This is a genomic window from Aequorivita sp. IT1282 (genome assembly GCF_058068205.1).
This window is the reverse complement of sequence record NZ_JBYRHR010000002.1, coordinates 230,686-346,028: the sequence shown is the minus strand read 5'-3', so window position 1 is coordinate 346,028 and position 115,343 is coordinate 230,686. Positions and strand designations below refer to the sequence as shown.

99 protein-coding genes and 1 tRNA gene (1 of these 100 running past the window's edge) are annotated in these 115,343 nt (G+C 37.2%); 38 read left to right on the top strand and 62 right to left on the bottom strand.

Features of this window, described 5'->3' with window-relative positions:
- From AC3RVG_RS05425 to cysM, 3 genes are all read left to right on the top strand, one after another.
- Positions 1-334, top strand: partial view of a YraN family protein gene (locus tag AC3RVG_RS05425; RefSeq protein ID WP_489690425.1) — the 3' portion only. Its footprint begins 29 nt before the window's first position; the window shows 334 of its 363 coding nt (coding positions 30-363); its start codon lies beyond the left edge, outside the window; it ends in the stop codon at positions 332-334.
- A gap of 79 nt (positions 335-413) precedes the next feature.
- On the top strand, positions 414-1,202 hold the full coding sequence (gene epsC / locus AC3RVG_RS05420; protein ID WP_489690424.1) for a serine O-acetyltransferase EpsC: 789 nt from the start codon (positions 414-416) through the stop codon (positions 1,200-1,202).
- The gene (gene cysM / locus AC3RVG_RS05415) at positions 1,195-2,079 is read left to right on the top strand and encodes a cysteine synthase CysM (protein WP_489690423.1); all 885 of its coding nucleotides are present in this window, start codon (positions 1,195-1,197) and stop codon (positions 2,077-2,079) included. Before epsC ends, cysM begins: the two co-directional genes overlap by 8 nt.
- Positions 2,080-2,121: 42 nt before the next feature.
- On the opposite strand, the gene AC3RVG_RS05410 is transcribed toward cysM, so the two are convergent.
- On the bottom strand, positions 2,122-2,925 hold the full coding sequence (locus tag AC3RVG_RS05410) for a helix-turn-helix domain-containing protein (RefSeq protein ID WP_489690422.1): 804 nt from the start codon (positions 2,923-2,925) through the stop codon (positions 2,122-2,124).
- Between the two features lie 279 nt (positions 2,926-3,204).
- The gene (mfd, locus tag AC3RVG_RS05405) at positions 3,205-6,546 is read right to left on the bottom strand and encodes a transcription-repair coupling factor (protein WP_489690421.1); all 3,342 of its coding nucleotides are present in this window, start codon (positions 6,544-6,546) and stop codon (positions 3,205-3,207) included.
- 142 nt (positions 6,547-6,688) lie between these two features.
- Here mfd and AC3RVG_RS05400 point away from each other — a divergent pair, with 142 nt between their 5' ends.
- On the top strand, positions 6,689-8,041 hold the full coding sequence (locus AC3RVG_RS05400; RefSeq protein WP_489690420.1) for a dihydrolipoyl dehydrogenase family protein: 1,353 nt from the start codon (positions 6,689-6,691) through the stop codon (positions 8,039-8,041).
- A 32-nt stretch (positions 8,042-8,073) separates the two neighbouring features.
- Here the strand turns inward: AC3RVG_RS05400 and AC3RVG_RS05395 are convergent, their stop codons facing one another.
- The 6 genes from AC3RVG_RS05395 to AC3RVG_RS05370 form a co-directional block, all read right to left on the bottom strand.
- The gene (locus AC3RVG_RS05395) at positions 8,074-8,871 is read right to left on the bottom strand and encodes a tryptophan-rich sensory protein (protein WP_489690419.1); all 798 of its coding nucleotides are present in this window, start codon (positions 8,869-8,871) and stop codon (positions 8,074-8,076) included.
- A 94-nt stretch (positions 8,872-8,965) separates the two neighbouring features.
- On the bottom strand, positions 8,966-9,604 hold the full coding sequence (gene pdeM, locus AC3RVG_RS05390) for a ligase-associated DNA damage response endonuclease PdeM (RefSeq protein WP_489690418.1): 639 nt from the start codon (positions 9,602-9,604) through the stop codon (positions 8,966-8,968).
- A complete protein-coding gene (locus AC3RVG_RS05385; protein ID WP_489690417.1) occupies positions 9,601-12,060 on the bottom strand; it encodes a ligase-associated DNA damage response DEXH box helicase in 2,460 nt (819 codons plus the stop codon). Before AC3RVG_RS05385 ends, pdeM begins: the two co-directional genes overlap by 4 nt.
- A 76-nt stretch (positions 12,061-12,136) precedes the next feature.
- Positions 12,137-12,499 (bottom strand): endonuclease domain-containing protein, encoded by a 363-nt coding sequence (locus AC3RVG_RS05380; RefSeq protein ID WP_489690416.1) that lies wholly within the window; start codon positions 12,497-12,499, stop codon positions 12,137-12,139.
- Between the two features lie 88 nt (positions 12,500-12,587).
- On the bottom strand, positions 12,588-14,180 hold the full coding sequence (locus AC3RVG_RS05375; protein ID WP_489690415.1) for an ATP-dependent DNA ligase: 1,593 nt from the start codon (positions 14,178-14,180) through the stop codon (positions 12,588-12,590).
- Between the two features lie 3 nt (positions 14,181-14,183).
- The gene (locus AC3RVG_RS05370; protein WP_489690414.1) at positions 14,184-15,227 is read right to left on the bottom strand and encodes a ligase-associated DNA damage response exonuclease; all 1,044 of its coding nucleotides are present in this window, start codon (positions 15,225-15,227) and stop codon (positions 14,184-14,186) included.
- A 170-nt stretch (positions 15,228-15,397) separates the two neighbouring features.
- Between AC3RVG_RS05370 and AC3RVG_RS05365 the strand changes: the two genes are divergently transcribed.
- A complete protein-coding gene (locus AC3RVG_RS05365; protein ID WP_489690708.1) occupies positions 15,398-15,823 on the top strand; it encodes a TerB family tellurite resistance protein in 426 nt (141 codons plus the stop codon).
- 117 nt (positions 15,824-15,940) lie between these two features.
- Here the strand turns inward: AC3RVG_RS05365 and fbp are convergent, their stop codons facing one another.
- Positions 15,941-16,948, bottom strand: coding sequence for a class 1 fructose-bisphosphatase (fbp, locus tag AC3RVG_RS05360; protein WP_489690413.1), 1,008 nt, complete (start codon positions 16,946-16,948; stop codon positions 15,941-15,943).
- A 123-nt stretch (positions 16,949-17,071) separates the two neighbouring features.
- Between fbp and AC3RVG_RS05355 the strand changes: the two genes are divergently transcribed.
- The 4 genes from AC3RVG_RS05355 to AC3RVG_RS05340 all read left to right on the top strand — a co-directional run bounded on the left by AC3RVG_RS05355 (position 17,072) and on the right by AC3RVG_RS05340 (position 21,578).
- The gene (locus AC3RVG_RS05355) at positions 17,072-17,578 is read left to right on the top strand and encodes a GNAT family N-acetyltransferase (RefSeq protein ID WP_489690412.1); all 507 of its coding nucleotides are present in this window, start codon (positions 17,072-17,074) and stop codon (positions 17,576-17,578) included.
- A gap of 67 nt (positions 17,579-17,645) precedes the next feature.
- On the top strand, positions 17,646-18,902 hold the full coding sequence (locus AC3RVG_RS05350) for an aspartate kinase (RefSeq protein ID WP_489690411.1): 1,257 nt from the start codon (positions 17,646-17,648) through the stop codon (positions 18,900-18,902).
- Between the two features lie 50 nt (positions 18,903-18,952).
- Positions 18,953-20,803 carry a GNAT family N-acyltransferase gene (locus AC3RVG_RS05345; protein WP_489690410.1) on the top strand — a complete coding sequence of 617 codons (1,851 nt, stop codon included), beginning with the start codon at positions 18,953-18,955 and terminating at the stop codon, positions 20,801-20,803.
- A gap of 22 nt (positions 20,804-20,825) precedes the next feature.
- Positions 20,826-21,578, top strand: a complete 753-nt coding sequence (locus AC3RVG_RS05340) for a DUF5995 family protein (protein ID WP_489690409.1) — start codon at positions 20,826-20,828, stop codon at positions 21,576-21,578.
- Positions 21,579-21,716: 138 nt separating this feature from the next.
- On the opposite strand, the gene AC3RVG_RS05335 is transcribed toward AC3RVG_RS05340, so the two are convergent.
- The 16 genes from AC3RVG_RS05335 to porW all read right to left on the bottom strand — a co-directional run bounded on the left by AC3RVG_RS05335 (position 21,717) and on the right by porW (position 33,916).
- The gene (locus AC3RVG_RS05335; RefSeq protein WP_489690408.1) at positions 21,717-22,067 is read right to left on the bottom strand and encodes a TM2 domain-containing protein; all 351 of its coding nucleotides are present in this window, start codon (positions 22,065-22,067) and stop codon (positions 21,717-21,719) included.
- 44 nt (positions 22,068-22,111) lie between these two features.
- Positions 22,112-22,498, bottom strand: coding sequence for a VOC family protein (locus AC3RVG_RS05330; RefSeq protein WP_489690407.1), 387 nt, complete (start codon positions 22,496-22,498; stop codon positions 22,112-22,114).
- A gap of 1 nt (position 22,499) precedes the next feature.
- A complete protein-coding gene (locus tag AC3RVG_RS05325; protein WP_489690406.1) occupies positions 22,500-23,444 on the bottom strand; it encodes a 2-hydroxyacid dehydrogenase in 945 nt (314 codons plus the stop codon).
- 3 nt (positions 23,445-23,447) lie between these two features.
- On the bottom strand, positions 23,448-23,813 hold the full coding sequence (locus AC3RVG_RS05320) for a cupin domain-containing protein (RefSeq protein WP_489690405.1): 366 nt from the start codon (positions 23,811-23,813) through the stop codon (positions 23,448-23,450).
- 2 nt (positions 23,814-23,815) lie between these two features.
- Positions 23,816-24,322, bottom strand: coding sequence for a hypothetical protein (locus tag AC3RVG_RS05315; protein ID WP_489690404.1), 507 nt, complete (start codon positions 24,320-24,322; stop codon positions 23,816-23,818).
- Positions 24,323-24,427: 105 nt separating this feature from the next.
- Positions 24,428-24,961: a hypothetical protein gene (locus tag AC3RVG_RS05310; protein ID WP_489690403.1), complete on the bottom strand. Its 534-nt coding sequence runs from the start codon at positions 24,959-24,961 to the stop codon at positions 24,428-24,430.
- A gap of 94 nt (positions 24,962-25,055) precedes the next feature.
- Positions 25,056-25,931, bottom strand: coding sequence for an ATP synthase F1 subunit gamma (atpG, locus tag AC3RVG_RS05305; RefSeq protein WP_489690402.1), 876 nt, complete (start codon positions 25,929-25,931; stop codon positions 25,056-25,058).
- 83 nt (positions 25,932-26,014) lie between these two features.
- Positions 26,015-27,595, bottom strand: coding sequence for a F0F1 ATP synthase subunit alpha (gene atpA, locus AC3RVG_RS05300; protein ID WP_489690401.1), 1,581 nt, complete (start codon positions 27,593-27,595; stop codon positions 26,015-26,017).
- A gap of 57 nt (positions 27,596-27,652) precedes the next feature.
- Positions 27,653-28,189 (bottom strand): ATP synthase F1 subunit delta, encoded by a 537-nt coding sequence (gene atpH / locus AC3RVG_RS05295; protein ID WP_489690400.1) that lies wholly within the window; start codon positions 28,187-28,189, stop codon positions 27,653-27,655.
- A gap of 6 nt (positions 28,190-28,195) precedes the next feature.
- Positions 28,196-28,687 carry a F0F1 ATP synthase subunit B gene (locus AC3RVG_RS05290; RefSeq protein ID WP_489690399.1) on the bottom strand — a complete coding sequence of 164 codons (492 nt, stop codon included), beginning with the start codon at positions 28,685-28,687 and terminating at the stop codon, positions 28,196-28,198.
- A gap of 80 nt (positions 28,688-28,767) precedes the next feature.
- On the bottom strand, positions 28,768-28,971 hold the full coding sequence (gene atpE / locus AC3RVG_RS05285; RefSeq protein ID WP_237601234.1) for an ATP synthase F0 subunit C: 204 nt from the start codon (positions 28,969-28,971) through the stop codon (positions 28,768-28,770).
- Between the two features lie 32 nt (positions 28,972-29,003).
- Complete coding sequence (gene atpB, locus AC3RVG_RS05280; RefSeq protein ID WP_489690398.1) at positions 29,004-30,092, bottom strand: F0F1 ATP synthase subunit A; 1,089 nt, start codon at positions 30,090-30,092, stop codon at positions 29,004-29,006.
- A gap of 118 nt (positions 30,093-30,210) precedes the next feature.
- Entirely contained in the window at positions 30,211-30,615 is a 405-nt protein-coding gene (locus AC3RVG_RS05275; RefSeq protein ID WP_489690397.1) for a DUF6168 family protein, read from the bottom strand.
- Complete coding sequence (locus tag AC3RVG_RS05270) at positions 30,612-30,830, bottom strand: AtpZ/AtpI family protein (RefSeq protein ID WP_489690396.1); 219 nt, start codon at positions 30,828-30,830, stop codon at positions 30,612-30,614. Before AC3RVG_RS05270 ends, AC3RVG_RS05275 begins: the two co-directional genes overlap by 4 nt.
- 22 nt (positions 30,831-30,852) lie before the next feature.
- Positions 30,853-31,314 (bottom strand): bactofilin family protein, encoded by a 462-nt coding sequence (locus AC3RVG_RS05265; RefSeq protein ID WP_489690395.1) that lies wholly within the window; start codon positions 31,312-31,314, stop codon positions 30,853-30,855.
- A gap of 55 nt (positions 31,315-31,369) precedes the next feature.
- Positions 31,370-33,916 (bottom strand): type IX secretion system periplasmic lipoprotein PorW/SprE, encoded by a 2,547-nt coding sequence (gene porW, locus AC3RVG_RS05260; protein WP_489690394.1) that lies wholly within the window; start codon positions 33,914-33,916, stop codon positions 31,370-31,372.
- Positions 33,917-34,195: 279 nt separating this feature from the next.
- On the opposite strand from porW, the gene AC3RVG_RS05255 reads away from it, so the two are divergent.
- Positions 34,196-35,236, top strand: coding sequence for a 2Fe-2S iron-sulfur cluster-binding protein (locus AC3RVG_RS05255; RefSeq protein WP_489690393.1), 1,041 nt, complete (start codon positions 34,196-34,198; stop codon positions 35,234-35,236).
- A gap of 99 nt (positions 35,237-35,335) precedes the next feature.
- On the opposite strand, the gene AC3RVG_RS05250 is transcribed toward AC3RVG_RS05255, so the two are convergent.
- The 5 genes from AC3RVG_RS05250 to AC3RVG_RS05230 are packed head-to-tail and all read right to left on the bottom strand — an operon-like array spanning position 35,336 to position 39,671.
- Positions 35,336-36,367: a glycosyltransferase family 9 protein gene (locus AC3RVG_RS05250; RefSeq protein ID WP_489690392.1), complete on the bottom strand. Its 1,032-nt coding sequence runs from the start codon at positions 36,365-36,367 to the stop codon at positions 35,336-35,338.
- Between the two features lie 54 nt (positions 36,368-36,421).
- The gene (locus AC3RVG_RS05245) at positions 36,422-37,030 is read right to left on the bottom strand and encodes a DUF4254 domain-containing protein (protein WP_489690391.1); all 609 of its coding nucleotides are present in this window, start codon (positions 37,028-37,030) and stop codon (positions 36,422-36,424) included.
- 54 nt (positions 37,031-37,084) lie between these two features.
- Entirely contained in the window at positions 37,085-38,083 is a 999-nt protein-coding gene (locus AC3RVG_RS05240; RefSeq protein ID WP_489690390.1) for a DNA adenine methylase, read from the bottom strand.
- Positions 38,080-38,721, bottom strand: a complete 642-nt coding sequence (locus AC3RVG_RS05235; protein ID WP_489690389.1) for a hypothetical protein — start codon at positions 38,719-38,721, stop codon at positions 38,080-38,082. Before AC3RVG_RS05235 ends, AC3RVG_RS05240 begins: the two co-directional genes overlap by 4 nt.
- Positions 38,718-39,671, bottom strand: a complete 954-nt coding sequence (locus AC3RVG_RS05230) for a DUF6427 family protein (protein WP_489690388.1) — start codon at positions 39,669-39,671, stop codon at positions 38,718-38,720. Before AC3RVG_RS05230 ends, AC3RVG_RS05235 begins: the two co-directional genes overlap by 4 nt.
- Positions 39,672-39,712: 41 nt before the next feature.
- Here AC3RVG_RS05230 and AC3RVG_RS05225 point away from each other — a divergent pair, with 41 nt between their 5' ends.
- Positions 39,713-39,940 carry a DUF6341 family protein gene (locus AC3RVG_RS05225; RefSeq protein ID WP_489690387.1) on the top strand — a complete coding sequence of 76 codons (228 nt, stop codon included), beginning with the start codon at positions 39,713-39,715 and terminating at the stop codon, positions 39,938-39,940.
- Positions 39,941-39,944: 4 nt separating this feature from the next.
- Here the strand turns inward: AC3RVG_RS05225 and purD are convergent, their stop codons facing one another.
- Positions 39,945-41,216 carry a phosphoribosylamine--glycine ligase gene (gene purD / locus AC3RVG_RS05220; RefSeq protein WP_489690386.1) on the bottom strand — a complete coding sequence of 424 codons (1,272 nt, stop codon included), beginning with the start codon at positions 41,214-41,216 and terminating at the stop codon, positions 39,945-39,947.
- 67 nt (positions 41,217-41,283) lie between these two features.
- Here purD and AC3RVG_RS05215 point away from each other — a divergent pair, with 67 nt between their 5' ends.
- On the top strand, positions 41,284-42,600 hold the full coding sequence (locus AC3RVG_RS05215) for a phenylacetate--CoA ligase family protein (RefSeq protein ID WP_489690385.1): 1,317 nt from the start codon (positions 41,284-41,286) through the stop codon (positions 42,598-42,600).
- Between the two features lie 35 nt (positions 42,601-42,635).
- Here the strand turns inward: AC3RVG_RS05215 and AC3RVG_RS05210 are convergent, their stop codons facing one another.
- Entirely contained in the window at positions 42,636-43,970 is a 1,335-nt protein-coding gene (locus tag AC3RVG_RS05210; RefSeq protein ID WP_489690384.1) for an MATE family efflux transporter, read from the bottom strand.
- A gap of 148 nt (positions 43,971-44,118) precedes the next feature.
- On the opposite strand from AC3RVG_RS05210, the gene AC3RVG_RS05205 reads away from it, so the two are divergent.
- Entirely contained in the window at positions 44,119-44,913 is a 795-nt protein-coding gene (locus AC3RVG_RS05205; RefSeq protein ID WP_489690383.1) for a universal stress protein, read from the top strand.
- Positions 44,914-45,026: 113 nt separating this feature from the next.
- Here the strand turns inward: AC3RVG_RS05205 and AC3RVG_RS05200 are convergent.
- From AC3RVG_RS05200 to AC3RVG_RS05175, 6 genes are all read right to left on the bottom strand, one after another.
- Positions 45,027-45,100, bottom strand: a tRNA-Ala gene (locus tag AC3RVG_RS05200).
- 67 nt (positions 45,101-45,167) lie between these two features.
- Complete coding sequence (locus AC3RVG_RS05195) at positions 45,168-46,019, bottom strand: alpha/beta hydrolase family protein (protein WP_489690382.1); 852 nt, start codon at positions 46,017-46,019, stop codon at positions 45,168-45,170.
- Positions 46,019-48,745, bottom strand: a complete 2,727-nt coding sequence (locus AC3RVG_RS05190) for a PD-(D/E)XK nuclease family protein (protein ID WP_489690381.1) — start codon at positions 48,743-48,745, stop codon at positions 46,019-46,021. Before AC3RVG_RS05190 ends, AC3RVG_RS05195 begins: the two co-directional genes overlap by 1 nt.
- Before the next feature lie 73 nt (positions 48,746-48,818).
- Positions 48,819-50,204: an OmpA family protein gene (locus AC3RVG_RS05185; protein ID WP_489690380.1), complete on the bottom strand. Its 1,386-nt coding sequence runs from the start codon at positions 50,202-50,204 to the stop codon at positions 48,819-48,821.
- Between the two features lie 122 nt (positions 50,205-50,326).
- Positions 50,327-51,526: a glycine C-acetyltransferase gene (gene kbl, locus AC3RVG_RS05180; RefSeq protein ID WP_489690379.1), complete on the bottom strand. Its 1,200-nt coding sequence runs from the start codon at positions 51,524-51,526 to the stop codon at positions 50,327-50,329.
- A gap of 25 nt (positions 51,527-51,551) precedes the next feature.
- Complete coding sequence (locus AC3RVG_RS05175; RefSeq protein ID WP_489690378.1) at positions 51,552-54,692, bottom strand: UvrD-helicase domain-containing protein; 3,141 nt, start codon at positions 54,690-54,692, stop codon at positions 51,552-51,554.
- Positions 54,693-54,850: 158 nt separating this feature from the next.
- Between AC3RVG_RS05175 and AC3RVG_RS05170 the strand changes: the two genes are divergently transcribed.
- Positions 54,851-55,459: a superoxide dismutase gene (locus AC3RVG_RS05170; protein WP_489690377.1), complete on the top strand. Its 609-nt coding sequence runs from the start codon at positions 54,851-54,853 to the stop codon at positions 55,457-55,459.
- A 1,241-nt stretch (positions 55,460-56,700) separates the two neighbouring features.
- Here AC3RVG_RS05170 and AC3RVG_RS05165 read toward each other — a convergent pair.
- From AC3RVG_RS05165 to purN, 4 genes are all read right to left on the bottom strand, one after another.
- Positions 56,701-58,599, bottom strand: coding sequence for an amidophosphoribosyltransferase (locus tag AC3RVG_RS05165; protein WP_489690376.1), 1,899 nt, complete (start codon positions 58,597-58,599; stop codon positions 56,701-56,703).
- Positions 58,600-58,706: 107 nt separating this feature from the next.
- Positions 58,707-59,630, bottom strand: coding sequence for a PfkB family carbohydrate kinase (locus AC3RVG_RS05160; RefSeq protein ID WP_489690375.1), 924 nt, complete (start codon positions 59,628-59,630; stop codon positions 58,707-58,709).
- Between the two features lie 90 nt (positions 59,631-59,720).
- Positions 59,721-60,353 carry a ribonuclease H1 domain-containing protein gene (locus AC3RVG_RS05155; protein WP_489690707.1) on the bottom strand — a complete coding sequence of 211 codons (633 nt, stop codon included), beginning with the start codon at positions 60,351-60,353 and terminating at the stop codon, positions 59,721-59,723.
- Positions 60,346-60,918 carry a phosphoribosylglycinamide formyltransferase gene (purN, locus tag AC3RVG_RS05150; RefSeq protein WP_489690374.1) on the bottom strand — a complete coding sequence of 191 codons (573 nt, stop codon included), beginning with the start codon at positions 60,916-60,918 and terminating at the stop codon, positions 60,346-60,348. Before purN ends, AC3RVG_RS05155 begins: the two co-directional genes overlap by 8 nt.
- Before the next feature lie 226 nt (positions 60,919-61,144).
- Here purN and AC3RVG_RS05145 point away from each other — a divergent pair, with 226 nt between their 5' ends.
- From AC3RVG_RS05145 to pyk, 5 genes are all read left to right on the top strand, one after another.
- Positions 61,145-61,378, top strand: coding sequence for an acyl carrier protein (locus AC3RVG_RS05145; protein ID WP_014781833.1), 234 nt, complete (start codon positions 61,145-61,147; stop codon positions 61,376-61,378).
- 10 nt (positions 61,379-61,388) lie between these two features.
- Positions 61,389-62,642 (top strand): beta-ketoacyl-ACP synthase II, encoded by a 1,254-nt coding sequence (gene fabF, locus AC3RVG_RS05140; RefSeq protein WP_489690373.1) that lies wholly within the window; start codon positions 61,389-61,391, stop codon positions 62,640-62,642.
- 8 nt (positions 62,643-62,650) lie between these two features.
- Positions 62,651-63,394 carry a ribonuclease III gene (gene rnc, locus AC3RVG_RS05135; protein ID WP_489690372.1) on the top strand — a complete coding sequence of 248 codons (744 nt, stop codon included), beginning with the start codon at positions 62,651-62,653 and terminating at the stop codon, positions 63,392-63,394.
- Between the two features lie 131 nt (positions 63,395-63,525).
- The gene (locus tag AC3RVG_RS05130) at positions 63,526-64,017 is read left to right on the top strand and encodes an IPExxxVDY family protein (protein ID WP_489690371.1); all 492 of its coding nucleotides are present in this window, start codon (positions 63,526-63,528) and stop codon (positions 64,015-64,017) included.
- Positions 64,018-65,448: a pyruvate kinase gene (pyk, locus tag AC3RVG_RS05125; protein WP_489690370.1), complete on the top strand. Its 1,431-nt coding sequence runs from the start codon at positions 64,018-64,020 to the stop codon at positions 65,446-65,448.
- Here pyk and AC3RVG_RS05120 read toward each other — a convergent pair whose 3' ends face one another.
- Complete coding sequence (locus AC3RVG_RS05120) at positions 65,449-66,210, bottom strand: SH3 domain-containing protein (protein WP_489690369.1); 762 nt, start codon at positions 66,208-66,210, stop codon at positions 65,449-65,451.
- A gap of 122 nt (positions 66,211-66,332) precedes the next feature.
- The gene (gene dinB, locus AC3RVG_RS05115) at positions 66,333-67,436 is read right to left on the bottom strand and encodes a DNA polymerase IV (RefSeq protein ID WP_489690368.1); all 1,104 of its coding nucleotides are present in this window, start codon (positions 67,434-67,436) and stop codon (positions 66,333-66,335) included.
- Positions 67,437-67,505: 69 nt separating this feature from the next.
- Between dinB and AC3RVG_RS05110 the strand changes: the two genes are divergently transcribed.
- Both AC3RVG_RS05110 and AC3RVG_RS05105 read left to right on the top strand, forming a co-directional pair.
- A complete protein-coding gene (locus AC3RVG_RS05110) occupies positions 67,506-68,153 on the top strand; it encodes an NAD(P)H-binding protein (protein WP_489690706.1) in 648 nt (215 codons plus the stop codon).
- A 78-nt stretch (positions 68,154-68,231) separates the two neighbouring features.
- Positions 68,232-68,702: a CYTH domain-containing protein gene (locus tag AC3RVG_RS05105; protein ID WP_489690367.1), complete on the top strand. Its 471-nt coding sequence runs from the start codon at positions 68,232-68,234 to the stop codon at positions 68,700-68,702.
- Between the two features lie 36 nt (positions 68,703-68,738).
- Here AC3RVG_RS05105 and AC3RVG_RS05100 read toward each other — a convergent pair whose 3' ends face one another.
- The 13 genes from AC3RVG_RS05100 to AC3RVG_RS05040 all read right to left on the bottom strand — a co-directional run bounded on the left by AC3RVG_RS05100 (position 68,739) and on the right by AC3RVG_RS05040 (position 93,039).
- Complete coding sequence (locus AC3RVG_RS05100) at positions 68,739-69,464, bottom strand: copper homeostasis protein CutC (protein WP_489690366.1); 726 nt, start codon at positions 69,462-69,464, stop codon at positions 68,739-68,741.
- 43 nt (positions 69,465-69,507) lie between these two features.
- The gene (locus tag AC3RVG_RS05095; RefSeq protein WP_489690365.1) at positions 69,508-71,799 is read right to left on the bottom strand and encodes a beta-N-acetylhexosaminidase; all 2,292 of its coding nucleotides are present in this window, start codon (positions 71,797-71,799) and stop codon (positions 69,508-69,510) included.
- Positions 71,800-71,801: 2 nt separating this feature from the next.
- Positions 71,802-74,285 carry a beta-mannosidase gene (locus AC3RVG_RS05090; RefSeq protein ID WP_489690364.1) on the bottom strand — a complete coding sequence of 828 codons (2,484 nt, stop codon included), beginning with the start codon at positions 74,283-74,285 and terminating at the stop codon, positions 71,802-71,804.
- Between the two features lie 100 nt (positions 74,286-74,385).
- Positions 74,386-75,783, bottom strand: a complete 1,398-nt coding sequence (locus AC3RVG_RS05085; protein ID WP_489690363.1) for an efflux transporter outer membrane subunit — start codon at positions 75,781-75,783, stop codon at positions 74,386-74,388.
- A 40-nt stretch (positions 75,784-75,823) separates the two neighbouring features.
- A complete protein-coding gene (locus tag AC3RVG_RS05080) occupies positions 75,824-79,009 on the bottom strand; it encodes an efflux RND transporter permease subunit (RefSeq protein WP_489690362.1) in 3,186 nt (1,061 codons plus the stop codon).
- Positions 79,010-79,030: 21 nt separating this feature from the next.
- Positions 79,031-80,167, bottom strand: coding sequence for an efflux RND transporter periplasmic adaptor subunit (locus tag AC3RVG_RS05075; protein WP_489690361.1), 1,137 nt, complete (start codon positions 80,165-80,167; stop codon positions 79,031-79,033).
- 20 nt (positions 80,168-80,187) lie between these two features.
- Positions 80,188-80,667, bottom strand: coding sequence for a GbsR/MarR family transcriptional regulator (locus AC3RVG_RS05070; protein WP_489690360.1), 480 nt, complete (start codon positions 80,665-80,667; stop codon positions 80,188-80,190).
- Between the two features lie 92 nt (positions 80,668-80,759).
- Positions 80,760-83,138, bottom strand: coding sequence for a penicillin-binding protein 1C (pbpC, locus tag AC3RVG_RS05065; RefSeq protein WP_489690359.1), 2,379 nt, complete (start codon positions 83,136-83,138; stop codon positions 80,760-80,762).
- A gap of 24 nt (positions 83,139-83,162) precedes the next feature.
- The gene (locus AC3RVG_RS05060; protein WP_489690358.1) at positions 83,163-84,059 is read right to left on the bottom strand and encodes a hypothetical protein; all 897 of its coding nucleotides are present in this window, start codon (positions 84,057-84,059) and stop codon (positions 83,163-83,165) included.
- 191 nt (positions 84,060-84,250) lie between these two features.
- Positions 84,251-89,896: an alpha-2-macroglobulin family protein gene (locus AC3RVG_RS05055; RefSeq protein WP_489690357.1), complete on the bottom strand. Its 5,646-nt coding sequence runs from the start codon at positions 89,894-89,896 to the stop codon at positions 84,251-84,253.
- A 133-nt stretch (positions 89,897-90,029) separates the two neighbouring features.
- On the bottom strand, positions 90,030-91,538 hold the full coding sequence (locus AC3RVG_RS05050; protein ID WP_489690356.1) for a DUF4153 domain-containing protein: 1,509 nt from the start codon (positions 91,536-91,538) through the stop codon (positions 90,030-90,032).
- A gap of 118 nt (positions 91,539-91,656) precedes the next feature.
- Complete coding sequence (locus AC3RVG_RS05045) at positions 91,657-91,974, bottom strand: antibiotic biosynthesis monooxygenase family protein (RefSeq protein WP_489690355.1); 318 nt, start codon at positions 91,972-91,974, stop codon at positions 91,657-91,659.
- Entirely contained in the window at positions 91,975-93,039 is a 1,065-nt protein-coding gene (locus AC3RVG_RS05040; RefSeq protein ID WP_489690354.1) for an isoaspartyl peptidase/L-asparaginase family protein, read from the bottom strand. It abuts the gene before it with no gap.
- 205 nt (positions 93,040-93,244) lie between these two features.
- Here AC3RVG_RS05040 and AC3RVG_RS05035 point away from each other — a divergent pair, with 205 nt between their 5' ends.
- The 4 genes from AC3RVG_RS05035 (at position 93,245) to amaB (ending at position 97,188) form a co-directional block, all read left to right on the top strand.
- Positions 93,245-93,754 carry a CAP domain-containing protein gene (locus AC3RVG_RS05035; RefSeq protein ID WP_489690353.1) on the top strand — a complete coding sequence of 170 codons (510 nt, stop codon included), beginning with the start codon at positions 93,245-93,247 and terminating at the stop codon, positions 93,752-93,754.
- Between the two features lie 698 nt (positions 93,755-94,452).
- Positions 94,453-94,962, top strand: coding sequence for a CAP domain-containing protein (locus tag AC3RVG_RS05030; protein ID WP_489690352.1), 510 nt, complete (start codon positions 94,453-94,455; stop codon positions 94,960-94,962).
- A 69-nt stretch (positions 94,963-95,031) separates the two neighbouring features.
- Positions 95,032-95,571 (top strand): 3-hydroxyanthranilate 3,4-dioxygenase, encoded by a 540-nt coding sequence (locus AC3RVG_RS05025; protein WP_489690351.1) that lies wholly within the window; start codon positions 95,032-95,034, stop codon positions 95,569-95,571.
- Between the two features lie 60 nt (positions 95,572-95,631).
- Positions 95,632-97,188: an L-piperidine-6-carboxylate dehydrogenase gene (gene amaB / locus AC3RVG_RS05020; RefSeq protein WP_489690350.1), complete on the top strand. Its 1,557-nt coding sequence runs from the start codon at positions 95,632-95,634 to the stop codon at positions 97,186-97,188.
- A gap of 102 nt (positions 97,189-97,290) precedes the next feature.
- On the opposite strand, the gene AC3RVG_RS05015 is transcribed toward amaB, so the two are convergent.
- The 4 genes from AC3RVG_RS05015 to AC3RVG_RS05000 form a co-directional block, all read right to left on the bottom strand.
- Entirely contained in the window at positions 97,291-98,280 is a 990-nt protein-coding gene (locus AC3RVG_RS05015; protein ID WP_489690349.1) for an acyl-ACP desaturase, read from the bottom strand.
- A gap of 64 nt (positions 98,281-98,344) precedes the next feature.
- Positions 98,345-99,070 (bottom strand): metallophosphoesterase family protein, encoded by a 726-nt coding sequence (locus tag AC3RVG_RS05010; protein ID WP_489690348.1) that lies wholly within the window; start codon positions 99,068-99,070, stop codon positions 98,345-98,347.
- A gap of 3 nt (positions 99,071-99,073) precedes the next feature.
- Positions 99,074-100,210 (bottom strand): ATP-binding protein, encoded by a 1,137-nt coding sequence (locus tag AC3RVG_RS05005; RefSeq protein ID WP_489690347.1) that lies wholly within the window; start codon positions 100,208-100,210, stop codon positions 99,074-99,076.
- Positions 100,211-100,296: 86 nt separating this feature from the next.
- Positions 100,297-101,052, bottom strand: a complete 756-nt coding sequence (locus tag AC3RVG_RS05000) for an SDR family NAD(P)-dependent oxidoreductase (RefSeq protein WP_489690346.1) — start codon at positions 101,050-101,052, stop codon at positions 100,297-100,299.
- 140 nt (positions 101,053-101,192) lie between these two features.
- Here AC3RVG_RS05000 and AC3RVG_RS04995 point away from each other — a divergent pair, with 140 nt between their 5' ends.
- From AC3RVG_RS04995 to AC3RVG_RS04940, 12 genes are all read left to right on the top strand, one after another.
- Entirely contained in the window at positions 101,193-101,972 is a 780-nt protein-coding gene (locus AC3RVG_RS04995) for a DUF4382 domain-containing protein (RefSeq protein WP_489690345.1), read from the top strand.
- 154 nt (positions 101,973-102,126) lie between these two features.
- Positions 102,127-103,131: an AAA family ATPase gene (locus tag AC3RVG_RS04990; RefSeq protein WP_489690344.1), complete on the top strand. Its 1,005-nt coding sequence runs from the start codon at positions 102,127-102,129 to the stop codon at positions 103,129-103,131.
- A gap of 94 nt (positions 103,132-103,225) precedes the next feature.
- A complete protein-coding gene (locus AC3RVG_RS04985) occupies positions 103,226-104,089 on the top strand; it encodes a DUF58 domain-containing protein (RefSeq protein WP_489690343.1) in 864 nt (287 codons plus the stop codon).
- 7 nt (positions 104,090-104,096) lie between these two features.
- Positions 104,097-105,767, top strand: coding sequence for a DUF4381 domain-containing protein (locus AC3RVG_RS04980; RefSeq protein ID WP_489690342.1), 1,671 nt, complete (start codon positions 104,097-104,099; stop codon positions 105,765-105,767).
- Positions 105,757-106,761 carry a vWA domain-containing protein gene (locus AC3RVG_RS04975; protein ID WP_489690341.1) on the top strand — a complete coding sequence of 335 codons (1,005 nt, stop codon included), beginning with the start codon at positions 105,757-105,759 and terminating at the stop codon, positions 106,759-106,761. The genes AC3RVG_RS04980 and AC3RVG_RS04975 overlap by 11 nt, the downstream gene beginning before the upstream one ends.
- Positions 106,762-106,763: 2 nt before the next feature.
- On the top strand, positions 106,764-107,804 hold the full coding sequence (locus AC3RVG_RS04970; protein WP_489690340.1) for a vWA domain-containing protein: 1,041 nt from the start codon (positions 106,764-106,766) through the stop codon (positions 107,802-107,804).
- Between the two features lie 44 nt (positions 107,805-107,848).
- Entirely contained in the window at positions 107,849-108,715 is an 867-nt protein-coding gene (locus AC3RVG_RS04965) for a tetratricopeptide repeat protein (RefSeq protein ID WP_489690339.1), read from the top strand.
- Between the two features lie 3 nt (positions 108,716-108,718).
- A complete protein-coding gene (locus AC3RVG_RS04960) occupies positions 108,719-110,488 on the top strand; it encodes a BatD family protein (protein ID WP_489690338.1) in 1,770 nt (589 codons plus the stop codon).
- Positions 110,489-110,499: 11 nt separating this feature from the next.
- Positions 110,500-111,249: a tetratricopeptide repeat protein gene (locus AC3RVG_RS04955; protein WP_489690337.1), complete on the top strand. Its 750-nt coding sequence runs from the start codon at positions 110,500-110,502 to the stop codon at positions 111,247-111,249.
- Positions 111,250-111,316: 67 nt separating this feature from the next.
- Positions 111,317-111,610 carry a hypothetical protein gene (locus AC3RVG_RS04950; protein WP_489690336.1) on the top strand — a complete coding sequence of 98 codons (294 nt, stop codon included), beginning with the start codon at positions 111,317-111,319 and terminating at the stop codon, positions 111,608-111,610.
- A gap of 123 nt (positions 111,611-111,733) precedes the next feature.
- Positions 111,734-112,366, top strand: coding sequence for a carbonate dehydratase (gene can, locus AC3RVG_RS04945; protein WP_489690335.1), 633 nt, complete (start codon positions 111,734-111,736; stop codon positions 112,364-112,366).
- A 55-nt stretch (positions 112,367-112,421) separates the two neighbouring features.
- Positions 112,422-114,272 (top strand): SulP family inorganic anion transporter, encoded by a 1,851-nt coding sequence (locus AC3RVG_RS04940; RefSeq protein ID WP_489690334.1) that lies wholly within the window; start codon positions 112,422-112,424, stop codon positions 114,270-114,272.
- Between the two features lie 7 nt (positions 114,273-114,279).
- Here the strand turns inward: AC3RVG_RS04940 and AC3RVG_RS04935 are convergent, their stop codons facing one another.
- Positions 114,280-114,834, bottom strand: coding sequence for a CvpA family protein (locus tag AC3RVG_RS04935; RefSeq protein WP_489690333.1), 555 nt, complete (start codon positions 114,832-114,834; stop codon positions 114,280-114,282).
- 103 nt (positions 114,835-114,937) lie between these two features.
- Here AC3RVG_RS04935 and AC3RVG_RS04930 point away from each other — a divergent pair, with 103 nt between their 5' ends.
- Positions 114,938-115,294, top strand: a complete 357-nt coding sequence (locus tag AC3RVG_RS04930) for a hypothetical protein (RefSeq protein WP_489690332.1) — start codon at positions 114,938-114,940, stop codon at positions 115,292-115,294.
- Positions 115,295-115,343: the final 49 nt, after the last annotated feature.

Genomic DNA, 115,343 nt, shown 5'->3' with positions numbered 1-115,343 from the left:
AGGAGAAGAATTAGCCGCTCAATATTTATTGAAAAACGGTTATAATATCTTACACCGTAATTTTTATTTTGATAAAGCAGAGATTGATATCATTGCCCAAAAAGAAGAAAACACCGTCGTGATTGTAGAGGTGAAAACTCGCAACAGCGACTTTTTTGGAGACCCGCAAAGTTTTGTAACTCCCGGTAAAATTAAAAATTTGGTGAAAGCGGCTAACGAATATGTTATTTCGAATGAGCTAAATGTGGAAGTGCGCTTCGATATTATTGCAATTCTGAAAAACCAAAAAATAGAGAAATTAGAGCATTTTGAAAATGCATTTTATCATTTCTGAAAGAGATTCTTCTTTATCATTTCTGTAATTTTAGAAAGGAAAAATCGACCTCCCTAACTTCAGTGAAAATGTTATCATTATGAAAGTAGAAATTATTGAAGCCATTCAAAAGCAGAAAGAAAATCCTAATTTAAAATACCGTTTAAAGGAACGCACAGAAGAGTTTACTAATCTTTTATTTTATACGCTGTTTGATTCGGAAACTTCCGTTTCAGACAATTTAGAAATTTTAGAATCACTTTTTGAAGAACTGGCAGATATTGCGTGCTGGCTCCCAGAAAAACCGTGCAAAAAGTTATGGAAATCATATCTTGAAAGACTACCTGAAATTTTAGAAAAATTGAATAAAGACGCAAAGGCATTTGTAGATAATGATCCCGCCGCAAATTCAATCGAGGAAATATACTTATCGTATCCCGGATTTTACGCAATTGTAATTTATAGATTAAGCCACGAACTGTACAAAGTAAGAATGCCTTTAGTGCCAAGGCTTATGAGCGAATATGCTCACCATATTACCGGAGCCGATATAAATCCAGGGGCGCAAATAGGCGAATCATTTTTTCTGGATCACGCTACGGGCACTGTAATTGGAGAAACAACTATCATTAAAAATAATGTGAAAATTTATCAAGGTGTAACATTGGGAGCACTTTCTGTAGCTAGAAATTTACGCAATACAAAACGCCATCCCACGGTTGAAGACAATGTTGTTATTTATGCAAATGCAACAATTTTGGGTGGAGAAACTACAATTGGTGCAAACAGTATTATTGGAGGAAATGCGTGGATAACCAGCTCTATTTTACCTAATTCATTAGTGACAAATACCAATCAAGTAAAAATTAAAACCCTAGATAATGTATAAAACCATCGTAGAAACTATTGGTAATACCCCTTTAATAGAAGCTAAAAGTTTAGTGAAAAACCCAAATATAACTTTGCTTTTAAAGATGGAAGGTCATAATCCGGGCGGGAGTGTAAAAGATCGGGCTGCATATAATATGATTGTTTCTGCTTTAGAGAGAGGTGAAATCGATAAAAACTCTAAACTTATAGAGGCTACAAGTGGTAATACGGGTATTGCCCTGGCAATGATAGCTGGAATTTTCAGTCTAAATATAGAACTAGTTATGCCCGAAAATTCTACTAAAGAACGGGTTCAAACTATGCGAGCGTATGGTGCCAAGGTAACTTTAACCTCAGCAGATATAGGCATTGAAGGTGCGCGAGACTATGCAGAGCAAAAGGTTGCGGAAGAAGGTTATTACTCTTTTAATCAATTTGCAAATGATGATAACTGGAAAGCACATTACAAAACCACAGGACCTGAAATTTGGAATGACACCAATGGAAAAATAACCCATTTTGTTTCAGCAATGGGAACAACCGGAACGATTATGGGAACATCTACTTTTCTAAAAGAAAAGAATAAAAACATTCAGATTGTGGGCGCACAACCAAAAGACGGCGCTAAAATACCAGGAATTAGAAAGTGGCCAGTAGCATATTTACCTAAAATATTTAATCCTAAAAAAGTAGATCAAGTAATAGAAGTAAGTGAAGAAGAGGCTACCGCAATGACGAAACGTTTAGCAGAAGAAGAAGGTGTTTTTGCTGGAATGAGCAGTGGTGGAAGTGTTGCTGCAGCTTTAAAACTAGCTGAAACTTTAGAGAGCGGAGTAATTGTAGCGATAATTTGCGATCGAGGCGACCGTTATCTTTCATCTCCTTTATTCGATTAGTATTTTTGATTAAAGAGAATTAAAATTGTTTTAAATAGTAACCTATTCCTCCGATTCCGTTTTCACTAATTCTCCAATTTTATAGAGTAAAATAATTTGTAGAAGCACGGAAGGAATTAAGAATATGAGACCCAACCACGCCATAAAAACCAAGATAAAAAGGACGCCGCTCGCTATTTCAAATCCGCCAGCAATTTGAGAAATATTGCCCATTGGTTTTACCAATCGCAATAGCGCAAAACCAAAAATAAAGCTTCCTATTCCGCAGAAAATAGATTGAGTTACCAGAACATATTCTAGGTAAAATGGTTCAAAGTATAGCGAAACCATATCATAGCCATAAAACAAAACGGTAGTACCTATTAAAATAAAAGCACCGATTTTCAACAAATAATTACTAAAAATTTTACCACTCAGAACAAAGCCCCACATAAAATAAATGTAAGCGATGAGCACTATAAATTTCATGCTGATGTAAGCACCTTTTGAAATTATAAGCTCGTTTTCATAAAACCGGGCATAGTCCACAGCAAATTCAACAAAGCCAGAAAGGAAATAAATAATTCCACAAATCCAAGCTAGTTTTATGTACCAAATAGAGAATCCAATATTTTTTAACGCAAAACTATCGGTAACTGATGACTCGGGATTTTTCAAATTTTCTAAGTCTTCACCCAAGGCATTTAAGATCGTTTTGAGTGTAAAACTTCGTGGGGTAACTTCCCCGGCTTCAATGCGCTGAATGGTTCGCACATTTATATTGCATTGTTCCACAAGTTCTTCCTGCGTAAAGCCTTTTTGCTTTCGTAGTTCTACGATTTTGCGACCGAGTTCGGGCTGTTTCATGATTTAGAATTTTATGAAGCAATAGTACGATGGCAATAAAGATAGTGCAATCTTTTCAAGTGAATTTTGCCCGACATTTACCCGACATTCGCATTTCGATAAGTAATTCACCAAGAGTGGAGGAATATTTCTGAAATCGCAAAATTTTCCCATCCTGCAAGGTTTTCAAAACCTTGTAGGTTTAAACACCCCCAACAGGAATGAATACCAACAAGGTAGGCTTCGACAATACCTTGTAGCAAAATGAAAACGGAAAATGACAATAAATGAAATGCTTCTTTATTCCGAAAATGGTTCTAAAGCCCGAAGCGCTTTATCTGCGGTAGAAATTCCTTCAAAAGTAAGTAACAATCGCAGGCCGTTGCGAGTTTGTTTCTCCTTCATGGATACTTGTTGTGGGTGGCTTTGCACATAATGTAGCACTTTAGTGAAAGATGAACTTTGATAAAAAGAACTGTCCTGGTCTGCCACAAAATAGCCGACTAGTTTTTTCTGTTTCATAATAATTCGCTCTAAGCCCATGGAAATGGCAATCCATTTTATGCGAACGCTATTCAGCAAATCTGCTGCCTGTTTAGGCAATTCTCCAAAACGATCCAGCAGTTCTTTTTCAAATTTCTGTAGTTCCGTTTCGGTTTTAAGCTGGTTTAGTTTTGTGTAAAGATTGAGTCTTTCAGTAATATTATTCACATAATCATCCGGGAACAGCAATTCGAAATCTGTATCGATAGTCATTTCTTTTACGAAACTTTTCTTCGGCCCTTCGGTTTCTTCATAAAGATTTTTAAACTCTTTATCTTTTAATTCATCAATCGCTTCAGAAAGAATTTTCTGATAAGTTTCAAAACCAATTTCGTTTATAAAACCACTCTGCTCGCCACCAAGTAAATCGCCAGCACCACGGATTTCCAAATCTTTCATCGCGATGTTGATACCGCTTCCTAATTCAGAAAATTGTTCTAAAGCTGTAATTCGTTTTCGTGCTTCATCTGTCATTGCAGAATATTCTGGGGTGATGAAATAACAGAACGCTTTTTTATTACTTCTACCCACACGACCACGCATTTGGTGCAAATCTGAAAGTCCAAAATTATTAGCGCTGTTAATGAAAATAGTATTCGCATTCGGCACGTCCAAACCGCTTTCAATAATAGTTGTTGAAACCAAAACATCAAACTCATTATTCATAAACCGAAGCATTAAATCTTCCAGTTTTTTGCCCTCCATTTGCCCGTGACCGATACCTATTTTGGCATCTGGCACCAATCGCTGAATTAATCCTGCGACCTCTTTAATATTTTCAATTCTATTGTGAACAAAGAAAACCTGCCCGCCTCGAGATATTTCATAACGAACGGCATCGCGGATGGTCTCTTCTCCAAAACGAACAACATGCGTTTCCACAGGATAACGGTTTGGCGGTGGCGTAGTTATAACCGAAAGATCGCGTGCAGCCATTAAACTAAATTGCAACGTACGCGGAATTGGTGTCGCCGTTAACGTAAGCGTATCCACGTTTTCTTTAATTGTTTTCAGTTTGTCTTTTACAGCAACGCCAAACTTTTGTTCTTCGTCAATAATTAAAAGACCCAAATCCTTAAATACTACAGCTTTGTTTACTAGTTGGTGCGTACCGATTACAATATCGAGACGACCATCTTTTAAGCCTTCCAAAACAACTTTCCTTTCTTTCGTAGTTCTAAAACGATTTAAATAATCCACTTTCACGGGCATTTCTGAAAGGCGTTCCGTAAAAGTTTTAAAATGTTGAAATGCTAAAATAGTTGTAGGCACTAAAACGGCAACTTGTTTGCCACTATCTACAGCTTTAAAAGCTGCGCGAATGGCGACTTCTGTCTTTCCGAAACCTACGTCGCCACAAACCAGTCGGTCCATTGGGCGCTCGTTTTCCATGTCCCTTTTTACGTCTTCGGTGGCGGAGCTTTGGTCTGGCGTATCTTCGTAAATAAAAGACGATTCTAATTCAGCCTGCAAATAACTGTCCGGATCGAAAGCGAAACCTTTTAACGTGCGACGTTTTGCGTATAATTCAATTAAATTGAAAGCAATTTCTTTAACCCGCGTTTTAGTTTTTTGCTTCAGCTTTTTCCACGCGTCGCTCCCCAATTTATAAATTTTGGGCTCTCTCCCGTCTTTACCGTTGTATTTTGAAATCTTGTGAAGACTATGAATGCTGAGATACAAAATATCGCGTTCGCCATAAAAAAGCTTGATAGCTTCCTGCATTTTTCCTTCAACATCAATCTTTTGCAAACCGCCAAATTTCCCAATTCCGTGGTCAATGTGCGTAATATAATCGCCCACTTCCAGATTGGTAATTTCCTTTAAAGTAATTGCCTGTTTTTTAGCGTATCCGTTTTTAAGTTGAAATTTATGGTAGCGCTCAAAAATTTGGTGATCTGTATAACAAACAAGTTTTAAATCGTCGTCGATAAAACCTTGAAACAGCGGAAACACAATGGTTTCAAACTGTTCCACATTTTGTTTCGCATCTTCAAAAATGTCGTGAAAACGTTTTGCTTGTTGTTCGCTACTACAAAAAATATAATTTTTATAACCTTCCGCTGTGTTCTCATTCAAATTGTCAATCAGTAAATTGAACTGCTTATTGAACGACGGTTGTGGTTTGGTTGAAAACGAAATAGAATCTGAAACAGCTATTGAAGTATTTATTAATTGAACTTTTGTAAAATCGTGAAGTTGCAGATTTAATAATTCTGAAGTACAGAACAATTCTGAAGGTTTTGCACGTTTTATTTCTGAATCGATTGCACTAAAAGCTTCGGTTGCCTTTTTGAAAAGCGAATCGAGAGCACTGCTAAAAAGTTCTTCATTTTTCAGAAAAACTACCGTTTTGGACGCTATGTATTTCAGAAAACTTTCTCGACTTTCATCTATCATTTTGTTTTCCACATTCGGAATGATAGCCACTTTTTTAACCTGCTCTAATGAAAGTTGTGTTTCCACATCAAAAGTTCGGATACTATCAACATCATCGCCAAAAAATTCAATTCGATACGGTTCATCATTACTGAAACTGAATACATCCAAAATTCCTCCGCGAACAGAAAATTCGCCTGGTTCAGTAACAAAATCAGTGCGTTTAAAACGGTATTCAAACAAAACTTCGTTTACAAAATCTATTGAAAGTTGATCGTTTACCGCAATTTTCAGCGTATTACGCTCCAATTCTTTTCGGGTAACCACTTTTTCAAAAAGTGCTTCGGGATAGGTTACAATAAATGCCGGTTTTTTACGAGAATTTATTCGGTTTAAAACTTCGCTTCGCAGCAAAACATTAGCGTTATCCGTTTCTTCAATTTGATACGGACGGCGGTAACTTCCCGGATAAAAAAGCACATTTTTATCTCCCAAAAGATTTTCCAAATCGTTTAAATGGTAGGCCGCTTCTTCTTTATCATTTAAAATTAGAAGAAAGGGCAATTCAGTATTTCGAAAAGTTTGGGCCAAAACTAATGAGAGCGAAGAACCCACAAGACCCGAAACCGATATGTTTTTTTGAGATTGGGCAATAGTTTCCTCCAGTTTTCGGGTTTGCGAAGACTTTGAATAAAGTGAAGTAACGAGGGTTTTGCTCATTGAGCGGCAAATATAGCACGACGTTTTATTTTTCAAACCGCAAAATGGAACTTTATCATTTTGATAACACAAATAGCATATCGCATTACCTATTTTTAAAAGATAGATTTAATTAAAATTACCCGCCTTCGCGGGCATTATTATGTCAATAAGAGAATACGATGTTTTTGTAATAGGAACCGGAACCGCCGGGAAAAGTGTAGCATATGAATGTGCTGCCGAAGGTCTGAAAGTAGCTATAGCCGATAATCGGGAGTATGGCGGCACCTGCGCCAATCGAGGCTGTGACCCTAAAAAGGTTTTGGTTGGAATTACTGAAGCCATACATCTATCGGAAAATTTAAAAGGAAAGGGAATTGTTTCCGTTCCAAAAATTGATTGGCAGGCGCTCCAAAAATTTAAAGCAACTTTTACAAGTGCTATTCCTGCAGCAACTGAAAGAGATTTGAAAGAAGCTGGAATTGAAATGTACCACCAATCGCCTAAATTTATTGATGAAAACACGCTTTCAGTAGAGGGAAAAACAGTGAAAGCGAAGAAAATCGTTATCGCTACAGGACAGAAACCGATGGAGTTAAAAATTCCTGGCAGAGATTATTTAAAAGTGAGCGACGATTTTTTGGAATTGGAACAACTGCCCGAAAGTATTGTATTTGTTGGCGCGGGTTACATCGGGATGGAGTTCGCGCATATTGCAGCTCGTTGTGGCGCAAAGGTTACTGTTATTGAATTTGAAGACAGACCATTGGGGCCATTTGAAGCCGATATAGTTTCGCACCTCACAAAAGCTTCGGAAAAGCTTGGGATAGAATTTATATTTAATGCGAGGGTTTCCGAAATTGAAAAGCTTCAGAAAAATTACCGCGTTTCATTTCAGAAGAACGGGAAAACAGAAACTGTTGATACCCGAATGGTTTTCAATACTGCCGGCCGCGTGCCATCAATTGACGATTTAGATTTGAAAAAAGGAAATGTCGCTTTCGAAAAAGGCGGAATTTCTGTTAATGAATTTCTTCAGAATACTACGAATAAAAGTGTGTATGCCTGCGGCGACGTTTCGGCTAGCGGGTCACTTCCACTTACACCAACTTCTTCGCAGGAAGCGCGAATTGTTTCATTGAATATTCGCAAAGGAAATCATACAAAAATGGATTTCCCGCCAGTGCCTTCAGTGGTTTTCACAATTCCTCAGATTGCTTCCATCGGGTTGACGGAAGAGCAAGCAAAGGAAAAAGGTTACGACTTTGTAGTGGAGTACAAAAGCGTACCAAAATGGTTTAATGCAAAGCGGATTAACGAAGAGGTTTACGCCTATAAAACCATTGTAGATAAAGAACGAAACCTGATTCTCGGGGCACATATTATTGCTTCGGAAGCTGGAGAAATGATTAACCTTTTTGTTTTAGCAATGTGTGGAAAACTAACTACAGAAAATTTAAAATCTATGATTTTTGCCTACCCAACTTGGGGGAATGATATTAAAGGAATGGTTTAAAGAGTTCGAAATCGGAAGTAAGAAATACGCAATTATCTGTTTAAATATTCTTTGTATTTAGTCGCCGGACTCGTGTCGCGATTTTTGAAAGCGTGATAACCACTGCTTACAAAAAGCACCGCCGCCACTCCGATTGCGGCATATGCAACTGTTTGGCTTACTTCCCAATTTGCTACGGCGATGGCTGCCAAAGCCCAAACTCCGACGAGCGCAAATTCACGCATATTGCGTTTCCAGGTAACAAACAGATTTATGATACCTGCAATAATAATCATAGTAACAGCCCAGGAAGCTTCACTATAACCCCAACCATTCCATTCGGTGCTCGTTAAATAGGCAGCAACATTTGCGATACTTGCAACAGTTACCCAACCGCTATAAAACACGAACGGCCACCAAACAAAGACGATGACAGAAATTGGCGCATCCCAAAGTTCCATTCGGTTATTCATAACAATTTTTAAAAGTGAATATAGCAGTACAAAAATCGCCAATACTGAAAATTCCATATAACTGTAAAGCCAAAAAGTGATCCACATAATATTTGCGAAACAGGAAAGCACAAACCACCAGCCAGTTTTTAGAATGAATTCGTCATCGCGTACTTTTGTGAAAAGGCTCCGACTTTGATAAATTATAAAACCCAATAACAACAAATAAATAAGTCCCCAAATGGAAAAGGCATACCCTGCAGGTGTGAAAAGATTTTTAGATGAATTTGAAATTTCCCCAATGGTGGTGCCATTTATAGCTCCTGAATTGGAAAGATAGTTTATAAAAACTGTTGCCACGAAGGCAATGATATTGGCTATTTGTAGTGTTTTTTTCATAAAGATGACTATTTATGTCCGTTCGAGCGCAGTCGAGAACTTAAAATTTCAATCGTTAAATTAGGTCTCGACTGCGCTCAACCTAACAATACAGTTATTTCGAAACACAAATAACCTCTCCTTCCACAATTACAAAAACCTCATCCTTTTCTTTAGGTTTTAAAATATGTTTCCCCGTAAAGTTACCGAAAGCGGGGAGAATAAGGCTGTTAAGAGTTTTATAAAAACAAGGGAGACGCAAAAATTGTCTACCCACGCCTTTCATCCTTATTCCGGGGTGAATGTGGCCAGAAAAATTGAATTTGTCTGCTTTTTCTGTTGGATGATGTGTTAAATAAAAACTGTCTAAAAGCAACTCATCATAGACTTTTACGCCCAAATCTTCATATAAATATTGTGGAATAATATCGTGATTGCCCGAAATTAGCATTACTTCAGCTTTGCAGTATTCCACCCATTTTTCAAAATCATGCCATTCTTCGTTTAGTTTACTGTGGAATAGATCTCCAAGAAAACATACAGTTTCTGGATCAAAATGATTTGTTACTTCAGTGAGTTTTTCAAGATTTTTATAAGCCGCATTTGCTGGAACTGGCGCGCCGTGTTTTCTGAAATGTGATACTTTTCCCAAATGCACATCGGCAATTAAAAGCATTTTTTTTTCTTCCCAATAAATAGCGCCGCTGGGATGTAATTTGAAATCGTTATTTTTTATTTCTATATTTTGAATCATTTCTCCAATAATAAAGTCATTCTCTTAATCCTGTCCGCCAATTTTTCCGAAGAAAGTTTTTCTCGGAGCCTATCAGTAATTATTGGGAAGCTGAAAGGCGTTGCTTTTTCGCACTGTTTCCAAATAATTTTTTGTGAATTAATTCGCTCCAAAGCTTGCCGCAAACGTCCTTCTTCCAACTGATGCTCAAAAGTTTCGCGATAGGCTTGAAGATACAAAAGATTGTCCGGCTCATAATCTCGAAAAACATCAAAGAGCAACTGACTATTGCTTTGCAAGTGTTTTGTTTTTATCATTTTATTCGGATATCCTTGAAAAACCATTCCGCTAATAACCGCTATATCACGGAATTTTCGACGCGCCAATTCGGTAGAATTCAAACTTTTTTGAAGGTCATCAAAAAGATATTCCGCAGAAAAAAGATTGTTGTCCAAAACGGTTTGGACATCTAAATACTGATCACTTAACAACTCAAAACCGTAATCGTTATACGCTAATGAAAAAGTAATTGGTGACAACAAACTAATTCTGTATGCCAATAAACTACTCATTGCTTCGTGTACAAACCGACCTTCAAAAGGATAAAAAATAGCGTGATAACCTTCCCGAGTTTTAAAAGTTTCAATCAAAAATTCATTTTCTCCGGGTACAATGCTCTCACGTTCTTGCCGATCAAATATGTGACTCAAGGCTTTTAATTCGGGAGTATTGCGCTTGTGGTCTGCTTCACTTTGCATTTCTTCTCGCAGAATTTTACTCATTTGCGAAGATAGTGGCAAGCGACCGCCCATAAAACTTACAATATTTGTGGTGCGTTTACTAGACTTTCTAACCTGCGCTTGCATTTGCCGAATCCGAACTAATTCCAAAGTTCTTCCTGCAAAAACGAAAGTATCGCCGGGTTTCATTTTGCTCAAAAACCATTCTTCAATAGTACCAATAAAACCGCCAGAAACATATTTTACCTGCATCATGGAATCGCTCACAATCGTACCAATACTTAATCTGTGCATCATTGCAATTTGTCTGCTTTCAACTTTAAAAAGGCCTTCGGGCGCGACTTCTACTTTTTTATATTCATCGTAAGCCTTTAAACTTTGACTTCCCAAAGTGATAAAATTTAGGCACCAATTCCATTGTTCCTCGGTAATTCCCTGAAAGCAAAAGGTGCTTTTTATTTCGGGGAAAATTTCCTTCGGAAAAAATCCGTTGCTCACCGCTAGGCTTACCAAATATTGAATCAGTACGTCGAAACTGAGTAAATACGGTATTCTATCTTCAACTACTTCATCCTTTACAGCACGTTTTAAAGCTGAAGCTTCTAGCAGCTCCAAAGCGTGGGTGGGTAAAAAATAAATTATTGAAGGTTCACCCGGACGGTGATTGCTTCGTCCCGCACGTTGTAAAAATTTTGCGACGCCTTTTGGTCCGCCGATTTGGATTACGGTTTCTACAGGTGCAAAATCTACTCCCAAATCCAAACTTGAAGTTGCTACAACCGCCAACAACGATTCGTTTCTGATTGCCTGTTCCACCCAAAGTCGCGTGTCTTTGCCAATACTTCCGTGGTGCATTGCAAGCTCACCTGCAAATTCTGGATGCTTTTCCAATAACTTCTGAAACCAAATTTCGCACTGTCCACGGGTATTTGTGAAAATAATCGTGGTTTTACTGGCTTTAATTATTGGAACTATATCTTCCAAAAGATGAAGTCCTAAATGTCCGCGCCACGGAAAGGTTTCCATTTTTTTGGGAATAATGGAGCGGACTTCAATTTTCGATTTCTGTTTGGCTTTAATTAAAACTGCATTCCCCCGAAGGCGGGAATCTATCCCCAGTAATACATCCATTGCCTCTTCAAGATTACCGATGGTGGCAGAAATTCCCCAAATTCGCAATTTAGGCGAAACAGTTTTTAATCGTGAAAGTGCCAATTCCATTTGTACACCGCGTTTGCTTCCCAAAAGTTCGTGCCATTCATCCACCACCACAGCTGTAAGGGTTTTGAATGTTTTGTCATAGTCTTTGGAAGCTAATAACAGCATCAAGCTTTCAGGTGTTGTAATCAACAAATCGGGCATTTGTCGTTTTTGTTTTGCGCGCTCACTTTGTGACGTATCGCCAGTACGGATTCCTACCGTCAGTCCCGTTCCCAAATCATCCGCAACACGTTGTGCTGCTTGCTGAATTTCTACAGAAAGTGCACGTAAAGGAGTAATCCAAATGGCTTTTATGCCTTTTATATGCTTTGTTTTATAATCAGGGTTTTCCTTTAAATATTGTAGTACAATTGGAAACCAAAGTGCGTACGTTTTCCCGCTTCCTGTTGGCGCGTTTAGCAAGCCGTGTTTGCCATCGAGAAAGGCTTTCCACGTTTTTTTTTGAAATGGAAAGGCTGTCCAAGATTTGGACTCGAACCAAGAGTTAGCTATATCTATTTGTATCTTATTACTCAATCTTTAATTTATTTTTTAAAAAAGCCCCTCCCCTTTTAGAGGGAAGGTGTCAGCTTTGCTGACGGAAGGGTTAAAATCAACTTTTAAAATGATCTTTTATATCCTTTAAAACAGATGGCAATAAATCAAAAACCATTTTATTTTCAAATCGAATTACGGTGAAGCCTAAATTCTTCAACTCCATTTCTCGCCTTCGGTCATATTCCTCTGCCGTATTGTTTAAATGTACTTGTCCATCAAGTTCTACAATCAATTTTTCTGAGGGACAGTAAAAATCAACGATGTAATGTTTTATACTGTGCTGTCTTCTAAACTTTCTGCCATCAAGTTTTGAACCTTTTAAATACTTCCAAAGAAACGCTTCGGCTGAGGTTGAATTATTCCGAAGAGATTTACGATAAACCTCCATTTCCTTCAAATTATGAATTCGCTTTTTCATAATTTAAATTTAATCAAAATCCAGCTTTAACCACCCCGTCTCGCAAGCGAGCCACCCCTCCTTGAAAATATGGAGGGGAATTAACTATTTATTTTGGGATAAGTGCTTTTAGGTCCGAAAGTGTATTTGCCTCTTCAATGGGTTTGTCTTTTCGCCATCTTAAAATCCTCGGAAAACGCGTTGCAATGCCACTTTTATGGCGACTGCTTTCAGCGATTCCTTCAAAAGCAATTTCAAAAACGTGCTGTGGCGTAACGCTTCTTACTGGTCCAAAACGCTCTAATGTGTTTCGTTTTATCCACGCATCTACTTGCCTAAATTCAGCGTCGGTCAAACCAGAATAGGCTTTTGCGAAGGTGACCAATTCTCCCTCATTCCAGAGTGCGAAAGTGTAATCGGTATAAAGATTGGCGCGTCTTCCGTGGCCTCGCATTGCATAGGTTAAAACTGCATCAATCGTGAACGGATCGATTTTCCATTTCCACCAATCGCCCTTTTTTCTTCCTACCAAATACGGTGAATCTTTTCGTTTTAGCATTAAGCCTTCGCTGCGTTTTTCTCGGGAAAGTTCTCTTTCCGCGGCAGCTTCTTCCCAAGTTTCAAAATTCATTGTTTCACTTAAATACAAACCAATTTCAATGCTATTGCATTTGCCAATAAGCTCATCCAAAATTTTCCTTCTTTCTGAAAAAGGCTTTTGGCGAATATCCTCGCCCTGCCATTCTAGTAAATCGTAGGCATTTAGAATTACAGGTGTTTTCTTCAAAAGTGCTTTTGAAATATTTTTGCGGCCAATGCGAGTTTGAAGCGCATTGAAATTGCCGATTTCCCCTTCCCCGAAAGGCAAAATTTCACCATCCATAACCGTTCCGTTAGGAATTTCTTTTAAAAATTCTTGAAACTCGGGATATTTATCGGTCACCAATTCTTCGCCTCGCGACCAAACGAAAACCTCATCGTTGCGAATGATTACTTGACTTCGGATGCCATCCCATTTATGCTCAAAACTCCAATCTGAAATTGGTCCCAAATCCTCTTGAAACTTATCTTCAACTGCATATGCCAAATAAAAAGGATAGGGTTTACTGAGATAATCTTCTTCATTTTGCTCGAGGATTAATTTTTTATAGGTGGTTTTTTCTGGCGTCCAATCGCCCATTAATTTATAGGCGAGAATATCTTCATCAATCGCCGTGGCTTTGGATAGGGCGCGTGTCATTAATTTTTGACTTACGCCGATTCGGAAACTTCCAGTAAGAATTTTATTGAAAACGAAACGTTCAAAATAATTTAGCTTCAACCAATTAGCATGTAGATATTTCTTCTTTTCTTCTTCGGAAAGTGTTCTCAATTCAATAATTTCTGAAACAAATTGCGAAAGTGATTTTTCGGAATGCTCCTCGGAGGTCGGTAAAATAAGCGCAATCGTTTCCGCTAAATCGCCGACAATATGATAACTCTCCTCAAAAAGCCAAAGCGGAATGCCGCTTATTTCTGTTGCCCAAAGTCGAAGTAAAGTCGTATTTACGGGACGTTTCGGTCGTCGATGCGAAAGTATAGCAATCGTCCACAGCTTATCTTCATCGTTTGCATTTTGAAAATACGCAGTAAGCGCCGCCACCTTTTCATTGGTTTTGTTCGTACTGTCAAGCTTTTTTATGAGTTGGGCGAAATCTTTCACGGCTTAATCTTCGTTTTCAATTTTCTGTTTACTGAGCGAAGCCGGAGTTTCGGTTTCAGAACTTTCTTCTTCGTATTGCGTTTTTTCTGTTCGAGCGTCATAACCTAATTCTTCCCTTAAGTAGCGCGAAAAGATATCAGTATATCCGTGGGTAGCGATTATTTTTTCGCAACCCGTCGCTTCAATTGCAGAAAGCAAACCCTCCCAATCGGCGTGGTCGCTTAATACAAATCCACGATCGATTGCTCTTCTTCTTCGCGCGCCGCGAAAAGTCATCCAACCGCTTGCGGAAGCTGTAACATACGGTACAAACCTTCTGATCCAAGTACTGCCGTGTGAGCTGGGCGGTGCTACAATTATATTTCCTTTTATTTCTTCTTTTGAAGTATCGCGCGTTATTAAAGTAGTTTCGGGCAAGTCGTAAAAAGGGCGAACCACATCGGTCATATTTTCAACGGCGCCGTGGGTATAGATTATTCCGATGGAAGTGTCTAAATGTTTCAATATACGCTGGGCTTTGCCCAAACTGTAACCAAAGAGAATCGAGGTTCTGCCTTCACTTTTATTGGTTGCCCACCATTCGTTTATATCTTTAAAAACTTCAGTTTGTGGTTCCCATTTAAAGGCGGGCAAACCGAAAGTACATTCCGTGATAAATGTGTGGCATTTTACGGGTTCGTAAACTTCGGCCAAGCCATCATCTTCGGTTTTAAAATCGCCCGTAAAAACCCATACTTCACCTTTATACTCCACGCGTACTTGTGAAGAAGCGATAATATGTCCGGCGGGATGCAATGAAAACTTAACCCCTTTAATCGTAAAACTTTCATTCCAAGCCTTCCCAGTAACCTCAATATCGCCAAGTCGGTGCTTAATTATTGGAACATTATTGGTGTGTGTAATATATTGTTTGTGGCCCCAACGACTGTGGTCTGCATGGCCGTGGGTTATGATGCACTTATCTACTGGCCGCCAAGCGTCAATGTAAACATCTGCCTTTTCGCAATAAATACCTTTGTCGTTGAAGACTAATAATGGTTGATTCATAAATATCTTTTCACAAGCAGTTTAAAATTACTGAAAGCTTGCTTTTCGACATTCGCCATTAAGAAAAGTTTAGGGTGGATAACTAATAAAAGACTTTAATGGAAAAACATGAACAGATTGCTTCGCATTGCTCGCAATTCGTTTTATATTTGCAGCATAAAAATCAATTTATGGCATTTACAGATTTATTCGAAAGTGGGGAACATTCCCGAAATTTAGGACACTTTGCATCTATTGCAAATATTGCTTCGGTTAAAGGTTCCATTAATGCGGAAGAGGAAAGGTTGTTAAAGCGCTTTGCCCGTAAACTTGATATTGATGAGTCTGAATATATCGAAGTTTTAAAAAATCCAGCGAAATACCCAATCAATCCGCCTAATGATTCAGAAAGACGTTTGGAGCGTATCCACGATTTATTTCAGATGATTTTTGCCGATCACGAGATTGACGACCAAGAACGGTTTTTAGTTGAAAAATACGCTATAGGCCTTGGGTATGACTCTGCCACAGCGCAACATTTAATAAAAAGATCTATTGAAATTTACACCGGCGGTCTAGATTTGGAAGATTACAGATATTTATTGAATAAGAAATAATGCCCCCTGACCCCGCCGCGGCGGGGGAACTCTTACTCTTGTAAAGAATTAAAAAAGCTCCCAATGGGAGCTTTTTTATTAAAGATTATATTAATTCCGCCGCGGCGGAGTTAGTGGCTATTTGGCTTTTTCCATAAATTCCTCTGCTTTCTCTACCATTTTAATGCTTCCGCAGAAAAAGGGAACACGTTGATGCAAACTAGTAGGTTGAATCTCTAAAATTCGCTGAAAACCGTTACTAGACTTTCCTCCAGCTTGCTCTGCAATTAAAGCCATAGGGTTGCACTCATACAAAAGTCGAAGTTTTCCATTTGGATCTTTAGACGTATTGGGGTAAATATAGATACCGCCTTTTATCATATTTCTATGAAAATCTGAAACCAGAGAGCCAATGTAGCGAGACGTATATGGGCGGTCGTCTTCTTCCTTTTGGCAGTATTTTATATAGTCTTTTACACCTTGTGGAAAGTGAACATAATTTCCTTCATTTACCGAATATATATGGCCATCTTCTGGAAATTTCATATTTGGGTGAGAAAGGTAATAAGTTCCAATGGCAGGATTAAGTGTAAAACCATTAACACCGTGACCGGTTGTATAAACAATCATTGTTGAAGTGCCGTAAACAATGTATCCAGCTGCAACCTGATTTACACCTGGTTGTAAAAAATCATCAATAGTAACAGGAGTTCCCGAAGGTGTAATTCTTCGGTAAATTGAAAAAATAGTCCCGACAGAAACGTTTACATCAATGTTTGATGAACCATCTAAAGGGTCTATTAAAACCACATATTTATTATCGTTCTTTTCGTTTCGACCTTTTATTGTAATAAAATCATCTTCTTCTTCGCTGGCAATTCCGCAGACAATTTCACGATTTGTAAGTGTATTTATAAAAACTTCATTCGCAAAAACGTCAAGTTTTTGCTGGTCTTCACCTTGAATATTCATATCTCCGGCTGCGCCCAAAATATCTACCAGTCCCGCTTTATTAACTTTGTGGTTTACAACTTTGGCTGCTAAACGAATTGAGTTTATAAGCCGTGAAAGCTCGCCGGAAGAGTATTTGAATTCGCTTTGATTTTCAATTATAAACTCGCCGAGAGATTGATTTATTTTTGACATAAGGTTGAAGGTATCCTGAATTTCACGCAAATATCGGGATTTTTAAGAAATTGAACCGATATTTGTTGAAGTAAAACCAAAGTGAAATTTAATTCGAAACTGAATCTCAATAAATAAGCACTAATGAAAGTCAGAAAAGCTGAAATAAAAGACATGCCAAAGGTTTTAGACCTTATAAAAGAACTTGCAATTTTTGAAAAAGAACCCGACGCAGTTGAAATTAATGTTACTCATTTAGAAAAAGAAGGTTTTGGCAAAAACCCATTGTTTACCTGTTTCGTTGCAGATGCTTCGAGTATGCTAAGCGACCCAGATTCAACCGAAATTGTGGGAGCAGCCTTGGTTTATTATCGTTTTTCCACCTGGAAAGGCAGAACCCTTCACTTAGAAGATTTAATTGTGAAGGAAGCTTATCGCGGCAAAGGAATTGGCGAAGCACTTTATAAACAAGTAATGCAATTTGCCCACGACAGCGGATTAAAGCGTGTTGCCTGGGATGTGCTGGACTGGAATGAAGGTGCAATTAGGTTTTACCAACGCAGTGGAGCAACAATTATGAAAGAGTGGCGCGTAGTGCATATGGACGAAAAAGGTCTAAAAAACTTTATACAGAAATCAAATTCAAACTAAATATTACAACCAATACACGAATCATGTTTTAAAAAATTCGTGTTTTAGTACTTATTAATTAATGCATATGAAGATCTTTAAATTTGGAGGCGCGTCCACAAAAGATGCTGAGAATATAAAAAACGTAGTTTCCGTAATAAACCAAACTGGAGAAAAGGATTTGGTGGTTGTGGTTTCGGCGATGGGAAAAATTACCAATGCTTTAGAAGAAGTGGTAAACAATTATTTCTCTGAAACGGGAGATGTAAAAAACGCATTACGCACCGTTTACGATTTTCATTATAACATACTTACGGGTCTTTTTTCTACCACTTCCCATCCTGCTTTTATAGCGCTAGATAAGACTTTTAAAGAGCTTAAACATTTTTTAGAAACAAATAAATCTAAAAATCACGCCTTTGTATACGATCAGGTAGTTTCATACGGCGAAATAATTTCGTCAACAATAATTTCGTCTTACTTTGCTGAAAATGGTATAATAAACAATTGGTTAGATGTGCGTCAGTGCATAAAAACAGATGCCAATTATCGCGAGGCAAAAGTAGATTGGGAAAAAACACAACAAAAAATTTCAGAAAAAGTAAGTGCGAATGGAATTACCGTAACCCAAGGATTTTTAGGTGCTGAAAACACAAATAATTTTACCACTACTTTAGGCAGGGAAGGAAGTGATTATACTGCCGCAATTTTCGCTTACTGTTTAAATGCCGAAAACGTTACTATTTGGAAGGACGTTCCGGGCGTTTTAAATGCGGATCCGCGCTATTTTACTGAGACGCAACTTTTCAACCATATTTCATATCGTGAAGCAATTGAATTAGCATTTTACGGTGCTTCGGTAATTCACCCAAAAACATTACAACCTTTGCAGCGCAAGGAAATTCCACTGTTTGTGAAATCTTTTTTAAATCCCACAGCACTCGGAACCTGTGTGGGTAAAGGAGTTTTACTAGATCCGTTTATCTCTTCTTTTATTCTGAAAAGAGATCAGGTTTTAATTTCGCTTTCGTCTTTAGATTTTTCATTTATGATGGAAGACAACATTGGCGATGTATTTAAGCTACTTCACGAATTCAAAATGAAGGTGAATCTTATTCAAAATTCGGCCATTAGTTTTTCGGTATGTGTTGATAATAAATTCCGTAATTTGGAACCTTTACTAGCAAAACTTCGAGAAAACTTCAGTGTTAAATGGAATGAAAACGTTACGTTGTACACAATTCGTCATTTTAACCCTGCTGAAGTAAAGGCACTTGCTGAAAACAAAAATGTACTTTTAAAACAAGAAAGCAAAGAAACGGTACAGTTGGTAATTAAGGAATAGTATCAATCGGTTTCGTTATCTTTGTTAGATACAAACAACCAAAAAATTTCATGGGATTAGTCAATGCAAAGGAAGTTGCAAAAGCAATAAACGTCGATAAATTTGGCTTTCTGGGCACATTCATGGGTTGGTCTCTAATGAAGATACTCAACATTTCTACTCTTAATAAAATCTATGACGATAACAAACATTTAAACGACCTAGAATTCATAAACGGATTGATGGAAGCGTTTGAGATTAAGTTTGAAATTCCTGAGGAAGATCTTCGTAGAATACCAAAAACAGGTGCTTTTATAACAATTTCTAACCATCCGTTGGGTGGCATTGACGGTATTCTGCTTTTAAAATTATTGCTGGAACACCGACCCGATTTTAAAATAGTTGCAAATTTTCTTCTCCACCGCGTAGAACCGTTGAAACCGTACGTAATGCCTGTAAATCCTTTTGAAGATAGAAAGGACGCAAAATCGAGCATTTCAGGTTTTAAAGCGGCAATTTTACATTTGCGCAAAGAACATCCACTGGGAATTTTCCCAGCAGGAGAAGTTTCTACTTACAGAGACGGAAAATTAGTAGTAGACAAACCTTGGGAAGAGGCCGCAATGAAACTGGTGCAAAAGGCAGAAGTGCCTATAGTACCAATCTATTTTCACGCTAAAAACAGCAAATTGTTTTATCGTTTGGCGAAGTTGAGCGATAAGTTGCGTACTGCCAAATTACCTTCAGAATTGCTAACCCAAAAAGAACGCTTAATTAAAGTGCGAATTGGGAACGCAATTTCGGTTGAAGACCAAAAAGAGCACGAGTCGCTTGCTTCATTTACAGAATTTCTTCGGAAGAAAACCTATATGCTTTCCAATGCTTTTCAGAAGAAAAAATTATTAGACAGTATTCCTAAAACACTGAAGTTCCCTAAACCACCCAAGAAAATTGCGGGACCAATACCTATAAAAGCCATGGAAGCTGAAATTGAAAAGCTTCGTGAAAATGATAAAAGACTTCTTATAAGTAAAAATTATGAAGTGTTTTTGGCCGAAGCAAATTCCATTCCTTACATCTTACAGGAAATAGGAAGACTGCGCGAAATTACCTTCCGCGAAGTGGGCGAAGGCACAAATAATAGTACTGATCTCGATAAATTTGACAGCTATTACCACCATATGTTTTTATGGGATAATGAGGCGCATAAAATGGCTGGCGCCTACCGCATGGGGTTAGGTTCAGAGATTTTTGCCCAATATGGAATTGACGGATTTTACTTGCAAGATCTTTTTAGGTTTGAACCCGAATTGTATGATATGATGAGCAAATCCATCGAAATGGGACGTGCTTTTATAATTAAAGAATACCAACTCCGGCCTATGCCATTGTTTTTACTTTGGAAAGGAATTGTACACACAACCTTGCGCTATCCCGAGCATCGCTATTTAATTGGTGGGGTAAGTATAAGCAACAAATTTTCGGAGTTTTCAAAAAGCTTGATGATCGAGTTTATGAAATCAAATTATTACGATCCGTATGTGGCGCAATACATCAATCCAAAGAAAGAATACAAAGTAAAACTGAAGGATGCCGACAAAGATTTTATCTTCGATGAAAGTGAGGCCGATCTTAATAAATTCGATAAAATAATTGACGAAGTAGAACCGGGAAGTCTTCGTTTACCGGTACTAATAAAAAAATACATCAAGCAAAATGCAAAAGTTGTGGCCTTTAATGTAGACCCGCTTTTTAATAATGCTATAGACGGTCTAATGTACATTCGAATTGCAGATTTACCTGAAAGTACTGTAAAACCTGTGATGGAGGAATTTCAAGCCGAACTTGAGAAAAAATATTCAGACAAAAACAATGAAAATTGTGATGCCGAAAATTCCAAAGAAGAAGTAAAACCAGAGTAATGATTTAAAAAACTGATCCATTATGGCCGCAACAAATATTAATGAAGTTATTGCCCGATTGGATAGTATAATTGATGCCGAGTGCCTCCAGAATTCTTGTTTGGCATACTTCCCTATTCTTTACAGAAAAGTTACCATTCGCATAAAAGAAGGTATTTTAAACAATGAGTTTGAAAACAACCAGCGAATGGAAAAACTCGACGTGCTTTTTGCAAATCGCTATGTAGATGCTTACGATTCTTTGGGAGCCAATAAACCTTTTACGCAAAGTTGGAAAAAAGCTTTTGAAGCTTCCAAAACCGAAAAGTTGTTAATTATGCAACATTTGCTGTTGGGCATCAACGCCCATATTAATCTCGATTTGGGAATTGCAGTTGCGCAAACCGTTGGCGACTATGGAGATTTAATGAATTTCGAAAACGATTTCAATAAAATTAATGAAATTCTCGGTTCAATGATTGCCGACGTTGAATCTAAAATAATCTCAGTCTCTCCCCTATTTGGGTTGCTCGATAAATTCGGAAAAGGGCGAGAGGATAAACTCGTTAGTTTTAGTATAAATATTGCTCGAGATGGTGCTTGGCTTTTTGCAAACCAGTATCACATTTCACCAAATAAAGAAGAAGAATTAAAGTGTCGCGATGTAATTATAGCCACATTGGCTGAGAAATTGGTGTATCAGAAAAGTTGGATATTGAAGTATTTAGTAAAAACCATTTACTTTTTCGAGAAGAAAGATGTTTCTCAAATTGTGGCAGTGCTTAAAAAAGAATAATTTAAACAGGATTATATATCCGCCGTGGGTGGCGAAATTTCGAAGGCGCCAAGGAACAAAAGTAAATCATAATGCCATCCGTGCCTCAGTTAAAAATACAAAAGCCTTTGAAAAAAAATCCAAAGGCTTTTTAAATGTTTAGAACCATCCTTTTTTACCAACCTGATAGGTTTGGTAAAATTCTTCGTCGCTTTTGGTTAGATAAATAATTCCTTCAATAAGAGGAACGATTCCTCCAATCCCACAAGTTACGAAGGTGATTACTATTTGTATTATACCTTCTTGAGTGTATCCAAGGATAAATTTGTGTATTCCTAAAGACCCGATTACAATAGCTAGAACGCCAGCTAGTACCTTTTTATTTTCTTGTCCGTGAGTGGCCTGATTCCAGCTTTCATTAAAATCATTGGCGCTCTGTCTCGCCCGCTGTTCGGTATTATCCGTTTGCCTTTTTGTGCTGTCGTAACCTGAATTTTGTTGTTCTTCCATAATATTAATTAGTTGGTTATTATAGTGATATGTTATTTGTAAAATTAAAGAAATGCCTTGTCTACAGGTTCCCAAAGTTCAATTTTGTTTCCTTCAGGATCTAGTATCCAACCAAATTTTCCGTAATCATAAGACTCCATTTCACCTACAATTGTTACACCTTCTTCTTTTAAAACTTTTAATAATTCCTCAAGATTTTCTACGCGGTAGTTAATCATAAATTCTTTTTCGCTGGGCGAAAAGTACTTGGTATCGGCACTAAAAGGACTCCATTGCGTTGAGCATTTATTGCCGTCTTCGTCTTGCCACCAAAAGGTGCTGCCGTAATTATCCGTATTTAAACCAAGATGATTTTTATACCATTCCTTCGCTTTATCGGGATCTTTTGTTTTAAAAAAAATTCCTCCAATGCCTGTAACTCTATTTTTCATTTTATTGATTTTTGAACTTTTGAATAATCTTTTCAGCGATCACCGCTGCAAGTTTTTCCTTGCTTTCCACAGTCCAACCAGCAATATGCGGACTCAATATTACATTATCCATCGCGAATAATTCTTTTAGGGAATTTGGGAGATTATCGGAATCAAAAAGTGTTTCAAAAGAAAGCTTTTCAAATTCCAAAACATCCAGTCCGGCACCCAAGATTTTGCCAGTTTTTAACGCCGAAACAAGATCTGCAGTAACCACACTTTTTCCACGTGCGGTATTTATAAGCCAGAACGATTTTGAAAATGAATTGATAAATTCTGAATTAATCATTTTATCTGTTAACGGCGTCCACGGCGTGTGAAGACTTAGCACATCTACTTTTTGCTGAAAGTCTGTAAGTGACACCTGTTTTGCATTTTCATCGCCCACATTTTCCTTTATATCGTAACAAAGTACTTCGCAGTCGAAACTACGTAATTTTTTAGCGAACGCTTTGCCCATGTTGCCATAACCAATAATTCCCACCGTTTTTTTGTCCAGCTCTATTCCTCGGTTGGCCTCGCGATTCCACAAGCCATTTTTAACCTCTCTGTCGGCTTTAATTAGATTGTTGAATAGCGAAAGAAGCATGCCTAATGCATGTTCGCCTACGGCGTTGCGATTGCCTTCTGGTGCAGCAATTAGTTTTATGCCAAGTTTGTCTGCATAATCCGTATCGATGCTTTCTAGACCGGCGCCTACCCGTGCAATAAATTTTAAGTTTTTAGCGGCATCGAGAAATTGTTTGTCAATATTGAAGCGGCTTCGGATAACAATGCCATCATAATTCGAAATGATTTCTTCCACTTCAGATTTTGTGGATTTGTAGTTTTCCTCGTTTAAGAATCCCGCTTCCGCTAACATTGTTAGTAATAACGGATGGTTACTATCGAGGTGAAGAATTTTCATAATTTAGATTTTGGGATAATCGGCAACAGTTTTTTCAGAAGTCACATTTCCAGTATGTTTCGTTGCAATTTTTTCAAAAAGAAGCACGTGCACCTCTTCGCCATTTTTGGTTTTCGGACAATGCTCTACGCCTTTTGGAACCACAATTATTTCACCTTCATTTATAATTTCAACGGAATTTCGAAAATGCATTTCCAAAGTTCCCTTTTGAACAAAAAATAGTTCGTCTTCTTCTTCGTGCTTATGCCAAACAAATTCATCTTTTAGTTTTGCTAAAAGTACTTGCATATCGTCCACGACCGCTATTTGATGTGGATGCCAATGATTTTTGAAAGTTGAAAACTTATTTTGAATATTGATGGTTTGCATGCCTATTCGTGCGGATTTGTTTGTGGATATGGAATCATATCTTTCTGAGAAAGACTGGCAATTTTATAATAATTTTTAGTTCCGTTGAATAAATATTCTACCACAGCTTGGTTAGTTTCCAACTTAAACGGGAAGTCTTTTGCAGGCGTATTTTGAGCTTCTTTCATTGGATCAGCATCCATAACCAGGTCGCGCTGATTAGAATTTAAAAGGTAGCCTACGTAATGATTGGGCTCCACCGTGGTATTTTTTGCTTTCAGAATCTGATTACGGAAATAGATATTCTGTATAACAACGTCAGGTTCAATTTCACTCAAAATGATATGCACGTTGGTACCCGAGCCACCGTCTTTTACCCCAGCAACCCAATCTTGAAAATAGGTTTCAGAAATTTTAAAAGGAGGGTTTTGGACAAGCGATTTTTGGTCGTTCGCAGTTTGAGTTCCGCCACAGTTCGTTAAGCTAAAAAGCAGTATGGGCAGCGTTAAAATTATGGCTATTGTTTTCATTTTTTTAATCATTCACGAAATTTACGAATAATATAGAACAATAAATGCATCGGTTTCAACTTGTACACCCAACTTTTTCTGAATAGTAAAAGGCTTAGCAATAAATTATAATTTATATGCAGCACCTAAAAACACTGCTACTCCGCTGGCGGCATCAACATTTAGTGTAATATTTTTGGCGTTGAAATACGGTAGCTGTAATTTTAAAAATAACTTTTCTCCAATTTTATAATGCGCGCCAGCACCAATATTATAAACCGTTAGCGCGCTATTTTGAATATATCCCTGCGTTTGGTCTTCAAATCCATAACCATAACCGAGCTGTGCAAAAACATTCCATTTTTCTTTATTCAAAACGTAATATTGAATAGACGGAATGAAGCCGTAGGAATGAATAGTGACATCGCTATTATTTTTAAAAAGAGTATTGTTTGAAGTGAAAAAACTTCCGGAAAGTGATGCATTTTTGAAAACGAAAAATTCAAAACTAACCAGTCCCAAAGCTCCGAAGTCGTCTTCATTATTTGTTGTAGTGGGATAGGGAGAAACCGATACGGAAAGTAACATTTCTCCTTTTTGGTTTTGGCCAATAGCGTTCACGAAAAGTAGAAGAGCGAATACAAAGAACAGTTTTTTCATTTGTGTAAAATTTTAATGAAGATACTTAAAATATTAAACCAAAAAAAAAGCCTCTCGTAAAACGAAAGGCTTTTCAAAATAAAATAATTTAGTACTATCCTGCCAATGCTTCGGCACCACCAACAATCTCTAAAATTTCGTTGGTAATTGCAGCTTGACGTGCTTTGTTATATTTCAATTTTAAGTCGTCGCGAAGTTCGGTTGCGTTGTCGGTTGCTTTATGCATTGCCGTCATACGGGCTCCGTGCTCACTTGCAGCACTATCGCGAAGAGCTTTGAATAATTGTGTTTTTAAACTCTTTGGAATCAAGGCTTCAACAATTTCTTCTTTTGAAGGCTCAAAAATATAGAAAGTGTCGTTAGTTTTTACTCCTTGACCTTCTATTTGTTTTGGAGGTAAAATTGGCAGAAACTGTTCTGTCATCACTATTTGTGTAGCAGCATTTTTGAAACTGTTGTAAACTATAACAATTTTATCATACTTCCCTTCTAAGAAAAGAAGCATTAATTTTTCAGCAATTGTTGCAGTATTATCAAAAGAAAGGTCGTCGAAAATACCGTTGTTATTTTCTAGTATCGTTCCCGTTTTCTTCAGAATATCGTTTCCTTTTTTTCCAAGGGTCATAAAATCTACTTGCTTGCCAGCATAAGTATTTGCAGCCAAGTTACGAGATTGTTTTATGATGTTGTTGTTAAAAGCTCCCGCCAAACCACGGTTACTGGTAATGGCAACCACTAAAATTTTGTTTACCTCGCGTTGTTCTGAATACTTGCTCCCGGAATCGGCATCAAGCGTAGCGCTTAGGTTTTGCAAAAGTTCTGTAAGTTTTTCAGAATAGGGACGCATTGCTGTAATGGCATCCTGAGCCTTTTTCAATTTTGCAGCAGAAACCATTTTCATGGCACTGGTAATCTGCATCGTTGAACCTACGGATGATATTCTGTTACGTATTTCTTTAAGATTCGCCATTTTTTTAATTATGTTACTCTGCGTTCTCTGCGCCTTTGCGGTAGTAAATAAAACCGCAATGGCGCAAAGGTCGCAAAGACTTTTTACTTCTTATACTTTGCTGAAAGTTCACTAGCAACAGTTGTCATTACATCTATTGCATCGTCAGTAAGTTTTCCTGCTTTTAAGTTATCCAAAGTATCTCTGTGCTTTACGTTAAGCATTTCAAGATAATCTCTTTCAAATTCTTTAATCTTATCAACTGGAACGTTACGCATTAGGTTTTTAGAACCTGCGTAGATAACTGCAATTTGATCTTCAACTGTGTAAGGATCATTTTCAGCTTGCTTTAATAGCTCTACGTTACGTCTTCCTTTTTCAATTACATTTAAAGTTGCCGCATCTAAATCTGAACCAAATTTTGAAAACGCTTCCAATTCACGGAAAGCTGCTTGATCCAGTTTTAAAGTACCTGCTACTTTTTTCATCGATTTAATCTGTGCGTTACCACCTACACGAGATACCGAAATACCTACGTTAATAGCCGGACGAACACCCGCGTTGAACAAATCTCCATCCAAGAAAATCTGACCATCGGTAATAGAAATTACGTTTGTTGGGATATACGCCGAAACGTCACCCGCTTGTGTTTCAATAATTGGAAGTGCAGTTAATGAACCACCACCTTTTACAATTCCTTTTAAAGAAGCAGGAAGGTCATTCATTTCTTTTGCGATTCCATCATCTGCAATAATTTTTGCAGCACGCTCTAATAATCTTGAGTGCAAGAAGAAAACATCTCCAGGATAAGCCTCACGTCCCGGTGGGCGACGAAGCAAAAGCGAAACCTCACGGTATGCTACAGCTTGTTTAGAAAGGTCATCAAAAACAATTAATGCTGGACGACCAGTATCGCGGAAGTACTCACCAATTGCAGCACCTGCGAAGGGAGCATAAACCTGCATAGGCGCAGGATCTGATGCGTTTGCAGCAACAATAGTTGTGTAAGCCATTGCGCCTTTTTCTTCTAAAACGTTTGCAATGTTTGCAACAGTTGAAGCTTTTTGCCCAATAGCAACATATATACAGTATACAGGTTTTCCTGCATCGTAAAATTCTTTTTGATTCAAAATAGTGTCGATACAAACGGTAGATTTACCAGTTTGACGGTCACCAATTACAAGTTCACGCTGACCACGGCCAACAGGAATCATTGCATCAATAGACTTAATACCAGTTTGAAGTGGCTCAGTTACCGGCTGACGGTAAATAACCCCAGGAGCTTTACGCTCTAATGGCATTTCGTAAGTTTCACCAGTGATTGGACCTTTACCATCGATAGGCTGACCTAATGTATTTACTACACGGCCAACAATTCCTTCACCTACATTAAGCGATGCAATACGTTGGGTACGTTTTACAGTAGAACCTTCTCTAATTTCTTTTGAAGGACCTAAAAGTACAATACCTACATTGTCTTCTTCAAGGTTCAATACAATACCTTCAAGACCACTTTCAAAGGCTACCAATTCGCCGTATTGAGCATTTGAAAGTCCGTATGCACGAACAATACCGTCACCCACGGTCAAAACAGTTCCTACTTCATCCAGGGAAGCAGTTGCTTCATAGCCTGTAAGTTGTTGCTTTAATATTGCTGATACTTCAGCTGGTTTTACTTCTGCCATTTTGATTTAGATATTAGATGCTAGATTTAAGACGTTAGACTAAACCTAATTTCCTTATTATATTGATTTACTGAATTCTCTTTTTAAATTTCCTAATTGGTTTGCGATACTTGCATTATACTGAATATCGCCAATACGAAGAATAAATCCTCCGATAATTTTAGGATCGGTTTCACTTTTCAATGTTACCTTTTCACTACCCGTTAATTCCTTAACTTTAGCCATTACCTTAGCTTCCATATCTGAAGTAAGAGGCACAGCAGTAATTACCGTAGCTGCTTTTACTCCTTGTTGGTCGTTGTAAATATCTACAAAGCTTTTTGCTACCTTGCTCAACAATGAAGTACGTTTATTAGCTACAAGTATATTAATAAGTGAATGTGTAGCTTCAGATTGTTCGTTGAAAATTTTCAACAAAGCGTTCTTTTTATCGTTGGCTTTAATAACCGGACTTTGAAGCACAGCTTGTAATTCACGGCTGTCTTCAATAGTTTTATAAACAGATTGCATATCGCCAAATAAAACAGCTTCTGTACTGTTTTCGTTTGCTTTCTGCAAAATTGCTTTCGCGTATCTTATCGCTGCTCTGCTCATTGGATATTAGTTTAATTTGGCTTCACCCAACATTTCATTTACAAGCTTCATTTGCTTATCGCTATCAGAAAGTTCGTGTTTTACCACTTTCTCGGCAATTTCTAATGAAAGGCTTGCCACTTGTTGTTTCAATTCAGCAATTGCAGCTTTCTTTTCGCTTACAATAGCGGCTTGTGCTTGGGCTACCATTTTATCAGCTTCAACTTTGGCATCTTCCTTAGCATCGGTGATCATTTTTGCTTTCAATTCACGAGCTTCTTTCATCATAGCTTCGCGTTCTGCGCGAGCTTCTTGAAGCAATTTTTCATTGTCAGCATGTAAGTTTTGCATTTCAAGTTTTGCCTTTTCGGCAGCTTCTAATGCATCGTTAATGGAAGTTTCGCGAGTTCTTACGGCACCCAAAATTGGTTTCCAAGCAAATTTTCGCAAAAGAATCAAAAGCAATAAAAATATGATGGTGGTCCAAAATATTAAACTCTCTGGTGCTACTATATTCATTTGATATAATTTTTTTTAAAATTTTTTCATTTAAAACAACATCTCGTGGCCAACCGCCACGAAATGTTGAATTTTAAAAATTAGGCAATCAATGCCACAACCACTGCGAAAAGTGCAACACCCTCTACAAGGGCCGCTGCAATAATCATCGCGGTTTGAATTTTTGCTGTAGCTTCTGGCTGTCTTGCGATCGCGTCCATTGCTGAACCACCAATTCTACCAATACCAATACCGGCACCGATTACGGCCAGTCCTGCTCCTACTGCTGCTAATGTTCCTGTCATAATTGAAACTTTTTAAAATAATTAAACAAAAATTAATGATGCTCCTCCACTGCTTGACCAATAAACAGCGCCGCAAGTAATGTAAATACATAAGCTTGAAGTGCAGCAACTAAAAGTTCCAGCACGCTCATGAAAAGTACAAATGCAATTGACACCGGCGAAATGGCGGCAGTTTCGAAAATAAAAATCAAGCCAACAAGGCTCAAAATTATGATATGCCCAGCAGTAATGTTCGCAAATAAACGAACCATAAGTGCAAAGGGTTTTGTAAACATCCCGATAATTTCTATCGGGATCATAATAGGGTATAATGCCTTTGGCACATCTGGCGTAAGGATGTGTTTCCAGTAATATTTATTTCCACTGAAAATTGTAACTACGAAAACAATAACAGCCATTACCAAGGTAAAAACGATGTTTCCAGTTACGTTTCCGCTAAAAGGGAAAAATGGAATAAGACCAATTAAGTTATTTAACCATATAAAGAAAAAGATGGTTAATAATAGTGGCATGTATTTTTGATATTTGCTGCCAATGTTTGGCACTGCAATCTCATCGCGCACGAAAAGAATTACTGGCTCTAAAAGCCCAGACAAACCTTTTGGCGCCTTTTTATTTTTCTTGTAAGAACGAGCTGCCCATCCAAAAACTATAAACAATAACAATGAAACAAAAAGCATTGAAAAAACGGTTTTTGTTATCGAGAAGTCTAACGGTCTGTCTTCGTAAAGAAAAGGACGTCCCATGGTACTGGTTGCCTCAAATTTCTCTTGATCGAAACGATCTGCGTAAAAAATATGCTCACGGTATTTAACGAAGCTATGTCCGTTGGCTTCTACTACTGTAGTACCACTATTATCGTGATGAAATTCCGACGATGGAAAAATGGTAAGACCATTTTCCGTCCAAAGTATTATAGGCAAAGCTAAAGTTATGGGATGCCCAGACCAGTCGGCAATATGAAATTCGTGCGAATCCCATACGTGACTATTGATCAATTCCTTCGGGTCAAATTTCCCACCACCCTCTTCTGGGTTTGGGTCCGATGCGGTACCTATAAAGGGCATCAATAAAAAAATAATTAATGCTAAGCTACCGATAAGTGTTTGAGTAAGCCTCATATGTTAATAACTATAAAAAATTGTGCTCGTTAAAATTTGTGCAAAAGTACAACTTTTAACGACAAAAAAAAGGGGGTAAGTGTGATTGTTTTATTTTTCTGAAATAAATTGAGACTACTTAAGTTGTAGATTGCTTTAAAAGCCTCAAAGCGAGAATGATCTCTATGAAAAGATAAATGAAATATGGGGTGAAAAAGGATATAAAATCTGGAATTTTTGATACATTTTCCATTTTTATAAGTGGAATTAAAAACACAATCGCGGCAACCATCTTTAATAAGATAAAGCCTAAAAAAGCGAAGCCAGTATAGTCTGGGGCCTTTTTACTAACAAGATAAAGTATTGACAGAATAATAAGTGTTACTACAAAATGAAACACATAAATGTTGAAAACGGAGTAAAAGAAGTTATAGCTATCAGAAATACTGGCAACCGCCCAATTCTGTATAAAATAGAGCAGCGCTGTAACTAAAATTAAAGTTGTTGGGATATAATAAAACCTATCTGATTTCAAATTTTTCAATCTTTATTATTCATATTTTGAAGTTGCTTTATCACAGCGTAGAGAGAGATAAAAACTCCTAGAAGCGAAAATATAATAGTATAAGCAGAATATTTATTTGGATAACTTTCGTCTAGTTTTTGGCCAATAAAAACTCCGATGCCAATGGTTACGCCCATCTGTACCGCAATACCAGAGAATACGGCCCATTTACGAAGGTTATTATTATCTGCCATTGGTACTTTTGGTATTTTAATTTTAAGAGTCTGCTACTCTTTTAATCTGCTGTTGACGTTCAAACGGATTTACTTTGGAAGTATCAACATTTGATTGATTAATTGTGGATACATTTTTTGGTTTGCCTCCTTGCATTACACAAGAAGCATTCATAGTAGCTCCTGGCTCTACAGACAATTTGCCTACAGTTACATCGCCTTCAATTATAGCTGTAGCTCTTAACGTGAGGGTTCCTGTTACTTGTAAATTTCCTTCAAATTTGCCTTCTATATCTGCGTTTTCACAGCTTAGCGTTCCTATTATCACTCCTGTTTTTCCTAAAACAACCTTTGACGGTGTTTTTACGTTACCTTCAATAGAACCATCAATTCTGAAAAATCCTGTAGAAGACACATCGCCTTTTAGTTTGGTGCCTTCATTGATTCTATTTTGAGCGGTTCCTGGTTCGGAAGTTATTCGTTTTTCTTTTTTATCGGAAAACATAGTAGTTGGTTTTTAATAAAGATTACTATTCTGTTATTCGGTTTGTCGAGGGCTGTTACTTGGTTACATCCTTCAGTAAATAATCGTCCAAGTTTTTGTGGATCTGAATGATTTTATAATTTGGAGTTGAAATCTCAAAGAAAGGATACTTAATTTTATACTCTTTCTTTTCTTTCAAAATATCGCCAAACCCTTGTGCGCCCAGCTTAGTGTTTAAACCGTGAACAATTACAAGTTTTGTTCCTGGCGTGTAGTAGTCAATAGAAGTTACCATATTTGTATAACGAAAATCTTCTATAGCCTTATCAAGCTTTTCTTTCAGCTTTTGCGCGGCTTCGCCTTCTTCACTGGTAAATTTATAAACCAGTTTCCAACTTTTTGAGTCTTCGTCTGGCGCAAAATCTTTCCCGGCTAAAAGAGGTAAAGTACTACTATAAATTTGCTGAGCCTGTTTACCTTCATCGCTATTAGGATAGTTGAGCGAAATAAAATTTAAAGCCTTTTTGTACGCTTCAAAACCTTGCTGACGAGCAATTGCAGTAGCTTTCAACAATTCAAATTTTGGCACAATATCATTGCCGTTATACACTATAATGAAATCATCACTCTTTTGAATTACATCTTCATATTTGGCAGCTTCAAACTCCTTATACAATTGTTTGTATTTAAACTCAGGGCTAGACTCATCTGTTGGCAATTGTGAATTTGGATTGCGAAGAATTTCCGCATAGCGCGTATCGGAGTGATTTGTTAGTACGTCATTTCTATATCTGTCTGCAGCCGATGAATTTTCTAAAGTTTCATAAATCTTAACCAGATTGTACTTTGCTGGAACAACCAATCGCTCTTCAGGATTAAAAGTTAGCAGTTTTTCAAGTCTGTTTATAGCACGATTATACTCTTTAAATTTTTCTTTATAAATCAATCCTAGTTGATAGTATGCAAAGTTTCTATCCTTTGCCAAACTATCAATAACCTTTTGTTCCGTTGGAATCTTGGATATATAAGTTTGTGGCTTGTAAAGTTCGTTTTCGGCAATCGTTGTTTCTTTGACCACCGCTACATCTTCTGTTATTAGCGAACTTCTTTTACTTGAAAGTCTCCAATTGTCTTCCAAATTTCGCTCTCCCCATGTTTTTCGGAATTCACCTTTACCATAAGCTACGGTAGAAGTATTGTAAAAATAGAAAGTGCTTCCTTTATTTGGGCCTGAAGCAGTTTTTCCCTTTTCATAAAATTCTTTATTGGCAATTTTTTCTTCAATTTTTATGGCAGCCAAAGAATCTTTTACCGCTTGTTCCTTCAACCTTGTTGTGAAATCTGTGAAAAATGCAAGCTGTTCAGACTCGCTCATTTTTGTTAGTTTTAGGATACTATCATTCGCGGTTGCAATTTCTTCGTACTTTATAACATCGTCTAAATTTTCACGCTTTTTCTTTATACGGCGCCACTGGCGGCTATTCTCTTGTAGAAAAGTGAGCGTGCTATCGTAATAAGCTCCGGCATTTCTATATTCCGCTGCATCAAAATTAATGAGTGCAAGGGTTTGGTAGTTTACAGACTGAAGAATTCTGTCCTGCTTGAAAGCTTTCAGCGATTTGTTATAATATTTTACCGCCGTTGCTATACTATCACTGTTATAATAATAATCTCCAAACTGATTGTAGATTTTATCTAAAAACGGTCGGTTTTCACGATTTTTTTCAAGGTCTTGTAATAGCTCTAAAAATGCAGTGCGATCTCCCTTTTCGTAGTCGAAGTTTTTTCCTCTTTCCAAATAGGCATTTATCATATAGATTCTAGAAGTCTTGCGGTTCATTGCTATAACCTCATCAAAAGCAACGTTGGCACTGTCTTTATCGCCTAAACGATTATAAAGCTGGCCTTTTATAAATGTGTACCTGCCTTTAAGTTCATCATCATTAACATTATCTGTTGCAATCTTAATATAATCCAGCGCTGGCTGTAATGAATCTAGATTTATAAAAGCCTGTGCCATCATTGCTGCACCTTCCGCGGTTTCTTCTTCTGTAAGATCGGCCTGATTAAACATTTTTTTGAGGTTTTCTATTGCGTAATCCTCATTTTTTAAACGAATGTTGGTCTTAGCCTTCCAAACCTTTGCAACATTTATGTTGTTACTGGTAGGATAACGATCTAAAATAAAATTAAAAGCATCTAAAGCAGGAATAAAACGGCCATCGTAGTAACGGGCTTTCCCGAGTAACATATAAGCTTCGTCTATTTGTGGATTATATTCCTTGCCATCTATATACATGGAATGTTTCTGAATAGCCTTCGCAGCTTTTTCTTCGGCGCGATTAAAGCCTCCTCCGCCTTGTTTATTGGCGCCGGGAGCTTTAGTTTCAGCTTCTTGAACATCAATGCGCTCTACAGGAAGTACTTCCCAGAAATTATCTCGGAATCCATAAGCTAATTGTGCTTTGGCTTCGGTAAAAGCCACGTCGCCATTGTAAAGCGTATTATATTCCGTACTAACCGCTTGTATATTGCGACTTAGGAAGGTATTTTTTTTTCGAGAACAAGCTGCCAAAAAAACAACAGCGAGAATAAATAGCGTAAATTTATATGTGCCTTTCATCTATATTTTATATCGATTATTGAAAGATGGAATTCGCTGTTCCACATTTTTTATTTGAATGAAAAGATAAGTCCTGGCTCATTTCAAAATGCTTTTGGTTTATATAATATTGTAACTTAAAAGGTTCTATTTTAGTATGTAGAATCACCATAGAGCGGTAAAAATACGTTTCTTTTTAATATCTGCTTAAAGAAACGTCGAAAAAATGCTTCACATTAAAGCCGTTGAAGCTTTGTTTCCTTGATTTCCTTCGTACTTTTGCAAAAAAATTTTACTATTATGAGCGACTCTCATACGCTTACCGTTTCCGAAGTGAAAAAAGAAACGCCAAACTCCGTTTCAATTACTTTCAATATACCCGAAAATTTAAAAACTGCATTTGCTTTTAAGGCTGGGCAGTATATTACTGTAAAACATCTTAAAGATGGAAAAGAACTTCGCCGCGCTTATTCTATTTGCTCTTCGCCAAAAAGTGGAGAAGTGAAAGTTGGGGTGAAAAGGGTAGAAAAAGGAACGTTTTCAGAGTATGCAAATAATGAACTAAAAGCTGGAGATACGTTAAAAGTGATGCCTCCCACGGGGAAGTTTACGCTGGAGCCAAATCTTAAAAATTATGCTGCTTTTGCCGCGGGAAGTGGAATTACACCCGTACTATCGTTGATAAAAAGCACTTTGGAAGAAATGTCGCAAAGTTCGTTTCTACTTATTTATGGCAATCAGACGAAAGAAGAAGCGATGTTTTATGACGAAATTGTTCAGTTACAGGATAAATACCCAAAGCGGTTTGATGTTGAATTCGTATTTAGTCGAGAAAAGGAAGGCGATGCACAATTTGGAAGAATAGGTCGTTCACTGGTTAATTTTTACCTGAAAAATAAATACCGCGACAGCTCTTTCGAATCTTTCTATCTCTGTGGTCCCGAAGAGATGATCGATGATGTTTCCGCTACCTTAAAACAAAATGGCATCAACTCAAAACAAATTCATCACGAGCTATTTTCTACTGCTGAAAAAGGACTTCTGGTTGAAAAGCACGATGGTTTTACGAGCATTACAGTAATTTTGGACGATGAGGAAGAAATATTTGAAATGTCGCAGACCAAATCTATTCTCGAAGCAGCATTGGATAAAGGTTTAGATCCACCTTATTCTTGCCAAGGCGGTATTTGCAGTACATGTATTGCGCGCTTAAAAGAAGGTAAAGCCGAAATGCGAAAAAACCAAATACTCACAGAAGCTGAAATCGCAGATGGTTTAATACTTACTTGCCAAGCGCATCCCACAACGCCAAAGGTTGTAGTGGATTATGATGATGTGTAGCTTCGGCTCCGCTCAGCGACCTAAACCATTTATTTCAAGCAACGAAAAAGACCTCAAAGGTTCTTAAAACCTTTGAGGTCTTTAAATGCGTTGATGTTGTTATAAAACTTCCTTTATTTTTGAAACAACCATTTCGGGTAAAATGGTTTCCATTGCGTCGTCATATCCTTTAGGAAACTTGTTACCGTAAATAGAGGTAGGAATAAGTGGGTATTTTTCTCGATCGGCTACCAATTGATGGTTTTCTGGTTGATTAAAAGGAACAAACCCAGCGAATGGATGCGTTACACCCCAAAGTGTAACTACTGGCACGCCGTACATTGCCGCCAAATGACCGTTGCCGCTGTCCATAGAAAGCATCAAATCTAAATTTGAAATCAGGGCAAGTTCTTCTTCAAATGTTAGTTTTCCCGCTACATTGGTAACGTTAGCAAAAGGGTTTTCAAATTTCTGAAGTTGGGTTATTTCCTTTTTTCCGCCACCAAAAAGGAAGATTCGGTATTTGTCTGTTTTATCCAACCCACGAATTACTTCGGCCATTAAACCCAACGAATACATTTTACTTTTATACGCAGCAAAAGGGGCTATACCAATTAGTTTTTTTGGCTCCACACCAATGAGACCGTTTAGTTTGGGAACTAATCGTTTTTGTGGTGGAGCAACATAATTTTTTAAATCGATTGGAGAACCGAGTTTTTCAAAAACATCAGCATAACGCTGCTGCGTTGTTTTTAATTGTGAAATATTTTCACCTCCACTAGACACCAAAGCTTTTTTTTCTGCTCTGCCTTTATCGATTGTTGCAGTGGCAAGACCTTTATACTTTAAATATTTCGCGATTATTTTTGAACGAATAACGTTGTGCAAATCTGCCACAGCATCGATGCCTAACTCCTGCGCCTCCTTTGCTAATTTCAGTAAGCCGAAGCGTTTGTGTTTCCCATAAACATCAGCTTCTAAAAAATCCAGATTTGGAATTTCTTCAAAGAAAGGTTTAAAAAAAGGTCGGGAAAGTACCGTAATTTTTAATTCAGGATAAGTCTGCGCCAAAACGTGCAGCACAGGCACAGTCATTGCCACATCGCCCATTGCAGAGAGACGGATTACTAATATGTGTGAAGGTTTGGACATTGGGATTCTAAAAACCTAATAGGTTTTGAAAACCTGCTAGGTTTAAAAATAGTTCTATTTTTTTCCGCGAAGAACGGGGTTCAATTCATCGTCATTATACATTTTCATCTGTTTGTAGACTTTCATGTATTTTCGGCCGTGAGCAATATCGTCTAAAAGTTGGTTAATGGCAGTACTTAAATCCACAAGTTGTTCTAACAGTATATTCAACTTTGCTTTGCAAGCAATTTGGTGTTCTTGAGAAGCATCGGTACGCGTTGCCTCTTCATTCATATGATACACTTTCAAAGCTAAAATTGATAAACGATCAATTCCCCAAGCTGGGCTCTCAGTATTGATAGTAGCTTCATCATTGACTTTTACATCCTTAAATTTTTCGAGGAAATAACTATCAACATATTCAACCATATCTGTGCGATCTTGGTTGGAAGCATCTATTTGGCGCTTTAATTTAAGTGCCGCAACAGGATCGATATTTGGATCGCGAATAATATCTTCATAATGCCATTGCACGGTATCAATCCAGCATTTTCGGTATAACAAATGTTCAATTAAATCACTGTCTTTATCGTACGGATTGCTGAAAGGTTGATCCACGGTATTTATTTCGTGATACTTGTTTATTACTTCTGCGAAGATTTTGTTGGCTTTGTCTGAAAACATTATCTATTAATTTATTGTTGTTTATGTGTCTTCGATTCCGCTCAGACACCGACTTTATTTCTTTTCTAAAATATGCAAATATTCAAAAGTTTCTGTGGCTTTATGGTTTCGGTTTTCGGTTTTGTCTGCTTTAAAACGTTGATATTTTTTAGTTTTTAAAGTATATTTTCCGAAGCGCTCCATTACCGTTTGCACTTCTTTTTGAGTCATTAATCCTTCATTATTATAACTCAGGAAAATGTAGGGAAATTGTGCGTTTTCAATCAATTCCTCAAAACTTTTAAGGACTTCTCCAGTTCTGCACCAATCGCTTTTGTAGTAATCGCGCAGGCCTGTTTTTCCCTTTGGCACAAAGGTATCATATTTTGCGATAGTATTTAGCAAATGATAATTTGCACCGTATTGGCGGGCATTGTAAGGAGGATCTAAATAGAGAATATCTCCCTTAATTTTTTTAATTAGTGTGTTACTATCCTGTTGAAAAACTTGGTGTGTATTTTCTGTTTGCTGAAAAACGGCAGGTTTAATTACCATATTTTTTGCAGCGGAAGTTTTAATGTGTTTTAAATAAGCGCCATAAACTGAAGCCGTATTCGCCACTTTATCTGCACTTTCTAACAATGAGGCAAGTAGAAAAAAGAATTGGTATTCGGATATTTTTGAAGTTTCTTTCCACGCTCCAATTTGAAGCCGAGCCGCGTCAATTTTCTGTCCGTTTTCTGAAGTAAAATAGTTTCTTCCAGCTTTTCCACCTTCGGAATAATTTTCGAAAACGAAGCCTTTTTCACCTTTTAGAGTATTCAATTCACTTAAAGGGTTTTCGTAATCAAATTCAGCATGATTGCCAATATAATTTCGGTTCAGTACAAAACTGTAATATTCCACATCGTTGGCAATTACCTGTTTTACGTGAGTTTTAAAATTTCGGCCCACGATTCCGGTGCCTGCAAAAAGGTCGCAAAATACTTTTTTGGAAAGATCGTTTCCGCAGATTTCGGTAACCGTTTCAAAAATGAAGCTGGAAAGTTTGTGTTTAGAGCCTATATAATTCATTGCGAAACCCAGATAATATCACTGAAAGTTTTTTGTTCGTTAGCAAAAGTAAAGGAATGAAGTTGCTCCCGCTTAAAGCTTGCAACATATTTTTGAATGGCTTTTTTAAGCATTGAAATTTCAGCTTTTAGTTTCCAATGTTCGCCGTTTTCAGCATATACAACTATAAAAAGACGGTTTTTTAAATGATGTCTTTTTTGGGCACTTTGATTTTTATAGAGCCATTCTATCAATTCTGCTTTATGGCTTTGTGCATATGTAAATGATTTGTTGAATTGCTTCGGAAAGACAGATGTTTTATGGTCAAAAGGTATTCCGAAGAGATAAAAATCTTTTTCAGAATCTTTTCTTTCGGCCACAGGTTCAATACCTTCAATTTCAGTAAAAATTTGCTCTACCGCTTTTGCACTCCAGAAATTATACCATCGGTTTGCAGCGTATTGAAAGAGATGTTGTTCGTTAAAACCGTGAATATCCGTAAGCGTAGCAATTTTCTGAATAAGTATGTCCCAATTAGAAATTTGATAAATAAAATTTGTGTGATTGTCCCACGCATCGTTTTGTTTGCGAAACCATTTATACGAATATGAATGTCTCCGTTTAAGCTCTTTTTCAATATTTTGAAGTAAAAAAGTCATAATAACATAAATACAAAAGGCAAAAGCACAACCAACCAAAGCATAACTTCTTTGAACCAAAACTCTGAAGTGTCAGTTTTATGATAATCCTCTCTATAAGAAATTTCAATATAATTTGCGCAAATAATTGAAACTGGAGCTAAAACAAAAAGTATCTCGGCACCATTTTTTTCCGGAGCTCCCAATGCAATTAAAATCGTTGTAATACTAACGTATATAAGCAATATGAAATTTGGCTTTTCTTTTAAAGGAATTACAGGAATTTTTGAAACCCGATAAATACCCGTCCAAATATAAAACGCCGAAATAATGGTAACAGGAATTAATATTGATACCGAATTATACACCGAAAAATCTAGACTGATGTCGTCTTTCCAATTGTAAAGCCAAGCAAACGTATTATTGCTTAAAAGTTGATACGTGGTATATAAAACAACGATAGTAAAAAACCCCACGAATGGCACCAGCATTTGCTTGTAATTAGCATTTGGCTTTTGCATTATTGCAATCCAAAGCGGTATAAAAAATAATAGACTCCAAAAATAAAACAAAGCAGCCAAGGTAATCCATAGGCTAGCATCAAGTATTTTTTTTGTCGAATTTTTATCGCTTCGCAAGCTCATTAATCTCCGTAGCGCTAGCAACAGAAAGGCATTCGCAAGTATTATTTTATATTGAAGAAAAATTATTGGTAGCATTACCATAAAACAGGTAAAGAATAAAATGGCGTATGTATTGTTTTTTGTTAAATAATTCTTCCGAATAATAAAATCTAAAAGCAGCATTGCCAATACGCTAAGAAGGATAAAAAACAGATGGATAAAAATGCTTGAAAAGGAAATAAAGACGGCATTTCCCGAAATTTCCGCATACAAATAACCCAGAATAATAAAAACACCGAGAATTAAATAGTTTATTGGGTTAGATTTTCCAAAAAAGCTTGTCAGCATACGGGGTTATTTTATATTTTTGTCTTCTAAAGATTAAAGATATGACTTGGAAAGGTTTTTGGGAAGTAATAGCTTCCCTTTTTGAAGATATTCTGTTTATTCCCTATGACGCTTTGATGAAGCTGGAGCTTGAAAGCTGGTTGCTAGCAAATATTGTTTCTTGGGTATTTTTGTTAATTGGCGCTTCTGCTTTTATATACTGGTTGCTTCAATTGAAAGGATTCAACGAAAACACCGAAGTAACTTATACTTTCGACGAAAATCCGTAATTTTCTAAAGGTCGAAACCTATATCATTACGATACTGCATCCTGTCAAAAGATAGTTTTTCTATGTTTTGATAGGATTTTTTTAGTGCCTTTCTGAAATCATCATCCAAAGATGTAACCGCTAAAACGCGTCCGCCGTTTGTAAGTGTTTCACCGTTTTCAAACTTTGTTCCAGCGTGAAAAACAATAGAACCTTCCACCTTTTCTAAACCTGAAATAACTTTGCCTTTTTCGTACGCTTCAGGATATCCGCCAGATACGAGCATAACCGTAGTTGCGGTTCTGTCGTCAATTTCAATATTGATATCATTGAGTTTTTTATTATAAGTCGCCTCAAATAAATCTACCAAATCGGTTTTTATGCGCGGTAGCACAACTTCCGTTTCAGGATCGCCCATACGCACATTGTATTCTATTACATACGGTTCGTTATTCACATTTATAAGACCGATAAAAACAAAACCTTTGTAGTCAATATTTTCTTCGGACAGACCATTAACAGTAGGCTTAACAATTCGATCTTCAATTTTTTTCATCAAAACTTCATCTGCAAATGGCACTGGGGAAATGGCGCCCATTCCGCCAGTATTCAATCCAGTATCACCTTCGCCAATGCGTTTGTAATCTTTTGCAGTAGGCAGCAATTTATAATTTTTACCATCTGTTAAAACAAAAACACTTAGTTCTATTCCGTCTAAAAATTCTTCGATAACCACTTTAGAGCTGGCTTCGCCAAATTTGCTATGGGCGAGCATATTTTCAAGCTCCTGTTTGGCTTCGTCTAAATCATTCAAAATTAAAACACCTTTTCCACCGGCTAAACCGTCGGCTTTCAAAACATAGGGAGGGTTTAATTTTTCAAGAAATAATTTCCCAGCTTCCAGAGATTTTGCAGTAAAACTTTGGTAAGCAGCCGTGGGAATGTTATGCTGCATCATAAATTCTTTAGCACGCTCCTTGCTTCCTTCTAATAATGCGCCCCTTTTTGAGGGACCAATTAGCATCACATTTTTTAACTCGGCAATTTCGGCGAAATAATTGGCTATTCCTAGCACCAAAGGATCTTCGGGACCAACAATTACCATTTCAATATTATTTTCAAGAACACAATTTTTCACCGCTTCAAAATCGGTTACTTTTAATTCCACATTTGTTGCGATGGAAGCAGTACCGGCATTTCCGGGAGCTACAAAAAGTTTATCGCAGCGTTTGCTCTGCGCAAATTTGTATGCAAAAGTATGTTCGCGACCACCGGAACCAAGAATAAGGATGTTCATAATTGAAATGTTTTGTTTCGGTGTCAAAAATAATTGTTTGTAAATTGACACCCTAATATATTCCAAAATGAATTTGTTTGAAAATACATTAAAGCTTAATGGCTATCGCATTGATGAGGCAAAAGCGAAGCTTAAAGAAATTCAACAAATTCCAGAAACCGATTTTAAAAGCTATATTTTAAAAACCCGTGAAGAAATAGTTCGATATCACTTTCAAAATAATTCTTTTTATCGCGATTTTATTGGCACTGATAATTTAGCTTGGGAAGATATACCTGTCTTAACAAAAGGCCATCTTCAGCAACCTTTAGAAGATAGACTATCCGAAGAATATTTAAAGAAGTCTATCTATATAAGTAAAACTTCAGGTTCCAGCGGGACGCCATTTATATTCGCGAAAGACAAATATTGCCACTCCTTATCTTGGGCAGAATTTATAGACAGTTATGGGAATTTGGGAATCGATCTAAACTCATCGTTACAGGCGCGATTTTACGGCATTCCATTAAATTTTCAAGGATATTACAAAGAACGGTTTAAAGATTTTTTGAGCCATAGATATAGGTTTTCTGTTTTTGATCTTTCAGAAGAAAAAATGGAAAAAATTTTAATTCTTTTCAAACATAAAAAGTTTGATTACATCAATGGATATACAAGTGCAATTGTCCTTTTTGCCAAGTTTTTAAAAGAAAGAAATATCATTCTCACTGAAGTTTGCCCAACTTTAAAATATTGCATTGCAACCAGTGAAATGCTTTTTGAAGACGATAAAGAATTGATGGAAAACGTTTTTAATATTCCTATAATTAATGAATATGGAGCTTCTGAGTTAGGATTGATAGCTTTTACAAATTCAGAAGATGAATTAAAAGTGAATAGCAGTACGATGTTCATCGAAATTCTTGACGAAGATGACAAACCAGTTCCTTTAGGTAGTTCCGGACGGATTGTAATTACAGCATTATACAATAAGGCGCATCCCATGATTCGTTATGAGATTGGCGATATTGGTGTTTTAGCCAAGTCGAGCACTTACAAAAATCCTGTTTTAGAAAAGTTAATAGGCCGCACAAACGATATAGCCAAGTTGCCGAGCGGGAAGATTGTGCCAGGACTTACCTTTTATTATGTTACTAAAAGTGTAATCTCCAATGATGGTAATGTAAAAGAATTTGTTATCGAACAAACCAAAATAGATACTTTTAAAATTCAATATGTTGCTCAAAAAGAACTCGTACCCCAAGAAAAGCTTAAAATTCAAAAGTCAATTACAGAATATTTGGAAAAGGATTTAAAGCTTGTTTTTGAAAGAACAGCTATTTTGAAACGAAGTAAAAGCGGCAAATTAAAACAGTTTATTTCATTAGTTAAACCTAGTGAATAAAGAAATAAATTGAAGTAATCTGTTCAGTAAAAGCGTTAACTTTCTATTAGTGGAATGTATTTCTTTTTAAACTTAATCATCAGTGCCACCGCTCTATATGCAACCCAAACTATCAGTGCGGCCCAAATACCAATCAGCCCCCAATGCATATATTTTGAAAGAAATAGCACCGGAATAAAACCGAATACTGTTGCTCCTAAAAGTACGTTTCGCAAATAGCGCATTTCTCCCAATCCTTTAAAAATAGAATCTAGCGTAAAAGCCAAGGCATTAAAGGGTAAGCAAAGCAGAACCATAAAAAACATACTGTAAAAAATACTGAGCACTTTTTGGTCTTTATTAAATAGAAGTCCCAAGGGCTCATAAAGAAGGGAGCCTGCTAAAACCAGTAATGCGGCGACTCCTATATTATATAGATTTACTTTCTTCGTGAGTTCCCAAAGTGAACTATAATTGCGTTCGCCCAGCAGTTTTCCTCCTAAAATATTTCCGGCTGCACCATATCCATCAATAAAAAAAGCGGTGAAAATCCAGATATTAAACGCGATGGTGTGGGCTGCAATATATTCCTTTCCTAAATCTGCAGCCTCTCGCGTTGCCAATATTAATGCGGTGTTTAACGCTACCGTTCGCAAAAAGAGATTCAAACTCATATTTACCAAACGCTTTATTTCGGGGTGTAGCGGGAAAGTAAGTTTTAAAGAAATTTCAGTTTTCTTTAAAAGAAAAATTAAGGCCAGTACAGCCATTACCGCTTGCGAGAAAAGACTTGCCCATGCGGCGCCTTTAATTCCCATTGGCGCAACATAGCCTTCAACTCCGTATACCAAAGCGAAGTCTAACCCTATGTTTAAGGCCGCACCAATTGCAGCGATAATCATTGGCCAAAATGTATTTTGGAGTCCTCGGAACAATCCAAAAACTGCAAAAGTGAAAAGCGTAAGTGGAAAACCCCAAACGCGAATGTTGTAATAGTCTATGCTGAAAGACAGTATCATGCCTTCGGCATTGAGGAATTTAAAGATTTCTTCTACAAAGAAATAGGTAGAAAACAGCACGATAATACTCAGCACAATATTGAAATAAATTGCCTGCGCTGGAAAGTTATGTAGATCCTTCAACTTTCCTGCGCCAAGGTTTTGCGACACAATTGTTGAAATAGCGCTTCGAGTCTGACCCAAAATCCAAATAAGAGCAGACAGAAATGCCCCAACAATCCCAACCGCTGCGAGCGACTCAATACCGAATTCACTTATATTTCCAACTACTGCTGCATCGGTGGCAGATAGCACGGGTTCGGCAATTCCTGCAATAATAGCTGGAATTGCGAGCTGTTGAATTCGTTTAAATGATATATCGGTGTGCTGCATTTTGGAAAAAGCAAAACTACGTAAAATGAAAAAAGCCAACAGGATTGATAGGCCTTAAAGTGATATAATTTATGCAAAATGTGAAAGTTTGATGAGTCGAAGAATAATTACGTTAATTTTGTATTCATAAATTAGAAGTTTTCACCATATGAAAAATATTTTGGTTCCCGTTGGCTCTTCAGCAAACTCAGTTAGTAATTTACAATACGCCATAGATTTGGCCGAATCGATAAACGCGAATGTATATGTAGTTTCTGTATTTCAGGAACTTTCAAAAGTTGGCAGTCTTTCAAAATTGAATAACATTTTAAAGGAAGAATCTGAAAATCGATTAAATGAAATTCTCTCTCAAGTGGACAGTAAAAACGTACACGTTACTGCGCATCCTGTTAAAGGCGAAGTTTTGGAGGGATTAGCTCGAATAAGCAGACAAGTACCAATTGATTTAATGGTACTAGCACCGCGAAGTAATTCCATAAAAGAAGAAGTTTATTTAGGTAAAACTTCAGGTAAATTGCTGAAGCAAACCAATATTCCAATCCTAGTTGTTCCCGAGGGAGCCAAGTTTGCCCCCCCAAAAACCATGCTCATGGCTTTTAAAAATGGAACATTTGAACACGATGATTTATTAGAAGTCGTTGCTAGATTCAAAGAGAGTTTTGGTACTGAAGTTCACGTACTTCACGTAGAAACTCCAGAAACTACGGAAGAAATGAAAAACGTAACTAACAACTTAAAGGCGCTGCAAACTTCGTATACACAAGTTGAAGCCGCTACCACTTTTCAGGCAGTAATTGAATATTTTCAACAGTATAATCCAGATATGCTTTGCGTTGTAAGAAGAAAACGCGGTTTCTTTAAAAAGCTTTGGGAAAAGAATGAAATCTTGAAAAAAGAATTTTATACTAGCAAGCCGCTATTAGTTTTACCGGTTCAGGAATAGGATGCAGTACTCAAAATAAAATTACAGTGCTCGATTACAGAATTAACCTGACATCGAAATCTCTAAACAAGATAAAAACAAAAAACCATCAGCTTAAACTGATGGTTTTTTTGTGGAGAATATCGGAGTCGAACCGATGACCTCTTGCATGCCATGCAAGCGCTCTAGCCAACTGAGCTAATCCCCCGTCGTGTTCCAAAGCTCGTAAGGCGTAAGAACATTTGCTGATTAGGATGCCAAAAATAGTGAATTTTTTAATACGAAGTTGATTTTAAAAAATCAATTGTTTTTGCAGTTACATTTCTAAGTTGGGTTGGCAAAATGCTTTCATCCCAAGGGTGTTTAGCGTTAAAAACGTGATCGGCATTTTCAATTATTTCAAATTCACTTTTTGGGTTCCACGATTGAATAGCCTGCGCTTCTTTTAAAGAAACCGTAGGATCATCGCTTCCGTGAACAATAAGTAAAGGTATTTTTAAACTCTTTACTGCACGGTGAATTGAGAAGCGTTCCTCGTTATTCTTGAAATCTCTATAAAATTGAAACTTATGTGGTAACATTTGCTTCGTTCTGCTATTTTCAACGTGTGTAACGCCTGTTTCTTTCCAAGCTTCAAAACCTTCCGTCTCTTCTTGAAATCTCGCTTTAAAATCGCTTACACCCGCCCAAGTTATCACTTTTTTAATTCGGCTATCTTCTTCAGCTTTAATTAATACAATTCCGCCGCCGCGACTATGACCAATCAACGAAATGGTTGAAATTTCTTTCGGAAGATTTTCGTTTCCTTTTTCAATTTCGTTTAAAATTCTATCCAAATCATCCAGCTCCAAACTAAAATTGTTTTCGGCAAAAGCTTCCAAATCGGGGAAATCTATAGGCTGCTCCATCGTTCCGCCGTTATGCGAAAAGTTGAATTTTACGAAACAAAATCCAGCTTCGGCAAAAGCTTCAGCTACCAAACGCCACGCACCCCAATCTTTGAAACCCTTATAACCGTGACTAAAAATAACAACCGGCAATGGCTTCACGCTTTCGTTATAATAAACATCGTATGATATTGGCTTCTTGTTTTCGGAAGCGAGAATTTTGTTCTTTCTAATTATCATTAATTTATTTCTTTTTCGGTGAAAGGAATATTTGCGTCACAAATTTCCAAAATTAATTTCTTTAATTCTATTGTAAAAGTTTCCAAAGTATCAGTGTTTATCTGCTGGTCTCTTTTACTGTAAGCTGAAGTTTTTGTTCCAAATTTCAGAAATCCACTCCCTAAATTTTTAAATGAAATAATGCCTGCTTCAGCATTTTTAATAGGTATTTCATTATTCATCATCAAAGCATACGTCAAAATCTGAAAAGCTTTACTGAATTTATAATCTTGGTTTAATTCTTCCCAATCAATTATTTCAACATCGCCCTGGTTTACCAAACCTGTTTTGTAGTCTATAATTCGAAGTTGACTATTGTATTCATCTACCCTATCTACTTTTCCATGGATATTTACTGGAAAATCAAGCTCTGAAAAAGGAATTTCCAAAGTTAGATTTGTTTCAATTTTGATGATTTTTATTGTATTTCCAGCTCCAACATCAGATATTTCGCGATCAATAAAGTTAGAAATATAGCGCTTCGCCACTTCAAAAACAATGAGGTTTTTTCCTTTTGTAAATGTGCCTCCCTTAAATGTTTTTTTGAATTGCGAAGTTACTTCATCGTGGATTCGCGTCTTCATTTCACGCAAATTCTGAACTGTTAGCAAAGTATCCTCCAATGGCTGATAGAATATTTCTAGCGTGTCGTGAACGATGGTTCCAAGCGTATTTGCTGCTACATTTTCTTCAACTTCCTCAAATTCGTTTAGCCTCAAAATTTTCTGAAAATAAAACTCTAAAGGATTACGGATATAGCTGGTTAAGGCAGAAGGTGAAAATCCTTTGGAGGCAATTTCGCGCAACCGCTGCATCACGGCTTCAGTTTTTGAAATCTCCCGTAAAGTTTGCTTTTTTATTTGCACTTTGGGCGAGAGAATACGCTTGTTAAGCGTGTGATTTGGTTGTAGTTCTATTTCTAATTGTCTTATAAAACGGCTCTTTTCACCCGTGTTCATCCCCTCGGAATGATTGTTATAAATTAAGGTAATCTTTTTTGCTCGATGCAACAATCTGTAAAAGTGATACGTATAAATAGCGTCTTTATCATTGAAAAGCGGCAGCTTGAATTGCTGTTTTAAATCGTAAGTAATGAACGAAGAGTTCGATTTTCCGGAGGGAAAAATACCTTCGTTTACCGAAGTAATAATTACATTTTCAAAATCGAGCACACGCGTTTCCAACACTCCCATCAACTGAAGACCGTTATAGGCGTCGCCTTCAAAATCTAGCGAAGTTGCAGAAGTTAATTCTGAAAAAAGCGTCAGAACACTTTTGATGGATTTAAGGTGTGGATACTTTTGATTCAGCGCTTCAATTTTACCAAAAACCTTGCTGAGTTGATGCAGTACGACACTTTCAATCGTGCTAGATTTGTTGGTTTGTTGAAGTTCTTCAATAATCTTTAAGGATGATTCTATAGCGATATTGCTATCATCTTTCCAATTTTCGAATAGAAGCTGGAGCATCTTATTTTCAGCAGCATCTGAAAGTTGAATTAATTCACTTGCGGTAATATGTGTTATGTTGTCACGCGTTAAATTTTGAGAGATCTCGCTTGCATTCGCTATTAATCCCTTCCCCAAAGGGTGATTTAAGATTGAAAGTACATCTTTATAATAAAGCGATCCCGCATCGCGGTGATGGATGGAAAAAAGTAATTCGAAAAATACTACGGCAGGAAAATTCTTTAACGATACACCCATTGTAAGGTTCACGCTCTTTACGTTTTCCGGCAATGAATATAGTAATGGAATCAGCAAATTCTCGTCGCCCAATACAATGGCCGTTTTATCGATTTCTTCTTTAGTCAGCGTTGAAAGCAATTCCCCAACATACTTTGCTTGACCAATATTTTTTTGAACTTCTACAAGTTGAAAATGTTTTGGTGTATGATAGTTTTCAGCGATAAACTTGGGGGCTTCGTTCTGAAAATATTTCCATTCATTTATATATTTCCGTATAAAATGTGAAGTGCTGTGTTTAGCGTCTTCGTAAAAAACTTGATCTGTATCCCAATAAACTTGGGTGTTTTCAGCTTCAAGTAACTCTTGAATAATATTCTGTTCTGCAGCATTCAAAGCATTAAACCCGATGAAGACATGCTTTTTGTTTTTACTACTATTAATATAGTGTTCAATATTTGCTGCCGCCTCGCGATAAACCATTCCTTGATACCCGATATTTTCTTTTAGAAGTAGCGCTTGAATATTGTCATAGAACAAAGGCAGGCTTTCCCAAAAGCGGAGATAATTTGCTATTAGCTCCGTTTTTTCATCTTCTATTCCCCATCTTTCCAAAGTTTTGATACTGGCCAGATAACCAAAAAAAGGTGTTGGTTCCACCAGATATCTATCTATTTCATTAAAATCGTTTAATAGCGTAATTGCCCAAGTTGAATAGGTTTCGAAATCTTCTTTATCGGGAATACTAGTTGTTTTTAAATAGGCTTCATAGCTTTTAAATATCAGTTCGGTATTATCTATAATTTTAAGATTGGACAGATCTTCTATAAATTCTTCGATACTGCAAATGCGTGGAGCAAACTGCGTATTCTCGATGTTCTTTTTCAATTCATTCATTAGGAATCCACCAGCTCTTTTACTGGGGAGAATGAATGTAATTTCTGAAATATTGGAACCCGAATTCTTTATGTCGGCTAGGGTTTCTTGAAGGAATGTTAGCATAGCCTAAAAATAAGAAACGCCCCCGAAAATCGGAGGCGTTTCAAAATAATTTATTAAAACTTTTGGTTGAAAATTATTTCACTAATGAAATTTCAACACGACGGTTTTGTTGTCTTCCAGCTGCAGTATTGTTTGTTGCAATTGGTCTAACTTCACCAAAACCTTTAGAAGTCAATCTTGAACCATCCATACCAATTGTGGTCAAGTAATCTCTTACAGAAGAGGCTCTTTCGTGAGACAATTTCTCGTTGTAAGAATCACTACCTCGGCTATCAGTATGTCCTTCAATTAAGAAGCTAGCGTTAGGATATTCTTTCATTATGTCTGCAATACTTTGAAGTGCAGAATAAGATTCTTTTCTGATAGATGCTTTGTCATAATCAAATAAGATAGTTTTAGAGTAATCGTTCAATTGCTTGATGATTTCTACAGAAACTTCAGGACAACCTTTGTTTGCTACAGTACCAGCAACATCTGGACACTGATCATCTTTGTCAAGAACACCGTCACCGTCTCTGTCTTTGTAAGGACAACCGTTGTTAGCTTTAGGACCAGCTTCGTTAGGACAAGCATCGTCTTTATCAGCGATACCATCACCGTCAGCATCAGGACATCCGTTAAGAGCAGCTAAACCAGCTACAGTAGGACATTCATCCTGTGGATCAGCGATACCATCACCGTCAGTATCAGGACAACCGTTGAATTCAGCTAAACCAGGAGTGTTAGGACAAGCATCATTTCTATCTTCAATACCGTCACCGTCAGTGTCAGGACATCCGTTAAATTCAGCTAAACCAGGAGTTTCTGGACATTCGTCATCTTTATCATATATACCATCACCGTCAGTATCTTTTCCTCCAAATTGGAAAACAACACCAGCTGAATGCTGGAAGTGAGTGATTCCGTAAGAATCCTCGAAAGAATGCTTATAAGTAGATTGTAAGTTAAGAGCTAGGTATTCGTTGAACCAGAACTTAACACCAGCAATTGCATTACCAGTACCAAATCCTATATCATCAACCCAAGTATAACCCCCACCGATACCGATAGAAGGATCAAACCAGCTGCTGTTTAATGCATTTTTGAAGCTGTATTTAACTTCACCATCTGCACTGTAGTAGCTAAGATCGTCTGCAGGAAGATCACCTAATCTGTCGATTTGGTTGATAGAACCTGCTGCAGTGAATACAAAACCGCTTCCAATATATCTACTGATAGCAAGTCTTGAAACCGATGGAAGAATGTTCCAGTGGTCATTTGCATTAAAATACTCGTCAAAGATATCCCCTTTAGCACCTGCTGGGATACGTACTTGGTCTTCGTTGAGACCAGCTGGATAAACGTCAACAGCGTTTACACCAATCTCAACAGCCCAAGGATTGTTTTCGTCTTGCGCGTTCGCTACCCCGATTCCCATAAATAGGACAGCAGCAACTAATAATCTGGTAAGATGTTTCATATTCGATTGTTTAATTTTTAAGTGTTAATTAAGAGCAAAAGTAAGTTGTTAAATTTTATAAACAAAAGCAAATCTAATAAAATTTTCCTAAAATCGGTGCTATTGATACGTAAATAAAGGATTTAGACGGCAATAACGTTTAATTCTTTTCCCACCTTAATAAAGGCGCGGATTGCTTTGTCTAAATGCTCCTTATTATGCGCCGCAGAAAGCTGCACGCGTATTCTTGCTTTGTCTTTTGGAACAACTGGAAAGAAGAACCCAATTACGTAAATTCCTTCTTCCAATAATTTGTCTGCCATTTGTTGTGAAAGCTTTGCATCATATAGCATTACGGGCACAATTGCCGAATCGCCATCAATAATATCAAAACCAGCTTCTTTCATCCCTTTTTTGAAATATGCAGTGTTTTCTGCAAGCTTATCTCTTAATGAAGTATTGTTTGAAAGCATTTCAAAAACCTTGATTGATGCACCAACAATTGCAGGCGCCAACGAGTTTGAAAACAAATAAGGTCGAGAGCGCTGGCGAAGCATTTCAATAACTTCCTTATTACCGGTAGTGTAACCACCCATAGCACCACCAAGTGCCTTTCCTAGCGTTCCTGTAATTATATCAACACGACCCATTACACCTTTTTCTTCTAAGGTGCCACGACCTGTTTCGCCTATAAAACCTGTTGCGTGACATTCGTCAATCATTACCAAAGCGTCGTATTTATCTGCCAAATCGCAGATTTTATCAAGCGGAGCTACTAAACCATCCATGGAAAATACCCCGTCTGTAACTATAAGTTTAAAACGAGCTCCGTTTTCATTTGCAGCAATAAGTTGCTTTTCTAAATCTTCCATATTACTATTTTCATAGCGATAACGCGCAGCTTTGCACAAGCGTACACCGTCAATAATAGAAGCGTGATTTAGTGAATCTGAAATTATAGCATCCTCTGCGCCAAGCAGTGGTTCAAAAACACCACCATTTGCGTCAAAACAAGCGGCATATAATATAGTGTCTTCAGTGCCGTAAAAATCGGCTATTTTTTGCTCCAATTCTTTATGAATATCCTGTGTTCCACAAATAAACCGAACAGAAGACATCCCGAAACCGTGCGTATCCATTGCATCTTTGGCAGCTTGAATAACTTCTTTATTAGCCGAAAGCCCTAAATAGTTATTCGCACAGAAGTTTACAACCTTTTGGCCAGTAGAAATCGTGATTTCAGCATCTTGGGGCGAAGTTATAATTCGCTCTCTTTTGTAGAGTCCATTCTCCTTTATTTCTTCAAGTTCTTTCTGAAGGTGTTCTTTAATTTTTCCGTACATTTTCTCTGATTTTTAAAGTTCAAAATTAAACTTTATTTATTAAAATTTCATCCTCGTTACTATATATAAGTATTTTTTCGGAGACCGAAAAACCCATTTCACGTAGCGCATTCGCATAATCTATTAGTTGTTCATTGTGCCAAATACTTGAACTTCCTGTTTTGTAATCAATTATAACGGCCGCATTTTTTTCGTCGATGTTTATTCTGTCGGGCCGTAAAACCAAACCATCTTTTGTAATTATATTTCGTTCGTTATAAACTTTATCTTTTCCGTCAAACAGTTTTTCTAAATTGGGATGTTGTATAATTTGATAAACCGTTTTCTGTAAGCTCTCAAATTCTTCCTTCGGAATTATTGCGCGCTCCTCCAATTCCATCAAAATCTTTTTTGCATCCGCTTCCGAGTAAATTTGAGCCATGGTTTCGTGGAGCAGATTTCCCGCCGAAATAGCAGCGGCAGTATCTTCTTCCAAATAAATTTCTTGGGAAGAAACTATTTTCAAACCGTGTGCTTTTGGGCTACTTGAAAGGTAAAGTGGCTCCATCTGCACAACAACTTTTTTTACTTTTGAAATTTTCTCCAAATCATTTCCGAATTCATATAGCATTTGATCGGCATTCCACATTCCCTTTTGTTTCAAAAATTCCATAAAAAGCTGGTTGTAACTTGAAGGAATTCCATCTTTAGATTCTTTGGGCATTTCGGAAAAAACATAGAGTTTTTCAACCGCCCGAGTTAACGTAACGTAGAGCAGATTTATGTTGTCTAACTCTAACTGACTTCTATGTTCATTATACATTTTTTCACCAATTTCGCTATAATTTGCAATTTCAGTTTTGTAATTTATTTGTGCTTCTATAAAGTTGAAATCATCATTTTCCAACGGATACCACAGTTTGTCAAACTTTCCATCATACAATTGAATATCGGCAAACGGAAAAATTACTACTGGAAACTCAAGTCCTTTTGCTTTGTGAATTGTCATTAATTGTACAGCGTTGGTTCCTTCGCTGGCAGGAATTGAAGCGCTTTCTCTTTTTGTTTCCCAGTGGTCTAAAAACGAAATTTTATCTGCTTGCGGTTTTTGTTCAAATTCATAAACCAAATCCATAAATCCGAAAAGATATGCGTCCGCCACCTCAGCAATTTTAAATTTTTCGATGCAGTATTCAAAGGCTTCATAAAGCGAAACGGAACGCATTTCGGCAAAGGCGAAATCAATTTTATATTCGGTTAAATTTTTAGTAAAATGTTCTTCTGAAATATTCAGAAATTTTGCGAAAAAAGTATGTTTTTCTTCTGAAATATTTAGGTGGTCGTGCAGTAAATCCAGTAGGTGAATTTTGGCTTCATCATTTTTTGGAAACAAACACACTTGCAGCGCAAAAACCAAAATTTGCACCAAAGGCGAAGATTGTAACAATAATGTTTCCGATGAAATAACTGAAACGCCCTGCGCCATCAAAAAGGAACCGAGCGCAATTCCGTCTGCCTTCCGCCGTGTTAAAATACAAATATCACTTTCTTCAAAACCTTTACTCTTTGCGCTGCGGATAGCATCCCAAACAAGGTTTGAATACGCGTCATCCTTTTCAGATTTCTTTTGTTTTTCAATGAATTCAAATTTTACAAAACCGTCCTTTTTGTCGTTGCAATTTTGATTGTTGCCTTCGAGATACAATTTTCCGTGGCCCGCATTAGCAAAATAAGTAGAAGTAAAAGTGAAAAATTCGTTATTGAAATTTACAATTTCGGCACAACTGCGATAATTAGTGGCTAATGGATAAACTTCTTTTTCGCGCTGAAACGGATTGGCATTTTCATAAAGATCCATAAACTGTTCAGGTAATCCGCCACGCCAACGATATATTGATTGTTTGGCATCGCCTACCAATAAAAGGCTGCCGGAGCTTGGCTCTATTTGTTGCGACAACGCGTTATCAATCAGCGGAATCAAATTTTCCCACTGTAATTTTGAAGTATCTTGAAATTCGTCAATAAAAAAGTGGCGGTATTTTTCGCCCAATCGTTCGTAAATAAATGGTGCCGGCTGATTTTTTATTTCTTTATTAATAAGCGAATTAAATTCTGAAATAGGTAACACATTTTTTTCTGCCTTTATCGTTTCAATTTCTTGATTTACAAGGTTTATTACCGAAAGTGGAGTTATGTTTTTTAGGATTGAATCGTACAGGGTGTAATTGTTTACTTTTTCCTTTATTTCAATATAATTGGAAAGAAGTTTTGGAACCAAACTACTTATTGAATCTACGATAAAAGCGGCTTCCTTTACTTTATAAAGTCCTTTTTCTGTTTCGAGGTTTTCTTGAAGTTTATTGCCATAAGCATCATAGTTTCCCGCTTTTAATTTTAAAAAATGATTTGGCAATGTGCTTCTCGTAAAATCGGAATGCTCCAAACCGCTTTCTTCAATAAGTTGAAGTGTTTCCGAAGCGATCGATTCTATTTCTTCGGAAAATCGCTTCTTTTTTGAAACCAATTGTTTTTTGAATTGTAAAAAATCGTCCAAAGTTTTCTGTTTCAAAATTGAAACATGATCCGCGTCATTTTCGTCATAAAGCAATTTTGCCGCACTGGCAATATCTCTCGAAATATCCCACGATTTGTCGTCGTCCGTTTTTTCTAAAGCAAAATCGAGCAACACTTTTGTGATTTCTTTATTTTCACCAGCTTTACTCAGTAATAAATCTACGGCCTCGGCCAGAAGTTCGTTTGTTTCGAGAGTAACTTCAAAATTGGTTGCCAATTTTAAATCTCGCGCAAAAGTGCGAATAAGCCTATGATTGAATCTATCAATAGTTTCGACGCTAAATGCCGCATAATTATGAAGTAGATTTTTTAGAATTTTTCGAGAGCGGATTTGTATTTCTTCAATACTCGTATTAGTTTCTTCAGCAATTTTAAGCATCATTGGCAAAGGCGCTACCACACTTTTTTCATTGCTGAAATTTACTAGCGTTTCTACGATACGCTGTTTCATTTCGGCCACCGCTTTATTAGTAAACGTGATGGCCAACAGATGTTTAAAATAATCATCGTTTGTTGAAGAGAGAATTTGTTTTAGATATTCCTTTACCAGGGTAAAAGTTTTCCCGCTTCCAGCTGCGGCGTTATAAATTGAAAAGGAGGATTTTTTTTCCAAGGAAGTAACTTTTTGCACTAAAATACTGCTTTTATGTCTTTGAAATCAAATTAATCTATACCTATATAGAAATCTTATAAATCCTATAACACATTTAAGGTAAGAGAATGCTTAAATTTGGGTAAAATTAGTAGTAACCAATAAAAAACGATATAATTATGTCTTTCGAATTACCAAAATTACCGTACGCATTTGATGCTTTAGAACCAAACATTGATGCCAAAACGATGGAAATACATCACGACAAGCACCACCAAGGATATACCGATAAATTGAACGATGCCATTCAAGGCACCGATATGGAAGGTAAAACCATTGAAAATATATTGATTAATTTAGATATGGAAAATAAGGCCGTTCGCAACAATGGCGGAGGGTATTATAACCACAGTCTATTCTGGACAGTAATGTCTCCAAATGGCGGGGGTAAACCTACAGGTAATATTGCGAAAGCCATTGATGATTCCTTCGGAAGCTTTGAGGCTTTTCAAGAAAAATTCTCTAATGCTGCTAAAACTCAATTCGGCTCTGGATGGGCTTGGCTTTGCGTGCATGAAGGCGGAAAGTTAGAAGTTTGTTCTACGCCAAATCAAGATAACCCGTTAATGCCAGGAGTAGGATGCGGCGGAACACCAATATTAGGATTGGATGTTTGGGAACACGCATACTATTTAAAATATCAAAACAAACGCCCAGATTATGTTGGTGCATTTTGGAATGTAATTAACTGGGAAGAAGTAACTTCTAATTATGCCAAGAATAAATAGGGCATAAATAAACAATTTTAATAAAATCCGCAGCCAATTTTAGGGCTGCGGATTTTTTTTTGTCAGAGTTTTTGATGAATCCCTTCTAAAGATGAAACTAACAAACACAAGTTTTAAATGGAAGGAAACGACTCGTTATAACGGATATTGAAAAATAATAAAACTAACTACTCTATACTCCGCTGAGTTATGAAGAAATGAGTCGTTCAATTGAAAAGGATACAAACAAAAGTTTTAAATGGAAGGAAACGACTCGTTATAATGGGTATTGAAAAATAATGGAAATTGATGCCCTATACTCCATTGAGTTTGGAAAAGTGAAGTCGTTCAATTTAAAATGAAACAAACAAAAGTTTTAAGCTGAGGGAAACGGCTCGCTATAACAGGTATTGAAATATAATAGATATAGTTGCTCGCCACCCCGTTGAGTTTTGGGCATAAAAAAAGACAAACAAGAGTTTGTCTTTTTTTGCCCCAAATCTACCATGAACTTAACCTACTTATGCTAATGGTATGCCCAAATATATAACATTATGTAACTCAAAAATACGGTTTTAGATGAATTGCTTGTTTATTCGTTGAAAAGCTAAATTGGTTTCATTTTGATACTAAAGCTAACATTTTAGTTAAAATTTTAACATATTGGATGGTAGCCCAAAATAAATTATAAATGTCGAAGTTTTTATAAATCAATAACAAAAGCATACAACCAAAGAGAAGGATGAAACCTAACAAAAGCAGGCCTTAGCTGCAGGAAAAAGGAAACGGCTCGTAACAAAATGTGCAACACAAAAAGAAAACGTGACTGTGCTCGCCACCCCGAAAGATTTGGAAAAATGAAAAAAGGCAGGCTTTCACTACAGGAAAGAGAAAACGGCTCGCAACAAAATGTGCAACACAAAAAGAAAACGTGACGGTGTTCGCCACCCCGAAAGATTTGGAAAAATGAAAAAAGGCAGGCTTTCGCTACAGGAAAATGGAAACGGCTCGCAACAAAATGTACAACACAAAAAGAAAAGGTGACGGTGCTCGCCACCCCGAAAGATTTGGAAAAATGAAAAAAGGCAGGCTTTCGCCTACCTTTTTTGCCCCAAATCTTACCATAGACCTAACCTACTTACGTCTTATGGTAAGCGTAAATATAATTCAAGTTTTGACTATAAAGTATTGTCAATCAAGATATTCGATTAAGTGATGTAGAATCTCGTTAAACGGTTTTCGGACTGTTAAAATTTTAAAAATTAATAGGCACGATCTGGGTTACCTTCATAGAAATTTATGTAAGCCCGATTCACAACCCTGTTGCCTCCCGCTGTAGGATAATTACCTGTAAAATACCAATCTCCAAGATTTTTTGGACAGGCTTTATGCAAGTCATCTACTGATTGAAAGATAAGTTTTACCTTGGATTTTATATTTTCATCACTAATTATTTCAGCTATTTTATCAGAAATTTCCTGATCTTCAAAAGGTGCATATAATTTTTTAACATGATTTATTACTGAAGTATCTTCCATTGCAACCTGTTCTTTACATTGATGGTATATTTCTTCAACAACGTTATAAGTTCCGCGATCTTTGTGTAATTCCAATGCTGCTTGAAAAGCAACTAAATGCTCAAGACGTGCCATATCGATTCCATAACAATCGGGGTAACGAATTTGTGGTGCCGAAGAAACTACTACAATCTGCTTTGGCTCCAGCCTATCGAGCATTTTCAAAATACTCTTTTTTAATGTAGTTCCACGTACTATGCTGTCATCAATAATAACCAGATTATCCTCGGGCTTCACAACACCGTAAGTAACGTCGTAAACGTGTGCAACCAAATCGTCTCGACTACTATCGTCGGTAATAAAGGTTCTTAGTTTAACGTCTTTAATTGCTATTTTTTCGGTTCTAATTTTATGTGTTTGTATTTTATGAAGTCGCTCTACCGTTAAGCTGTCCTTTTCATTCAGAATTGCTTCATTTTTCTGCTTGTTCAGCTCATCTTGAGCTGCTTCCAGCATTCCATAAAAGGAAGTTTCGGCAGTATTCGGAATAAAAGAAAAAACAGAATTCTCGGTGTCGAAATCTATTGCCTTCAACACTTTAGGCATTACCAATCTTCCTAACATTTTACGCTCTTGATAAATCTCGGCATCACTTCCGCGAGAAAAATAAATACGTTCAAAAGAACAAGATCTTCGCTCCAAAGGCGCTAGTATCTCAGAGAGTTTAACCTTACCGTTTTTCTCTATTATTATGGCATTACCCGGCTCAAGCTCTTTTACTTCTTCAAAAGGCACATTAAACACAGTTTGGATTGCAGGTCTTTCGGACGCTACAACAACAACTTCATCATCCTGATAATAATATGCAGGGCGAATTCCCGCAGGATCGCGCAATACAAATGCATCTCCGTGGCCCAAAAGTCCAGCCATTGCGTAACCGCCGTCCCAATCTGCTGCAGATCTCCGAAGAATTTTCGCAACGTTTAGGTTCTTGGCTATATAGGGAGAAGCTTCTTGTTTATTCAACCCTTTGGCTTTTGCTTTTTTATAAAGTTTGCGAACTGCATCATCTAAAAAGTGACCTATTTTTTCCATTACTGTAACGGTATCGGCCTTTTCTTTTGGATGCATTCCGAGTTTTATGAGGTTATCAAAAAGCTCGTTAGTATTCGTCATATTGAAATTTCCCGCAATAATCAAGTTGCGGTGCATCCAATTATTCTGACGTAGGAAAGGATGAACGTTTTCTACACTATTTATTCCGAAGGTACCATAACGCACATGACCCAGAAATAATTCACCTATATAAGGAATGTTCTTTTTTTGCGCAGCAACATCATCTTTATATTCTGGATGTTCAGAAAATTCTAGATTTATTCGCTCATTTATTTGTGCAAATATATCCTGAATAGGTTGCGCTGCATTGGATCGAACTCTGCTTATGTAGCGCTCGCCAGGATTTACGTCTAATTTAATACTTGCAAAACCAGCCCCGTCTTGACCACGGTTGTGCTGCTTTTCCATCATTAAATACATTTTGTTTACACCGTAGAAAGCTGTTCCGTATTTTTCCTTGTAATACTCCAAAGGTTTTAACAGTCTTACCAGTGCAATTCCACATTCGTGTTTTAACGCGTCGCTCATTTTAGAAGATAATATTTATGATTAAAAGTTATTAGTTTGCTCGTACGCTCCCATTCTAACTTTAAATTAAAATTACAAAAAACGCCCTGAATTTTCAGGGCGCGTATTTAGGTTAATTTGATATCAAATTGTGTTAAGCTTTTAAATTGCTGAATACGCTCGTGCACTTCCTTTTTTGTGAGGTTTAGCAATCTTTCTGGTCCAAACTTTTCCACACAGAATGAAGCCAGCGCGGAGCCGTTTATAATAGCATTCTTCATATTCTCATAACTATAATCGCCAGTTTTTGCTAAGTATCCAGTAAATCCACCTGCAAATGTATCGCCAGCTCCAGTAGGGTCAAAAACTTCGCGCAATGGCATTGCGGGAGCAAAAAACACATCGTCATCACCAAAAAGCAACGCGCCGTGCTCACCTTTTTTAATCACCACGTATTTTGGCCCCATCTCCATAATTTTGTTCGCTGCTTTTACTAGTGAATATTCACCGGAAAGTTGTCTTGCCTCCTCATCGTTTATAGTAATTACATCTACTTTGGCAATAACTTGCATCAGTTCATTTAAAGCGCTGTCCATCCAGAAATTCATGGTGTCCAGTACAATTAATTTTGGTGAATTCATTTGCTCAATCACTCCTAATTGGACGAGTGGATGTAGATTTCCTAACATTACCACTTCAGCATCGCGATACTCATTTGGAACTTGTGGATTGAAATCTGCGAGTACATTTAAATCTGTGATTAAAGTGTCTCGAGTATTCATATCGTTATGATATTTTCCGCTCCAAAAGAAGGTTTTTCCATCTTCAACAACTTCAAGTCCGGTAAGATCCATACCTTTTGCTTCAAGCATTTTAAGATCTTCCTTCGGAAAGTCACCACCAACAATAGAGACAATTGCACCTTCAACATTAAATTGTGAAGCTGCTAAGCCTATATAGGTAGCGGCACCACCAAGAATTTTATCGGTTTTCCCGAAAGGGGTTTCAATAGCGTCAAAGGCAACAGTGCCAACGATAACGAGTTTGCTCATAAAGGGTTTTTGAAATGAGGTGCAAATTTAAGGAATTTAATGATAATAGAATTGCCTTTTAACAGCTTTCAAAAAAATAAGGCACAGTTCTTACTTCCTGCCAAAATCTGCAGGAATTTCGCCCCAAGCTTTGGTTTCCCATTTTACGATTTTAGTTTCGTATTTGTTGGTTTTAAGCCAAGTTTCGGCTCTTTCAACCAATTCAAAAAGTGTTTTGTTTTTTGCGGATTGCTTCAGTTTTGTGTTGCATTTTTTCTTCTTCACCCAGCCCGTTGCAATGCGCGAATCTGTATAAAGAATTCGGTCGCTTCCTTTTTTTTGAAGAAAAGCCAAACCGTGTACTAGCGCCAAAAACTCCCCAATATTGTTTGTACCCTGCTGAAAAGGGCCTTGATGGAAAAGTTGTTTGTGCGTTTGCGTATCCACTCCACGATATTCCATAATCCCGGGATTGCCGCTAGAAGCTGCATCTACAGCAATAGAATAAAGGTTAGGTTCCCCAATTCTTAAAAGCTGTTCTTTTGAAATTGTTTTCTTTACAGTCTTCCCTTTATAATCTGCAAAGCTCTTACTGTATGCAGTTTTAGCTTCTGCAAAGGTCTCGAAGCTTTTGTATTGAGCCCCTTTTACACCATCTATTGAACGCTTACATTCTTTCCAACTTTTAAAAATACCGGCAGGATTGCCAAACCAAACCACATAAAATTTTTGCTTTTTACCCATTGCGAAGTATTTCTTCAATTATTTTTGGAAACCACTCATATTCCAAGTTGTGAATTTTTTCAGCGACCGTTTCTGGAGTTTCTGTTGTCGAAAGGGTCACTGTTTTCTGTGAAATAATTGCGCCTTCATCATAATTTTCGTTCACATAATGAATTGTAATTCCTGTTTCAACGTCTTTATTTTGCACCACAGCTTCGTGCACAAAGTTGCCATACATTCCCTTTCCACCATATTTCGGAAGCAGTGCCGGATGAATATTAATCACCTTATTCGGGAATTTTTTTAGAATAATGTCGGGAAATTTCAGCAGAAAACCAGCCAAAACAATTAAATCTGGGGTCGTTTCATTTAAAATTTTCAAGACTCCTTCTTCAGAAAAAAGCTCTTCTTTTGTAAAAAACATTGCCTTTACTTTAAGCTTATTGGAGCGCTCTAACACTTTGGCACTCTTCTTGTTTGAAAGAACCAGAACGACCTCGGCAAACTGGGTTCGTTGAAAGTATTTAATAATGTTCTCGGTATTGGTACCGCTACCCGACGCAAAAATTACAATCCGCTTCTTCATTCCCGTTTCCAAAAGTTTTTCTCGAAGTTAAATATTATTAAATAAAACAACAAAAGTACGGCAATAGGGTTTTACTTCGCCTAAATTTGTTTAAATTGGTTAGTCAAAATTTGTTGCGCAGTGTGAAAGTAAAAATCATCTTGTTCACATTTTCAACATTAAATGGTGTTTTCAATTAAAATATTTTATTTTTGCCACTTATAATTAAATTTAAAAATCAAGAATTATGTCAGACATTGCATCACGAGTAAAAGCGATTATCGTAGACAAATTAGGTGTAGACGAAAACGAAGTTGTAAACGAAGCTAGCTTCACTAACGACTTAGGAGCGGACTCCTTGGATACTGTAGAGCTTATAATGGAATTTGAAAAAGAATTTGATATCCAGATTCCAGACGACCAAGCAGAAAATATCGCTACAGTAGGTCAAGCAATTTCCTATATAGAAGCAGCAAAATAACAATTCTTCTATGGAATTAAAGCGAGTTGTAGTTACAGGCCTTGGTGCCCTTACCCCTATTGGTAACAATATTCAAGAATATTGGGATGCGCTAATTAGTGGGAAAAGTGGCTGTGGGCCCATAACATATTTTGATGCTGAAAAGTTCAAAACTAAATTCGCTTGCGAATTGAAGAATTTCAACGCAGAAGATCATTTTGATAGAAAAGAAGCCCGAAAGCTAGATCGATTTGCCCAATACGCCCTCGTTTCTTCAGACGAAGCTATTATAGACGCAGGAATTAACCTTGATGAGGTTGATAAATTCCGCGTTGGTGTTATTTGGGGAGCCGGAATAGGCGGGTTGGAAACTTTTCAAAATGAAGTAATAAACTTTGCACAAGGGGATGGAACACCACGTTTCAACCCCTTCTTTATTCCTAAAATGATTGCGGACATTGCGCCCGGAAACATTTCTATTAAGCACGGTTTTATGGGGCCAAACTATACTACGGTATCGGCCTGTGCCTCCTCTGCTAATGCAATGATTGACGCACTAAACTACATTCGTTTGGGCCATTGCGACGTTATTGTTACAGGCGGAAGCGAAGCAGCAGTAACTATGGCAGGAATGGGTGGTTTTAACGCCATGCACGCCTTGTCTACCCGCAACGATAGCCCAGAAACTGCCTCGCGTCCATTTGATGCGACACGCGATGGATTTGTTTTAGGTGAAGGTGCTGGAGCATTAATACTAGAGGAATACGAACACGCTAAAAAACGTGGCGCAAAGATTTATGCCGAAGTGGTTGGCGGTGGTATGAGCAGCGATGCTTACCATATGACGGCCCCACACCCAGACGGTATTGGCGTGGAACGTGTTATGATTAACACACTGCGCGATGCTAATATGAGTTCAGATGAAGTGGATACTATAAATACCCACGGAACCTCAACACCACTTGGCGACGTTGCAGAATTGAAAGCTATTGTAAAAGTTTTTGGCAAACACGCTAAAGACATCAATATTAATTCAACAAAATCTATGACTGGGCACCTGTTAGGCGCTGCAGGTGCTATTGAAGCAATTGCCTCTATTTTAGCAATGAAACACGGGATTGTTCCACCTACCATTAACCATACAACGGTAGATGAAAACATTGATCCATCCTTAAATCTTACTCTTAATAAAGCTCAAAAACGCGACATTAAAGTTGCAATGAGCAATACATTTGGGTTTGGTGGGCACAATGCATGCGTGCTCTTTAAAAAACTTGATGCCTAAAACAATTAATGGCTTCCATTAAAAACATATTTTCTTCCCGTACAGATAAAAACGGGGAATTTTTTAATTCCTTAAAGAAAATATTAGGCTTTAGTCCCAAAGACATTTCCATTTACGAAACTGCCTTTACACATCGTTCCACCAACGAAAAAAATACAAGCGGGCGACCACAAAATTACGAACGGCTAGAGTTTCTGGGCGACGCCATGCTGGGTGCGGTAATTGCCGCACACTTGTTTAAAAAAGTACCCGAAGGAAACGAAGGTTACCTAACTAAAATGCGAAGCAAAGTAGTAAGTCGTGAGCATCTCAATGAATTGGGTCGCGATTTAAACCTTGTTAAATTTTTAAAAACAACCATCCCCACGCAACAATTTAGTGGGAATATTTACGGGAACGTTTTTGAAGCTTTGGTTGGAGCCATTTATTTAGACCGCGGTTTTAAGTATTGCGAAAAATTTATTCAGAAAAGGGTCATTAAACCTTATGTGGATATAAAAAAACTGGAAGGGAAGGTTATCAGTTACAAAAGTCTCTTTATTGAATGGTGTCAAAAACACAAAAAACAATTCAATTTTGAGGTCTACGAAGACAATGGCAAAGATGAGTTGAAACATTTCGCTGTTCGTTTAAAACTCGGCGACGAAGTAGTTGCAAAGGCTCGTGCTACTTCAAAAAAGAAAGCTGAGGAGCGCGCGGCAAAAAGAGCGTTTTATAAACTTCATATAAAAGTTGATTCAGAAACCCCCTAAGTCAATAAGTTATATTTACGTCAAATTTTTCAATAGCAACTCTGTATTCTAGCTAATACCTTTAAAGTTGCTTATTTTTGTGAGTAGATATCTTTCAATGGTATCCAACATTAATAAAATATTGAAGATGAATGGCGAATCTCAAATTAATTTTTGACGAAGATTTTGAAGAGCCTTATGCACTCATTGCAATCCATTGCAGTGAGGAAGATTATAAATTGGCATATTTAATAAATCGCCACCTCAATATGAGGTTAAAGCGAAAAAAAACTGATCTCGACTTTTCAACGGAAGGTTTACTAATAACATTTCCGTTGTACAATTTTGAGGATTTACATAAATACACCCACTTTTACTTATTAGCCAACAAATGCAGGTCTGTTGAAGCTGGTTTACAGAGTTCTGGCGGCCTTTTTGCTGAAATGGCTACCGAAAAATCAAGGGTTCATTATCTACTTCCTGAATTCAAAAAAGTAGATTATTTTCTGAAAATTTATTCAGATTTTGAAACTTTGCCTTTGCGAAAAATTCTTTCAGAAATAAACGATATAAAACAGGTAATCTCTGCCTATTCAGTAGAAATAGAGAATATAAAATCAAGGAATAATTTAATTTTCGATTAAATGTCAAATCAAAAAAGAACCAAAATAGTTGCCACACTTGGCCCATCTACCTCGTCTAGAGAAATTCTAAAACACATGATTCTAGAAGGCGTAGATGTATTCAGGGTTAACTTTTCGCACGCAAACTACGATAATGTAAAAGAGAGCATTAAAACAATCCGCGAACTGTCTGAAGAGTTAGACACGCACGTAGCTATTCTGGGCGATTTACAAGGTCCAAAATTGCGCGTGGGGATGATGAAAGAAGAAGTGGTTGTGCAACCTGGCGACGAACTTTACTTCTGTACGGGTGAAGAATTTGAAGGAACTCGAGAAAGGGTTTATATGAATTACGACAATTTTCCGAGAGATGTGAATCCTGGAGAACGCGTACTATTGGACGATGGTAAACTTATTTTTGAAGTACTTGAGACCAACCGAACAAACGAAGTAAAAGTAATGGTAGTCCAAGGAGGCCCATTGCGTTCTAAAAAAGGAGTAAATCTTCCAAATACAAGTATTTCCCTTCCTGCACTTACTTCCAAAGACAAGGAAGATGCCGTTTTCGCAATTGAACAAAAAGTAGATTGGATGGCGCTTTCATTTGTGCGTCACGCAGAAGATTTAAAAGAATTGCAGGCGCTTATTGAAGCGCATTCAGAATATAAAATTCCTATTATTGCCAAAATTGAAAAACCTGAGGCTGTTGAAAATATCGATAAAATTATCGCCTTTTGCGATGGTTTAATGGTTGCTCGTGGCGATTTAGGCGTAGAAGTTCCGGCAGAAGAAGTACCGCTTATTCAAAAAGAATTGGTGCTTAAGGCAAAACGTGCACGTATTCCAGTAATTATCGCGACCCAAATGATGGAAACGATGATTACATCGTTAACCCCAACCCGTGCCGAAGTAAACGATGTAGCCAACTCGGTTATGGACGGCGCAGATGCTGTAATGCTTTCGGGTGAAACTTCCGTAGGAAATTATCCAGTTGCCGTAATAAAAACGATGACAAAAATATTGAAGAGCGTGGAAACCTCTGAATTAATTCGCGTTCCACAAGACCCACCACAGATTAAAACCAACCGTTACGTTACAAAATCCATTTGCTATCACGCTGCACTTATGGCAAACGAAATTGAGGCAGAGGCTATTTGTACATTAACGAACAGTGGTTATACAGCATTCCAGATTTCGGCTTGGAGGCCGTCGGCGTATATTTTAGCCTTTACTTCCAACAGACTCATTCTTGCCCGTTTAAATTTACTTTGGGGCGTAAAAGCGTTTTATTACGATAAATACGTAAGTACAGATGAAACTGTAGACGATGTAAATAGAATTGCTTTCGAAAAAGGATATGTGCACAAAGGCGATTATTTAATCAATCTTGCGGCTATGCCAATAGTAGATAAAGGAATGGTGAACACGTTGCGAGTAACGCAGGTTAAATAATTAATCTGCGTCTTCAACTTTCTCAATTTTCATCACGTCAGCTTCTTTGGTAATAGTAACCGTATAACCAAACCCTGTAGTTTTGTAGTTATAAACTATTTTCTGAAGTGCATTGTCGCTTCTAGAAATTTGTAGCGCGCTGAGAAAATCGGTTTTCTTTTTATTGCCGTTTTGTTGGGTTTCACTGTTGGAACCCTTTGGATTTGGAAAGGCAAATTCTTTTGGAATTTCAAAAAGCTGCTGAGCCGTAAAAAAAGCTTCGTGCCATTTGTCGGTTGGTAAAATTAAGATTTCGGTTTTAGTGGGATTACTTGCCGAGCCGCCTGTGGCTTCAGAATAATTTACCTTTGGAAAATCTTTTTTCAATTCTTCGGCATAATTTTTTGCTGAAGAATCTAATCCCGGAGGAGAAAATTTAGACAGAAAACCACTAAAGGCAAATCCTTTATTGTTGTTGTATTCCACTTCATCCATCGCGCCATCAATTCCCCCAACATTCATCGTTGATTTATCTTCGGCATTCACAATTTTTACTTTCGTACCCAATGGCATTACTGCAAGTTTTGCGCTTTGTAGATTTGGAAATTCGCGCAGCGTTAATCCACTAACCGCGCTAACATACATAAACCCCTGAGTAGTTTCTGCGGGAATGGTATCTGTTACAACAGTTTGCGCGTCTTCATTGTTTTTAGCGTCGTTTTTACAGGAAGAAAGTAATGTAATGCCTGCAAGAAAAAGAATTGAAAAAGCTATGGTCTTCATAATCTGGAGTTTTTAATTAGTTAAAGATAGGTAGCTTTTTTACATATATAAAATTTATGATTCGCTGTCCTCCAAAGGAGGGGCATAAACTCCCTTCCCTAAGGGAAGGGCTGGGGCTGGGACTAAAATTCAAGTTTCAATTGCACATCAATTGTTTCCTTCGGAGGATCTTTTTTCTTTGGGGTTTCGTTGTTTAGATTTGAAATTGAAATGCCCAATAATCGTACCGATTCCTTCATTCTTTCCTGAAACAATAATTCTTTAACCACTTCCATTATTAATTCTTTGGAAGAAACAAAAAGCGAAAGCGTTTTGCTACGAGTTTGTTGTGAGAAATCACGATACTTTATTTTTAAAGTTACGGTTTTACCCGCTAGTTTGCTTCGTTTTAAACGGTTTTCGACTTCTAAAGCAATTTCTTCTAAACGTTCCAACATGAAAATTTCCGAAGAAATATTTTCAGAAAATGTATGTTCGGCTGCAAGGGATTTCTGCGTTCGTGTGGGTTTTACTTTGCTATTGTGAATTCCACGAACCACCTTATAATAAAATCCGCCACTCTTTCCGAAGTGCTCTTCTAAAAATTCCAACGATTTATTTTTTAAATCTAAGCCAGTAAAAATTCCCAAACGGTACATTTTCTCCTTGGTGACTTTTCCAACACCGTAAAATTTCTTTACATCCAGCGTCTCCAAAAACGGCTCCACCTCTTCTGGTCCCAGTGTTTTTTGTCCGTTGGGTTTGTTGATATCGCTAGCAATTTTTGCTACAAACTTATTCACCGAAATTCCAGCCGAAGCATTTAATCCAGTTACTTCTTTAATTCTTTTACGAATTTCTTCAGCAATCATCGACGCACTCGGATTGCCTTTTTTATTTTCGGTTACGTCCAGATATGCTTCATCTAAAGAAAGCGGTTCTACTAAATCTGTATATTCTAAAAATATTTTCCTAATCTGTTTCGAAACCTCTTTATAACGATCAAAATTGGTTTTAACAAAAATAAGTTCCGGGCAAAGTTTTCGCGCCATTGCGCCACTCATCGCACTTCGAACCCCAAATTTTCGCGCTTCATAACTAGCCGCGCTCACCACGCCACGGGCTGAACTTCCTCCGACAGCAACAGCTTTTCCACGCAGTTCGGGATTATCCAACTGTTCAACGGACGCATAAAAAGCATCCATATCTACGTGAATAATTTTGCGAATTTGGTGTTCTGCCGGCATACTGCAAAAATAGTATCTTAAATGGTTACCAAACCCCAAAGATTTTTAAAACCTTGTAAGTATCTTTATATTATGAAAACAGCAATTATTTTAGGAGCTACTGGATTAACCGGAAGTATTCTTTTAGAAAAACTATTGGCAGATGCTTCTTTTGAAAAAATAATTCTCTTTTCACGCAGTTCCGTAGCAAAGAATTCGCCTAAAATTGAAGAGCATTTGATTGATATGTTTCAATTAGAAGCCCATTCCGAATCATTTAAAGCAGATGTAGTTTTCTGCTGTATTGGTACTACAAAAGCCAACACCCCAGATAAAGAAACTTATAAAAAAATTGATTACGGCATTCCCGTTACCGCTGCAAAACTTGCAAAACAGAACGGAATTAACACATATATTGTAATCTCGGCATTAGGCGCAGATGCAAACAGCAGCGTTTTTTACAACAAAACAAAAGGTGAAATGCAACGCGATGTGTTAAACCAAAATATTGAAAACACTTACATTTTGCAACCTTCGTTAATTGTTGGCGATAGAGATGAAAACCGTTTGGGTGAAAAAATTGCGATATTTTTTATGAAGAATTTCAGCTTTTTAATTCCGAAGAAATACAAAATGATTAAAGCTGAAACGATTTCAGATGCAATGGTAGTTTTGGCGAAAGAAGGGTATCCTGAAAAAATTATCCCTTCGGAAAAAATACTAATGATTGGAAAATAAAATGTAAGATTGAGTACAGTCGAAACCTCCCATTAGTTCTCGAATGCGCTCGAACAGACAAATCTTTATAAACGATGTATGCAAGAAATAGAACGCAAATTTTTGGTGACTTCCGAAGCTTTTAAAAATGAAGCACACAAACGCACACGTATTGTTCAGGGTTTTTTAAACACCAATCCGGAGCGCACAGTTCGTGTTCGCGTGCAGGGAAGTGATGGTTTTATTACTGTAAAAGGTAAAAGCAATAAGTCGGGACTGTCTCGTTTTGAGTGGGAAAAACAGATTTCACTCGCGGAAGCTGAAGAACTACTTCACCTTTGTGAACCGGAGATTATTGAAAAAACGCGATATGAAATTTCAAGCGGAGATCATACTTTCGAAGTTGATGATTTTATGGGCGAAAACATAGGTTTAATTATTGCCGAAGTTGAGCTCGATGCCGAAGATGAAACTTACATAAAACCCGATTGGGTGGGAAAAGAGGTTACTGGCGATGTTAAATATTACAACTCAAATTTGAGTAAAAATCCTTTTAAAAAGTGGATTTGAAGAAAGTTGCAGTTGGCAGTTGCAGTTAGCAGTTTGCTAATTCAAAAGTTGACTAATTTTCACAATTGTTTCAACATCTGAAGTTGCCACAATTCCCTCTTCAAAAAAAGCTTCGCCGTGCATTGAAACATTAGGTTTTTTAGGAAGCATTTGCTTTTTTGTTGTTGCGGAAAGATGAATGCTTTTAAATCCAGCTTCTTTAAATTTTAAGGCGTTTTCTAAATTAATTCCGCCGCCAGGCATAATTTCTATTTCTCCTTTTGAATTGTTTAAAACCTCTTTCAAAAGTGAAATTCCTTCAATTGCTGACGGTTTTTGTCCCGAAGAAAGCAATCTATTCACTTTTAAATTGATTAAATTTTGAAGTTCTTCCAAAGGATTTTCAACCCAATCAAACGCTCGGTGAAAGGTAAATTCCATTCCATCGGAAGCCGTAATTAACTGTTTCGTTTTTTCAATATCGATTTTGTTTTCTGAAGTTAAAAATCCGCTTACAATTCCTGCACAACCCAACTTTTTGCAGAAGGCAATGTCTTTCAACATTACATCCAATTCTTCTTCGGAATACGTAAAATTTCCACTTCGCGGACGGATTAAAACGTGGGTTGGAATCTCCAATTCCGAAACAACTTTTTCAATCAAACCGTGGCTTGGCGTAAGGCCGCCCACTGAAAGTTCAGTGCAAAGTTCTATTCGGTTTGCGCCAGCAAGTTGCGCAGCTTGGGCGCTTTCAAAACTGTTTGCACATATTTCTATAATCATATTTATAATAAATTTTAATGTCAGGTTAAGCGCAGTCGAAACCTCATTCTATAATAATTTCGTCAATAAATGTCCATGCTTTGTTGCCCGCGCCTTGTTGGCCTTCGGGAATAGTTCCGTAATTTGGAATTTTAACATGCACAACACTGGTTGTATAAGGTTTATTTTTAATGGATAAATCAACTTTTACCGCTTTTATATTTGGTTGTAGATTTTGCAAATATTTGGTGGAACTAGTGAACTTTTTTCCTTCCGGATTAAAGCAAAAACTTATAACCTCTTTCGGTGCGTGAATCCACTGTCCAGGCGCATCATAAAATCGAAGGTTGACGGAATTGATTTCAATTTCCTTTCCAAAATCAATTGTAATCTCCAAATTATCGCCCCAAAACCCCAGCCATTCTTTATCGCCGTAGCGCGAATCACTACCCTCAATTCCGTTAATTAAAGCTTCTTTTCCTCCAGCGGCATACGCAGGATTCGGCGTTACGTTCAATGAGATTTTTGCTGTAATTCCTTTGTGATATTTTATTTCTTCAGAAAAATCGCTTCCCACTTTTGCACCGTTTTTAAAAACGTTTGCCGTAATTTTTGAACTTTCTTCAATCAAAATGGGTTTCGAATAAACTTCACTTTTAGAATCATTTAAAGTAAATCGAATCTCTTTTCCCGCTGTTGGCGTAGTCATTTCATAAAAAACTTTGGCGTCAGTTTTCAAAATATTGCCTTCAATTTCGTATAAATGGTTTGCGTAATTAATATTCAAAGCATCCAAACGCGGCATAAAACCTTCAACACGAGAAACAAAATTTGGGTAATCCTTTTCAAAATTTTCTGAAGGACCGTTCCACGTAACTTCACTCATTGCAAGGATTCTCGGAAAAACCATATATTCCACTTGCTGTTCATTAGGAATATATTCTGTCCACAAATTGGCCTGGGCGCCGAGAATATATTTTGATTCTTCAGCATTTAATTCTTTGGGAATTGGATTAAAAGAATACACTTTTTTCAACGGAAGAAAACCGCCAATCGCCACAGGTTCATCTGCGTTATCGCTTTGATAATAATCAAAATACGAATGCGAAGTAGGCGTCATAATTACGTTGTGTTTTTGTTTTGCAGCATCAATCCCGCCCTGCATACCGCGCCACGACATTACCGTTGCGTTTGGCGCAAGACCGCCTTCCAAAATTTCGTCCCATCCAATTATTTTTTTTCCTTTACTATTCACAAATTTTTCAATCCGTTGAATGAAATAACTCTGCAAACCGTGTTCATCGTTTAAGTTTTTGTCCTTTATTAATTTCTGGCAGTGGGCACAATTTTTCCATTGAATTTTTGGCGCCTCGTCGCCACCAATGTGAATATATTCCCCAGGAAACAAAGGAATAACTTCACTTAAAACATTTTCTAAAAAGGTGAAAGTTTCTTCTTTTGGGCAAAAAATATCATCAAAAACGCCCCAAGTGGTTGCAACGGGAATCTGTTTGCCCGTACAACCCAATTCAGGATACGAACTAATGGCAGCCTGTGCGTGGCCAGGCATTTCAATTTCTGGAATAATAGTTACGTTTTGGGTTGCGGCAAAGGCAACCACTTCTTTTATGTCTTCCTGCGTATAAAAACCGCCGTAGCGCTCGCCGTCGTATTTTTGTGGACTGTCATTATAATGACCAATTAACGTTTCTTCGCGAAAAGCACCTTTTGAAGTAAGCTCTGGATATTTCTTTATTTCAACCCGCCAACCTTGGTCGTCCGTAAGATGCCAATGAAAATAATTCATTTTGAGCAATGCGAGATTTGCAATGTATTTTTTTACAAATTCCTTATCGAAAAAATGTCGGGAAACGTCTAAATGCATTCCGCGATATTGAAATTTTGGAAAGTCTGTAATTGTTAATTGAGGAAGAGAATAACTAATATTCTGCTTTGATGTTTTTTGTTCCAATTCCGTCGGAAGCAATTGCCTTAAAGTCTGAATTGCATAAAAAGCGCCACTCGCATGACTAGCTTTTATATAGATTTTTGAATTTGAAATATTTAAAAAATACCCTTCGGAAGGTTGGGTAGCATCTTTTTCGAAAACTATATTAGCCTCTTTTTCTGAAGTTTTTATAAGTGAAAATCCAACGCCATTTTGAAGAAAATCATTTAAAAAATTTCCTGCTATCTCAAATTTCGTTTCAAAATAAATTGTTGTGTTTTTATCAATGGTAAAAGTTCCGTTGCCAAGTTCTATTTGCTGGGGTTTTGGAATTAGTGTGATTTCATTGTTCTGCGAAAACATTCCAATGGAAATTATAAATATGAAAAAGAAAAGATTTTTTCGCATCGCTATTTTTTAAATTGGTTTATGGCTTTATATTCCAGTGTTGGTGCAGTCTTGCTTTCGGTAGAAAAAAGAATTGTTTTTGGTCTATTTGGTAATAAATCAAAGAAATTATCTTCAAATTTTCCGTTCTCATCTGTTGTTAAAAATACGTCTTTCTGTAAAGTTTTTGAGTTGTGAGTTACCAAAAATCCTTCTTTTACCTTTTCGATTTTGGTTTCAATTTCAGCGCTCTTCAACTTCAAATCTTTCGGTTTCGCAAAATAATGCAAATATTCACTTTGCCCGAAATCGATTTTTAAAACACTAAATGATTTATCAAATTCTAAAGTTTTCAAAGGAAGTGAAAAAAGGATTTTACTACTGTTTTCAAGGCTTTCGGCTATGATCTGTTTTTCATAAATTACCTTTCCATCGAAATCCATTAACTTCAAATAAAGTGAATCTTTAATAGTTTCAAAAGTATCGTTCACCAAAAATATTTTCAAAGAATTATTTTTTACTTCCGTAGAAACCAAAACATTTCCAAAAGCTTTTTTTGCTTTATAATGAAGTGCTTTCCAATTGCCCAAATAGTCAATACTCGACCACGATACGGCCGGCCAACAATCGTTTAATTGCCAGTAAAGCGTTCCCATATTATAGGGTTTGGCCCGGCGCTGGGCGTGGATTCCTTTTGTAATTCCATAGGCTTGCAAAAGTTGGCTCATATAAACGTAGTCCGCTGCATTCTGTGGAATTGGGAAGTCGCGCGCCATATAATCTTCAATAATTTTAAAGCCACGAGAATGCTTTTGATGGTTTGCAAAAAGTGGATCATTCATTATAACCGAATCTCTTCCAGTTGCGTACTGAATGGTTTTAACACTCGGGAAAGACTGAAACCCAAACTCGCTCATAAACCGCGGTACTTCTTCTTCAAAATGCTCAAATGGATAGCCGTCGTGCCAAACCCACCAGTCGTGCGCATCGCCTTCAAACTGATAGCGTTTATCGCCACGACCATATTTTGGGGAACTCTCCCAATAGGATACACTCGGGTTTAAACTGTCCACTGCGCGCGGCAAAATATGATTAAAAACAGCGTAATAAACTTCCCAAATTTCTTGCTTTTGTGCTTCGGTTTTATCGTCTTGCCATCCCCAACGCTGCCAACCTTCGCTATTTTCATTATTCCCGCACCAAAGCGCAATACTTGGATGGTTTCGCAAGCGTTTTATATTTTGAATGGCTTCCTGTTTTACGTTCTCCAAAAATGCCGCATCGCCGGGATACATGGCGCAAGCGAACATAAAATCCTGCCAAATTAAAATTCCTTTTTCATCACACAATTCGTAGAAATAATCGTCTTCATAAATTCCTCCGCCCCAAACACGAAGCATATTCATATTTGCATCAACTGCATCATCAATGAGTTTTGAAAATTTTTGCTGGTTTACCTTCCCTTCCAGCATTTGTTGGGGAACGTAGTTGGCGCCTTTCATATAAACGGGTTTTCCGTTCAGTTTGAAATAAAAACTTTCGCCTTTGGAATCTTTTTCTGTTATCAATTCAATAGAGCGTATTCCGAGTTTTTTTGAATGGGTTTCTAATACAGTTTTATTGTGTTTCAGCTCAATTTGAATGTCATATAAAAAGGGTTCACCCAAATTATATGTCCACCAAAATTTTGGGTTTTTTACTTTAAAAGGTATTTGATATTCGTTTTGTCCCGCTTTGGTTTTAAAGGTTGAAGCAAAAGTTTCGGAGGTGTTTTTATTTGTAATTTGAACGCTTATTTCTTCCTCTTTTACTGTTTCAATTTCAAACGCAGCAACTATTTCTGCTACTGTATCGTTGATAGATTTTGTTTGAAGAAAAGTGTCTTTTAATCGCCCAATATTATAACTAATCAATGAAACATCACGCCAAATGCCCATTGTTTTTATGGTTGGTGCCCAATCCCAACCATACTGATATTGTGGTTTTCGGGTGAAAACGCGGTTGCCTTCGGGCAGTTGATAATTGAGCTTTTCGGCCTCAATTTTTTCTATTGAATCCGGGCTTTTAAAAATGACCAAAAGTTCGTTTTCAGCTTTTAAGGCATCACTAATATCTAACTCCCAACTTCGGAAGGCGTTGTTTGCGGAAAGAATTAAACTATCGTTTAGAAAAACTTCGGCGTAGGTATCTAAACCTTCAAACTTCAAGAAATGTTTTGTTCGTTTTAAAATTTCTTCGGAAACGAAAAATTGTTTTTTAAACTGCCAGTTTTTAGTAGAAATCCATTGAATGGAGTCTTCGTTATTCTTTAAAAATGGGTCGGGAATTTCTCCCAACCTCAGCAAATCTGCTTGTACTGTTCCCGGTACTTCTGCAGTTTGCCAATCTCTCTTTTCCGTTTCAGAGAATTGCCAACCTTCATTTAGTGAAAGTGTTTCGTTGGGCTTTTCTTCACAAGAAAGGAGGGAAATTAAAATTATAAAAAAAGCGTATTGCATTTTTCTCATTCAACTAAAATAGCTGTTTTAAAAATAGCACATAAAAAAAATCTGCCTTGAAAAAAATTCAAGACAGATTTACAATCAACAATAAAAACAATGAAAAAAACTATTGCCAACCACCACCCAAAGCTTCGTATAAATCTACGATGGATTGAAGTTGGATATTTTTTGCGTTTATTAAATTTAAACTAGAATTTAAAGCATTTTCCTGCGCAGTCAACACTTCTAAATAGTTAGCGAAGCCACTATTTAAAAGATCTTCAGAATAACCAGTTGCCAAATTATAGGCGTTGTATTCTTTTTGCTTCACCTCTATTTTTTCTGTGGCTGATTCATAATTGTACAATGCGTCCGAAACCTCTTTGCTGGCATTAATAATTGCATATCTAAAATCTAAATATGCTTGCTCTTGCTTGGCTTGCGAAACTTCGTACTGTGTACGTATTTGACGCTTGTTAAAAATAGGCTGCGTTAAACCCCCGATGATAGTTGCGAATAATGAATTAGCATTAAATAGCTTATCAATTTCAAGATTTTGCAAGCCACCACTTGCCGAAAGCGTTAATGTTGGGTAAAAACTTGCGCGTGCGGCATTTGTAAGTTCAAAGGCATTCATTAAACTGAATTCAGCTTCAATAATATCTGGGCGGTTTCTTAATAATTGTGTGGGAACTCCAGTGTTTAAAGGTGTATTTATTACTTGATTCTCTAACGCTCCACGGGTAATTTCCTGCGGCGCATTTCCCAATAAAATGGACATTGTGTTTTCCATTAAACGCGTTTGGTTTTTTAAATCGATTAAAATTCCCTGTGCTGTGTATAATTGGGCTTCCGTCTGTTTTACGCCTACTTCGGTAAGGTTTCCGGCTTCCTTTAGCGCTTGTGTGGTTTCTAAACCTTTAGCGCGCGTTTCAATAGTCTCTTCGGTTACACGAATCTGTTCATCGAGTGACAACAATTGATAATATACAGAAGCGATATTCGCAATCAATCTACTTTTTACTGCTTGGTGGGCTGCAACACTTTGAAGGTATGTAGCTTGATAAGCACGATCATTACTGCGAATTTTTCCCCAAATATCTGCTTCCCAGGAAAGACTTCCGCTTAATTCATATTGATCTAAAGATGAAAACTGGCTCCCAAACTGACTTCCACTCGAAAATTCTTGATGCGTGTATTGTCCCTTTCCGCTCAGCGATGGAAAATAACTTGCCTTGCCCTGTTTTACATAAGCTTCTGCAATTCGAATTTGCTGAAGGGCAACACGAATATCAATATTGTTATTCAATCCTTCTTCAATATAACTTTGAAGCGAAGGATCTGTAAACAACTCTTTCCAAGAAACCGTTGCAATGCTTAAAGTATCCTGCGGAAGGTTATCTGTTCTGTAATTTGCTTCGTTTACAACTTCTGGCCGTTCGTAATCTTTTGCCGCAAAGCAGGAAACGAGCAGAAGTGGAACGCCTATTATTAACAGCAATGAATAAATTCTATTTGTTTTCATCTGTTTGGTTTTATGGTCTTTTAAGGATGAATTTATTTGATTATTCATTGTTATCAGTATTTTCAATTAATTTATCGCCAGTTTCAATATCCAGCAACTCTTCATTGTCTGTAGGAGCTCCCGTAATTTTTTCTTGTAACCATTGGAAGAATATAAACAGAATTGGAATCACGAATACTCCTAAAATAGTTCCAACTAAGAGTCCACCAACGGCACCCGTGCCAATAGAACGGTTACCTGCTGCACCTACTCCATTAGAAAGTACCAACGGCATTAATCCAAAAATAAAGGCGAAAGATGTCATCAAAATTGGACGTAATCTAGCTTCAGCACCTTCAATGGCGGCATCAACGATAGACTCACCGTGTTTTCTTCGCTGTAAAGCAAATTCTACTATAAGAATTGCATTTTTCGCCAAGAGCCCAATAAGCATTATTAAAGCTATCTGGAAATAGATATTATTTTGCAGCCCCATGAGTTGCGTTGTAACATATGCTCCAAAAACTCCGACGGGTAAAGAAAGTAATACCGAAAAGGGCAATAAATAACTTTCATATTGTGCTGCGAGTAAAAAGTAAACGAACACCAGCGACAGAATAAAAATGGTTGTTGTTTGGTTTCCGGCGTTTTTTTCTTCCAAAGTCAATCCAGAATAAGCAATATCAAAATTACTTGGCAACGTTTGTTTTACTTCTTCCACAGCATTAATAACATCACCTGAACTAAACCCTGGAGCAGTTGCGGCTGTAATTTTGGTTGAATTAAAAAGGTTGAATCGCGTTACCGATTGCGGGCCATAAACTTTTTTCAGTGTTACGAATTGCGTTATCGGTGTCATTTCACCACTTGCGGTGCGCACGTAAATGCTATTTAAATCACTTTCAGTGGCTCTATCTTCTGGTAAAGCCTGTACATAAACACGATATTGCTTTCCGAAGCGGGAAAAATCTGCTGCAAATACACTTCCTATATATCCTTGAAGTGTTGCAAAAATACTTTGCACCGAAACGCCAACCTCTTTTGCTAAAGGTACATTCAGCGTCATTTCGTATTGTGGATAGCGCGTGTTGAATGATGATTGCGCATATTGAACTTCGGGTCTTGCGGTTAGCTTCGCAATAAATTCTTGATTGGCCTGATCTAAATCGGAAAAGCTTCCTCCCGAACGATCCAATAAGTTCACTTCTGCTCCGGCCGAGTTTCCAAAACCTGGAATACTTGGGGGTGAAAAGAAGATAATCTGGGCCTCAGGAATTTGGGCTGCAATTCCGAAAAGTTGACCCGTTATTGCTTGCACGGAAAGTGATTCATCTTCACGATCTGCCCAGTTATCAAGTCTAATAAATCCAAGACCATAATTACTTCCTGCGCCACTAATTAAACTTCGTCCATCAATTACAGATGCTCCTTGCACTCCCGGTAAGTCTTTAATTTTGGAGTAAAGTATTTGGTTAACCTCGTGTGTTCTATCAACTGAAGAACCTGCTGGAAGTTCCACATTCATAAAGATAATTCCACGATCTTCATCAGGCACAAAACCTGTTTTGAGCGTTGCAGAAGACCACCAAATACCTAAAACGGCCAAAATTAAAATAAGCACAGTGATCCATTTATGTCTGTAAAGAAAATGAACCGATCTGCCATAACGATTTACAGTTGCTTTAAAACCACTGTTGAAACCGTTGAAAAATTTCTGTATAAATCCTGGTTTTTTACTGTTCTGTTTGTCATCGTGTCCCTTTAAAAACAGCGCACTCAAAGCTGGCGTCAACGTTAAGGCATTTACTGCAGAAATAATAATAGCAACAATAAGTGTAACCCCAAATTGTTCGTAAAACACTCCCGTTGGCCCTTTAATAAAAGTCACTGGAATAAACACAGCAGCCATCACCAATGTAATAGAAATAATAGCTCCCGAAATTTCGTGCATTGCCTTCAAAGAAGCCTTTTTGGCACTCTTTTCTCCTTCATCAATCTTTGAATGGACTGCCTCGACGACGACGATTGCATCATCCACCACAATACCAATTGCAAGAACCAATGCGAAAAGCGTCAACAAGTTAATAGAGTATCCAAATAAATTCAGAAAGAAAAACGTTCCAATAATCGATACTGGAACCGCAATAGCTGGAATTAAAGTTGAACGGAAATCTTGTAAAAAGATAAAAACAACTAAGAAAACCAAAAGGAATGCTTCAACTAAAGTCATTACCACCTTTTCTATGGAAGCATTCAAAAAGTTATTGGTATCGTAAGGAATATAATAAGTGATTCCATCTGGCAAGTCGCGTTCTACGCTTGCTAGCTCAACCTTTATGGCATCAATAATTTCCTGTGCATTGGAACCTTTGGTCTGAAAAATACCCATATTCACTGCAGGATACCCGTTAGTTACGGAACCTCCGGAATAAGATTGTGCCCCTAATTCAATTTTGGCCACATCACTCAATTTCAAAAATTCACCGTTGCCCAATGCTTTTATTACAATGTCACTGTACTGTTGTTCGGTTTTATAGCGGCCTGGATATTTAATAGTATATGAAAATGCTTCACCATTATTTTCACCTAAAGACCCGGCAGCAGCTTCAAGACTTTGTTCTTGTAAAGCAGCAATAACATCAGTGGGCATCAAACTATAAGCAGCAAGTTTTTGTGGGTTCAGCCAGATGCGCATCGAATAATCTTTTCCTCCAAAAACTGTTACATCTCCAACACCATTTACCCTTTGTAATTCAGGAATTACGTTTATTTTTAAATAATTTTGAAGAAAGGTGTCATCATAATCCTTGTTTTCACTATAAAACGAAAGGAACATCAATGCACTAGTCTGTTGTTTTGAAGTTGTAACCCCTGTTTGAATAACTGCCTGTGGCAATAAAGGATTGGCTCGTGCCACCCTATTTTGTACGTTAACCGCAGCAATATCTGGATCCACATCTTGATCAAAAAATACGCTAATGGAAGCTGTACCGTTGTTTGTGGCAGTAGAAGTTAAATAAGTCATTCCTTCCACCCCATTTATTTGCTCTTCCAGTGGAATTATTACACTTTCAAGAATCGTTTCAGCGTTTGCCCCTGGGTAGGTAGCATTTACCTGAATAGTTGGCGGTGCAATATCTGGATATTGTGTAATAGGTAAATTGGATAGTCCTAAAACTCCAAGAATTACTATAATTATCGAAATAACCGTCGATAGTACGGGTCTGTCTATGAATGTTTTTAGCATCGTTTTTTTTCTTGTAAAGGGTTATCTAAAAACTTTTTCGATAGGTTTAGCAATGCTGTCAAAAGGCATTTCCTGTGGGTTTATTTTTGAATTACCACGTAATTTGTTGGCGCCTTTCGCTACAATTTTATCACCCTTCTGCAAGCCAGAGGTAATAACATAAAGATTTCCAACTTCGGCATTTTTTTCAATTCTGGTTGAAGTTGCCATTCCATCTTCCCCAACTTTATAAACATAGAAACTTCCTTGTTGCTCATAAGTAGCTTCTTGAGGAACAATCACGGCATCTGTAAATACTTTTGGAAGTTTAATTTTTCCACTATTTCCATTCGTTAAAATGCGCGAAGGATTGTCAAAAACAGCTCTAAAAGTAATAGAACCTGTATTTGCATTTACTTGTGAATTGATAGTTTCAATGGTTCCTTCCTGATCGTAAAGACTTCCGTTTGCCAACAGTAACTGCACTTTTGGAAGGTTTTTTATTTTTTCTTCAATCGTTTTTCCTTCTGCATTCAGAATAAAGTCTAAATATTCCTTTTCATTCATTGCAAAATAAGCGTACACTTTACTGATGTCTGCAACCGTTGTCATCGGAATTTGTGATGAAGGGCTCACCAAAGCACCTTTCCGAAGATTAATTGAGCCCACATAACCATCTACAGGACTTTTTATATTTCCGTAATCAATGTTTGCTGCAATGCTATTGTAGCCACTTTTAGCTTGTTGAAGTTTCGCTTTTGCGGTTTCAAGTTGTACGTTGCTGATTATATTTTTGTCAACCAAAGGTTTTAATTTATCAACCTCAACTTGGGCAGCATTCACATTTGCACTTGCGGCGGCAGCATCTTGGCTCAAAGTCTGAGTTTCCAGACGGAAAAGAGTTTGACCTTTTCTTACTTTTTGGCCTTCATCCACAAGAACATCTGTAATGTAACCCGAAATTTTTGCGTTTACTTGGCTATTTACAATTCCCTCAATACTTGCGGGATACGTAGTAAATGCCGTCACTGTTTTAGTTGGAATTGTTACTACAGGCAATGTTGGAGCCTGGGGTGCACCTTGAGCTTGTTGCGCACTCTTGTCGTCACCACAAGAAGTTAGCATTAGTAAAAACCCTAAAACTAAGGCAAGGGAATAAATTAAATTTTTCTTTTTCATTGTTGATTTTATTAGTCGAATTATTGCTTTTCAGTAAGTTTTTTTTGAATTTTTTCAATGGATGCACTTGCTTGCGAAAGAAATTCCACATAATCTTTGTGAAATTCCATATCGAAAATTTCAGGACAATCCGTTGGAAGTTCTGAATTGATCTCCTTCTTATATTCCATTATTTCAAGATGCAAAACGCGTTCATTTTTCCAATTTTTAAGCATTACGCTCATTGAATTTATCATTGCGTCTGGAACAAGTGTGAAATATTTTTTGCGATCACCGCATTTAGTGTGATATGTTATGCGGTTTGCAGCCTGTAATGTGGTTAAATGTGTTGAAATTGTACTTTTGCTTGCACTGAGTTCACAAACCAAAGATTCAAAAGTCACACCCTTTTTACCAGTCAAAATTAAGGTAGAAAGAATTCTCGCGGCCAATGGGGCGATTTGTTCCTTACCCTCAATGTGCACACCCAATTTCTCAATTAAGTTTTCTTTTTTTGTCAAAATATAAATTATGAATTATTATGTGGGCACAAAAGTACGTTTAGTTCGGAATCATCCGAACTAACCAGTATTAAGTTTTTGTTAAATAAAATTTAGTGGGTTTCTGAAGCAGATTTTATCTCGATTGACTCTCGAAGTTCGTTGCCGTCTTGGTCGGTTGCCGTTAACATATATTTCCCTGGTTTGGGTGAAACAGCCAATTCATGAAAAGTTTCCGTTTTACCGATATATTCTGAATCCAAATACCAGTAAACCGTGTTTTCGGGAGAACGATGCGCTAGTTTGAAAATTACTTCGTTCACATTTTCGTCAAAATTCTTCGGAAGTAAAACCGCTTCATTTTTTTTCGGATAAATAAACGCCATTAATTTTTCGCCTTCCTGCAAACAATTGGGCGCAAAAGGCGGCAAAGGATGATATTCTGGGTGAAGCGATGCGTAGTAGTATTCCATAACTGGCGGTAACACAAACCAGTTTTTTTGAACCATTTCCGAAAGCGGATAGCACGAAGAATTAACCCGATAATTCTCCGTCCCGATACCTCGGGATAAAAATACAGTTTGGTGGTACGGACAAGCTTCGGTTCGCGCGCCGTTTTTTGGAATCCATTCCATTTTTATTTCATCACAAAAAAGTCCGGCGAGATGGCCGCTTTTGGTACAGATTTCAACCTCAACCAATTCATCGTACGGAATGTTGAACCAACCACTTTGTGGCAAAACATTCAAAACATCGAACAACACAGGTGCCGCAGCTTGAATTCCCGTTAAACCCGGACGACCTTCGCCATCGGCATTTCCAACCCAAACGCCTATTGCGTATTTCGGTGTTACACCAACTGCCCACGCATCTTTAAAACCGTAACTCGTTCCTGTTTTCCACGCCAACGGCTGACTACTTGTGAAAAATTCCCAATTTTCCTCACCGCTGGGGCGGTTCACTTTTTCCATTGCATCGAAGGTTTCATAAATTGCTCCTGCATTCCAAACGGAAGGTTTTTGCTGAATTTTTCCGAAATCAATTTCTTCGTGTTCATACACATAAACAGGTTCCATAAATTCATTCTTTCGGTATTCGCTGGAAGAAATGTTGAAGAAATTTAAGGTTGAAGCCATTCCTGCATAGGCTTTCGTTATATCCCATAAACTGCTTTCCGCACCGCCCAAAATCAGTGACAATCCATAATAATCTGCAGGTTTGTCCACGGTTCTTTGATTCATTTTTCCAAGAATATTATAAAAACGCTGTAAACCGAAATTACGCAACATTCTCACCGCTGGAATATTTAGCGAACGCGAAAGTGCCACGCTTGCTGGGACTGCCCCATTAAATTGTTTGTCGAAATTTTCTGGAGTATATCCATTTACTGTAGTTGGAATATCGGCCACCAATGTATTCGGGAGAATTTCGCCCGCATCGAGCATTGAAGCAAAAAGAAATGGTTTTAAAATACTACCTGTGCTTCGCGGTTTTTCGATGATATCTACATAATTATTGTGCTCTCGAGTAGTTGGCGAATTGCCCACATAAGCCAAAACTTCACGCGTGTTTACGTCCATTACCAATACAGCGAGATTGTGGATTTGGTTTTGAGCCAACTGATAATGCTGCTCTTTCACGATATTGTTCACCTTTTGTTGAAGTGAAAAATCGATTGTAGTTTCAATGCGTTTGCCGCGATGTTCCTTTCGTATTTTTTCAGTTATATGAGGTGCATATTCTGGTAAAGGCAACGGTTTTCCGGGTAGTTTCTCATCCAAAGCTAATTGATAGGTAGTTTCATCAATTACTTCATTTTTGAAAAGTTTCAGCAATAAAGCATCTCTTTTTTGCTTTAAAATTTCTTCGTTTTTCCCAGGAAAAATAAGTGAAGGCGCATTTGGAAGAACCGCTAACGCAGCCGATTGTCCCCAACTTAAATCGCTGGCAGGAAGCCCAAAATAACGCCAAGACGCAGTTTCCAACCCAACCACATTTCCTCCGAAAGGCGAATACGAAGCGTATAAATTCAAAATCGATTTCTTTTTAAAACCCGCTTCCAAACGCGTGGCTTGAAAAATTTCAATTAGTTTTTCAAAATAAGTTCGCCCTTTATTTTGCCTGGAAAGACGGATTACTTGTTGGGTAATCGTACTTCCGCCGCGACGGGAATCTGTGGTGAGATTATTCCAAAGTGCTTTTGAAATGGAAACCGGATTAAAGCCGGGATGCCAATAAAAATGCTCGTCTTCAAAATAAAGAATACATTTTTCAAAGCGGTCTGGTACTGAATCCATTTGCGGAAATCGCCACTGACCGTCATCGGCAATTCGAGCACCAAGCATTTGCCCGCTGCTACTTTCCGCAACGGTTGCGGTGGGAACATCAAATAATGGCGAAGGAAGGCAGAAGAGCCAAACCATAAATAAAACTAGCGCGATACTGAGTTTTATTTTGTGGGTTTTAAGGAAGAAAACGGTTTTATTATTCATATTATTTCTACATCAGTCTCCGCTCTAAAATCCATACTTAATTTTATTTAAACTATCCTTTTTTTGTTGTAGGTCCAATGGTGCTAAACCAATCGAAATTCTATTACTATCCACTTTTTTCAAATCATCTATCATATTTGCACCTCTAATAGTTCCATAAATTTGAGGCTCTTTATGATAGTAATAATATTGATCAATCATAGCTCCCACATAATATGGTGATGCCTCGCCTTTTCGCACAAATTCCCTGACCTTTGGCACGAAATAATTCATACGGATACTATCATCTGTGTGAAGCAATATGGGACCTATATCGATATGTCTACCGTCTAATGAAGTCGGACCTACCATTTCGTCATTAGGAAAACCTACGCTTTCAAAAAGTTCGATCAATCTTAATTCGTGCAATTTATCAATGCTGTCAACCTTTTTCCAATCCGCTTCAGAACCTTTGCTCCTAACTCCTTGATCAGCATAACGCATTAAAATTAATTCGTCCCTCAACTTTAAATCCATCTTATCCATAAACTGACTACGTAAAGTATCGTACTCCAGTTCTAATTGCTTCCCGTATTTTGAAGCCAGAAATCCTTCAAAACTTGTATTATTTTGAAATCTACTTAATTCTGAACCGCTCAGAATTGATTTTTTCAAAAACTCATAAGTCAATTCATGCTTTTTTAAAATAGCAGTAGTTTCTGCGAACTTTTCAATTTCATTATAACCTAGCGTTGTTATTGGCTCACAAGAATTAAATGCAGTTTGATACAAATCAAATGCTCTTTGGTGATTTTTAGTTTCAAATTCGTAATCCGCCTTATAAATTGTTTGATAGTAATCTGTAATATAATTGCATTCCGTTTTTTTGTTAACAGAACAACTGAAAAGAACCGAAAGTAGAAGTAACACAGCTAATCTCATAGTTTAGTTATTAAAAAAATTGAGCAAGAATTACACTTCGAGTGTAAACCTACAAGGTGGCCTACTAGTGGTTAAAATAGAATAGCATTTACCCCTTCCGTCTTTTCAAAACTGCTCTCTGGCAGTTTTGAAAATCCACCTTCCCCTAAAAAAGGGGAAGGAACCAAAATGTAATTGTCATAATTCTAGATTTACAATTCAACAGTTACCCACATTCCTTTATTCCGTGCAAAATACGAGTTGTCATACATCGCCTCAACTTGCGTTCCGGGCAAATAATACGTTCCTAAATAGGACGCATTTAGTTTCACAGTGAACGTCTTCGTTTGATTGCTATTTAAATCGAAGAAGAAGTTTACACGGTCGTCGCGAATATCAGTATATCGTGCGTCTCCGCTTGCGCCTCCGCCCAATGCACTAAAACTGGTGTTTACAATTTCCCAACCGCTTGGGAATATTTTTGAAAGTGCTACATTATTTATCCAATCGTTGGAAGTATTGGTAATACTGACCTTTGCAATTATTTCTGTTCCTTGTCGCAATTTTGATACGTCGATTGGTTTTCCATCACCACCCAAATATTCAGATTTTATGGAAAGATTCCGTTTTTCTGCAAGTTCTTTTCCTAATGGTAATTTCCCTTGTTGTGAAAGCGAAACGTAAACAATATTTCCTTTTTTATTGGTTACTGAAACAGAATTGTTTCCCATCACAAACGACAGATCTCGTTGTGCAATGGCGCGGTCGGTTTTAACCTCAACCGATTTCCCGCCATTTGTAAACGTAAGTTCCATTGCTTTTCCGCCGTTCTTTTCAACCATTTTTGCCATCGTCATTAAAGCATACGAAGTTTCCTGCGTGTTGTACCAATTTCTCGAAGACAAATCTTTCGCCACGGAAATTGCCATTTCACGTTGTTTCGGATCGCCCAATAAAACCATGGTTTCCAAAGCCATAACACGGTTTCTGAACGGAGAACCGTACGTATAATAGTCAGATTTTTGGGGAACAAAATTAATATTCGCCGACTGTGCAATTTGCTCAGCAACATTTTTCTTTCCAGCCAAAGCATAAGCCGCAGCCAGTCGCCATTTAGCATCGTTACTCAATTCTTTGCTTTCGCGAAGTCTGTTCATTGCAGCTAATTCAGGTTTTCCTGCCAATGCTAAAGTGTAAAGTCTATAAGCCTGTGTTAAACTGGAGTTATATACCGCATAACTATTTCGCCATTGGCGAGCCGTATTTTGCTGATACAGCAACCAATTACTCATAAAACTTATCGGCAAAGCGTATCCTTTTTGCTTCGCTTCAAGCATAAAATGACCCGCATAAGTTGTGCTCCATTCATCTGCTTCGCGTTCGCCGGGCCAATAGGAAAGCCCGCCGTTGGCAAGTTGGAATCTGCCCAAACGCGCAATAGTTGCTTTTACATTTTTTTCAATTACTTGTTTTTTGTCGAAAGTAATGTCGAAAACATCTGCCAAATACAACTGCGGAAATGCGGATGAAGTAGACTGCTCCAAACATCCATATGGATAGTTAATTAAATATTCCAGCCTTTTTCCGAAATCCATCGGTGGCAAAGTTGAAAATTCAAGCGTCGCCGTATTACTTCCGGCTACGCCAAAAGTTTCAAAATTGATGGTTTGTGAGCCATTTTCTGAAATTGTGTATTGCGTAGATTTTTGCGAAATCGGATTCGGATTTTCCACATCAATTTCAACTTTGTAACTCGCTTTTTCACCGCTGCCGGAAGCGGTTACTTCTATGGTTTGAAACTCTTTCGTTGGAAGTACTTCGAATTCAAAATTTACAATTTGTTCTCCCGGTTCGTTGAAAGAAACAGTTTTTGAAGAACCATTTATCGGTTTCAACGCATCGCCAGTTTTCACAGTAATTGTGGCGGTTTTCACTTTATTCTCCATTGCAAAAACGGTAACAGGAAGCGTAACGGTTTCACCCGGCGATAATTTCCGCGGAAGCGAAGCCAAGACCATTAAAGGCGTACGTACGGGTGTGGTTTTTTCTACACTGCCGTAAGCACTTTTGGTTTTATAGCCCGCAATAACCATTGTGCGAACGGAACCGATATAATTTGGCATCATAATATTATGAGTGGCCATTTTTCCGGCAGCAAGTTCAAATGGCCCGAGATATTTTACAACGGGTTTAAAGCGGTCTGCTTTTCTATTTTTCGCGCCCAAAGCCGCATCGCCACCACCAATTGCATAAATATTATCGACACTGCCCGAATATGCGCCAATTACATAATCAAACATATCGAACGTTTTTACACCCAAAGCTTCGCGACTGTAAAACGCTTCGTGAATATCTGGTGTTCCAAAGCGCGTTAAATCCAGTAAACCTTCATCAACAACCGCCAAAGTATAGGTCATTGGTTTGCCTTTTTCTTCGGAAACTTTTACGGTGAATTGTTTCTCTGGTTTTAATACTTCGGGCATCGAAATTATTGGGTGAAGTACCGTTGAAGGATCCTCCACCAAAAGCGGAATTACACCGTAAAGCCTCATCGGTAAATCATTCTTCGTTTGGCTGTGTGGCTGCAGTAGTGAAATATTCACATAAATATTCGGCGCCATTTCCTTCGTAATTTTTATCGCAGCTTTGGTTTCTCCTTTTTTGGTTTCAATCCAATGCGTTGCCAAAACTTCGGTGCCGTTCTCAACGCTAATTAGTGCGTGACAGTCGCTTCCCGAAGGAAACGTTATAAAAGCTTCTTCGCCTACATTGTATTTATCTTTATCTGCTGAAAAAACTAACATTTTCGCGCTTTCTGAATCGCCATCGCTTGGACGCTGCGACCAATTTCTATAGAAATAAGTGATGCGTCCCGTTGCGTGGCCAGATTGTTTATCGATTACTCTTATTAAATAACGTCCGCCTTCATCATCGGGAATATTTACGGTGAATTTTCCCTTTCCGCTGCCATCAGTTTTTAAGGTGAAATCTTTTACCGGGCGGTGAACAGTGGAGTTTTCATAAGTTGAAAGATTATCCGAACCTCGGTTCCACCACCAGCGCCATTCAATCTGAAACACTTTTACTTCCAGCTCGCGATTAGCGGCAGCTTGGCCTTTAGTATCTACGGAAACCACATCAAAATTTGTATTTTCATCTGTAAAATAAGAACCGTAGCGACCAGCTTCGGGCGATTTTAACCCAACAAAATGTGTGAACGGCGCCAAATCTTTTGAAAAAATATCCATTGAAAAGTCGCCTCCGCCTTCATAGACTTTCGTTAAAAAAGTGGCTTTCAACATTCCGGGTGCATTATTTCCAACTTCCATCTTTTGGCTAAAAGAAACAACGCCTTCCGAAGAAAGTTGCGTATCCAAAACTGGGATTTCTACTTCATTAAAGCTACGAATAGGATCCGTGAAATTATATTTTGGAAACTTCGGAAAAGCTGTATTGCTCGCGCGAAGTGTGGCCGTCATATCGATTTTTAAATTTCGCGCAGGCGATCCGTGAAGCCACGTGGCGCTTGCCATTCCTTTTACGGGTTTTGTTGCATCTAGAATTTCATCGTCAAAATCGAGTTTTATTTTTAGTCGATTTGGTTTTATGGTTGCCACTTTTAACGTGTGACTAAATTGCGCGCCGCCGACGGTTATTGTTGCGTTCCAATTTCCAGTTGGGGCGGATGCGTCTGTGGCGATTGGAAAATAGTAAAAGTCTCCCAGCCCCCTAGCCTCCGAAACCCCTCCGCCTTCGGCACCTCCTCTTGAAAAAGGGGAGGAACTGTTTCCTATGGTATTTAAGACTGAGCGTTGAACCAATTTTCCTCGGGCGTCGGTTACAGAAAGTGTTACGGGATGATTTTTGGGAAGCGGATTTGCGTTGTCGTTTAAGACAAAAGTTAAGTGAATACTGTCGCCGGGACGGTAAACGCCGCGTTCGGTGTAAGCGTAGCCTTTTAGACCTTTTTGTAATTCTTTCCCGGAAATATCGAAATTACTCATGGAAAGCGCATTTCCGTCTTCCAATTTTATATATGCAAAATTGTTGCCTTTCTGTGCTACTGCGAATGCCGCATTTTTTTTGCTATCATAAAGCGTAGAACCATCACTTTCGGTGGTTACGGTTTCAATTAGTTGTTGTTGATAATTGAAAAGTTTTATTTTCACCCCACCCTCAGCTTTCGCCGAAACTAGGTTTGTAGCGAAAAAATGATAGGAACGGTTGTTGCCTTTTTTCACAATCAAGCCCAAATCTGAACCAAGAATATTTGCCGTAACTACGCGCTCTTCGTTATAATATGCGGGATGGCACGGATTGTCCTGCTGCTGCCAATTATAGGTGTAATTTCTCCAGCGGTAAATTTCATTGTCCCAATAACGCTCTTCACGAAGTTCTTCATCTTCGGAAGAATCGGTAGCGTAATAAGAGTCTTCTTCATAGTAATCGCCGTAATATTCGTCGCCTTCTTCTTCATTTTCATCGGTATTTTCTGAAGCAGTTTCAGCACAATCATAGCTTATATAATCTTTTTTGAAACTGATTTCTAATTGATAAATGGCGCCCGGATCTGCTTTAAAATATTCCGAAAGATTGATAGCATAGGCTTTCCAACTACCATTATTTCCCAAATCTTCATTTTTAAGATTGATGGTTTTTTTAGCTATTCTTCGTCCAACTCGTTTAATATCGTAGGTGTTATTGTCATTCAAATTATAACTTTGAAGAAACTGCAACACGTTGTTTTCGTAAATTTTTATTACGCGAACGTCAACTTTTGAAAGATTTACCGCTTCAAAATAAACGGGCGTAGAAGCGGAGTTTGGAAGAATCACGCCTTTAGAAATCATCCGCACGGCGGGTTTTAATTGTTCAAAAGACACCAATTCTGAAAATTCGTTTTTTAAGCCGAAACCTTCGGTATTTTTAATTCCAGTGAAAACCGTGACTTTTACGTCGCCGACTACTCTGTTTGGCGGATAAACATTTAGAACGTTTCCGTTTACTTCGTATTGTAAATTCTGTAAATTTTCAATAGTAACTAAGCCAGCGAAATCCTGATTTTCTAACAACGGGTCAGAAAAGTTGATGCTTAAAAGTGCAGCCGGCGCCAAAGTGCTACTAATATCTACGATTGTAAAGTTATTTTGTCCCGGAATTGCGAACGTATTTTCGCCTTTATTTTCTGCATTGATTGGTTTTCCGTCCCATTGAATAAGAATTTCCGAATCTTCAATTTTCCGAGTAATGCTATCGATTGTAAAGTTGAAAAAGCTAGCATCTGTTTCTTGGAATGACCATTTCAGCTTAAGATTTTTGCCATCTTGCGAAGCCGAAACTAATTGTTTGGCTTTTTCAAAAGAAATAACATCTGAAGCCTTAATGGATGCCTCAACATATTGCCATTGCTTGCTGTAGCTTTGAAGTTTACCAACTTCAACTTTGAAATTTGGCGTAATAGTATGAAAACTGAACGTGTAGGATTTAAATTCGGGAGCAATGTTTTCATAAAACTTATTCAACTTTACGGTTATGGTATATTCGGTGTCTGGATTTAAATTTGCGGCCGGTTGAAAAATTAGAGTTTTGCCGTTTTCAACTACAAGTTTCCCTCCGGTTTTTGGAGAAATACTCAAATATTCATCTGCCGAAAGTTCTTGAGTCATCTCAAATTGCTCCACAGGTTTGGCAAGTTCAACACGAATGTCTGTTGTGATGGATTGGTTTCCGTAGGTGTTATACGAAATATAATCCTTGAATTTGAAAAGGTTGTCTGTTTCGGAGTGTTTGTCTTTGTCTTTGCAGGAAAAAACGAGAAGTAATAAAACAATGGATAGAACCTTGAGTGAGGTTTTCATAAGCGATGGTTATAAGTATTTAAAAATAAGCCAAATTCATATGCTTACAAAGCAAAACTGTTTTAATATCTTATTCAGAAATTTGACATTTAGAAGGTAATTAATACAAAAAGCAAGCTGATGATTCTCTTGCCTATTTCTTGAACAATTTATTATAGGCCATATATTCGGGGAAATTCCAAGATAAAAAGCTTTTAGATTCCCAATCTTGTTTAAAAATTTCTTTCCTAAATTTAATACGTTTATGATATTGTTCTGCATTCATAAAGTCTGTTTCGTAAGAGAATAATTCTTTTTGTATGTTTTCTATTCTCGTTAATTCTGAAATAGGTTTGTCTAAATAGGGTAGCGATTTATCTGATAAATCTGCCAAATAATCAAAATGCAAAAAAGCTGTATCGGCGTGGGCAAAATTATATTTCGCAATTAAACTATCCCAATTAACTGTGCTGCTTAGTACCAATATTACATACAATATCAAGGCATTTGTGCGAAAAAGATAAAACCCAGATTTTACATTTCTTATTTTTTTGAAAACTGAATATAGACCGTATAACGTTAAAATCAAGAAAATTGCGACACCAATTCTTTTATAGGCTAATGAAAAATATTCTATGTACCAATAGTTGCGAACACCTACAGAAATTGCCAAAATTGCATTTTGGAATAACCATAAATAGCTTAGTTTTTTTAAGAGTTTATTTTTAGCGTAAAAATTAATATTCCCCCTAAAGAAGTAAAGAACTATCGTAATTGATATTATAATAGAGAAAATTAAAAGATAAGTTCCCTCGTGTACAAATTGTTTTAAGGTTTGTCCGTCCCACTCAAAATTGAACCAAACCAAATATATATCTGTAATATTCAGTATTAACAAAATTAAGTTCAGGATGAAAAGCAGAAACAAAGCGGCTTTTAATTCATTTTTTAAACTTAGTGTTTTAAAACTTCTTATGCCTTTTCGTTTTCTTCTTATTAATAGATCATTAGCACTAGCATCTGTCTTTTCAATTGATGAATTTTTTGTTCTGAAGAATAATATATTGCTAATTAACAAGCCTAGTAAAAGCGTTACTATAAATAGAATTTCAATATCCTTAAAAATAAAGTTGAAGGCGTTTTGAAACTGCATACCCATATTCACCGTCAATTCATCAAAAATTGGATTTGAAGCTCTGTAAATGGCCACAAAAATAAAAATAACTGCTGCGGGAATTATAAAAATTCTGAATTTCCAAAAGGTATTTCCAATACTAGTGCCTTTCACTCTTGAGCTTATTATGCTATTTAAAAATTCAATTTGAGACTGAAATATTAATTTTACTGAAATTAAAGCAGCAGTAATAATTGATTTTGCATACAGATAATTAAGAACTCCCACGAAAATAAATGCAGCTATAAAATGAATAACATACGAAAAAACAGAGTGTGTAAGTACTGTAAATACTGATGTTAATAAGAATCCTAAAGTTGTAATAACTTGAATTTTATTTGAAAAGTTAAACTGTTTAGTGAGAATCAAATAAATAATAAACGCGGTCTCAAAGATTATTAGGTTAAGACCCAAATCGTGATTGTAGAATAAAATTGAAAAAAGTATTGCACTAAGAAAAGTTACTGGAAGTAAGTTTTTTACCAACATCTATTTGAAAATTAAGAATTAGATGTAGTTTTTTTCTATGCTTGCTTTTTTAGGAAATTTAGTAGTAATGTTATTTAGATAGTAATATCATGAAAAGGTTGCGTTACTATTAGGGTATCTACAATTTAATTGCATTATTTAAGAATTCATACTCTCTCTCAACTTTACAAATCCTAACCTTATAATATGTATACCACTTTTCTCTTCCCTTTTTCTGCGCAACCAAATGATCCATATTTGCTTTCCAATTCTTAATACTTTCAAGGCTTTGCCAGTAACTAACGGTTATGCCAACTTCATTTCGCGCACTTTCAATTCCTATAAATCCAGATTGTTGTTTTGCAAGCGATTCCATTAATTCGGCCATTTCAGAATAGCCTTCAATGTTTTCACTTTGGGTTGACGTAAAGATTACTGCGTAATACGGTTGTTCCATTTATTGTTCTTTATAAATTTTAATAACCAATTCTCCTTCAGAATTCATACTAGCGCGATACATACCAGCAGTGTTGAATTCCATTGCCACATTCCCGTCTTTATCGATGGCAACAATGCCACCGTCGCCACCAATGGCTGGTACTTTCTTCTGAATAACTTCGCGAGCTGCCTCTTGTAGTGTCATTCCTTTGTATTCCATCAAAGCGGAAATATCATGAGCAACCACGGCGCGAATGAAATATTCTCCCCATCCAGTTGCAGAAACCGCACAAGTAGCATTGTTAGCATAAGTTCCCGCCCCAATAATGGGCGCATCGCCAATACGGTTCCAGCGTTTGTTAGTCATTCCGCCAGTTGAGGTTCCTGCGGCAAGATTTCCGTGTTTGTCTAAGGCAGCACAACCAACGGTGCCAAATTTTGAATCCTTTATAAATGAGTCTTCAAAAGAGACTTTCTTATCATTTGTGTTTTTTTCCCTTTCCAAAACCTTTTGCAAAGATTCGTATCTATTTTTGGTGTAGAAATAGGATGTATCCATCATTTTGTAGCCTAATGTATGCGCAAATTCTTCCGCTCCTAATCCATATAACATTACGTGTTCACTCTTTTGCATAACGTCGCGAGCAAGATCTATTGGGTTTTTTATATGTTTTATACCCGCAACTGCGCCAGCGTTTAATGTTGCTCCGTCCATAATTGAGGCATCAAGTTCGTTGGAGCCATCGTGAGTAAATACAGCACCTTTCCCCGCATTAAAAAGCGGTGAATCTTCCATTACATTAATAGTATGAGTAACGGCTTCCAAAGAAGTACCGCCATTTTTCAATATTTTATACCCTACAGAAATAGCTTCTTCCAATTTTAACTTATAAGCAGTCTCAAGGGAGTCGCTCATATTTTCTTTTAAGATGGTTCCAGCACCTCCATGGATAACAATTCCGAAGTTATCTCCCGTTTTTGTAGATTTTTCGGTTGCATTAATAATCGATAAAGTGCTCTTTTCATCGTTTTTACACCCGAAAAACAGAAAAATAATCATAAAATATGTTAAAGTTTTAATCATGGCCGATATTTTTTATTCACCTACAAGATACGCGAAAAACACAATGTTTATAGTGGCTCAGCAAATTTTTATTCAGAAGAAATAACTCATTTTATAGCCATATATCCGATAAAGTGTAAGATTTATACGATTAAATACATTTTTATATGATTTATTTTATATATTTGTCCCAGCATCATGCCCCAAATTTGATGTCCCCAAAATTATGAGTTTACTAAAAAGCAACCTACTTGCATTAACGTTAATATGCATACTATTTACCTCTTGTTCAAAAGAGGATTCAGTTGAAGTTGAAGCCACCAAATATGATATTGATTTATCATTGGCTCAAAAAAATGACAAACAAATGTCATCAGATATATTAACTTTAGTAAACAACTATAGGACATCTATTGGACTCCCTATATTAAAAATGGACAATCAGTACGCTTCAGCGTTCGCTGTAAACCATACAGATTATATGATTGATAAAGAGCAAATAAACCACGATAATTTTGGCTTTCGTTCAGAAGGTATTAAATATCACGATGACGCCCAAGTGGTTGGCGAAAATGTAGCTTATGGCTACGATACTGCTGAAGCTGTAGTAAACGCTTGGCTAAAGAGTCCTGGACACAAATCTATTATAGAAGGTAATTTTACCGATACTGGTTTTGGGGTAATGAGATGCCCAAAAGGACGTACCTATTACACACAATTATTCTATAGAAAGTAATACCCTAGATTCCCCTTTTCTACTTGTTTCCAATTGCCGTATTTATAGCGCCCCCAAGCTATAGATGCGGCAATTGCCTTTATACTTTATTTGTATTTAAATAGTATAATTTAGAATTGCTATCTATTCCACTTTTACATGCCATAATTTTAAGAAGCATAGCATTTCACCTACTCCTTGATTATTAAATGAATTTTAATGACTTCTGATCAACCGTTCTACACAAATTATAACATTATACCTTCAGTAAATTCTTATCGATTATACCTTCCATAAATAGCTTTTCCTAATTTTAACTAATAAGTAGTTCATAAATAGGCTTGCTATTGTGTTTCGAGAAAGGTTGCCACACCTCCGTTAATTGATTTTTTTAATATTTTTTACCAATTTGCAATCATTCAAAATATAATAATTATCGATTAAGTGCATCTTTGACCGTTATTAAACATCGATAAACGGTAAAATCTCCCAAAATATGTTAATTTTTATATTTTCGCTTGTAATTTTATTTTCTGAGAAAGACTTGCGAAAAACGCAATGCTCATAGTAGCTAAGGGCTATTTCGAATTAGTTTAAATATAAAAATAACACCTAATATCCGATTAAGTGTAAACTTTTTTCGATTAAAAGCATTTTGGTTTAATAATTTTTATATATTTGAACCAGCATCATGCCCCAAATTTGATGTCCCTGAAATTATGTACCTACTAAAAAGCAACCTACTTGCAATGGCATTATTATGCCTCTTGATAACCTCTTGTTCAAAAGAAGATTCTTTTGAAGTTGAAGCAGCTAAATACGATATTGATTTAGCCTTAGCAGCAAAGAATGATGCTCAAATGTCGACGGAAATTTTAAGGTTGGTAAACGACCACCGCATTTCAGTAGGACTACCTGAACTAATAATAGACACTCAGTATGCATCAGCATTCGCTGTTAATCATACCGATTATATGATTGAAAAAGAAAAAATAAATCACGACAACTTCGGATATCGTTCTGAAGGAATCAAATTTCATGACGACGCTAAAGTTGTTGGCGAAAATGTAGCCTATGGTTACGACACTGCTGAAGCCGTAGTAAACGCTTGGCTAAAGAGTGCAGGACATAAAGCCATTATAGAAGGCAATTATACTCACACTGGTTTTGGAGTAATGAAATGCGAAAAGGGACGCACTTACTTCACACAACTATTCTATAGAAAATAATACCGAGATTCCTCCTTTCTACTTATTTAAAATTGCCGTATTTTTACCTAAACAGTTAAAAATACGGCAATGTCTATTAAAAAACCTTTCAACTTAAATAAATGGATTGAAGAAAATCGAGATCTTCTAAAACCACCAGTTGGCAATAAGAATCTATATATAGAATCGGACGATTATATTGTAATGGTAGTAGCAGGGCCCAACGCTCGTAAAGATTACCATTATAATGAAACCGAAGAGCTTTTTTACCAGCTTGAAGGAAATATTCAAGTTTCAATTCAGGAAAATGGAACGAAAAAAGTAATGGAACTCGGCCCAGGCGATATGTACTTACATCCCGCAAAAGTGCCCCACTCTCCGGGCAGAAGCGCAGGCTCAATAGGTTTAGTTATTGAAAGAAAACGCACCGATCTTGATGGAAAAGATGGTTTACTTTGGTTCTGCGATAATTGCAATAACAAATTATACGACGTCTACTTCCCCCTCAGCAATATTGAAACAGATTTTCTTAAACATTTTAAACATTTCTACGCGAGTAAAGACTTGCGCACTTGTAACGAATGTGGCACTGTAATGGAAACAGATAAACGTTTCGTTTCTGAGGAATAACCATTGAATTTTGTTATTTTCGCAATCGGTAGATTATTAATAAGAAAAAAATAAAAATTGATGAGTGAAATTGCAAAAAAATTTGGAATTGATAAGGCCTTAGAAGAGTTAGGCTTAAATAAGGACATAAACTTCGGTACTTCTACTGGAAAAGATTTTTTTGGAAACGGAGAGATTATTGAATCTTATTCTCCTGTAGATAATGCCTTAATTGGTAAAGTGAAGTCTACTACCAAAGAAGATTATGAAAAAGTAATAACCACAGCAAACACCGCTTTTAAAGAATGGCGCACAATGCCAGCTCCGCAACGTGGTGAAGTTGTTCGTCAATTTAATGACGAATTGCGTCGCTTAAAAGAACCACTTGGAAAGTTAGTTTCTTACGAAATGGGGAAATCTTACCAAGAAGGTTTAGGTGAGGTTCAAGAAATGATTGATATCTGTGATTTCGCTGTCGGACTTTCTAGACAATTACACGGTTTGACTATGCATTCTGAACGTCCGGGACATAGAATGTACGAACAATATCATCCACTTGGCGTTGTAGGAATTATTTCTGCGTTTAACTTCCCAGTAGCAGTTTGGGCTTGGAACACTGCCCTAGCTTGGATTTGTGGAGATGCTTGTATTTGGAAAGGATCTGAAAAAACACCAATGACTAGCGTTGCATGTCAAAATATTGCAGCTCGTGTATTCTCTGAAAATGGATTGCCAGAAGGACTTTCTTGCTTGATTACAGGCGACTATAAAGTTGGCGAAATGATGACAACCGACGCTCGCGTACCATTAATTTCTGCAACCGGATCTATTAAAATGGGAAAAATTGTAGCCCAAGCGGTTGCTAAGCGTTTAGGAAATTCATTATTGGAACTTGGTGGAAACAATGCTATTATCGTTACACCAGATGCCGATGTTAAAATGACTGTGATTGGTGCTGTTTTTGGAGCTGTAGGGACTTGTGGCCAGCGTTGTACTTCTACACGACGTTTGATTATTCACGAAGACATATACGATAAAGTAACAGCTGCAATTGTAGCTGCTTATAAGCAAATTAAAATTGGTAATCCGTTAGACGAAAAGAATCACGTTGGACCATTAATCGACAAAGATTCGGTTAAAAATTACCAAACAGCATTAGAGCAAGTGGTAAAAGAAGGCGGTAAAATTTTAGTTGAAGGTGGCGTATTAGAAGGCGAAGGTTACGAAAGCGGTTGCTACGTAAAGCCAGCTATTGCTGAAGCAGAAAACCATTATGACATCGTACAACACGAAACATTTGGACCAGTTTTATATATAATGAAATACAAAGGCGATTTGCAAAATGCCTTAGATTTACAAAACGGCGTAAAGCAAGGTTTATCCTCAGCAATTATGACGAATAACTTACGCGAAGCGGAACGTTTCTTAGCTGTAACAGGATCTGATTGTGGAATTGCAAACGTAAATATCGGAACAAGTGGTGCCGAAATTGGCGGTGCATTTGGTGGCGAAAAAGAAACTGGTGGCGGCCGCGAAAGTGGAAGTGACGCTTGGAAAGTTTATATGCGTAGACAAACAAATACAATCAATTATACAACTGAGCTTCCTTTAGCGCAAGGAATTAAGTTTGATTTGTAATAAAGTAATTCTTAGTTAAAAAATTAAACCCCAAAGGTCTTCGAGACCTTTGGGGTTTTTTAATTCGTTTCCGCAACAATTCCCCTTTTGGGGGTAAGGGGACTATATTATCCCATTCGGCTCAACCCATTTAAAACGGTTGGCATCTTGCGGTATTTTAATTCTTTCTGCAATACGAAGCATTCTTGAAGGTAACCTTACAAGATAATCACGCGCTTTTTCTGCCTCATCGGTAAGATTTCCCATCTTGGAAATTTCCCAATGAGCATTTAATTTTTCAAGAATATCAATATAATCGTATGTGGTATAAACACCCAAACGCTGTGCTGCGTTGCTGAAATCATCAAATGCTGAGGCCATTTTTCCACCACTTTGGCGAAGGTTTTGGGCAGGCATAATAATTTTTTTCTGCATCATATCTGCAAATGCAATCATCATTTCGCTAGCGTCATATTCAAAAATAGTTTTAACAAATTGACGATATGCCAAGTGATGGCGCATCTCGTCGCCAGCAATAATATTGCACATTTTTGCAAGCGATTTATTTCCTTTTTGTTTGGCAATTTTTGCTACACGATTGTGTGAAACGTTAGTAGCAAGTTCTTGAAAACTGGTATAAATAAAGTTTCTGTAAGGGTCACGACCCGTGCCTACTTCAAAACCATCATTAATTAAATGTTGTGTGGTTTTTTCTACTTCCTTCATATTTACCCTTCCAGATAAATATAGGTATTTGTTCAATGTGTCTCCGTGACGATTTTCTTCACCCGTCCAATGGCGAATCCATTTGCTCCATCCATTACGACCGTGCTGGTCTACGCCTTCCATATCCATCAACCAACTTTCATAAGTTGGCAATGCTTCTTCCGTAACCATATCGCCCACAAGAACAATCCAAAAATCGTAGCCCAATTCTTTGGCTTCTTCTCTAATTTGCAATACTTCATCCATATAATTTTCGCCTTGAAAATTAGGAAGTAAATCACTCGGTTGCCAAATTTCATCAACAGGGATAAGGTATTGGTCTATATAACTGTCAATTTCTTTTTCAACAGTTTGCATTACTTCGAGTCGGATATTTTTAAGTGCCATGGCGTGTCTTTTGAGCTAACTACAAATATAGTGAGTGAGTACTGAAATTAATAATAAAGTAATCTTAATTCCTGCCTTTTTCGTTTGGATACAATGTGTATACCGGTTCGCTTTGCCAAAACTCCTTAGAATCTACATCGAGCATCGAGATTTTTCCTTTGAATGCGGCACCAGTATCAATGTTCCAAACATTGGCAAAATTTGCAGGTTTATCATGACCCACACGAGTTACAGGCGTATGGCCGATAAAGATTTCTTTGAAAAGTTTTAACCGTTTTGGATACCTGTCATCGTCCATAGAAAGCGTAGTATCGATCGAACATACCATTTCCCAAAGGGTGCGATCCCAATAGACCAAGTTTGGATAATATTCGTGCTGCGGTCCGCGTTGATTGGTGAAACCTGCGTGCAGAAAAAGTCGGTTTTTTGAATCTATATGATAGTTAGTAAGATTTTCTAAGAAACGAAGATGAATTTCTATTTCGGTTTTAGCCAGTTTTGAATAGCTCTCAACACTACTTTCACCGCCTTGACTGAGCCACATTGAATTGCTCTCGCCAAATTTTAAATATTTGTAAAGCAGCTCATCGTGATTACCGCGAAGGAAGATGCAATCATTTTTTTGCGAAAAGCCAAATAAATACGAAATAACTTCGGCCGATTGACTCCAACCATCTACATAATCGCCCACAAAAATATATTGCGTATTTTTTGAAAGATTTGCGCTTTCAAGCAATTGTTTCAAAGCTTTAAAACCTCCGTGAATGTCTCCTATTACTACTGTTTGCATACTTTAATTATAACTAACTTTTCTCAAAATACGAAGTGATTCCTTCGTAAGCTGATACGCTCCCTCGTGGTAATCTCTTAAATATTCTTTTGCTTCCTGCAATTTATCTTTGGCATCTTCAAAATCGTTTAAATAACAAATAAGGTACGTTGACGGAAGGTTTCGCAAATCCTTTTCTTCGGAAGCGTTCAGCGGAATATTCTTTTTCAATTTTTCCAGCACGGCATTATTCGCATTATAAATATGAAAAAGTGTTTTTTTATTGAATTTAGGAGCTTCAAAAATAAGTTTTGAATCCATTTGATACGAACCGTTTTCTTGAAAATGAATAGTCACCTCTTCCAACGGATAATATTTAAATTGTTCATTCAACCCCAAATGCACATATTCAACCGTTCTAAAATAATCATCGGTAAACTCAATGCTCACTTCATCTAAAGCCGAATAAAAAAGGCGCACCTGCTCGTTAATAAGCTCAATATCCACACGAGAATAGTAACTGTTATTTTTCATCCGCTTAAGATTTCCAGCCCAACAAACAACAAACTGTTCTTTGAAAACCTTATAATGGCTATCCAAATCTTTATGCCGATAGTTTATAAAATCCATTACGCCGTCCAATGTAAGTTCAATATTATTCTTGGCGGCGTTTTCGATAGATTTTACAATCTGTGAATTGACATCTTTAATTTCAATATCGAAATCTTTCGGCATAGAAATGCTACCATCGCGAAGAAAAATAGAGCCACCCCAATACTTCCAAATATTTTTGCGCAACGAAGTTATTTTTCCATTGGGTCTAATTGTAACCAATCCCACCACTTTATCTAAAGGCAAATTTGGAAACGCCACGTTTTCATAAATAATCAACGGCGCATTAGTAAGATAGGCGTTCACCAGATTTTGAATTTTGCTATCGTCAAAAAAATCTACACCTCTAATTTCATTAGTTTCATCCTCAACACCCACAACAATAAAGGAGTTATTCGCGGGATTGCTATTGCTAAGCGCACAAATATGTTTCAAAAACTTCGCTTTTCCTTCTTTGTTGCCAAGATCAATTTTTCGCTTTTTATCATAGAAACTACTCTCGTCGTTATGGGCGAGTAGGTTTTTTATGAGTAGTCGTTTGTTGATCATAATTCCCGCGCAGACGGGAATCTCTTCCCAAACTGCAATATTTTAAATCCTTTTCAGAGAATGAAACCCTGCAAAGAATGATTAAATTAATTTTTATTCACAATCGTACTACTTGCCTGATCCAAACACATAACCGTTAAATCTGCAATATTTACGTGTGGTGGTCGTGTAACGGCAAACCAAATAATATCTGCAATATCTTCGGGTTTCAAAGGTGTAAAACCTTGGTACACTTTTTCGGCTCGGTCGCTATCACCTTTAAAACGCACTTCGCTAAATTCTGTTTCAACCAAACCTGGATTTATGGCACCAACTTTTATTCCTTTTCCGTTTAAGTCAATTCGCATTCCTTGGTTAATTGCATCCACGGCGTGTTTGCTGGCGCAGTAAACATTGCCTTTCGGATAAACTTCTTTTCCAGCTGTGCTGCCAATGTTTATGATGTGGCCGCTTTTGCGTTCAATCATTTTCGAAATAATTGCTTTGCTAACATACAGCAAACCCTTCACATTAATATCGATCATCGCATCCCAATCGTCGGTATTTCCTTCGTCAATAGCATCCATTCCATGGGCATTACCGGCATTATTTATTAAAATATCTATGTCTGAAAAATTCTTCGGAAGTGATTGTATCGCTGAAAATACTTCTTCTTTATTACGAACGTCAAAACTTAAAGTGTGAACTTCCGTCATCGTTGAAAGTTCATCTGAAAGCTTTTTTAATCGTTCTTCCCTTCTTCCGCAGAGAATTAATTTTACTCCGTTTTTGGCGAAAAGTTTTGCAGTTGCCATTCCAATTCCAGAGGTTGATCCAGTAATAAAAGCCGTTTTATTTTGCATTTTAAGTTTTTTCTAAAAGTACATTTATGAATTCTTTAGAAGGTTAAATTCTGTTAATATATAGGTTAATAATACCTAACAGACATAAAACTCCAAAGCCGAGACAATATGTTTGTAAAACTAATTCTAAAAACATAAATATGAAATCCCTATTAAAATTAAGTTTAATTGCATTAGTATTTGTAGGATTTGCATCCTGCAGTAGTGATGATGATTCCAATAATAGTGAAGGAAATGCAAAATTGTCAATTCGCTTGACAGACGCTCCTGGCGATTATGATGCTGTCTTCATTGATGTTGAAGAAGTGGTAATAAAATATAATAACGGCCAAGACGATGTTGTTCTAGGCATTAATGCTGGTGTTTACGATCTATTAGAGTTAACCGCAGGTGTTAATGTACTATTATTTAATGATGAAGTTCCCGCTGGAAACATTAGCCAAATTCGTTTGATTTTAGGTGAAGAAAACACTATAGTAGTAGATGGACAAACCTTACCTCTTGCAACCCCAAGTGCGCAACAATCTGGTTTAAAAATTCAGGTAAATGAAAATCTCGAAGCTGGAATTTTATATGAATTCATGCTCGATTTTGATGTTGACAAATCTATTGTTTCACAAGGAAACGGAGAGTATAGCCTAAAGCCAGTAATTAGAGCAAGCACTGTTGCTGAAAGTGGTGCCATTTCTGGAAATGTGCTTCCTGCCGGAATGTTAACCATGGTTACAGCGGTTAATGGACCTCTTGAAATTTCAACTTATATGAATCTTCAGGGTAATTTTCTGCTAAGCGGAGTACCAAACGGAGTTTATACCGTAACAGTTCAAGCAGATTTAAGTTTGGGAATTCCCCCATTGGTTGTTGATAATGTTACAGTTGTTCAAGGTGAAGTAACAAGTATGGGCGAAATTAATTTATAACCGTAAAATTTCAAAATAATACATTTTTAAAGAGAGGAAAACTTAATGTTTTCCTCTCTTTTATTTTAACCAATTGTTAACAGGCTTTTAATCAATAAATTTTCAATTTGCACCGTCTTTTTAATAGGCATTCTACATTGAATCTAAATACAGTATGGAAAATACAAATTCGACCTTTGATATCGGGGCATTAAATGAAAAAATTGAAAGGGAAAGTGCCTTTGTGGACGTTCTTTCAATGGAAATGAACAAAGTAATCGTAGGCCAAAAACACATGGTGGAGCGGCTAATGATAGGTCTTTTGGGCCAAGGACACATCCTTTTAGAAGGTGTTCCTGGACTAGCAAAAACACTGGCAATCAACACGCTTGCAAAAGCGGTTCACGGATCTTTTAGTCGTATACAATTTACACCAGATTTGCTTCCGGCAGATGTTGTGGGAACGATGATTTATAATATGAAGGTGAATGACTTCAGCATTAAAAAAGGTCCCATCTTCGCCAACTTTGTACTTGCTGATGAAATTAACCGTGCTCCCGCAAAAGTGCAATCGGCTCTTTTAGAGGCGATGCAGGAAAAGCAGGTTACTATCGGCGAAACTACTTTTAAACTAGATAAGCCATTTTTGGTAATGGCAACACAAAACCCAATTGAGCAAGAAGGAACTTATCCGCTGCCCGAAGCCCAGGTTGACCGTTTTATGTTGAAAACGGTAATAAAATACCCTAAAATTGACGAAGAACAATTAATTATTCGTCAAAACCTAAAAGGCGATTATGAACAAATTAATCCCGTTGCAACGGTCGAACAAATTTTAAGAGCACAAGCTTCTGTTCGCGAAGTTTATATGGACGAAAAGATTGAAAAGTACATTCTCGATATCATTTTCGCCACAAGGAATCCTGAAAATTATGGCCTTGCAGACTTAAAACCACTTATCAATTTTGGAGCTTCCCCTCGTGGAAGTATCAACCTTGCAATTGCTGCTAAATGCTATGCCTTTATCCGCCGTCGTGGTTATGTGGTTCCCGAAGATGTTCGCGCAATCGTTCACGATGTACTTCGCCACAGAATTGGAATTACTTACGAAGCCGAAGCTGAAAATATTACTTCCGAAGACATTATTAACAAGATTGTTAATGTAATTGAAGTACCGTAAAAAGAGTATGCAGTGTTCAGTGGCAGTAGGCAGTAAATATTTTATTACGCGCCTACACTGCTAACTGTAACTGCCAACTGGCTACTACAAAGAAATGGATACAAAGGAACTTCTTAAAAAAGTACGTAAAATCGAGATCAAAACGCGACGCTTGAGCGATCACGTGTTTGGTGGCGAGTATCACAGTACTTTTAAAGGTCGCGGGATGACGTTTAGCGAAGTGCGCCAATACCAATTTGGTGACGATGTTCGAAATATTGATTGGAACGTTACCGCCCGCTATAACGAACCTTTTATAAAAGTTTTTGAAGAAGAGCGCGAACTAACTTTAATGCTGATGGTAGACATTAGCGGTTCCGAATTTTTTGGAACGCAGGAACAATTTAAAAATGAAATTATTACTGAAATAGCTGCAACGCTCGCTTTTTCAGCAATGCAGAATAATGACAAAACAGGATTGATTCTTTTTTCAGATGAAATTGAATTATATATTCCACCGAAAAAAGGAAAATCGCACGTACTCCGAATTATTCGCGAATTGATTGAATTCAAACCAAAAAGCAACAAAACAGATATCGCAAACGCACTTAAGTTTTTAAGCGGCGTAATGAAAAAGAAAGCAATCGTTTTTGTGCTTTCAGATTTTATAGCAGACAATTACCGAGATACTTTGAAGATTGCCGCAAGAAAACACGATGTTACGGGAATCAGGGTTTACGACAAGGCAGAAGAAAACATCCCAAATTTAGGAATGGTGCAAATGCAAGATCAAGAAACAGGAGAGCTTTTATTGGTAAACACAGGATCAAAAAGTGTGCGAAATCAATATTATAGCTATCACCGCGAACGTGTAGATTATTTCACCGAAGCCTTTACAAAAAGTGGCGCAGGTGCTTTAAGTAGTAGAGTTGACGAAAGTTATGTGAAAAAATTATTGGGTTATTTTAAAAGACGCTAAATTTTAGATGTTAGATTTTAGACAATATATTAATTTGAACAACAGAAATTTAAATTTTCAGGGCAACCGCTATTTTCTATTTTCTCTGTTCTTCTCTCTTTTCTCTTTCATCGCAACCGCTCAAGTAACTTCTTCGGTTGATTCAACAAAAATTAAAATTGGTGAAGAAATTCTTTACACCATAAACGTACAAATAGATTCAACCGACATAGTAGTATTTCCAGAAGAGCAAACTTTTGCGCCATTGGAAATGATTGAGTCCTATAAAACAGATACAACTTTTGAAGGCGCAAAATATCGCCTCATTAAAAAATACGGATTAACGCAGTTTGACAGTGGCAAATACACCATTCCGCCGCAGCGTATTTTCATCAATAACAAACCGTTTTTAACCGATTCAATTTATGTAGAAGTGAAAGATGTTATTGTTGATACCACCAAGCAGAAAATGTTCGACATAAAACCTTCGGTTGAAGTAAATGGTCCTCCGTTTAATTGGTTGTTGCTTCTGTATTGGTTGCTGCCACTTCTTTTAATTGTTGGGATTGCCATTTATTTATTCCAAAGAAAAAAACGTAGAGACGCCGCAGAAAAGCAATTGCCGCCATACGAAGAAGCGATTGTCGCGCTGAAATCTTTAGATAACAGCCAACTTCTAAGTGAAAATAAAAGCAAAGAATATTATAGCAATCTAACAGAAATTGTAAAACGTTATTTAGATCGCGAGGTAGATGAAGCGGCACAGGAAAGTACCAGTGATGAGCTTATTTCGCGTTTAATGATGCACAAAGACGCTGGAAGTTTTGACTTTGATTTGGAAACAATTCGAAAGCTAGATTCAATTTTTAAACGTGCCGATTTGGTGAAATTTGCTAAAATGAATCAAGAATCTGGGCAAGCCGAAGTGGATAGAAATACCATTGAGGAAATCATTAACGAAACCCACGAAGCTGTTCCGGAGCCTACCGAAGAAGAGCTTTTGAAAAATCAAGAATACCTTGAAAAACTTCGTAAAAGACGCAAACGCAGAAAATGGATTTTGGGTATTTCGGGCATCGTGGCAGCTGTTATTTTGGCGGGAGCTATCTACGGTGCAGTTACTGGTTTCGATAATCTAAAAGATAAAGTATTAGGAAACGAGCTCCGCGAACTTGCAGAAGGAAGATGGATTAAAAGTGAATATGGAAATCCTGCCGTGATTTTGGAAACTCCCGAAGTTCTATTAAGAGTGGAAGTGCCGGTTACAGATGCTTCTAAAAGTGCGGTGAGCGGAAGAGATATTTTCACTTACGGCGAAATGAATTCGCCACTTTACATTATGATTACTACAATGCAGTTTAGCCAGAAACAAGACATTGCTTTGGATACCGCGCTGGATGCTGTTTTGGACGATTTAGAACAAAGTGGCGCTAAAAACATGATTGTAAAACGCGACGATTTCGAAACTGAAAAAGGTATAAAAGGATTAAAAGCTTACGGCGAATTCAACGTACAAGTTTCAGATAAAAATATTTTGAAAGAGAAAAGCACGTATGAATTGTTGCTTTTCGCACAAGAAAATGGTTTGCAGGAAGTTTTGATCGTGTATCAAAATGACGGTAAATACGCCGAAGAAATATTAAAAAGAATTGAAGCTTCCATAGAGCTTGAAATTTCAGAAAAGAAAGATGGGCAGTAATTTTGAATTTGTAAATCCGCAGTTGTTCTGGTTGTTTCTTATACTTCCGGCGCTTGTGCTTTGGTATTTATGGAAGCGGAAACAGCAATCTGCTTCTCTAAAAATATCAAGCGTTAGCGGCTTTAAATCTGGAAAAAACTGGCTAGCAAAAATAAAACCACTGCTTTTTGCACTGCGCCTTTTGGCTCTTTCGGCATTAATTATCGCAATGGCTAGACCTAGAACTGTTGACGAAACCACAAAAACAAAAACCACTCGCGGAATAGATATTGTCATGGCGATGGACCTTTCGGCAAGTATGCTAGCTCGCGACTTAAAGCCAAACCGTCTGGAAGCTTTAAAAACCGTTGCGGCGCGTTTTATAAACAGCCGGCCAAACGATCGTATTGGCTTGGTTGAATATGCGGGAGAAAGTTATACCCGTACACCTTTAACCAGCGATAAAACCATTGTTTTGTCTTCATTAAAAAGTATGTCTTACAACACTGTTATTGAAGGTGGAACGGCAATTGGTTCAGGATTGGCAACGGCGGTAAACCGTTTAAAAGACAGTCGGGCAAAAAGTAAAGTAATTATATTATTAACAGACGGAGTAAACAATTCAGGGTTTATCGATCCAAAAATAGCAAGCGAACTTGCGGTTGAATTTGGCATAAAAGTTTACACAATCGGTCTTGGAAGTAATGGAATGGCAATGTCGCCAATAGGAATTCGTCCCGACGGAGGTTTTCAATACGGAAATGTGCAAGTTGAAATTGATGAAGCATTGCTTCAGGAAATTGCCAAAAAAACTGGCGGACAATATTTCCGCGCGACTAGCAATACAAAATTAGAGCAGATTTATGAAGAAATAAATAAGCTTGAAAAAACTGACATCGAAGAGTTTAAATACACAAATTATAACGAAATGTTTCGCCCTTGGGCAATTTTCGCTTTGATTTTGACTGCATTTGAATTTTTACTGCGAACCACAATATTTAAAGGATTTATTTAAAAATGTACCAATTCGAACAACCCATATATTTCTATGTTCTTTTCGCCATTCCGGTGATAGTGGTACTATTTCTCGCGGTTTTGGTTTGGAAAAAAACGGTTCAAAAACGATTTGTAGATAAGGAACTGCTGAAAAAATTGAGTCCCGATCGTTCATTCTTCAAAGCTGTTTTAAAAGTTTTGGTTCTTTGTTTGGCAATTGCTTGCTTAAGTTTTGCATTAGTAAATCCAAAAATTGGAACCAAAATAGAAACCGTAAAACGTGAAGGTGTCGATATTGTTTTTGCGTTGGATGTTTCAAAAAGTATGCTTGTTGAAGATATTGCACCAAACCGTTTGGATAAATCTAAACAACTCATCACCCAAATAATTAATAGTCTTGCTGGCGATAGAGTTGGTATAATTGGTTATGCTGGTAGCGCTTTTCCGCAGGTTCCAATTACCACAGATTTTGCATCGGCAAAACTGTTCTTAAACGGGATGAATACAGATATGGTTTCTTCGCAAGGAACGGCTATTAATCAAGCAATAGAAATGGCGCAGACATTTTATGACGATGAAAGTCAGACCAATCGCGTTATGTTTCTAGTTTCAGACGGAGAAGACCACGGAGGCAACATTACCAGAATTGCCGATGAAGCTTCAGAAAAAGGTATCAGAATATTTACAATTGGTGTAGGATCATTAGAAGGTGGTCCCATTCCCATTAAAAAGAATGGTGTGCTTCAATATTACCTTCGCGACCAAAATAACGAACAAGTTGTAAGCCGTTTAGGTGAAGAAACTCTTAAAGAGATTGCAAAAACAACTAATGGTGAGTATCTTAACGGCGCGAATACTAAAGCTGTTGTAGATCAAGTAAAAGCCATTTTAAATGGAATGGACAAAAAAGAAATTGAGGCAAAGCAATTTACCGATTTTAAGGATCAATTTCAATGGTTCCTTGCTGGGGCATTGTTTTTGTTAGTATTAGATGTTTTCCTATTAGAGAGAAAAACCGCCTGGCTAAAAAAGTTGAATTTATTTAATGAGGCGAAAAAATAAACAGAATCTAAACCTGACAGGTTTATTGATTGATTAATGAAGCAATGAAAATTTCAGAAGTAAAAAATATTAATTTTATAATCAACAAAACCATATTATTGGTAGTGTTGCTGGTTTCCGTTTCCAGTTTTGCGCAACTACCCAAAGAGCAAAACAAGGAATTGAAAGCCGCACAGAATTTTATGAGCGAAGCTCAACAGTCGCTTATGGAGGATAAATTTCCTACGGCAGAAGCAGATTATCGGAAAGCTATTTCTTTAAACCCGAAAAGCGAAACCGCTAAATACAATTTAGGAACCGCTTACTACGGAAAGCAAAAAAATGCTGAGGCTATGCTACGTTTTAAACAAGCTGCCTCTACTGCAGCTAGCAAAAATGAAAAGCATAAAGCTTTTCATAATTTGGGGAATACGTATATGAATGAAAAAAAATATACCGAAGCCGTAGAGAGTTATAAAAATGCACTTCGCAACAATCCAAATGATGACGAAACTCGTTATAATTTGGCGTTAGCGAAAGATATGTTGGATAAAAATCCGCCACCACCACAAGACGACAAAAAAGACGAGAAGGATAAGGACGATAAAAAGGATCAGGATAAAAAAGATCAAAACCAAGACAATAAAAATAAAGAAGGCGACAAGGGCGACGAAAAGGAAGATAAAGACAAGGGCGACCAAAAAGAAGATAAAAAAGAAGGCGATAAAGATAAAGACCAAGGTAAGCCTGACAAGCCAAAAGACGAAGAAGGCGATAAGCCACAGCAGCAACAACCAGTGCCAGGACAACTTTCGCCTCAACAAGTAAAAAGCCTTTTAGAGGCAATGAATAACGAAGAGAAAAAAACGCAGGATAAGATAAATGCTGAAAAGCAGAAAGGTGCGAAAGTGCAATCGGATAAAGATTGGTAGATTATGAAGACGAAGAATTTTTTATTCCTATTAGTATTTGTACTGTGCGGTTTGACCGCCACGGCTCAGATTCAGTTTGATGCCAAAGTGAGCAAAAAGAGACTCGGAATAAACGAACGTTTGCGAGTAGATTTTGAAATGAACCAAGATGGCGACAATTTTAGACCGCCAAGTTTTGAGGGTTTTCGCGTTGTAGGCGGCCCAAACCAATCTATTAGCAATTCTTGGATAAATGGTAAAAGAAGCTTTTCAAAAACATATTCTTACTTTTTATCTCCACAAACCCGCGGAAATATTACTATTGACCAAGCCACTATTGAAATAAATGGCGAAACCTACAAAACACTCCCAATTGAAGTGCAAGTAACTGCCGCCGTAGAAGTTCCGAAAGACGGCAATAATGCAGAATATGTAGCTAGTGAAAACGTACATTTAGTAGCAGAAATCTCTAACGCTAGTCCGTATTTAAATGAAGCACTTACTGTAACTTACAAATTATACGTTTCACACGACGTGAGCATAACGAGCCAATGGCGTGAGATTGACACTCCAAAATACGCTGACTTCTGGAGCCAAAATATAGATAATCAAAATAATTTTAAAGTTTCCGAAGGCAAATACAATGGCGAAGATTATCGCTTTGTGGTTTTAAGAACGACAGTACTTTATCCGCAAAAAACTGGCGAGTTAGAAATAGAACCACTCACGCTGGATGTTCCAATAGACGTTCAAGGCAATCGTCGCGACATTTTTGGCCGCAGAGTAATGGAACGTGTTAATAAAACCATTTCGGCCGGAAAGCGCACTATTAATGTAAAACCGCATCCTTTAGAAGGAAAACCTGATGGCTTCAATGGCGCAGTTGGCGATTTCACTTTTAATATAATTACAAACAAAACAACACTCAACGCAAACGAATCGTTGCAACTTGATGTGAAAGTTTCAGGAAAAGGTAATTTAAAATTATTTACTGCTCCCACTATAAAACTTCCCAGCACACTGGAAGTTTATGAGCCGGAGCACAGTGAAAGTGTAAATATTACCACTGGCGGAATGCAAGGCTCCATTATGGACTCGTATACTATCGTGCCGCAGTTTAAAGGCACCTACCCAGTTAACCCGATTACCTTTTCGTTTTTCGATCCAAAGACTGAAAAATATAGAACCATAATTTCAAAAGAGTTTACGATTGAAGTTGAAAACGGGCCAATATCTTCAAACCCTACTAACAATATAAACGACACGAAAAAGGAAGTTGTTTTTTCAAAAGACAACTTTAAATACATAAAACTAAATGCAAATTTGCAGCCAATTGCGCAGCAAAGTTTCTTTAAATCTCCCTTATTTTGGTCACTTTTAGGCGGTCCCTTTTTGTTGATTCCGCTTTTTATACTTGCGGGTAAAAAACGAAAAGCACGTTTAAACGATTTGGAAGGAAACAAACTTCGTCGCGCAAATAAACTTGCAAAAAAATTCCTTTCAGAGGCAAAACGAAATATTTCAAATCCAGTTGCATTTTACGAATCTATGGAACGCGCGCTTCACAATTATTTGAAAGCGAAATTGAATATTGAAACTTCAGAAATGGAAAAGAGTCTTATTTCAAAAATGTTGCTCGAACGCAATGTGGAGACTTCAGTTGTTGAAAATTTTGTGGATTTACTGAAAAGCTGTGAATTTGCACGCTACGCATCTTCGTCTGAAGCTACTGTGCAACAAGATTATTCTAAAGCAGTTGAAGTGATTTCAAACATTGACAAACAAATACAGTAAAAACGAAGAAGATGAAAAAGCTGCTGTACATATTAATTTTACTCATTTCCTTCTCGAGTATTGCTCAAAACCATAACCTTTTCGACCAAGGAAAAGAGCTGTATAAAAACGGAAAATATCAACAAGCAATCAATGCTTGGATGCAAATTTTAGACAAAGGCGAACATTCTGCCGAACTGTATTATAACCTAGGAAATGCGCAGTATAAACTGAACCACATTGGACCAAGTGTTTATTATTATGAAAAAGCGCTACAGCTTTCACCAAACGACCAAGACATACAAAATAATCTTGCTTTTGCCGAAAATGCACGAATAGATTCTATTGAACCACTGCCAAAAACAGTTTTTTCAAAGTGGTACAAAAGCATTGCTGGGGTTTTTACTTTTAATGGCTGGGCTATTTTGGCGGTTGCTTTTTCAATATTTTTCGTGGCTTTATTTCTTTTTTACTATTTCGCTTTTACCGAAAGAAGAAAACGTTTACTATTTGCCAGTTCTATGTTTATCGGGATCTTTTTAGTTGCCTCGTTAACAATGGCATTTTTAACTTATGGCGATTCTTCCAAAAAGCAACCAGCAATTATTTTTGCTTCAGAAATTGAAGTTAAAACCGAACCATCTATGGGAAGCAATGTGGCTTTCACGCTTCACGAAGGCACTAAGGTTCAAATTTTGACACAGGATGGAAACTGGTATAGAATTACTTTAGCAGACGGAAAAGATGGTTGGATTCCCGCTACAGACCTAAAACAACTTTAGAATTAGTATTTACTTAACAGGAAATTGAGTGAATTCTGCTATTTTTGCTTTTTCTAAAAAATCGCGATTGAGATTAATCAGTATTTTTCTTTTAATAATATTTACAAGTTTTCTTGTAACGCCTGCTATTATTAGTATTTCGGGTAATCAAAATGATTACTCGACCTTTTTTTCAATGAATGAAGAAGAGAATTCAAACAAAATGCCGAAGAGTAATTTTGTTTTCGATACTGAAAAACTTCAATCTAATTACGACAGCTTAGAATTTCTGAAAAAACAGAGAAACCTAGACGGTTTTCAAATTGATAATTATTCCAAAGTCTTTTTAGACGTTACTTCGCCACCTCCGCGAATGGTTTAATACTTTCCAAAAACACCCTTATTTTATTTTTCCAAAAAAAATCCATTGCGTAAAGCAACTGGATAACCTTGTCAATTTTCTTGATTTTGGAAAAAATCCCTATCAATTTAAAAAAATATTCAGATGAAATTATACGATACACTTATAGAAAACAACAAAAATTGGGTAGCAAGCAAATTAGATCTTGACCCAAATTATTTTACAAATCTTGCAAAAGGCCAGAGTCCGCCAGTACTGTGGATTGGTTGTGCAGATAGCCGCGTGCCTGCAAACGAAATTATTGGCGCTCAGCCAGGCGAAGTGTTTGTGCAACGCAACATAGCAAATATGGTTGTGCATACAGATATGAATATGTTAAGCGTTCTAGATTATGCTGTTAATGCCCTAAAAGTAAAACACGTAATTGTTTGTGGTCATTATGGTTGCGGTGGCGTAAAAGCTGCAATGCAGAACCAATCTATTGGGTTAATAGACAATTGGCTTAGGCACATAAAAGATGTTTACAGACTTCATAAAGATGAACTGGATGGAATTAATGATGAAGTAGCGCGATTTGATCGCTTTGTGGAAGTAAATGTAAAAGAGCAAGTTTTTGATCTTGCAAAAACGTCTATTGTTCAGAATGCGTGGCACAATAATCAAGAGCTATATCTGCACGGTTGGGTATACGGTCTCGATTCTGGATTGATTAAAGATCTAGGGGTAAATGTGAGCAATGACTCTGAACTGGATAAAGTATATCAGTTAAATTTTTAGGATTTCCTAAAGTTTGTAACGCATCCATTTTAGATTAACTTTTAATTAAATAGCTATGACTAAAAATATATTTTCTAATTTTCGGGGTAACCTATTTGGTGGAATTACTGCCGGTATTGTTGCTTTACCACTAGCACTTGCGTTTGGTGTTCAATCAGGACTTGGGCCTGATGCAGGTTTATACGGCGCAATTTTTATTGGTTTTTTTGCTTCACTTTTTGGCGGAACCAACACTCAAATTTCCGGACCTACAGCCCCAATGACAGCTGTCTCCATGGTCATGATTGCCGGTATTATTGCTGCAAACAATGGCGATGTAGAAAAAGCGATACCTTACATTTTACTTGTTTTCCTCATGGCGGGTTTAATGCAGGTTTTGTTGGGAATAACAGGCGTTGGGAAGTATATAAAATACATTCCCTACCCAGTGGTTTCAGGATTTATGACGGCAATTGGTGTAATTATTTTAATCACTCAATTGTTGCCAGTGTTAGGTTATTATACTGAAGAAGACACTGCATTTATTGAAACCTTTAAACCTAAGGCCGAAGAAGTAATGATGAATAAAATTCTGCAAGATGAAGCTGGTGAAGGCATCTTGGTTCTCGAGGATTTTAGAGAAACTATAAGCAGGTCTGAACAGATTACCGAAGAAGAAATTCTTCAAGAATCTAAGACACTCGCAAAGGCGGAAAATTCTGGTGTAGCTGGAGCAATTACGGCCCTTCCGCGAGCAATTGCAAACATTAATTGGTTGGAATTCATTTTGGCTTCGCTAACAATTTTTATCATTTACGGTTTCAAAAGAATTACCACAAAAGTACCCAGTACATTGGTGGCGCTACTTGTGGTTTCCGTCGGGGCGTATTTGTTGAAACTAGATTACCAACCAATTGATCAAATTCCGGGTGGTTTCCCAATTCCAAATTTAGATATGTTCAGTCAATTTCAGTTCGGGCAAATTTCACCCTATGTATTTACAGCACTAACGCTAGCGTTCTTGGGTAGTATTGATTCGCTTTTAACCTCTGTGGTTGCAGACAATATGACCAAAACAAAACACAACCCAAACCGTGAATTAATGGGTCAGGGAATAGGGAATAGTGTAGCTGCAATATTTGGTGGAATTCCAGGAGCTGGTGCAACTATCCGTACTGTAGTGAATATAAAATCTGGAGGAACAACAAAACTTTCGGGAATGATTGCAGCATTGCTATTGTTAGTGATACTGTTGGCTTTAGGGCCCGTGGCATCGCAAATTCCAGCGGCTGTACTCGCAGGAATTTTAATAACCGTTGGTATTGGGGTAATGGATTACAAAGGCTTAAAAGCAATTCCAAAAATGCAGAAAGCTGAAGTTACTATTATGATTGTGGTATTACTACTTTCCGTGTTTTGGAACTTGGTTTATGCCGTAGGAATAGGTTTAATTTTGGCCGCTATAATTTTTATGAAAAAGATTGGAGACCTTACTGCCGACCATTCTAAAGTTATGCCTTTAAAAAGTTCTGACGAACTTTCAATGGCCTGGAGCGACGAAATGAATTTTCCTGAAAAACTTAAAGAAGAAGTTTTTATTAAGCGTTTGGAAGGTCCGTTATTCTTTGGTTATACTTCAGATTTTCAGCAATTGGCAAATCAAATTCCTGATACTGCAACCCACGTAATAATACGATTGGGTAAAACCACATATATAGATCAATCTGGGCTTTATGCAATGGAGGAAGTGCTGATGAATATTTCAAAAAGAGGAATTACACCTATTTTTGAAGACCTACAGGCACAACCGCGTGTAATGATGGAGAAGATAGATATTATTCCAGATTTGGTTCCTAAAGAACTTATTTTTAAAGACTTTAAAGAAGCGATTACTTATGCACGCGATAATGTGAAAAATATAGTTTAGGCTAATTTTACTCAGAAGGAAGCTCCGTTTCGGCGGGGCTTTTTTCAGGAGTAAATTCTACATCTTCAATATTTAGATCATTTACTTCCTTCATTATTGTGGGTAATAAAGTTGGCGCAATAGCTGCCACCGGCGTATAAAGTATAGAGGAATCTCGTTTCTCTTCACTAAGGATTCTATAATTTTCTGATGCGTTTACAAACATAAAAACCACGCTTAGCAAAAATGCATATTTCAGCAAATTAAAAATTCCACCAAAAATTTTATTGAAAATACCCAGCATTGCAAAGTCCGCCACTTTGGTTAAAAGCCTTCCCAATAACCCAAAGACGAACATTATTATGAAAAAAGTGATTAAAAAGGAAGCGATACTAGTTAAATCTTCGCTCCAATCAAACCATCTTTCAATATAAACTCGCACATAATCTGAAAAAAACATGGCGCAGTAAACGCCAACAACAAGGCCTATTAACGAAGCAAATGATCGTAACAGCCCCTTCCGGAAACCAAGGAAAAAAGCGATGATTAAAATTACTCCGAGAACGATATCTATAGTATTCATGGTTTAAAATTTTTCATAAATATACCATTTTCAAATTCTGAATTCTGTATTCACAATTCAGAATTGTAAAATGTATCTTTGCAGACTAATTTATTTATAAAAAATGGCACGCGACGAACAATTAAAGATACAATGGGAAGCTGTGGTAAAACTACTGAGCAACCGCTTTGCAGATGGTGATGTTTTAGATTTGGACGCAATTATCTATTTAATTGGTTTGCAGGAATTGGGTCAATTACACCGAAAATTTAAAAAAGACGAAAAATTAAACTTAATGCACATTGCCATATGCCGAGTGCTAGAGCCTTACGGCTACTATCAATTTGACTATGTTGACGAAGAAGGCTGGCCGCATTACCACGTTTTAGAACAATTGCCACCATTAAAAGCTGGCGAACAAAGCGTTTTAATGAAAGAAGCGATTGTACATTATTTTGTGGAGAAAGAGGTTATAATATAATACAACCATAAGTTTTATAAAAATAAGTAATTGGTGATTTTGTAGCCAA

Bases quoted from the DNA above. Each gene is read 5' to 3' on its own strand.
- epsC (WP_489690424.1), top strand. From the start codon at position 414: ATGAAAGTAGAAATTATTGAAGCCATTCAAAAGCAGAAAGAAAATCCT.
- cysM (WP_489690423.1), top strand. From the start codon at position 1,195: ATGTATAAAACCATCGTAGAAACTATTGGTAATACCCCTTTAATAGAA.
- AC3RVG_RS05410 (WP_489690422.1), bottom strand. From the start codon at position 2,925: ATGAAACAGCCCGAACTCGGTCGCAAAATCGTAGAACTACGAAAGCAA.
- mfd (WP_489690421.1), bottom strand. From the start codon at position 6,546: ATGAGCAAAACCCTCGTTACTTCACTTTATTCAAAGTCTTCGCAAACC.
- AC3RVG_RS05400 (WP_489690420.1), top strand. From the start codon at position 6,689: ATGTCAATAAGAGAATACGATGTTTTTGTAATAGGAACCGGAACCGCC.
- AC3RVG_RS05395 (WP_489690419.1), bottom strand. From the start codon at position 8,871: ATGAAAAAAACACTACAAATAGCCAATATCATTGCCTTCGTGGCAACA.
- pdeM (WP_489690418.1), bottom strand. From the start codon at position 9,604: ATGATTCAAAATATAGAAATAAAAAATAACGATTTCAAATTACATCCC.
- AC3RVG_RS05380 (WP_489690416.1), bottom strand. From the start codon at position 12,499: ATGAAAAAGCGAATTCATAATTTGAAGGAAATGGAGGTTTATCGTAAA.
- AC3RVG_RS05370 (WP_489690414.1), bottom strand. From the start codon at position 15,227: ATGAATCAACCATTATTAGTCTTCAACGACAAAGGTATTTATTGCGAA.
- AC3RVG_RS05365 (WP_489690708.1), top strand. From the start codon at position 15,398: ATGGCATTTACAGATTTATTCGAAAGTGGGGAACATTCCCGAAATTTA.
- fbp (WP_489690413.1), bottom strand. From the start codon at position 16,948: ATGTCAAAAATAAATCAATCTCTCGGCGAGTTTATAATTGAAAATCAA.
- AC3RVG_RS05355 (WP_489690412.1), top strand. From the start codon at position 17,072: ATGAAAGTCAGAAAAGCTGAAATAAAAGACATGCCAAAGGTTTTAGAC.
- AC3RVG_RS05350 (WP_489690411.1), top strand. From the start codon at position 17,646: ATGAAGATCTTTAAATTTGGAGGCGCGTCCACAAAAGATGCTGAGAAT.
- AC3RVG_RS05345 (WP_489690410.1), top strand. From the start codon at position 18,953: ATGGGATTAGTCAATGCAAAGGAAGTTGCAAAAGCAATAAACGTCGAT.
- AC3RVG_RS05340 (WP_489690409.1), top strand. From the start codon at position 20,826: ATGGCCGCAACAAATATTAATGAAGTTATTGCCCGATTGGATAGTATA.
- AC3RVG_RS05335 (WP_489690408.1), bottom strand. From the start codon at position 22,067: ATGGAAGAACAACAAAATTCAGGTTACGACAGCACAAAAAGGCAAACG.
- AC3RVG_RS05330 (WP_489690407.1), bottom strand. From the start codon at position 22,498: ATGAAAAATAGAGTTACAGGCATTGGAGGAATTTTTTTTAAAACAAAA.
- AC3RVG_RS05325 (WP_489690406.1), bottom strand. From the start codon at position 23,444: ATGAAAATTCTTCACCTCGATAGTAACCATCCGTTATTACTAACAATG.
- AC3RVG_RS05320 (WP_489690405.1), bottom strand. From the start codon at position 23,813: ATGCAAACCATCAATATTCAAAATAAGTTTTCAACTTTCAAAAATCAT.
- AC3RVG_RS05315 (WP_489690404.1), bottom strand. From the start codon at position 24,322: ATGAAAACAATAGCCATAATTTTAACGCTGCCCATACTGCTTTTTAGC.
- AC3RVG_RS05310 (WP_489690403.1), bottom strand. From the start codon at position 24,961: ATGAAAAAACTGTTCTTTGTATTCGCTCTTCTACTTTTCGTGAACGCT.
- atpG (WP_489690402.1), bottom strand. From the start codon at position 25,931: ATGGCGAATCTTAAAGAAATACGTAACAGAATATCATCCGTAGGTTCA.
- atpA (WP_489690401.1), bottom strand. From the start codon at position 27,595: ATGGCAGAAGTAAAACCAGCTGAAGTATCAGCAATATTAAAGCAACAA.
- atpH (WP_489690400.1), bottom strand. From the start codon at position 28,189: ATGAGCAGAGCAGCGATAAGATACGCGAAAGCAATTTTGCAGAAAGCA.
- AC3RVG_RS05290 (WP_489690399.1), bottom strand. From the start codon at position 28,687: ATGAATATAGTAGCACCAGAGAGTTTAATATTTTGGACCACCATCATA.
- atpE (WP_237601234.1), bottom strand. From the start codon at position 28,971: ATGACAGGAACATTAGCAGCAGTAGGAGCAGGACTGGCCGTAATCGGT.
- atpB (WP_489690398.1), bottom strand. From the start codon at position 30,092: ATGAGGCTTACTCAAACACTTATCGGTAGCTTAGCATTAATTATTTTT.
- AC3RVG_RS05270 (WP_489690396.1), bottom strand. From the start codon at position 30,830: ATGGCAGATAATAATAACCTTCGTAAATGGGCCGTATTCTCTGGTATT.
- AC3RVG_RS05265 (WP_489690395.1), bottom strand. From the start codon at position 31,314: ATGTTTTCCGATAAAAAAGAAAAACGAATAACTTCCGAACCAGGAACC.
- porW (WP_489690394.1), bottom strand. From the start codon at position 33,916: ATGAAAGGCACATATAAATTTACGCTATTTATTCTCGCTGTTGTTTTT.
- AC3RVG_RS05255 (WP_489690393.1), top strand. From the start codon at position 34,196: ATGAGCGACTCTCATACGCTTACCGTTTCCGAAGTGAAAAAAGAAACG.
- AC3RVG_RS05250 (WP_489690392.1), bottom strand. From the start codon at position 36,367: ATGTCCAAACCTTCACACATATTAGTAATCCGTCTCTCTGCAATGGGC.
- AC3RVG_RS05245 (WP_489690391.1), bottom strand. From the start codon at position 37,030: ATGTTTTCAGACAAAGCCAACAAAATCTTCGCAGAAGTAATAAACAAG.
- AC3RVG_RS05240 (WP_489690390.1), bottom strand. From the start codon at position 38,083: ATGAATTATATAGGCTCTAAACACAAACTTTCCAGCTTCATTTTTGAA.
- AC3RVG_RS05235 (WP_489690389.1), bottom strand. From the start codon at position 38,721: ATGACTTTTTTACTTCAAAATATTGAAAAAGAGCTTAAACGGAGACAT.
- AC3RVG_RS05230 (WP_489690388.1), bottom strand. From the start codon at position 39,671: ATGCTGACAAGCTTTTTTGGAAAATCTAACCCAATAAACTATTTAATT.
- AC3RVG_RS05225 (WP_489690387.1), top strand. From the start codon at position 39,713: ATGACTTGGAAAGGTTTTTGGGAAGTAATAGCTTCCCTTTTTGAAGAT.
- purD (WP_489690386.1), bottom strand. From the start codon at position 41,216: ATGAACATCCTTATTCTTGGTTCCGGTGGTCGCGAACATACTTTTGCA.
- AC3RVG_RS05215 (WP_489690385.1), top strand. From the start codon at position 41,284: ATGAATTTGTTTGAAAATACATTAAAGCTTAATGGCTATCGCATTGAT.
- AC3RVG_RS05210 (WP_489690384.1), bottom strand. From the start codon at position 43,970: ATGCAGCACACCGATATATCATTTAAACGAATTCAACAGCTCGCAATT.
- AC3RVG_RS05205 (WP_489690383.1), top strand. From the start codon at position 44,119: ATGAAAAATATTTTGGTTCCCGTTGGCTCTTCAGCAAACTCAGTTAGT.
- AC3RVG_RS05195 (WP_489690382.1), bottom strand. From the start codon at position 46,019: ATGATAATTAGAAAGAACAAAATTCTCGCTTCCGAAAACAAGAAGCCA.
- AC3RVG_RS05190 (WP_489690381.1), bottom strand. From the start codon at position 48,745: ATGCTAACATTCCTTCAAGAAACCCTAGCCGACATAAAGAATTCGGGT.
- AC3RVG_RS05185 (WP_489690380.1), bottom strand. From the start codon at position 50,204: ATGAAACATCTTACCAGATTATTAGTTGCTGCTGTCCTATTTATGGGA.
- kbl (WP_489690379.1), bottom strand. From the start codon at position 51,526: ATGTACGGAAAAATTAAAGAACACCTTCAGAAAGAACTTGAAGAAATA.
- AC3RVG_RS05170 (WP_489690377.1), top strand. From the start codon at position 54,851: ATGTCTTTCGAATTACCAAAATTACCGTACGCATTTGATGCTTTAGAA.
- AC3RVG_RS05165 (WP_489690376.1), bottom strand. From the start codon at position 58,599: ATGAGCGACGCGTTAAAACACGAATGTGGAATTGCACTGGTAAGACTG.
- AC3RVG_RS05160 (WP_489690375.1), bottom strand. From the start codon at position 59,630: ATGAGCAAACTCGTTATCGTTGGCACTGTTGCCTTTGACGCTATTGAA.
- AC3RVG_RS05155 (WP_489690707.1), bottom strand. From the start codon at position 60,353: ATGGGTAAAAAGCAAAAATTTTATGTGGTTTGGTTTGGCAATCCTGCC.
- purN (WP_489690374.1), bottom strand. From the start codon at position 60,918: ATGAAGAAGCGGATTGTAATTTTTGCGTCGGGTAGCGGTACCAATACC.
- AC3RVG_RS05145 (WP_014781833.1), top strand. From the start codon at position 61,145: ATGTCAGACATTGCATCACGAGTAAAAGCGATTATCGTAGACAAATTA.
- fabF (WP_489690373.1), top strand. From the start codon at position 61,389: ATGGAATTAAAGCGAGTTGTAGTTACAGGCCTTGGTGCCCTTACCCCT.
- rnc (WP_489690372.1), top strand. From the start codon at position 62,651: ATGGCTTCCATTAAAAACATATTTTCTTCCCGTACAGATAAAAACGGG.
- AC3RVG_RS05130 (WP_489690371.1), top strand. From the start codon at position 63,526: ATGGCGAATCTCAAATTAATTTTTGACGAAGATTTTGAAGAGCCTTAT.
- pyk (WP_489690370.1), top strand. From the start codon at position 64,018: ATGTCAAATCAAAAAAGAACCAAAATAGTTGCCACACTTGGCCCATCT.
- AC3RVG_RS05120 (WP_489690369.1), bottom strand. From the start codon at position 66,210: ATGAAGACCATAGCTTTTTCAATTCTTTTTCTTGCAGGCATTACATTA.
- dinB (WP_489690368.1), bottom strand. From the start codon at position 67,436: ATGCCGGCAGAACACCAAATTCGCAAAATTATTCACGTAGATATGGAT.
- AC3RVG_RS05105 (WP_489690367.1), top strand. From the start codon at position 68,232: ATGCAAGAAATAGAACGCAAATTTTTGGTGACTTCCGAAGCTTTTAAA.
- AC3RVG_RS05100 (WP_489690366.1), bottom strand. From the start codon at position 69,464: ATGATTATAGAAATATGTGCAAACAGTTTTGAAAGCGCCCAAGCTGCG.
- AC3RVG_RS05095 (WP_489690365.1), bottom strand. From the start codon at position 71,799: ATGCGAAAAAATCTTTTCTTTTTCATATTTATAATTTCCATTGGAATG.
- AC3RVG_RS05090 (WP_489690364.1), bottom strand. From the start codon at position 74,285: ATGAGAAAAATGCAATACGCTTTTTTTATAATTTTAATTTCCCTCCTT.
- AC3RVG_RS05085 (WP_489690363.1), bottom strand. From the start codon at position 75,783: ATGAAAACAAATAGAATTTATTCATTGCTGTTAATAATAGGCGTTCCA.
- AC3RVG_RS05080 (WP_489690362.1), bottom strand. From the start codon at position 79,009: ATGCTAAAAACATTCATAGACAGACCCGTACTATCGACGGTTATTTCG.
- AC3RVG_RS05075 (WP_489690361.1), bottom strand. From the start codon at position 80,167: ATGAAAAAGAAAAATTTAATTTATTCCCTTGCCTTAGTTTTAGGGTTT.
- pbpC (WP_489690359.1), bottom strand. From the start codon at position 83,138: ATGAATAATAAAACCGTTTTCTTCCTTAAAACCCACAAAATAAAACTC.
- AC3RVG_RS05060 (WP_489690358.1), bottom strand. From the start codon at position 84,059: ATGAGATTAGCTGTGTTACTTCTACTTTCGGTTCTTTTCAGTTGTTCT.
- AC3RVG_RS05055 (WP_489690357.1), bottom strand. From the start codon at position 89,896: ATGAAAACCTCACTCAAGGTTCTATCCATTGTTTTATTACTTCTCGTT.
- AC3RVG_RS05050 (WP_489690356.1), bottom strand. From the start codon at position 91,538: ATGTTGGTAAAAAACTTACTTCCAGTAACTTTTCTTAGTGCAATACTT.
- AC3RVG_RS05045 (WP_489690355.1), bottom strand. From the start codon at position 91,974: ATGGAACAACCGTATTACGCAGTAATCTTTACGTCAACCCAAAGTGAA.
- AC3RVG_RS05040 (WP_489690354.1), bottom strand. From the start codon at position 93,039: ATGATTAAAACTTTAACATATTTTATGATTATTTTTCTGTTTTTCGGG.
- AC3RVG_RS05035 (WP_489690353.1), top strand. From the start codon at position 93,245: ATGAGTTTACTAAAAAGCAACCTACTTGCATTAACGTTAATATGCATA.
- AC3RVG_RS05030 (WP_489690352.1), top strand. From the start codon at position 94,453: ATGTACCTACTAAAAAGCAACCTACTTGCAATGGCATTATTATGCCTC.
- AC3RVG_RS05025 (WP_489690351.1), top strand. From the start codon at position 95,032: ATGTCTATTAAAAAACCTTTCAACTTAAATAAATGGATTGAAGAAAAT.
- amaB (WP_489690350.1), top strand. From the start codon at position 95,632: ATGAGTGAAATTGCAAAAAAATTTGGAATTGATAAGGCCTTAGAAGAG.
- AC3RVG_RS05015 (WP_489690349.1), bottom strand. From the start codon at position 98,280: ATGGCACTTAAAAATATCCGACTCGAAGTAATGCAAACTGTTGAAAAA.
- AC3RVG_RS05010 (WP_489690348.1), bottom strand. From the start codon at position 99,070: ATGCAAACAGTAGTAATAGGAGACATTCACGGAGGTTTTAAAGCTTTG.
- AC3RVG_RS05005 (WP_489690347.1), bottom strand. From the start codon at position 100,210: ATGATCAACAAACGACTACTCATAAAAAACCTACTCGCCCATAACGAC.
- AC3RVG_RS05000 (WP_489690346.1), bottom strand. From the start codon at position 101,052: ATGCAAAATAAAACGGCTTTTATTACTGGATCAACCTCTGGAATTGGA.
- AC3RVG_RS04995 (WP_489690345.1), top strand. From the start codon at position 101,193: ATGAAATCCCTATTAAAATTAAGTTTAATTGCATTAGTATTTGTAGGA.
- AC3RVG_RS04990 (WP_489690344.1), top strand. From the start codon at position 102,127: ATGGAAAATACAAATTCGACCTTTGATATCGGGGCATTAAATGAAAAA.
- AC3RVG_RS04985 (WP_489690343.1), top strand. From the start codon at position 103,226: ATGGATACAAAGGAACTTCTTAAAAAAGTACGTAAAATCGAGATCAAA.
- AC3RVG_RS04980 (WP_489690342.1), top strand. From the start codon at position 104,097: ATGTTAGATTTTAGACAATATATTAATTTGAACAACAGAAATTTAAAT.
- AC3RVG_RS04975 (WP_489690341.1), top strand. From the start codon at position 105,757: ATGGGCAGTAATTTTGAATTTGTAAATCCGCAGTTGTTCTGGTTGTTT.
- AC3RVG_RS04970 (WP_489690340.1), top strand. From the start codon at position 106,764: ATGTACCAATTCGAACAACCCATATATTTCTATGTTCTTTTCGCCATT.
- AC3RVG_RS04965 (WP_489690339.1), top strand. From the start codon at position 107,849: ATGAAAATTTCAGAAGTAAAAAATATTAATTTTATAATCAACAAAACC.
- AC3RVG_RS04960 (WP_489690338.1), top strand. From the start codon at position 108,719: ATGAAGACGAAGAATTTTTTATTCCTATTAGTATTTGTACTGTGCGGT.
- AC3RVG_RS04955 (WP_489690337.1), top strand. From the start codon at position 110,500: ATGAAAAAGCTGCTGTACATATTAATTTTACTCATTTCCTTCTCGAGT.
- can (WP_489690335.1), top strand. From the start codon at position 111,734: ATGAAATTATACGATACACTTATAGAAAACAACAAAAATTGGGTAGCA.
- AC3RVG_RS04940 (WP_489690334.1), top strand. From the start codon at position 112,422: ATGACTAAAAATATATTTTCTAATTTTCGGGGTAACCTATTTGGTGGA.
- AC3RVG_RS04935 (WP_489690333.1), bottom strand. From the start codon at position 114,834: ATGAATACTATAGATATCGTTCTCGGAGTAATTTTAATCATCGCTTTT.
- AC3RVG_RS04930 (WP_489690332.1), top strand. From the start codon at position 114,938: ATGGCACGCGACGAACAATTAAAGATACAATGGGAAGCTGTGGTAAAA.